Here is a 115,343-nt window from a genome sequence, read left to right as displayed (position 1 = left end):
GGTGTTGAGAATCGTGCGCAGCGACGCATACATCTGCTCGCGCTGCTCCACACCCATAGCCTTACCGGTGGTATCGAGCACCTCGCGAATGATGCGGTCCGCTTCGCTCATGCTCTCGCCGCCCAGAGCGGTCAGGCGCACCGGAGCACGATACTTAACGGCGGCATCGCCCGAATCGTCGACCTCGACGTAGCCGCCCTCCTCCAGATGCGCGAGCGTACGCGAGACGGCGGCGCGGGTCACGCCTGCCATGCGAGCCAGGTCGGCGCCAGTCAGGCCGTCCTTGCTGCGCTCAAGATAGTAAAGGCACATAACGTCGGAGCCCTTGAGGCCCAGCCTTGCGCCCTCGGATGTCTTAATGCGCTGAATCTCCTTGTAGAGCCCGCTGATCAGTCCGACAAAGTCCTCGAAACGTGTCTCGTCGTTCTGCTGCATGGGAGACGACCGCCTTTCGCTTGCATAATGCTTACGGGTAAACATCTTAGTCGCATAAGGCGACACCCGTACCCAAATACCCCATTTGTTAACCCATCAACATAAAAACCACCACAAAGGGGACAGGCACCTTTGTGGTGGTTTGGGCCGAGCTACAGTTCCACGCGCGGGTTGTCGCGGGTCACGAGCGTCTTAACGACAACCGTAGCGCCCAGATAACGCTCGAGCAACTCGGCGAGACGATCAACGGCAGCCTGGCAATCCCCCATCCGCTCGGGCTCCACGCACTCAATCGCCAGGAACGCATCGGCTGAATCGTCGGACAGCGCCGTGCGAACGCCGTCGCGCCAGTTCCAGCATCGGCATACGGCGCCTGCATCATCGATGTAGGCAAGCTCGCCGGGCAACGTCGGGTCATCCACTTCCTCGCCAAGCGGCAGGAACGCATCCCCGCCATCAGTGACCGCCAGACGCAAATCGCCCTCGATAGCATGTAGGTCCTCGCCTCCGACGGGCAGCGCGTAGGTCAACGACACCGTGTTGTAGATGTCCACCGCGGGCGTAATGTGGCCCACTGGCTTGCCCTTAAGCACGCGCTTGAGCAAGTTCTCGATCGAGCAGCGCGCGCCCTTTTTAGTCTTGAACAGCCGGTACGCGTCACGCCATGCCTTGACCAGTGCGTTCTCGCTGATAGTGTCGCTGGTCAGATGACGCTCCGCATCGATATTGGCGCGGTCGAGCAACGCCGCAATCGCATCCACGTCCTCTTGAGGAATCTGAGCCGTGGGCTTCATGCCCTCCACGACCACAACACCGACCGCTGCCTGCGGAAACAGCTCCCAGAATGAATCCTCGGCGATAAAGCTCTTCATACGCTCTCCCTTCATTATGCGTGCCCGAGTGAGGGCGCCTAAACAAAAAAACGCCCTCACGACGGCCACCTTCAAAGTCCTACGGTGCCGTCACAAGAACGCTTGCGCTGTCCCCATCCGGAGAAGGGGACGATATGTCAGGCGTATTGTAACCCGAGTCATCCACGCGAGCAAAACCACCACAAAGGCGCCTGTCCCCTTTGTGGTGGATATGGACTCACGGCGAAGCTAGTGGCGAAGTCCCAGCAACCCGCGGCCGCGATGACGGGCGTCGGCGTTTACTTGAGCGTGCGGACCGGCCGCTTTGACGGACTCGGGCAGGTGCGAGTACTTCTTCTCGAAGTTCTCCTCGAACATCACCGCCAGGTTGTGCGCGGCCTCGTCATAGCGCGCGGTGCTCTGCCAGTATTGGCGCGGCACCAGGATGCCATCGGGCACGCCGTGGCACGTCGTGGGAATGTCGACGTTAAAGATGTCGTCGTGCACGAACTCGCTATCCTCGATGGTGCCGTCGAGGGCGCGCGCGACCAGCGAGCGCGTGTAGGCCAGCTCGATGCGATGGCCCACGCCGTAGCCGCCGCCAATCCAGCCGGTGTTGACCAGGTACACGCGCGTGCGGCCGTCGGCAATGCGCTCGCCAAGCATCTTGGCATAGACCATAGGATCGAGCGGCATAAACGGCTCGCCGAACAGCGAAGAGAACGTGGGCGTGGGCTCGGTGACGCCGACCTCGGTGCCGGGAATCTTAGCCGTAAAACCCGTCACAAAGTGGTACATGGCGGCATCGGCCGTCAGGCGTGAGATGGGCGGCAGCACGCCAAAAGCGTCGCAGGTCAGGAACAGCACGACACTCGGAGTGGTGCCCATGCCCTTAGTCCACGCGTTAGGAATGTGCTCCACGGGATAGGCCACGCGCGTGTTGTGCGTGATCGAGATGTCGTCGTAGTTGGGCTTGCGGTTCTCGTCGAGCACCACGTTTTCGCAAATGGCGCCAAAACGGACGGCGTTGAAGATCTCGGGCTCGTGGAAGGCGTTCAGGCCCTCGCATTTTGCGTAGCAGCCACCCTCGATGTTGAAGATGCCCATGTCGGACCAGCCGTGCTCGTCGTCGCCGATCAGCAGGCGCGTGGGGTTGGCAGAAAGCGTGGTCTTGCCGGTGCCGGACAGGCCAAAGAACACGGCGGTCTCGTGCGTGACGGGATCCATGCTGGCCGAGCAGTGCATGGGCAGCACGTCGTCCTCGACGGGCAGCAGATAGTTCATGACGCTAAAGATCGACTTTTTAATCTCGCCGGAGTAGCCGGTGCCGGCGACCAGAATCACGCGTTCCTGGAAGTTGATGACCACCGCGGCGCTGGAGTTGAGGCCCTTGATGGCGGGGTCGCACTGGTAACCGGGCGCTGCGAGCACGCAGAAGTCGGGCTCGCCGGTGCGCGCGATTTCGCGGGCAAGCGGTCGGGCGAGCATCTGCTTGATAAAGAGTGCCTGGCTGGCACGCTCGCAGGCAACGAGCAGTCGACGCGTGTGGTTGCGGTCGGCGCCTGCCATGCCGCGGGTGACGAACACGTCGCGCTCGTTGAGATAGTCGACGATGCCGGCCTTGATGGCCTCATAGCTCTCGACGGACAGCGGGCGGTTGACCGCGCCCCAGGCAATCTTGTCGTGAACATCGGGGGTGTCAACGATAAAGCGATCGTTGGGTGAACGGCCGGTGCGCTCCCCCGTCTCAATCACCAGCGCGCCGTTGGATGCCATGCGGCCTTCTTCGCGGCGGATGGCGTGCTCGACGAGCTCGGCTGCCGGCAGGTCGACCAGCAGACGGGGCTGATTCTCGGCGGGATCTTCAACGAGCGTAATACCAAAGTTGGACAAAACTTCTGCAGGGGTAACACCAGGCATGGGGCCTCCTTTAAAAACGCGACACGTGGACGCGACGCGCACTTTACTCACGTAAAGCCCGTTGTACCCGATATGCAAAAACGTTTTTGCGGCAAGGGCGGCAAGCCCGCCCAACGGTCAAAAATCGCAGGCAAGCGGCCCAGTCATTGGGGACGTTCTTAAACGACTAGTCATTGGGGACACTCTTGAACAGGCAACATTCAAGGAGTGTCCCCGGATGCCGGCACTTAGGGACGTTCCCAAAGTGCCGGCACATAAGGAACGTCCCTAAGTGCCGACTACAGCGGCAGGCCTTGGCCGAGCATGGCTATGGCGCTCATCAGGACCAGCATGCCGGCAGCGTAGGGCAGCACCGCGCCCAGGAGTTCGGCATCCTTACCGCGCACGTGCACAGCGGCAAGACCAATGGCGAGGGTCTGCGGCGAGATCATCTTACCGGCGGCGACGCCCAGGGCGTTCAATGCGACCATCCAGTAGTCGCTCACACCCAGCGCAGTGGCGGCCTGGCTCTGAATGGGACCAAACAGCATGCCCGAGGACGTGCCCGAGCCGGTCACGAACGCACCGACTGCGCCGATCCACGGAGCCAGAATCGGGTAGAGACCGCCGGCGACCGCAATGCAAAACGCACTGATCGACGAAATCATGCCGGCATAGCCCATCACCTTGGCGCAGCCCAGTACCGAAAGCATCGTGATCACCGTCGGCGTCATCTGCTTCACAGTCGCGGCCAGCACCTCGCCCATCATGCGCGGCGAAGCGCCCTGAATGGCACCGCCGACAAACGCCGCCAGGAAAATCCAGACGCCTGGCGTGTTGATCCACGAAAACGTAAGCATACCGGGATTCTCACCGCAATACACCTGCACATGGCTCGCAAACGGCGCGAGCGCAGCATGTACAGCGGGCACCAGATTAGACGTGCCCAGCAGCAACACAAAGATCAGGATGAAGCACGACCAAGCCGAAAGCGCCGACTTAACGGTGAGCTTCTCCCCCGCCTCGATATTCATGTGAAAGCGTGCGTCCAGATGCCCCGACTTCTCGGCACGCATGGCAAGCGCAGCTGTCAGCGCGAGCGAAACGATGGATCCTACGACCACGGCCAGCTCGGGGCCCACAAACATGGCGACGACCAGGGCCGCACCAACAAAGGACACACCGGAAAGCAGTGCCACTCCGGCAACGCCGTGCAGACGCTCGCTCACGCTCGCAACATTGCCCTGGTCATCGGCAACACGGCCCGCAACCAACACGATAAGCAGCGGCATCGCCACAAAGAAGGGCGCGAGCTGCACCAGCTGAACGGTAGCTAAATGCAGGGAATCCAGGCCCACCAGATCGGCAACGGACACCGTGGGGATGCCAATGGAGCCGTAGGGCGTGGGCACGCCGTTGGCCAGCAGGCAGATCAGCACGGCAGGCACGGCCTCAAAACCAAGGCCCGCGAGCATGCCGGCGGGAATGGCAACAGCGGTACCAAAGCCGGCCATCCCCTCCATAAAGCCACCGAAACACCAGGCCACGAGCAGCGCCAACAGACGGCGGTCGCTGCTGATGGAGGTAATCATGCTGCCGATCACGTCCATGGCGCCCGTGCGCACACACAGGTTATACGTGAACACCGCGGCGATAATCACCAGGACGATGGGCCACAGAGCCATCAAAAAACCTTCGAGCGAGGCGGTCGCGATCTGCGCTGCCGGCAGGTGCCACCATGCAAAGGCAAGCAAGCACGAAAGGACAAACGATCCGATAGCGGCCTTCCAAGCTGGCCATTTAAAGCACAGCAGCATCACGACCAGCCAAATAATCGGCACAAGAGCCAGTAAGAATGCGGCGACGTCCATAGGTAGAAGCTCCTTGGTACCGCGTGGGCGGCATCGGGGGTGTCACAAAACTTCAACAGGATACCGCACGTTTACCGACAAATTACAGCCGCCCGCCGAAATTATTGAACAATCCGTTCAAAAACACGAGCGAACACCGTCGCGTCTATACTAAAGCGCAGCAATAGAAAGGACTCCGCTTTGAGCATCACGCCCCTCGATAGCATTCGCCGCGCCATCGCCCGCCGCAACGGCGTCTCCAACCCCGCTGCATCGAGAGGCGGCGCCGCGAAGGCCCAGGGCGGCCGCATCGAGAACGGCCTCTTCCCTGCCTCGCACACTGCCGAGGAACTCGCACGCATCCAAGAGCTGAGTCAGCGCAACGCCGGCGGGCCCGATAGCAGCCAAGCCACACGTCGCCGGCGCGAACGCGATCGCAAGCCCGGCCCCGTCCGCCGCATGGTCAACGCTTGGTGGAACCGTCTGCTCGGTGCCGTCTACGGCGGCGGCTTCTCCATGCAGGAAGCGGAATACGAGGAGCACGCCACCCGCCGCGATTACCTTTGGAACGCTCTCGGCACCGCCGTGTGGGGCTTGGCGTTTCCGCTGCTCACCATCGTGTCCACACAGCTCGTGGGCGCCGAAGAAGCCGGCAAGTTCTCCATCGCCTTTGTCACCGGCACGCTTATCATGATCGCATGCAACTACGGCGTGCGCAATTTCCAGGTCTCGGACATCGACGAAAAGACGTCCTTCGCCTCCTACCAGCTCAATCGTTGGATCTGCGGAGCGCTCGCCCTAGGCTGCGGCCTCATGTATAGCAGCGCCCGCGGCTATGACGCGCAGATGGCGACGATCGGCCTGGGCGTCTACCTGTATAAGGTCATCGACGGCGTCGCCGACGTGTACGAAGGCCGCCTGCAGCAGGCCGACAAGCTCTACTTGGCTGGAATGAGTCAAACGCTACGCTCCGTCGGCGTCATCGCGGTCTTCAGCGTGGCGCTGTTCTTCACGCGTAGCATGCCCATCGCGGCCATGGCCATGGGCATCGCCGCGATCGCCTCGCTCGTGCTGGTCACCGCGCCGCTCGCCCTGCTCGAGACCGAAAAATCGCGCCGCGTAAGCCTGCGCGAGGTCGGCCACCTGTTTGTCCAGTGCGCCCCACTCTTTGGCGCGCTATTCCTGTTCAATCTTATCGAGAGCATGCCCAAGTTTGTGATGGAAGGAACACTGGCCTACAAATACCAGTTGTACTTTAATGCCCTGTTTTTTCCAGCTCAGGCTATTCTGTTGAGCATTGGATTTGTCTATAAACCGCAGCTCCTGCGCTTGTCGAGCATTTGGGCTAATCCTCGCAAGCGTCGTCGCTTTGACCTGATTATTGTTGCCGTTATGGCGCTGATCGTGGTCATCACCGGCGTGTGCGCCGCATTTATGGCAGGTCCCGGTATTCCCCTCATGAGCTATATGTACGGCCTCAACTTTGAGCGCTACCGCACATTGGCGCTGCTGATGGTCGTTGCCGGCGGCGTCACCGCGGCCATCGACTTTATCTACGCCATCATCACGGTGCTGCGCCATGCCGGCGACGTCACCAAGATCTACCTGATCTGCTTTGCCGTGAGCGTGGTGCTCCCGGTGATTCTGATCAATCTGCTCGGCCTGATGGGCGCCGTCGTGAGCTACCTAGCCATCATGGCCCTACTGCTGGTACTGTTGATTATCGAGTACGCCCATATCCGCCAACGCATAGAGAGGGACCGGAATCCGTACGGCGCCTAATTGCGGCGATGGGAGAAGCTAATTTGCGGTGGAATCACCCCGGCTGGAGTCTCGTTGCGGACACGCAAAACTAAGTGAGTAGACTTTTACCGAATCCCGGACCACACCGACAAAGCACAAGTCTGTGACCTGCGGTTTTATTGAGGCAAATATGTTGGGTGCTCGGCATTTCCAAAAAAGTCTACTCACTTAGCCAGCGGGCAGCCAAATGATTATTTAATCCCCGTCCCAGAGAAATCAATTAGCGGGCAGAAGGGCAAAAGTAGTCAAAAAAGCCCCGTCCCAAATTAGCTACCCCTTGCACCGATTATTCGCCCGGGTTGATGTTCGCGTAGAACTCCGCCCCGTCGTCCAGGCGCAGGATGCCCACGCGACCGAACTCGGAGCCGGTGGCGGCAGCGCAGTCGATGTCGATGCGATCGGGCACACCGGCGGCATCCTCGCCGCCCAGGCGCACGATCTGCCCGCGGCCCGACTCCTCATCGAGCCCCGCAAGACCACCGACCTCGCAATAACGCCCGAGCGACACCGTTGGCGTGTGACCGCTCACCACGACCGGACCCTTGCCCTCGGCAGAAAGCAGCCCGGTCGGCACATCCCAATAGCCGTGACGAATCCACAGCAGGTCATCGGACGACTGCACTGCGAGCATCTGCTGCAGCAGCTCGCGATCGGCACCCACCGCTCCGACGCCATCGGCACAATCGACACCATGCTCAAGCAAAAACGCGCGCGCCGCCTTCATCTCGATTCCAGCATGTACCAGCAGATACGGGCGCTCCTCGGTCTCGACCACCGCGTAGAGCGGCAGCGCGGCCATCCATCGCACGAGCTCCTCGTATGCCTCAAATTCCATGTCGTTGAGCTGCTCGCGCGTCGTCCAGCCACCGTTGATATCCCAGGTCTCGGCATCGAGCGGATCCTGGCCAATGATGGCATCGAGCATGATCTGCTCGTGATTGCCCTTGAGCACGCGGGCGTTGGGCAGCGAGCGCACGAGCTTAATAACGCCGACCGGATCGGGCCCGCGATCGATCATGTCGCCCAGCACGTACAGCGTGTCGTCGGACGTCAACGAGATCTTAGACAGGGCCTCGTCAAGCGCACGCACATGCCCGTGAGCATCAGATGTCACATAGATCGCCATGGTACGCCTCTCCTTGCATTGCGGCCGAAGCCCGGTGCCGCAACTAAAACTTCAAGTTGAACTTAAACGTTACCCATTGTACTCCGTTGCAATAAAGCTGGAAAGGGTTTCCGAGCAGAGGCAAAGACGGCAGCCGTCTATGACGATATCGCGCACGCCCGCAATCCAACCCCATAAACCCACCATCTTTGGGTACAAATAACCGCAGATAACTGACCGTGCCACGCCAACCACCCAGGAGCGGACACTATCCATGAACCAGATCCTTCTCTTTATCGGCCTCGTCATCATTTTGTGCCTGACCATCAAACCCGTCGGCAAAAAACTCCCCTTCCCCACCCTGCTCATCTTTATCGCACTCGGCATGCTGTTGGGCGTCAACGGCCCGGCGCATATCGACTTTAGCGACTACGCGCTCACCGAAACCGTCTGCAGCACGGCGCTGTTGTTCATCATGTTCTACGGCGGCTTTAACATCAATATCGACCGCGCCAAGCCCGTCGCTGCGCCGGCGGTGCTGCTGAGCACGCTCGGCGTCGTCATCACTGCCGGCATCACCGGCGTGTTCGCCCACTTCGCGCTGGGGTTCGACTGGATCGGCGGCCTGCTGCTGGGATCGGTCGTGGCATCCACCGACGCGGCCAGCGTCTTTAGCGTACTGCGCGAGCACAGCCTGTCGCTGAGGGGCGGCACCGACTCGCTGCTCGAGGTTGAATCGGGCTCCAACGACCCCGTCGCCTACATGCTCACCGCCGTGCTCGCCACACTCGCGGCCGGCGGCGACATCAACATTCCCGCACTGCTGACCAAGCAGATTATCCTGGGCGTGGGCCTGGGCCTTGCCATCGGCTGGGCGGCGGGCCGCCTGATTGAACGCGCACACGCAACGGCCAAGGACGCGCAGACCATCTTTTTGTTCGCCGTGGCCATCGTCGCCTACGCGCTGCCGAGCCACCTGGGCGGCAACGGATTTTTGGCCGTGTACCTGGCCGGCATTGTGCTGGGCGCGAGCGACATCACCGGCAAGGTCGAGATGGCGCACTTCTTTGACACCCTCACCGAGATGGCCGAGATGACGATCTTCTTCTTGCTCGGCCTGCTCGTAACGCCCGCACGCCTGCCGCAGATGCTGCTGACGGGCCTGGCGCTCATGGCGTTTATGCTCTTTGTGAGCCGCCCCATCGCCGTGGGAATGCTGTTGGCGCCCTTTAAGACGAGCCCCCGCCAGGTCGCGCTCGTAAGCTGGGCGGGCTTGCGCGGAGCAGCTTCGGTCGTCTTTAGTCTCTTTGCCGTGGTGGCCGGCGTTCCCGGCGGACACGACCTATTTGACCTGGTGTTTGTGATTGCCGTGTCGAGCATCGTGGTGCAGGGCTCGCTGCTGCCAGCGGTGGCGAAGAAGCTCGATATGATCGATGCGACCGGCGACGTGCGCCGCACCTTTAACGACTACCGCGACGAGGACGGCATGTCGTTTGTAAAGCTCAAGGTGGGCGCTGGACATCCGTTTGCCGGACGCTCGCTCGCGGACATTGGCAGCGCCACAGATATGCTCGTGGTCCTGGTGCTGCGCGACGGGGCGCACCCGGTACTGCCCAACGGTGATACCGTCATCGAGGAAGGCGATCTGCTGGTGATGGCCGCCCCAACGTTTGAAGAGCGTGCCGAGGTTACGCTGCGCGAGGTCACCGTGACGCCCCACGGTCGCCTGGCCGGCCAGCGCCTGCGCGACGTGCCGCAAGGCAAGCATCCGTTTATTGTGGTGATGCTCAAGCGCGACGGCCAAACGATCATTCCCGATGGCAACACCCTCATATACGCCGGCGACGAAGCCGTCATCGCCACTCTGGCGTCGTAGCGGGCAGGAGGTAGCTAATTTGCGACGAAGAGATCAAACGCCTAGAGAACCTCATGCCTTCGCTCGCAGATTCGGATTTGCCTGAGGAGTAAAGCACCCCTCCCCCATGTAACCATCCTATAAATCATAGCGGCGTAGTCGAGTTTTACCGTGATGCGGTCGCGCCTGGCGCTCCACTGTGCTAAAGTATCCCGAACGTTCAAACGACTACGAGGGGGAACTAGAAGATGGCACGTGTGCACAACTTCTCAGCTGGCCCGGCCACGCTGCCTACCAGCGTGCTCGCCGAGATCGCCGACGAGATGATGGACTACCGCGGTTGCGGCATGTCCGTGCTCGAGATGAGCCATCGATCTAGCATGTACCAGCAGATCATCGACGACGCCGAGGCAACCCTGCGCCGCCTGCTGAGCATCCCCGACAACTACCGTGTCCTGTTTTTGCAGGGCGGCGCCACGCTACAGTTTGCGGGCATCCCCATGAACCTCATGCGCCGCGGGCGCGCCGGCTACATCGTGACCGGCAACTTTGCCAACAAGGCATACCAGGAGGCCGCCAAGTACGGCGAGGCCGTGCTGCTCGCGAGCTCCGAAGACACCAACTTCGACCGCATCCCCGACATGGCCGACATCAACGCGCGTATTGCCGCCGAGGCCGCGAGCGACGGGCTCGACTACGTTTACATCTGCCAGAACAACACCATCTTTGGCACCATGTACCACGAGCTGCCCGCTTGCGGCGACGTACCGCTGGTCGCAGATGTCTCGAGCTGCTTTCTGTCGCAGCCGCTCGATGTTGAGCGCTACGGGCTCATCTACGCCGGCGCGCAGAAAAACGCCGGTGCCGCGGGTGTGACCGTGGTCATCGTGCGCGACGACCTCATCGCCGACGGCCCCGCCTTTGCGCAAACGCCGCAGTACATGAACCTTAAGACCCAGGCCGCCAAGGGCTCCATGCTCAACACGCCCAACACCTTTGGCATCTACGTGTGCGGCAAGGTGTTCCACTGGGTCGAGCAAACCGGCGGACTTGCAGCCATGGCCGAGCGAAACTGGGCCAAGGCCAACCTGCTCTACGGCCTGCTCGAGCACAGCGAGCTGTTCCATGGCACCGCGCAGGCCGACAGCCGCTCCATCGCCAACGTCACCTTCCGCACCGGCGATGCCGAACTCGACGCGGCCTTTGTCGCAGGCGCGGCCGAGCACCAGATTCAAAACGTCAAGGGCCATCGTCTGGTAGGCGGCATGCGCGCTAGCGTCTACAACGCCGTAACCATGGAAGACGTGCAGGCACTGGCCTCGTACATGAAGGACTTCGAAACGCAGCGCAGTTTGAGCCCGCGATCTAACTAGCCCGCAACGCGCGGGCCGACCAGCAACTTCAAACCACCTGTTTAAACCAAACCTGCTAAGGAGTTTTTCATGCGCAAGATTAAGACCATCGACGACATTACCAAAGACGGCAAAGTCGAGTTTGGCAAGGGCTACGAATTTGTGAGCACCGCCGAAGAGGCCGACGCCATCCTGATGCGCTCGACTGACCTGCACGGCTACGAGCTGCCCGAGGGCATCCGCGCCATCGCCCGCTGCGGCGCGGGCGTCAACAACATCCCCGTCGAGGAGTACGCCAAGAAGGGCGTCGTCGTCTTTAACTCCCCCGGCGCCAACAGCAACGCCGTCAAGGAGCTCGTCCTGGGCATGCTGGTGCTCTCGAGCCGCGGCGTGGTGCAGTCGATGAGCTGGGTGCGCGACAACGCCGACGATCCCGAGATTCAGGTCGATGCCGAGAAGGCCAAGAAGGCCTTTGTGGGCCGCGAGCTCAAGGGCAAGCGCATCGGCGTCATCGGCCTGGGCAACGTGGGCTCCAAGGTCGCCAACGCCTGCGTCGACCTGGGCATGGACGTTTACGGCTACGACCCGTTCATTTCCGTCGAGCACGCGTGGGTGCTGAGCCGCGAGGTGCAGCGCGTGGGCACGCTCGAGGATCTCTGCCGCGGCTGCGACTACCTCACCGTGCACGTGCCCAGCAAGGCCGACACCATCGGCATGATCAGCACCGAGCAGATTAACCTGCTGGCACCGGACGCCGTGCTCATCAACTACGCGCGCGAAACCATCATTGACGAGGACGCCGTCGACGCCGCCCTGCGCGAGGGCAAGCTCAGCTGGTTTAGCTGCGACTTCGCCACGCCCAAGACGGTCAAGATGCCCAATACGTTTATCACCACGCACTCGGGCGCCGGCACCGGCGAGGCCGAGGCCAACTGCGCCGATATGGCCATCAGCGAGCTCAAGGATTACCTGGAGAACGGCAACATCGCGCACAGCGTCAACTACCCCGCCTGCAGCATGGGCAAGGCGCGCGCCGCGAGCCGCATCGCCTGCCTGCACGCCAACGTGCCCAACATGATCGGCCAGATCACAGCAATCCTGGCCAAGGACAACGCCAACGTGCAGCGTATGACCAACGAGTCCGTCGGCGAGAACGCCTACACCATGTTCGACACCGACGAGCACCTGGACAGCAGCACCATCGAGGCGCTCAAGCAGATTCCGTCGATGTATCGCGTGCGCGTGATCAAGTAGCGTCGGCTGATATGACGGGCAGTTCCCCATGTGGCCTGCCCGTCACTGACATTGAATGCCCGCGGGGGCGCCTTTCGCACGAGAGGCGCCCCCGTTTTTGTGAGCACTCCATTAAATGCACTGAGCCGCTTCTTGGCATACAATCTGTATGTTGACCTAACTATCTGTGAGGTGCCTATGGTTGATACAGATTTTGCTTGGCGGCTTACGCAAGGACTCGTGCGGATCGACAGTTCCGACCCAGGTGCGTATGAGGGCGAGATTGAACGCTATATCAAAGCGTTGGTTGAGGAACGGTTAGCGCAGCTGAGCCATCCGGTACTCGATGCCGTGCAAATTGCAGAGCTCGAAGTACTCCCCGGGCGCCGCAACCTTATGGTCACCGTGCCGGGCCAAAGCGACGAGCCACGGCTCGTCTACATCTGCCACATGGATACCGTTACCTTGGGCGATGGCTGGGACGCGGACATTCCGCCGCTCGGGACGGTTGTGCGTAACGACAAACTCTATGGCCGTGGCGCCTGCGACATGAAGGGCGGTCTGGCCTGTGCCATTGCCGCACTGGTCCATACGCTCGAGCGCGTGGCGGCGGATGGCGCGCTGCCCCGCCGCGGCTTTTCGCTCATCTGCTCGGTCGACGAGGAAGACTTTATGCGAGGCTCCGAGGCAGCCATCGATGCCGGCTGGATCGGTTCGCGCGAATGGGTGCTGGACACCGAGCCCACCGACGGACAGATCCAGGTGGCGCACAAGGGGCGTACGTGGTTCGAGATTGAAATGGCTGGCGTGACGGCGCATGCGAGCCAGCCGTGGAAGGGCGCGGATGCCGTCGCCGCCATGGCCGAGGTCGTGTGTTCGCTCCGTCGCGCGTTTGTGGCGCTGCCCGCGCACGATGAGCTGGGGTCTTCGACCATCACGTTTGGCCAAATCGAGGGCGGATATCGCCCCTATGTCGTGCCCGACCGCGCCAAGGTCTGGGTCGATATGCGCCTGACCCCGCCGACCGATACGGCCGCCGCGACGCGCATGGTAGAGCAGGCCATCGCCGTCGCCGAAGCCGCCGTTCCCGGCTGCCATGGCAGCTACACCGTGACGGGCGACCGCCCCGCCATCGAGCGCGACCCGAACTCTCCCCTTCTAGCAGCGCTCAAGCGTGCCGCCGATGACGTGACGGACGCGGACACGACCGTCGGCTTCTTTACCGGCTACACCGACACTGCCGTCATTGCCGGCAAGACGGGTAACCGTAGCTGCATGAGCTATGGCCCAGGCTCGCTCGCACTCGCCCACAAGCCCAACGAATATGTGCCCCACGCCGATATCGTTCGTTGTCAGCAGGTGCTAATCGCGCTCGCCGATAACGTGCTCTGGGACGCGAGCGGCCAAGTTGGGGCATAATAAGCCGCGAACAAACCGACTCGTGCGTTAGGACCGCCCATGAAAGCACTTCCGTTTCCCTGCATCCGCCCGGCTCAGGACCGCGTGCTCGAGGCGTTGCCCGCAATGGGCAGCATCCTGAGCGGCAACGACGCTCTGCGCGGAGCCATTGCCGATGGCCTGATGCTCAAGGACCCGGGTGCGGCGTATTACGTGTACGAATGCTCGGGCGAGCCGGGACGTGTGACGGGTGTCGTGGCGATCTGCCCGACGAGTGTACTTGCGGGTGGCAAGGGCGATGCCAGCGCTGACGTGGCCGCCGCCGCGCGCGCGATCGCCGAGCTCAAGGTGCAGCCGCGCCCCGTGTCGCTCGCCTACGAGGCCTCGCCCGTCATGGATATCATCCTGGGCGCCGCCAAAGAGGGCGCGTCGCTCTACGCCGTCACCGACCCCGCGGGCATTACGCACCGCGCGTGGGAGGTCAAGCGCGAGGACGCCGTCGGGGCCATCCGCGCTATGCTCGACCAAGCACCGGAGCCGGCACTGGCCGACGACCCCGCCTACGCTGCCGCGCTGACCGGGGCGTCGCAGCTGCTGGCCGATGAGGCCCGTTCCGCCGGAACGTACACCGGCAAGGAGCCGTTCAACTTTACCGTTGCCGTGCTCTTCCCCGCCGCGCAGGTCGCCAGCGGCGCGCCGCGAGTTCCGACGGGTTTGCTCACGCACCAGGTCGCGCGGTTCTAGCAAGACCAGACCGCCCAGCACAAAAATCGGCAGCTCAACAAACAGGAGGCGGAGATGCAGCAGGTACATGCATCTCCGCCCCTTTTGCGTCGAGAAGTTATGCCGGCGACCCGTGCCGCCGCGCTCGCGTTATCCGCGCTGCGGACCTGCAGTAGCCACAAGCGGTTCAAGCCTCAGCTCGCGCGCGTAATCCTCCTGCGTAAAAATCTCAATCAGCTCAAACGTACCGGCCTCGTCGTCAAACACGAAATGCAGCACCGAGCAGTTGCCCGGCACACGATCGCGTTCGTCGGCCGCCGCGCCCTTCACGTGGTCCATGAACTCCTTGATGGCAGAGCCATGGCTTACCGCGAGCACGCACGTATGGTCCGGACGCTGCATAAGCTCGGTCAACGTCGCCACCATGCGCTCGCGCACCTGCATCTGGCCCTCGCCGCCAAACTGGCGATAGAAGTCGCGCCACGGGCGCTCGGGCATAAGCATCACGCGCTCGGCCTCAAAGTCGCCAAAGAACCACTCGCGCAGACCGTCCAGGCGCTCGTACGCCAAGCCCGGCCACAAGTTGGCGATAGTCTGCTCGGTGCGATGAAGCGTGGAGGTGTAGGCATGATCGGGCTCAATGCCACGCGCACGTATAAACATGCCGGCGCGCGCCGCCTGGTCGCAACCCAACTGCGTAAGCGGCGAGTCACTCCACCCCTGAATGATACGCTTAAGGTTGAATATCGTCTGTCCATGACGGACCAGATACAGATCTTTATTCATAGGGGTCCTTTCGTTCGTTACCAACCCAAGAGCGAAAACGCCCCGTCGCAATAGCCAAAATGAAGCACGGCACCGTTGTCGGGTAGCTCCCCCTCGCCAGTCACATACTCAAGAAACTCCTGGCAGGCTGAGCCGTGGGAAACCGCCAGCACGCAGTCGTGCTGCGGCCTGGCCATGATGCGGGACAGCGCCGCGACCATGCGCGACTGAAGCTGCACTTCCGACTCGCCGCCAAAGGCCACCGGATAATCGCCCCAGGGCTGCGGCGGCATCTCGCGATTTGATGTGCACTCCAGCGAGCCAAAATGCCACTCACGCAGGTCATCGACCAGCTCAATGGAACGGCCCTCGCCAACGATAAGCTCGGCCGTATGCCGCGCCCGGCCCAACGGCGAGGAATACACATGATCAAAGGCCACGCCACGCGCCGCAAACGCCGTACGCGCCGTCAGCGCCTGCTCGCGCCCGCGCGCCGTAAGCGGCGAATCGTGCCAGCCCTGCAAAATGCTCTGCACATTGAGCTCAGTCTGCCCATGCCGCACCAAATACAGATCTGCCACACACCCTCCCCTCGTACCACCACAAAGGGGACAGGAGCCTTTGTGGTGATTTTGCCGCCGGATTGCACCGCAACGACGCACAACTACAGCAGCACGTCGGCAAGCGGACGCTTGGGTACGTGGTGCACCCGCGCCTCGTCGCGCCAATAATTGATGGAGCCGTCGGGGTTGGAATCGATCGCATCGATCACCTGTGTCTCGGCCGGAACGCCAAACGCCATGATCAGCTTGAGCTCATACTTGTCGTTATCGAGCCCCATGGCATCGATCGCGTGGGGCGTAAAGGCCTTGAACATGCAGGCTGCCACCTCGGGCGTGGCGCTGCGGGCGGCGAGCATCATCGTCTGCGCGGCAATGCCCGTGTCGACCTCGGTAATGGGAGCGGCGGGCTTGCCCGGAACGGCGCGCTCAGCAAGAATCGCGATGTAGCCGGTCGGGCGCTCGCCCTCATCGGGACCCGGCCAATCCTTGAGCGCACCGGCCCATGCAAGCTCGTCAAATACACGCGCGCAGTCCTCTGCACCGCTTACCACATGAAAACGCAGACGCTGAGCATTGGCACCACAGGGAGCCAGGTGCGCAAGTTCCGCCAGCTCGAGCAAAAACTCGCGCGGCACGCGCATGGACTCGTCAAAGCGACGGCACGTGCGGGCGCAGCGAACCAACGCATCAAACGCGTCCAAGCCGAGCTTTTCGCAACCCTGCTTTGCCATCGACTCCGCGCTAGACGGCGCCGCGGGAACTGTTTCGTTCATAGGGACCCCCAATTTCGGGCAATTGTTCTTAGGAAAATCTAACCTAAAACGTAGGCAATAACGAACAGGGCTGCAATGTTCTACACCTGTTGAATAGAAAATCGCGACGTGGGGAACAACGGAAACAATTCGGGGCCTTTGGGTTACGTTTCACCCTCCCCGACCCATACGTCAGCGCCTTTAGGCGATACTGGTCGTAACGATCAAGGCTTACGCCGCACGGAAAGGAGACATTATGGGCATCTTTAAGAATGATGACCAAAAATCGAGCCAGTTTGGATTTGACGAGAAAAGCATGGCAGGCAAGGCCGTCAAGGCCGTGCGCTGGATTTACGCCATCACGGGCGTCTTGGCGCTCGTCGCCGGCATCGCACTGCTGTTTGCGCCCGCCAAGTCCCTCGTCTTCTTAACGACCGTCTTGGGCTTCTACTTTGTGATCACGGCCGCGATCAGGCTGTTTACCGCTGTTTTCGAGCCACTGCTGCCCACCGGCTGGCGCGTGACGAGCATCATCTCCAACCTACTCATTATCTTGGGCGGCGTCATAATCCTGCGCAACCAGGCCTTCTCGACCGCGACGCTCACCACGATGGTGGTTATCGTGGCCGGCTTTGGCTGGATCGTCGAAGGTGTCATGTCCATTCTGGAGTCCGAGCTTTCGTCCAACCGTGCCCTCGCCATCCTGAGCGGCGCGCTCTCCATCATCGCCGGCATGTTCGTGTTTATCTATCCGCTGTGGTCGGCCAAGATGCTCGTCATCTTTAGCGGCGCCGCACTGCTGGTGTTTGGCGTAACGCTGATTGTTCGCGCTATTCAATTTGGCAAACTGGTGCACTAGATGCCGCGAACGCTCTTTATTGATGCAGACGCCTGCCCGGTCACGCGCGAGTCGATTGACTGCGCGCGGCGGGCGGGCGTCGCCGTCGTTATCGCCGGCAACAGCACACAGAACCTGGAACGCCACATTCGCCGCGACGATCCGCGCGACGTCGAGCATGCGCGACGCGGATTTTGGGTCACGACGCTCGATGTGAGCGTGGGCGCCGACAGCGCCGACTTTGCCATTGTCGAACGCCTGCAGGCGGGCGACGTAGTCGTGACGCAGGACATTGGCTTGGCGAGCATGGTGCTCGGGCGCGATGCCGCCGCCATCGGCGTGCGCGGGCGCGTCTACGATAAGGCGACCATCGACATGCAACTGTTTATTCGCCACGAGGAAAAGAAGGTGCGCCGCGCCGGCGGTCGCACTCGCGGTCCGGCGGCATTTACCAGCGAAGACCGGGCCCGCTTTAAGCGCAACCTCACCGAGCTGCTGCGCTAACCAAGGTAGATTTTCGGGACATGCCCGGAAATCTACCTTTTTGTTTTGGCAGCGGAAATGCCCTGGTCACAGGGGTAGATCGTAAGACATGTCCCAATAATCTACTTAAAGGCCAACGGCGGAGAGGATGAGGCCCCAGCCGGCACCGATGACGTACATCATGATCAGGAACAGGACGTTTTCGCGGGCGCTGCGGTTGGTGCGGAACAGCACCAGGTAGCCCACACCGGCAGAGATGAGCGTGCCGGCGAGCATCGGGGCCAGCTGCAGCGCGCCTTCCAGGTACAGTTGCGTGATGACGACGCTGGCCGAGCAGTTGGGGATCAGGCCGACAAGCGCCGAACCCAGGACGGCGAGCGTCTCGTTGCCACGCAGGAACTGCTCGATCGCGGACTCGCCGAAGGTCTCGAGCACGGCGACCAGAATCAGCGTCACCAGAAAAATGAATACCGATACCTGCACGGTGTGCGAGATGGCGCTGCGAATAATCGACAGGAGGGGCGCGCTCTCGTGAGAGTGGGAGTGACCGTGGCCATCATGGTGTTCATGCTCGCCCCCATGACCGTGATCGTGTCCATGTCCGTGTTCGTACTCGTCCTCGTCTTCATCGCAACCGCAATGGTCGCGCTCGCACAGCTCATGGATGTGATCGGCGCTCACGCCCGCCTCGGCCACTTCATCAATGATGTCGCCCCCGGTATGGTCGTCGTGCGCGCAGTTCACATGAGCCGGATTGGAAGCGGTCCCCAGCACGGTACGGCGAATCGCCGCATGCGCGCGAGCGTTACGACGAAGGCCGCGGATAGCCGCGTCCACGATAAAGCCCGTGACCAGCGCGATCAGTGCCTTCGAAGCCAAAAGCATCGCCATGGTCTGCACGGGAACCTGCTCGGCAAGTAGCAGCGGCAGCATCTCGTCGGAGGTCGAAAGGAACACCGCCACCAACGTGCCCAAGGTCACGACGCGACCGGCGTACAGCGTTGCCGCCATGGCCGAAAAGCCGCACTGCGGCACCATACCCAGCAACGAGCCAACCACGGGACCCGCGGCGCCGGCGCGCTTGATGGCCCCGTTAACGCGGTCGCCCGCGACGTGCTCCAAGGTCTCGAGGGCCAGATACGTCACCAACAAAAACGGCACAAGCGAGAGCGTGTCCTTGCCGGCGTCGAGCAGAATATCAATCAGCAAATCCATGACGGATGGAACCTTTCGTGTCTTTCGGCAGCATTGTAAAAGTCCTAGCGGTCAACTAGGGTATTGTAGTTGTCCTAGGCGCGATGCCAATAGTTGCCCATGGTAAACTATCATCTCGCCACATCTCAATGAACCCGAGCCGCGCGCTGCGGCCCGTCCAAGGAGCAGTTATATGAACGTTTCACAAGCACTCGAATACGAGCGCCAGCCGTTTATTCCCATGTTTATCTATGGCGATCACGGCGCCATGGAGTCCGAGCGCCAGAAGGGCGAGGAGGCCCTTAAGGTGCTCGAAACCGAGTACTTTACCGCCGAGGGCGACCCCAGCTTCGACTTTGCCACCGTGCGCGACCTGGCTGACCGCAACCGCGACCTGTGCGACCAGATTGGCGAGGCGCGCCTGCGCAACGTGACGCCCGCGACGCTTTCGCGCGGCCTGTCCGATGCCGACACCTGCGCCGCCATCGGTAAGATGCAAAAGCGCACCGCCGCGTCGGTCATGCGCGAGATCCGCGGCGACCGCGACGCGCTCGGCGTGGCCTACGCCCGCAAGCCCATCCAGGGCACCGTGCTCGGTATCGACATCGAGACCACCGGCCGTGCACCCGAGCGCGGCTATATCATCAACGTGGGCTGGGAAATCATGGACCTCACCAGCGACGCCGTGCCGCATGACGCCGAGGCACACTACTGCGGCCTGCCCGATATCTACCGCGACGAGGATGTGCCGCTGTCGAATATCCACCACATCACCTGGGACGACATCGACGGCAAAACGCCCTTCCGCGAGAACAAGGAATTGCAGAAGCAGCTGCTCAAGCTTATGAAGAAGTACCCGTACATGGCGCATAACGCCGCGTTCGAGGACAGCTGGTTCAAAATTCATCTGGACGGTTACGCCGAGGCACGCCGCGCCGGCAAGATCATCGTCATCGACTCGCGCCAGATCTGCCGCAGCCTGGACGCCGACGTGCGCTCGCTCCCCCGCGAGTCCGCGCCCGCCGCGCTCGAGAACTGGGCGCGCCGCCGTGGCACCCTCGCCGCCGATGCCAACGAGCAGCATCTGGGTCTGGACGACACCGACCTCATGCTCCGCACCGTCCAAGCCGAGTTCAACCTCAAGAACCTGTTTGCCAAGTAGAAACGTCTACGACAAACTCCGGCGTAGATCACGAGCGGCCTCGCAGCGGAAAACCCCGCAGCGGGGCCGTCCTACATTCCACAGATAGATCTGCCATCACAAATTCTGAACCCTCATTTTGAACGATTTTGGCCAATTCCCGACACGTAATTCGTTGTCGAATGGTGATGCATCACAATCAAATGTGCAGCAATTGAGTAGTTATATGCTATAGCTAAGCTGCGAAAACTTATATTTAGGGCATACCAACTCATAATTGCGTCAAGCTTTTGGACAGCATTTGGTTAGACCTCTAAAACGACTTTTTCACTCAGCGCCATCAACACGGCATTAGCTGACACGATATATACCATGAGTATCGTATTGTCACATACCACTGCAAAAGCGGTCTACCAGGCCGTGCATTCGGTGTCTGCGAAAGGCATCGAGTCCTGTAACCCTGCCGCGATTTACGGATCATGTCCCACCGGAACGCTCCTTGACGCAGCCGCAGAATGGCTCACCAAACATGATGTTTCCCTCGGCGCAAATGATTCCCTCGAGGTGATGGTGTTTGATCGCAGGAATGCGCGCTATGCAATGAACTGTCAATGCCACGTTTCGTCAAAACGATTCTCGAACTCACGCTTTATAGAGCTTGAAGATGGCATCTTCATTGTTGGCGTTGAGCTTTGCGCACTTCAAGCCGCCACCTATCTCCCTTTTCGCGAACTGGTGGAGTACTACTTTGAATTGTGCAGCGCTTACTCCCTTGGAACCGGCTCTTCCACCTCTTATAACGAGCGTTTCGCGCTCACCTCGACCGAGAGGTTAAAGCAGTTCTTTAATTCCATTACCAGATGCGACGGTTTGGCCCTTGCCCGAAAGGCGATCCAATGTGTACGCGACGGATGCCGGTCTCCCATGGAAACGGCATTTGTCATGATGCTAACGCTGCCCAAAAGCGAAGGAGGGCTTGGTATTAAGGGAATTGAGACCGATTACGAGGTGCAGGTCACCGCCGCCGCAAAGAATCTCACGAGACGCAAAAAGTTCTTTATGGATGCGTATCTAAAGAAATCTCGCACAGACATTGAATACAACGGTTTTTATCATGACGCGGAAGAAGACCGCGCCATCGATGAGGAACGCAAGAATGCGCTTGCGTCCATGGGATACGGAATCATCACCGTCAGCCGTTATTCCTTTATGCATGCCAGCTCTTTCGTTAGGGTCATGGAAGCAATCCAGCGGAAAGAGGGCGTACGCCCCTCGCGTCTACCAAAAGACTTTCAAATCATGCAAGAGGACCTGAGACAGTTTGTGCTCAGAAGGTTTATAGAAGAGAAAAGGCGAATTCAGAAGCAGCTTCGCCAGGATTCCGAAGAGCGCCAACGAATCGACCTCGAAAAAGCAACACTCGAAGGCATCACGCTGGATGACCCGACAATTAATGAAGTTACAGCAATCGATGACATGCAGACAGTCGAATCCGACAGCCCATCATTTGCCCAAACAAGCAGCCTCGCGCCCGAGGGCAGGATCTTCGGGGCCGGAAGCTAGACCGGCTAACAAGGTGGGTACCCTAGCGATGTGCAAAATTGCGAGTATTCAGCAGGGTCGGCCCTCCAGCACCCACAAGTTAATCCAAATGAGAAACAAAGACGCTATCGAACGGGAACGTTAGGCAACACTTGAGGAAGATCTTATCTGTTTACCGCCCTTGGATAACTCTTGAGCGGCTTTATTTGGCCCGAAATAGATAAACAGACCCCCTATAGTTGCAGAATACTCCAATTTTTGCACGGCGCGGGGGCACCCACCTCGGCATCGACTATCAAAACCGCTCAATCCGGAATCTCGTCCACTATTCCCCATCATTTTGTGCGATGAATTACTTAAACGTTATTGACATATGAACATACGCTCATATAATCGGAAGTAAGTTATTTGAGCGTATGTTCATATGAAAGGATATTGCAATGAGCATCCGCGTTGATGAAACGAAACCCGACACCGAGGCCACCGAGCCAGTAATCCCCACCACCTGCTCGCCCGAGGACCTTCCCGACGAGGAGCTTCTCTACGACCTCGCCGACCTGTTCAAGGTCTTCAGCGACACCACGCGTATCAAGATCCTTTACGCCCTCATGGGCCGCGAGCTCTGCGTGGCAGACATCGCCGAAGCGACCGAAACCTCGCAGTCCGCGGTGTCGCACCAGCTGCGCACACTCAAGCAGTCGCACCTGGTTAAATTCCGGCGCGACGGGCGCAATATCCTCTACTCGCTCGCCGACGACCACGTCTACACCATGCTCAACCAGGGCATGAGCCATATCTGCGAATAGCAACCAACCACGGTACCAGCGCGGCCTGCACCCAAGCCGCAAAAACGGGAAAGGAACCCACCATGAAAAAGCAGTACAAGCTCGATGAGATCGATTGCGCCAACTGTGCGCGCGAGCTTCAGGACGAGTTGGCCAAGCTCGAGGGCGTCAAATCCGTTTCGGTCAACTTTATGACCCAGAAGTTGACGCTCGAGGCCGATGACGCCGAGTTCGACGAGGTCCTCGACCGCGTTGTGGAGTTCACCGCCGACGCCGAGCCGGACTGCGAGATCATTCTCTAGCCAAGGTTTACGCCAACCTGCAAGGCCGCGCTTGCTGCGGCCTTTGCTCGCGAAATTATATGAGCGAATGTTCATACATTCAAATGGGAGGATACGAGTCATGGCCACCGCCGACCCCAAAAAGAAAAAGAAGAAGCGCAAGAAAAAAGAATCACTCGAGCATAAGCGCAACCGCATCCTGGTAGCGCTGGGCATTTTTGCCGTGGTGTACGCCCTCGATGAGCTCGGCACCCTCACTGCCGCATTCGGCACCCCGGGCGACATCTACGCCAGCTTTGTGCTGTTCCTCGTGCCGTTTTTGATTGCCGGCTACGACGTACTGCAAAAGGCATTCAATAACATCCGCCGCGGCAAGGCCTTCGACGAGAGCTTCCTCATGGCCGTCGCGACCATCGGCGCGTTTGCCATGGTGCTCTTCCCCGATACCGACCCGCACATGGCCGAAGGCGCCGCCGTCATGCTGTTCTACCAGGTCGGCGAGCTGTTTCAGGCGTACGCCGTGGGCAAGAGCCGCAAGTCGATCAGCGCCATGATGGACATCGCGCCCGACTACGCTAACGTCGAGCAGCCCGACGGCACACTCGAGCAGGTCTTCCCCGATGACATCGCCGTCGGCACCGTGATCGTGGTCAAGCCCGGTGAGCGCGTGCCTATCGACGGCGTCATCGTCGAGGGCGAAACCCAGCTCGACACCGCCGCTCTCACGGGCGAGTCAATCCCCCGCCCCGCCAAGTCCGGCGACGACATCATCAGCGGCTGCATCAACATGACGGGCCTCATCCACGTGCGCACCACCAAGCCCTTTGGCGAGTCCACCGTCGCACGCGTCCTGGAGCTCGTGGAAAATGCCAGCGAAAAGAAGGCGCGCACCGAGAACTTTATCACGCGCTTCGCCCGCGTCTACACGCCCGCCGTCACCGGCGCTGCCGCGGTACTCGCGCTCGGCGGCGGCTTGGTCACCGGCGCCTGGTCCGACTGGATCCTGCGCGGCCTGACCTTCCTGGTCGTCAGCTGCCCGTGCGCGCTCGTGATTAGCGTCCCGCTCAGCTTCTTTGGCGGTATTGGCGGCGCATCCAAGCTGGGCGTCCTCATCAAGGGTTCTAACTACCTCGAGACGCTCGCCGATGTGGACACCGTCGTCTTTGACAAGACCGGCACGCTCACCAACGGCACGTTCTCGGTGGTCGCGGTGCACCCCGAGGCTGGCTATACCGAGCAGTCGTTGCTCGAGGTCGCAGCCCTTGCGGAGTCGTTCTCCGATCACCCCATCGCGCAGTCCGTGCGTGTCGCCTACCAGGGCGAGGTCGACCCCAAGCGCGTAAGCGACTCCACCAACGACGCGGGCCATGGCGTGACGGCAACCATCGACGGCAAGCACGTCGTCGTTGGCAACGCAAAGATGCTCGCCGCGGCCGGAGTCGAAGCGCCCGATTGCGAGGTCGTCGGAACAATTCTGCATGCGCTCGTTGACGGCGTGTACGCCGGCCACATCGTGATTGCAGACACCGTCAAGGCCGATGCTGAGCAAACGATTCGCGACCTACACGCCGCCGGCGTCAAGCGCACCGTCATGCTCACGGGCGACCGCGAGGAGGTTGCGGCGTCTGTGACCAAGCAACTCAGTCTCGACGAGTTCCACGCGCAGCTGCTGCCGGGCGATAAGGTCGAGCGTGTTGAGGCGTTGCTCGCAGCAGAATCGGGCAAGGGCAAGCTCGCTTTTGTCGGCGACGGTATCAACGACGCACCCGTGCTTACCCGCGCAGACGTTGGCATCGCCATGGGCGCTATGGGCTCGGACGCCGCAATTGAGGCGGCGGACGTCGTGCTCATGGATGACAAGCCGTCCAACATCTCCCGCGCGATCCGCGTGGCGCGCAAGACCATGTCGATTGTTTGGCAGAACATCATCTTTGCGCTGGGCATTAAGTTGCTGATTCTGGTGCTTGCGGCACTGGGCATCGCCAACATGTGGCTTGCCGTGTTCGGCGATGTGGGTGTGGCGATCATCGCCATCCTGAACGCCATGCGCGCGATGGGTGTCAAGAACCTGTAGCGTTCGTGGGCTGTCCGGCCGGGACCGGGCTTGGTTTTGAAAACGTCCTCGCGCATGAGGCCCGTCTTTCCTGCTCCTGCGGAGCAACGGAAAGGCGGGCCTCGCGCTGCGGAGTGTTTTCAAAACCAAGCCCGGTCCCGGCCTGCGATGACGTTGCTGGCGGTTCTTGGGCATCGCTTGCTGGCGGGGTTCCTTGTCTGAGTTGAACTTAGTTGGCGGGGCTACTGGTCCCGGTCGCTGTCCCGGCCCAACATCGACCTTAGCTTCTCAAAGCTCTCCTCGCTCAGGCAGTGCTCCATGTGGCAGCCCTCTTGCGACGCGACCTCAGTCGAAACACCCGCATCCTCCAGCAGCCCCACGAAAAAGCAATGACGCTCCCACATTTGACGAGCAACCTCCAGACCACGCTCCGTCAGATGAACATCTCGCTTGCCCATTTCGACGTAGCCGTTGTTCTCCAACGTCGCCATAGCTTTTGAAACGCTTGCCTTAGTTACGCCAAGGTACTCCGCAACGTCGATCGAGCGCACGATGCCCTGACGTTGCGACAGAACGTAGATCGATTCGAGATAGTCTTCTCCGGATTCACGTAGGGCCATGGGCCGCCTTTCGCGATGATTGCTAGTTAGCCTTTGGATACTTTCCACGGCTAACTTTACCGCAAAAGTTGCCCATGTCTTACTACTTTGTCTAAAAGTTAGCCGTGTTTCACAAAACGTGCGGGACGAAAACAAAATGGGGACGCCCCGCAAGGAGTGTCCCCCAGCTGCCGGCAGAAAAGGAGCATCCCTAAGTGCCGAGCCGCAGTTATAACAGTCCAAAGTGCTTCGCGGCGTTGTAGATGCCATCGTCGTCCACGGCGGTCGTCACATAGGTCGCTGCAGCTTTCACCGTGTCCTGCGCGTTGCCCATGGCCACACTTGTGCCCACGGCGGCAAACATCGACAGGTCGTTCTCGCCGTCGCCAAAGGCAATCGCCTCGCTCGCGTCGATACCAAGCCGCTCGAGCGTCGCCGCCACGCCCAGGTCCTTGCCGCCGTTAGCGGGAATAATGTCGCAGAACAGGTCGCACCAGCGCGTGGTGAGCGAATGCGACACCGCATCGGTCACGGTATGCTCGTCGGCCGGGTCCACAAAGGCGCAAAACTGGTAGACCGGTGCGTCAAACGCGTGCTCAAACGGCTCCTCGTGGTAGACGATTCCCGCGTTGCTGCCGGCCGTCACCACGCGCTCGGACAGACGGTTCACAAACGAGTTCTCGCCCTGCATGCACAGCGAGTCGTAGCACCCCTGCGCCACCTGGTCCACAATCACCGCGACGTCGTCCGGATCGATCGGGCAGCTGCGATAAACGCCCTTGGCATCAAAACAGTGCTGGCCCGAAAGCGTAATGTACGCATCCCATCCCAAGTCGAGCAGCCAATCGGGCATCTGGTAGGTCGGACGGCCCGTGGCGATCACGCACGCGATCCCCTGCTCGTGAAAGCCGTCGAGCACCTGCTGCGCCGACGCCGGAATCCGGTGGGTCTTAAAGCTCAGCAGCGTGCCGTCGATATCGAAAAACGCGGCTTTGATCATCCTCGTCTACTCCTCGCCCTCGAGCTTTTCGCTCGCCTCGAGCCACGCCGTCTCCAGCTCGTCCATGGTGGCGTGAGCCTCGTCGATCTTTGCCTGCTGCTCGCCGAGCGCCGTGTAGTTTGTGGGATCGACCTGGGCCATCGCGGCCTCGGCCTCCTCCACGCGGGCGCGCTGCGTCTCCATCTTGCGCTCGAGCGAGCTCACCTCGCGGCGGAGCTTCTGACGCTCGGCGTTGGACAGGCCGTTGGACTGACCGCTCGACTTGGGCTTTTCGGCCGCAGCTGCCGCGGCACCGGTGTCGAACGCGCCGGTCTTGGCACTCGGTGCGCCCACGGGCTCGCCCTCGGCGGTAGCGTTGCACAGGCGCAGGTACTGGTCCACGCCGCCGGGCATATGCGTCAGGTGGCCGTCGAGCAGCGCCCACTGCTGGTCGGTCACGCGCTCCATCAAGAAGCGGTCGTGCGTCACCAGAATCAGCGTGCCGGGCCAGCCGTCGAGCAGGTCCTCGACAATCGCCAGCATGTCGGTATCCAGGTCGTTACCGGGCTCGTCCAGGATAAGCACGTTGGGTTCGTCCAGGATCGTCAGCAGCAGCGACAGGCGACGGCGCTGGCCGCCCGAAAGATCGCCAATACGGCTCCAGAGCTGCTGCGTCGTAAAGCCCAGACGCTCGCAGAGCTTCTCGGGCGAAGTCTCCTTGCCGTCGATGACGTAGTACTTCTTATAGTTGCTGAGCACCTCGCGGATCGTGTCGTCCATGTAGGGCTCGAGCTCCTCGAGCTGCTGCGACAGCACGCCAAAGCGCACCGTCTGGCCGATCTTTACACGGCCGCGCAGGGGCGCGATCTTGCCCTGAATCACGTCGAGCAGCGTCGACTTGCCGGCACCGTTCTCGCCCAAAAGACCATAGCGGTCGCCCGCTCCGATGAGCCAGGTCACGTCGGAGAGCACCTGCTTGGGCGCGCCGTCGGTATCGGCATAGCCGGCGTCCACGTCGACCACATCGATAACCTGCTTGCCCAGGCGGCTCACCGCCAGGCGCTTGAGCTCCAGCTCGTCACGCACGGGCGGCACGTCGGCGATCAGCTCGCGAGCAGCCTCAACGCGAAACTTGGGCTTGGTGGAACGCGCCTGGGCGCCGCGGCTCAGCCACGCGAGCTCCTTGCGTGCCATGTTGCGACGGCGCTCCTCGGTGACGGCGGCCATGCGGTCGCGCTCTACGCGCTGAAGGATATATGCGGAGTAGCCGCCCTCGAAGGGATCGACCTGGCCGTCGTGGACCTCCCACATGCTGGTGCAGACCTCGTCCAAGAACCAGCGGTCGTGCGTGACCACGAGCATGGCGCCCTGACCGCGCTGCCAGCGGGCCTTTAAGTGACGCGCGAGCCAGTTGATGGTGCGCATGTCCAGGTGATTGGTGGGCTCGTCGAGCATGAGCACGTCATAGTCGTCGATCAGCAGGCGCGCGAGGTCCACGCGACGGCGCTGGCCGCCCGAAAGCTCGCCCACCGTGCCCTCCCAGGGCACATCGCTAATAAGGCCAGCCAGAATCTGGCGCGTACGCGGACTCGACGCCCACTCATACTCGGGCGTGTCGCCCACGACGGCATGATGCACGGTGTCGGTATCGACCAAGTTGTCCTTTTGGCCGAGCAGACCGATCGTGGTGCCGCGACGGTGCGTCACGCGCCCGTCATCGGGCTCCAGCGTGCCGGCGAGCACGCTCAGCAGCGTCGACTTGCCGTCGCCGTTTTTGCCGACAATACCAATGCGGTCGCCCTCGCCCACGCCGAGCGTCACGCTATCGAAAATATGCTTGGTGGGAAACTCTAGGCTGACGGAATCGCATCCCAAAAGAATCGCCATATGCCCTGCTCCTTCGTAGAAATTCAACGTTGTCCATGATAGCAGCGAGCCCCACCCCAAACCACCACGAAGGCGCCTGTCCCCTTTGTGGCGGTCGTTTCGGTCGCAGAGCAAAAAGGCGGGCCATCTCCCACAAGAGATGACCCGCCTCTCCAATCAGTCCCGCGGCAACCGTGGCCGCCGCGGGCCTCAAGCATGTCCCGGACTAGGAGAACATGCCGGTGAGGTAATCATTCAGCCGCTTGTCCTTGGGCCGTTGGAAAATCTCGTCAGTCTCGTCGTATTCGACCATATCGCCCATGTAGAAGAACGCCGTGCGGTTGGACACACGCGATGCCTGCTCCATGTTGTGCGTCACGATGACGATGGCGCGCTCGGCCACAATCGACGACATGAGGTCCTCGATCGCCAGCGTCGAGATGGGATCGAGCGCCGAGCAGGGCTCGTCGAACAGAATCACGTCGGGGTTGAGCGCCAGCGTGCGCGCGATGCACAGGCGCTGCTGCTGACCACCCGAAAGCGCATAGGCGCTCTTGTCGAGCTTGTCCTTGACCTCGTCCCACAGCGCCGCGCCGCGCAGACTCTCCTCGACCATGCGGTCGAGCTCGTCGCGGTCAGTGATACCGTGGCGCTTGGGCGCAAACGTGATGTTGTCGCGAATGGACTTGCGAAAAGGGTTGGGCTGCTGAAACACCATGCCAATGGAGCGGCGCAGCTCGTAGGTGTTTTCGGTCTTGGTGTTCACGTTGCGCCCGCGGTAGTTGATCTCGCCTTCCACGCGGCAGCCGCGAATCTCGCGATTCATGAGGTTGAGGCTACGCAAGAAGGTCGACTTACCGCAGCCCGAAGGCCCAATGAGCGCCGTGATCTCGCCCTTGTGGAAGTCGAGCGACGTATTGTGCAGCGCATGGTGGTCGCCATAGTACACGTTGACGTCCTTGGTGGAGAGCACGACCTCGTCGCTCACGGCCTTGCCGCTCACGCGCACGCGCTTCTCGTTCTCCCCCACGCTCGACAGGAAGTCCTGGGTCTCGGACGATGCCGCTTCGGTTGCGGGCGTTACATTCATCTCGCTCATTCGGCCGTCATCTTCCTTGCCAGTTGCTTGCCCACAATGCGGGCGATTACGTTAAACAGCAGCACGCAAATCATCAGCAGCGCCGCGGTGCCCCAAACAATCTGCTGGGCCTCGGGGCCGCCTTCGCCATAGATCTTGTAGATGTGCACGGCGAGCGACTCGCCAGGGCGGAACACGTTCCAGGCGCAGGTGGGGCTCGACAGGTTAAAGCTCAAGAAGTTCAGGCGAACCGGCGAGCTCATGCCCGAGGTAAAGAGCAGTGCCGCGGCCTCGCCAAACACACGGCCGGCCGAAAGCACGATGCCGGTCACGATGGCGGGCATGGCCTCGGGGATTAGGATATGCAGCGTGGCCTCCCAACGGGTGAGGCCCATGGCCAGGCACGCATCGCGCTGGGCCTGCGGTACGTCCTCGAGCGCCTGCTGAATCACGCGTACCAGGATGGGGATATTGAACATGGTGAGCGCGACGGCGCCGGAGATGATGGAGTACTTCCAGCCCAGCTGCACCGAGAACACCAGAAAGCCGAACATGCCGACGACGATCGAAGGCAGCGAGGACAGCGTCTCGATGGCGGTGGAAGCGATGTCGCGGATAGGGCCGTTCGGCGCGTACTCAACCAGGAAGACCGCTCCGCCCAGGCTGATGGGTACCGAGATGACCAGAGTGATCAGCAACAGATAGAACGAGTCGAACAGCTGGTAGAGCACGCCGCCCTGGGTTCCGTTGGCGCGCGCGGGCTGCGTGAGAAATCCCGGCTGGAACAGCGTCGAGATGCCCTCGAACAGGATATAGGCCACCATGGAGACGACGATGAGCATGACGATGGCAACGATCGCCGTCAGCACGCCCGTGGCAATGCGGTCCTGCTTTTGGACACGCCCGAGTCTCGCCTCGTCGATATGGATGCGCGTGCTAGCCACGAGCCTTCGCCCCCTTGCGGCCAATGAGATGGATGATCAGGATGAAGATGAGGCTCATGCCCATCAACAGCAGGCCGAGCGCCCACAGAACATCGTCCTGGGCCGAACCCTCGGCATAGACCGCCATGGACGTGGTGAGCGTGGTGGTGATGGTCGAGGCCGGCGACAGCAGCGACGTCGGCATGGCCTCGATGCCGCCGATAACCATGCGTACGGCGAGCGTTTCGCCAAAGGCGCGGGTCATGCCAAGGATGACCGCGGTCATGAGCGACGGCATTGCGGACTTGAGCACCACGTGCCAGATGGTCTGCCAGCGGGTGTAGCCCAGCGCGAGCGAGCCCTGACGGTAGCTATCGGGCACGGCACGCAGGCCATCGACCGAAAGCGTGGTCATGGTCGGCAGGATCATGACGGCCAGCACGATGGCGCCGGGCAAGATGCCCAGACCCGTGCTCACGTGGAAAACGCTCTTCATAAGGCCGACGACCACGTGAAAGCCAATCAGTCCAAAGACGACCGAGGGAATGCCGGTCAAAAGCTCAATAAGCGGCTGAAAGACCTTGGAACCAAATTTGGGTTGGATCTCGACCGCAAAGATGGCGGAGCCGATGGCGATGGGCAGCGCGATGAGCGTGGAGAGCACCATGACCGCAAACGAGGTGACAATCAGGGGCAGGGCGCCGGTGTAAGGCAGACCGTTTTCGGCTGTGTTAGCCAGGTCCCACTTGGTACCAGTGAAGAACTCGACGACCGAAACGCCATCCTTAACAAAAGCCGAGAGGCCCTTTTGGGCGACCATGAAGATAAGCGCGGCAACAACAAGCGTCACGAGCGCTACGCACGCGCCCGTGACGCCCAGGCCCACGTTCTCAAGGTCGCGCTTTGGCAGCTGTTTTGCCATTGCAAACCTTTCCGGGGGCGATTACCTATTTAGCGGAGACCTTACCGCTGGCGTCCTTGACGACCTTCATGGCAGAGACGGGGATGAAGCCCTGCTCCTCGACAAGCTTGCCCTGGACGTCGTCGGAAAGCATAAAGTCCAGGAAGGCCTTGGTGGCCTCGTCTGCGTCCTTGGCGCAGTACATGTGCTCGGTAGCCCAGATCTTGAAGGAGTCGTCGGTGACGTTCTTGCTCTTGGGCTCCACGCCCTCGACCTTGATGGCGTTGAACTTGGAGTCGTCGAAGTGCGAGAAGTCGAGGTAGGAGATGGCGTTGTCGGTGCTGCCCATCTGAGTCTGGACGTCGCCGGACTTGTCGAGTTCGGCGTCGCCCTTAAAGTCGACAGCCTCGTCGCCAAAGACGGCAGCCTCGAAGGTGGCGCGAGTACCGGAGCCGGCCTTGCGGTTGAGGACGACGATCTTGGCGTCGTCGCCGCCGACCTCCTTCCAGTTGGTGATCTGGCCGGAGAAGATGCCCTTGAGCTGCTCGAGGGACAGGTCGTCGACCGTCACGTTCTTGGAGACGACGGGGCCCATGCCCACGACGGCAACCTCGTGGTCGACGAGCTTCTTGACCTGGTCGGCCTCGAGTTTGGTCTCGGCGAAGACGTCGGAGTTGCCGATGGTGACGGTGCCGGCGGCAACAGCGGTCAGGCCCTTGCCCGAACCGTTACCCGAGCCGGAGACGGAGACGTCCGGGTTGGCATCCATGAACTTCTCGGCAGCGGCCTCGACGAGAGCCTGGAACGAGGAGGCGCCGTCGTAGGTCACCTCGCCGGAGACGGACTCGGCAGCAGCGGCGCTACCCTTGTCGGCGGCGTCGGATGCGCCGGAGCCGCCGCAACCAACGAGACCGAGACCGACGATGCTGGCAAGACCACCAGCGAGGCCGAGGAACTGACGACGAGAATAAGCCTGATCGAGCATGATCTTCCTTTCATACATGCGACTCGCGGGCACCCCGCCCGCTTTGCTGTTTGGAAAGATACGGCCTCGAGCGGGCGACGACCGCCTTATCTGCGGTTTCTTACGGGCTATTGATAGACCATTACCGCAAGCTCTGCCCAGCCTTTACAAACGGATAACAATCCAGCGCCGAACATGGCGCACCTTTTACACCAAAGGAACGTCCCCAATGACTACCCCACCGCAGCAGAAAAAGCCCGGGCCGAAGCACCGGGCTCGTAATGCAAGTTTGTATCCAAGCAGGATATAGGGGTTTCCCAGGTGCCCGAGATTGCCCCGAAAGAGGAGCGCCGCGTACTTTGGTACGCAAGCGACGGTTTGAGGGGCAAGGTCGGGTGCCTGGGGAAGCCCTACAGCTCAAGTTCGTTGAGGCGCAGGATGGCCACGATGTAAATCTTGAGCGCCTGCTTGAGCTGGTCCTCGTTGGCGCACTCGTTGGGACCGTGCATCTGGCCGCCCCACTCGGGCAGCTCCAGGCCGGTCTCCTCGGGGCCAAACGAGACGGCGCGGGCAAAGTTGCGCGCGTACGTGCCGCCGCCCATAGCAAAGGGCTCAGCATGCTTGCCCGTAAACTCGTTATAGGTATCAATAAGCGCCTTCACGGCCGGATCGTCGGCAGACACCGAGAACGGCACCTTAGCGCGACCCAGCTGACACGTCACGCCAAAACGGCCCACGAGCGGGTCGAGCTGCTCGCGGATGGTATCGGCACTCGTGCTGTCGGGGAAGCGCACGTCGATGACCTGCTCAATATGGCCATCCGCCACGCGGATGACGCCAGCGTTGCAGGTAAGCGGGCCAAACGCCGGACTCGTCGCATCGATACCCAGGCCGCGGCCATAGGCATCCGCATGCACAAAGGCCAGGAACTTGACGAACTCATGCTCGGCAGGCGTCAGCAGGCGCTCGTCGCGTGCACCAAACGCGTCCTCGGCCTCGCGCAGATACGACACGATCAGGCCGACGGCATTGATCGTTCCCTCGGGCATCGAAGCATGGCCACCGATACCGTGGGCGAAAATCTGCGCATGGCCATTATCAAGTGCCGTGATCTCCAGACGATCGGCGTTCTCGACCGGCGCAGGCAGCTCATCGGCGGCAATCGCGAGCTCGCAGATGGACTGCGACGGAATGGCATTGCTCGCCTCGGAGCCGCTCCACGACACGATGCGCCCGCCGTCGATCTTGGGGCTCACGAACGTCGCCCCAAACTGGCCCTTCTCGGCATTGCAGACCGGGAACTCGGCATCGGGCGTAAACAAAAAGTCGGGGTCTGCGTGATTTTCCAGATAATGGTGAACGTCGGACATGCCCACTTCCTCATCGCAGCCCAGCAGCGCGCGGAAGGTGTAGCGCGGAACAATGCCGTGCTTGAGCAAGTAGGCGCCGGCGTAGAGTGACAATACCGCCGGGCCCTTGTCGTCAATCACGCCGCGACCGAGCAGCCAGCCCTCGCGGCGCTCCATGGTGAACGGGTCGGTGTTCCAGCCAGGGCCGGCGGGAACCACGTCCACGTGGCAGATAGTCGCGAGCTGTTTGTCGCCGCGGCCCGGGATATCGGCGATTCCCACATAGCCCTCGTCGTCGCTCGTCTGATAGCCGAGCTTCTGCGCGATGCCGAGCGCGCAATCGAGCGCGTCACGGACCGGGCGGCCAAACGGCGCGCCGGGCTCCGCATCGGCAGAAACTGCCACGGACGGATAACTCACCAGCTGCTCGATATCGGCGACGACATCCTCCCAGACCTCGTCGACATACTCGGCAACGCTCTGCTCCACCTGATTCATGGACGACCTCCTTACCAATGAGCGGCGAGCGTGCCCGCCCCTCACATCAAATACTTATATAGCGAAAAGTTTAGCAAGCTCGGCCACCGAGTGCACCACTGCATCGGCACCCGCCGCCTCGTGCTCGCCCGGCGCCGCCGCGCCCGAATAGATACCAATGCACGGCACGCTCATCGCGTGCGCGCCCTCGACGTCGTTAAAGCGATCGCCGATCATCACGGCATCGCCCGCGGCCGCACCCAAGGCCGCCAACGCGTCGCGGACCGAATCGGCCTTGGTCTCGCGCCCCTGCGGCGGATTCATGCCAACCACCGCCTCAAACTGAGAAAGTCCCAGCTCTCCCACCATGTCAACGCACTTTGCCTCCATGCGCGACGTCGCCACGGCCAAGCGCTTGCCCTGGGCGACCAACCCATCCAGCAGCTCGGGGATCCCGTCAAACACGGGATACTCCTCCGGTCCCAGCTCGTCAAAAAAGGCGCGGTACTCGTCGGCCACCACAAGCGACTCCTCGCGGGAGAAGCCATAAAAGTCGTGAAAACTCTTCCACAGGGGCGGCCCGATCATGCGACGCAGGTCACCCATCTGCGCCTCCGAAAACCCGCGTGCAGCCAGCGTCTTGCGCGTCGAGGTCATCACCGCCCGACCCGTATCGGCCACCGTGCCATCAAAATCAAACAGCACGACCGGCCGCTTGCATATCTCCAGCGCCTCCATCGGCATCCCTCTTCCCCAGTTGACGATTTCCACACCGACACTTCAAACTGTTGACTATTCAACAATTGAACCTAGAAATGTGGAACGACTCCACTATACTTGTCGCACTTTGCTCTCAGAAGGCGGCGCCGTCGCGCCCCAACGAAAGGTGCAATTATGTCTTTTGCCATCATAACCGACTCCACGTCGGACATCTCCCCCGCCCGCGCCCAAGAGCTCGGCATTTACGTGATTCCGCTGCATGTGATTATCGAGGGCGAGGACCTGCTCGACCAGGTGCAGATTACCGCCCAAGAGTACGTCGCCCGCATGGCCGGCTCCGAGCAGCTGCCGCACACCTCGCAGCCGAGTGCCGGCGAGTTCAAGGAACTCTTTGACCGCGTGCGCGCCGACGGCCACGATAGCGCCATCTTTATCTCGCTGTGCAGCGAGTGGTCCGCCTGCTATGCCAACGCCAGCCTGACGGCCGAAACGCACGAGCTCGACGTGCGCTGCATCGACTCGCGCACTGGCTCGGGCGCCGAGGGCCTGCTGGTGGAGTACGCGCTGGCCATGCGCGAGGACGGCCGCAGCCTGGACGAGACCGAGGCGCAGATCCGCGCGACGCTGCCCGACGCCCACCTGCTGCTGATTCCCCGCACGCTCGAGAATCTCGTTAAGAACGGCCGCGCGCCCAAGCTCGCCGGCCAGCTCACGCAAATGCTCAACATTCGCCTGGCCGTTTCGCCGGAGTGGAAATCGGGCGAGATCAAGGCCATAAAAAAGGGCCGCGGTGCCAAGCGCATCGTTACCAGCACCATGGCCGATTGCCTCGCATTTTTGGCCGAGTATCCGGGCTCCAGCGTGCGCGTGCTCACGACCGGCGCCGCCGAGGAGCAGGAGCTTGTCAACGAGGCACTCGCGGGTCAGGATTACGTAGACGCCGGCACCGGCCCCATCGGCTGCACCATCGCCACCCACGTAGGCGTCGACGCCATCGCCATCAGCTACTGCCCCTGCTACCAACCCGCCAATTAGGGCTACCCATACCACTTGCGGTGGAATAGGGACTGTTTTTGGCTTATCAGCCGCAAATCAATCCCTATTCCACCACAACTTAGAAGCAGTTCATTTGGGACGGGGCTAAAAAGACTGGTATCAAACGTTTCAGACCAGTCTTTTTAGCCCATCCCATTTTACCTACTCTACATCAGCCCGCTCAGGGCAATGTCGACGGCCTCGTTGAGGTCGTCGGTGATGTGCACGAGCTCGGGATCGAGCGGGCTGATCATACCGGCGTCCAGCACCGGACCGTTAAGCCAGTCGAATAGGCCCTGCCAGTACTCGCTGCCTACCAGCACAAGCGGCATGCGCTTGACCTTGTGCGTTTGCACCAGCGTGAGCACCTCGAACATCTCGTCGAGCGTGCCAAAGCCGCCGGGAAACACGATGGCGCCCGAGCTGTATTTGACGAACATGGTCTTGCGCACAAAGAAGTAACGAAAATCCATGCCGAGGTTCACGTATTTGTTGAGCCCGTGTTCGTGCGGAAGCTCGATACCCAAGCCGACCGACTTGCCGTTCACGCTCGCCGCTCCCCTGTTGGCCGCCTCCATGACGCCGGGGCCACCGCCGGTGATAACCGCCACGCCGCGTTGGGCGATTTTGCGACCGACCGTGCGAGCCGCCTTGTAGAGCGGATCTGTCTTGGGCGTGCGGGCACTGCCGAAGATGGTCACCGCAGGACCAAGCTCGGCAAGCGCGCCAAAGCCATCGACGAACTCTGCCTGAATGCGCAGCACGCGCCAGGGGTCGGTGTGCAACCAGTCGGTCGAGTCCTCGGGTGCCAGCAGGTTGGCGTAGGTGTTGTCCTTGGGAATCATGGGGCCGCGCATGACCACGGGACCGCGCCGGTACGTCTCGTCGTAAGCCGGCTCGCCCTCGACGTTCTCATTCTTAATCATGGGCACTCCTATCGAAAATAGAAACGGGCGGGGTCGACGCCATGCGTCAAACACCCGCCCGAACATCAACTATTCGGTATGGTACCCACGATGCATCAAGTGCTTGCAAGGCATCGGTCAGCGGTCGCGGCTCTTAGTAATCCACCGCCGCAGGACTGTTCATCCAGTCGCTCACAAACGCGCCGTAGCGGCCCTCGATAATGGCCTGACGGGCACGCTGCATAAGGTTGAGCAGGTAGTAAATGTTGTGCATCGACAGCAGAATACCGCCGAGCATCTCCTTCTGCGTGACCATGTGACGGATGAGCGCACGGCTGTAGCCGCCCGTGCACACCGGGCAGGTGCAGGTGGGGTCGATAGGGCCGTCGTCGTGCGCAAAGCGCGCGTTGCGGAAGTTAAGGCGACCTTCACTGGAGAACGCCGTACCCATGCGGCCGGTGCGCGTCGGCAGCACGCAGTCGAACATGTCGATGCCCACGCCAACGCCGCGCACGAGCGTGGTAGGGTTGCCGACGCCCATGAGGTAGCGCGGCTTGTGCTTAGGCATGTACTCGGAAACCAGCGGCGCCAGCGTCTCGAACATGGTCTCGTGGTCTTCGCCCACCGAATAGCCGCCGATGCCGTAACCCGGGAAGTCGCCGCACTCCTCCAGATGGCGCAGCGAGCGCAGGCGCAGGTCCAGGTGCATGCCGCCTTGGACGATGCCAAAGAGCGCCTGGTCATCGCGGGTATGCGCCTTATAGCAGCGCTCGGCCCACATACTCGACAGCTCAACGGCGCGCTCGACGTAGGCGCGCGTGGCGGGATAGCCCGGGCACTGGTCGAGCTGCATGCAGATATCGGAGCCGAGCTTCATGGCGATTTCCATGTTGTCCTCGGGCGTCCAGAACACGTGGCGGCCGTCGTAATCGTTGACGATAAAGCGCACGCCCTCGTCGGTGAGCTTGACGGCGTCGTTGTGGCTGAACACCTGGAAGCCGCCCGAGTCGGTAAGAATGGGGCCGTGCCAGTTCATAAACTTGTGCAGGCCGCCCAGCTCGGCAATGGTGTCCTCGCCGGGACGCATGGACAGGTGATAGGTGTTGGCAAGCACGATCTGGGCACCGAGCTGTTTGACGGTCTCGGTAGGAATACCCTTGACGTTTGCCTTGGTGCCCACGGGCATAAAGATCGGCGTCTCGATATCGCCGTGCGGGGTGTGCAGTACGCCGGCACGCGCGTGCGTCGTCGGGTCCTCGGCGATCAGGTCGAATTTAAAAAGGCTCTGGTCCATAAACTGGAACTCCTTGGTTGCGGTTCATACGCAAACCATTATACGGGCAACCCGCAAGGAGCACCGACTCGACAGAAACTGGTGCAAAGGAAACCTGCCCCCCTGCACCAATGCACCAGGATAAAAATGATCCGTTTTCCTCCGTCCCCAACGGATCATTTCCGACGGCGAAAACCCGCCAGATCGAGCAAGGTGCCTTCAAGCAAAATGGCGCCGCAGGTTGAGCATAAGTCAGCGAGCGGGCCGCATTTGAGACAAGGTGACGTGAAACGAAAGGGCGCTGACCTTCTGGTCGCGCCCTTGAAGTTGAACGTCAGATTGTCCAAATGCGGCCCGCGCAGCGTCGAGCCGTTACGCGGTTTGGTAAAACCGCGTAACCCCTAAGGACGCTGGCCCATGCCACCCTCGAGGGTGACGGTATCACCGTTCATGTACTTAAAGTCGGGACCGCAGAGCTGAACGACAACGCGGCCGATTTCCTTCTCGACGTCGCCGTAGTGACCCGCCGGCGGCATGTGGACGTTGTCCTTGAACGCCTCGGGATAGGCATCTTGGAAGTTCTCGAGCGCAGCGGTCCAAGCAAGCGGGCAAACGATATTGACGTTGATGCCGTCCTTGCCCCACTCGTTGGCGGCAACGCGGGTCAGGCCGCGGATGCCCTCCTTGGCGGCAGCATAGCTGCACTGGCCATAGTTGCCAAACAGGCCGGCGCCCGAGGCAAAGTTGACCACGGAGCCCTTGGTCTCCTTCAGGTGCGGATAGGCCTTCTGCATGTACAGATAGGTAGCATACAGACCGGAGTAAATGGCCAGGTTAAACTGGTCCATGGTGTGATCGGCGATGGTCACGCCCGAGGCGCTGGCCTGAGCATTGTTGACGACGGCGTCGATGCGGCCGAACTCCTCAATGGCCTTGTCGATGACGTTCTGGACGACGGCCTCGTTGTCCTGGCCAGCCGAGACATCGGCCTGAACAGGCAGAACCTTGACGCCGTACTCGGCCTCGAGGGATTCCTTGGCAGCCTCGAGCTTGGCGACGTTGCGGCCGGTGATGACGAGGTTCGCGCCCTCCTTGGCAAATGCGATATCGATGCCGTAGCCGATGGAACCAGCGGAGCCGTCCTTAAGCGTGGCCTTGCCGCCGCCGGTGACGATCACGGTCTTACCAGTGAAAAGTCCCATACAAAGTCCTTTCAAATCGCGACGGGCACGCCCGCCGACTGCGCGTATCCAACTTCACGCGCCAAAAGCTGAGATGCAACTTTAGCGTGTTCAAGCGAAAATAAAAGACCGCGGTAGGCGAACGGCACCACGTCGTTCGGCGAAGGGATTGTCAAGTACAAACTGGATAAAACGGCCGAGTTATTGTTATCAAATCGAGCCATCGAACACGTTTTGAAACTTTGCTGCGGCGCGTGGGATGTCGGCGCGAAACTTTATCATAGGGTGACAAACAACGATGAGGAGCACATGCCTATGACAGACGAGCTGGACCCCCAGACTCAACAGCATATTGATGATTCCGCAGACGTCATCGCAGATACTGACGTTGTAACCTGCGATGGTATCGACATCGACGACCCCATCTTGGACGAAAGCACTACGGCGGAAACCCCTGCCGCAGAAAACGCCGATGAGCAAAACGACGATGCGCCCGCTCAGGACGACGCCCCTGTACAGGACGACGTCCCGCAAGCAGCGGGCCCCATCGAGGTCTCTTCGGAAGAAGAGCTCGATGCCGTCATGGACTCCATGATGGATGCTGTCAAAGCGATGAAAGACGCCGTGGCCGATGCCGATATTGATGCCGAAGAAGAGGAGGCCGCCGAGGCGGCCTCGACCTTTGTGCCCGGCGAGACTCCGGTTGCCGACCAAGGCAGTACCATGCCCTCGTTTCTGCAGCTCGAACATCCCACGATTGGCGCCGATGCGGTCGATCCGCACGCAGCAGGCTTTTCTGTGATCGAGGGCGGTACCGGCAATATCGCCGTGCCGCAGGCTGCCGATGCGGACGCTGCCGGCACCGCTCGCCCGACCGTCCCCCACTCCCCCGCCGCGAGTCGCGATCTGGGGACCGCTATCTCGAACACCGCGAACGCCGTGGGCACCTTTATCGCCCAGGGCGCCTCGGCCATGCGCGAGATGAACGCCGCGAAAAAGGCACTTGCCGATGCCCGCGCCCATCTGACCGAACTTGAGCAGCGCATTGCCGATCAGGCCGAGGAACTCGAGACGCGCCAGGATATCGGAGGCCGCTACGACCAGATCGTCGCCGACCAGCGTCAGGCGATCGCCACAGCGCAAAAGACCGCTGCGGCAGCCGAGATTGACCGTGATGCCCACGCCGCCAAAGCGACAGAGCTCAAGGGTCAGTTCGAACAAATGAAGACAGAGGATGACGCGACTGAGCTCTGCCTGAAGGCTGCGCTCGATGCCGTGGAGGCCCGCGAGGCGAGCTCTCGCGATACCGGCAACCGCCTCGTTCGACGTCTTGAGGATTCCAAGCGTATCCGCGACAAGGTGAAGGCCGAGCGAGACGCCGGCATTGCGGCCGCACAACAAACCGTCGACGCCACGCGCGCCCAGCTCGAGACGCTGCGTCATGAGTATGCCGAGCTGCAACGCAATCCCTCGGCAAATCCCGCCAACTATACGGTGCGCACCAGCGAGCTCTCGATGCAGATCTCCGACACGGCAGATGCCCTGCGTAAAGCCGAAGAAGATGTCCCGCGCATCACCGCCGACCTTGAGCACTCACTTGCCGCAGCCGAGCAGGCCGTCGAGCAGGCGCAAGCCCCCATCGCCGACGCCAAGCGAGCCCATCAGGCCGTGACGGCAGAGGCCGATGCCGCGCGCGACGAGCTGCAGACCGCAAAATCCGCCGCTGCAACGCGTCAGCGCGAACTGCGCGAGAAGATCGCCGCCGAGGACAAGACACGCCGCGACCAAGAGCAGAGCATCGCCAACGCCCAAGCAGATGCCGCACATGCGCAGTCGATCATCGAACAGGCGACCGAAGTACACGACCACCCAGAGATTACTGAGTCGCTTGCAGGATCCTTGGCCCGAGACAAAGCCGAACACGCCGAGACCGAGCGAGAGGTTACCCAGCTCGAAGCCACCGAGGACGCGGTGCGCGAGCGTACCCGCGACTCACGCATCAAATTCACCGGCGCCATCGTCTGCATCGTCGCCGCAATCCTGGTGATCATCGCAATCTGGCTGTTCGCAAGCAAGTAGTCGTTTAAGAACGTCCCCAACGACTATAAGAACGTCCCCAACGACTACTTTTCGCCAGCAACGCAAACGCCGATGTTATGGCAGAGTCAGCGAGCGGGTCGCATTTGAGACAAGGTGACGTGAAACGAAAGGGCGCTGACCTTCTGGTCGCGCCCTTGAAGTTGAACGTCAGATTGTCCAAATGCGGCCCGCGCAGCGTCGGCCGGTTACGGCGTTTGTAAAACGCCGTAACCTACTGAATGAGCATCGCGTCGCCGAAGCTGAAGAAGCGGTAACGTTCTTCGATAGCAGCAGCGTAGGCATCCATGATCTGGTCGCGGGTGGCAAGTGCGCTCACGAGCATCATGAGCGTGGAGCGCGGCACGTGGAAGTTCGTGATCAGCGCGTCTACCACGTGATAGGTCGAGCCGGGCATGAGGTAGAGCTGCGTCGTGGCGTTCTCGCGCACCACGATGTCACCGCGGCCAAGCGTGTCGGCTCCGTCCTCGCGGCCTTCAAAATAGCGCGCCGTCACGGCCGGATCGAACACCGGGGCTTCTGCGTCAAACGCGCTCTCGAGCGAGCGCACCGCGGTAGTGCCGACGGCGATCACACGATGACCCTCGGCTTTCGCCTTATGCACGGCGTCGACAACTTCCTGCGACACGTGGTAGCGCTCGGTGTGCATGACGTGCTGCGTGGGGTCGTCCTCCTCCACCAAGCGGAAGGTATCGATGCCCACCTCGAGCTCGACGGCGGCAAACTTCGCACCCTTGGCCTCGATAGCGGCCATGAGCTCGGAAGTAAAGTGCAGACCCGCCGTGGGAGCTGCAGCCGAGTGTTCCTCTTTCATGGCGTAGACGGTCTGGTACTTCTCGGGATCGCCCTCGTAATCGGTAATGTAGGGCGGCAGCGGCACGTGGCCGGCAGCATGGATGGCCTCGTCGAGCGTGCGCGGCTCGCCGGCGGCATTGCAACCGGCCGGCTCAAAACGCACCAGGCGGCCGCCGCGGCTATCGGTGACAAAGTCGATGACCTCGGCCGTCAGCACCACGGGAGCCCCCTCGGGCGCATGGGCGCCGCCCGCACGATACTCAATCTGAGCACCGGGCTTCAGGCGCTTACCCGGCTTGACCAGGCACTCCCAAACGTGGCCCAGCGGGTCAACATCTTCGCGGCGCTTGAGCAGCAGCGTCTCGACCACGCCGCCCGAGCCCTCCTTGCGACCGATCAGGCGGGCCGGCATCACGCGCGTCTTGTTGATGACGAGCACATCGCCAGGCTCGATATAGTCGATGATGTCGCGGAAGATGCGGTGCTCAACGGTACCGCCGTGCTCCAGCGGCGTTCCCGCCTGGGAGCCCTTGCGATCCACCACCAGCAGGCGGCAGGAGTCGCGCGGCTCGGCAGGAGCTTGGGCAATCAGTTCCTCGGGAAGGTTGTAGTCAAAATCATCGGTACGCATCTTTGCCTCTTTCACAAAGCGCGTCAGTCGAAAAAATCGACTGACGCGCGCATCATTCTCCCCTGTATCCTATCAGCTTGTTGAGAGAAATATAGTATGGGAACAGATTTGCGACTGTTTTCTCAACGCCCCGCTACTTAAGCGTTGCGTACATCACCGCCTTAATCGTATGCATGCGATTCTCCGCTTCTTGGAAAACACGAGACTTATCGGACTCAAAAACCTCGTCCGTGACTTCCATTTCGGTAACTCCAAACTTCTCAGCAATTTCGGCACCAACAGTAGTATTAGTATCGTGGAAGCTCGGAAGGCAGTGGAGGAAAATCGCCTCGGGCTTTGCCATAGACATCACCTCAGCGGTCACACGATACGGCGACATGAGCTTAATGCGGCTTTCCCACAGCTCTGCGGGCTGACCCATGCCAACCCAAACATCCGTGTAAATTACATCGGCATCACGAGCGCCTTCCTCAATATCCTCTGTAATGGTAATCGTCGATCCATGCTCGGCCGCAATACGACTACATTCTGCAAGGAGTTCAGGATCATAGGATGTAGCCCCCTCCGAATTTCCCCCGATTGGGCCGCAAGAACAGTAGTTAATGCCGAGCTTAGCGCAAATGACCATGAGCGAATCAGCGACGTTTCCGGCCGCCTTACCAAAAAATGTAAGTTTCCTGCCCTTAATCTCTCCAAACTCTTCACGCATGGTCAGAATATCGGCAAGCACTTGAGTCGGGTGAAATTCAGTAGTCAGCCCATTCCAAACGGGAACCCCAGCTTTTGCAGCAAGCTCCTCAACCTTCGCCTGTTCAAAGCCGCGGTATTCAATTCCGTCATACATGCGGCCAAGGACGCGAGCCGTGTCCTCAATCGACTCCTTTTTGCCCATCTGAGACGAGCCCGGATCCAAATAAGTTACACCCATGCCAAGGTCAAGTGCACCAACTTCGAAGGCGCAGCGAGTACGCGTGGAAGTCTTCTCAAATAGCAAAACAATATTCTTGCCTTCAAGGTATTTATGCGGAACACCGGCACGCTTCATGCTTTTGAAGTTAGCAGAAAGCTCAAGCAGATACTCAATCTCTTCCGTCGTGTAATCAAGCAGCTTCAGAAAACTGCGCCCAGCGATATTAACACCCATATTCGCCATCTCCCATCACAGTGGATTTGCAACTAAATATCTTCGCGCCAGAAGGGCATGCTCATGCAGCGCGGGCCACCACGACCGCGGGACAGTTCCTCGGAGGGAACGACCAAAAGTTCCAAACCGTTCTTGTAGAGCTCATCATTTGTGACAACATTGCGCTCGTAAACACAGACTTTACCAGGAGCAACGGCAAGAGTGTTCGACCCGTCGTTCCACTGCTCGCGAGATGCCTCAACCATATCGCCGGCACCGCACTCAATAAGCTGCACCTTCTCCACGCCAGTAGCCATTTCAAGAATATGTTCAAGCGTGTCATCAATCTCTTGAACAGCGATCATTCCCTCAGAGTCACCACGAGTCAGACGATAAACACGAAGGGTCTCAAAAATACCGGGATAAACTGTGAACTTATCGAAATCCACCATGGTGCAAACGGTGTCAAGATGCATGTAAGCATAGCCGTTGGGGATTTTAATAGCGTAAACGGTATCGATCTCAGAATTCCCAGATCCCCAGAACAAATTCTTTGCAAGCTCCTCAATCGCAGCCGCCTCAGTTCGCTGGCTAATTCCAATAGCCAAGGTATGAGCGTTAATGTTAAGCACATCACCGCCCTCGATATGCCAGGGATTCTTATGGTCGTACCAAATCGGAGTCCCTGCATAATCGGGATGGTATTTGAAAATCGCTTCGTAGAAGGGCACTTCACGATCTCGCTGTTTCCAATACATATGGTGAAGCAGAACGCCTTTGCCCACGGAAGCAAGAGGATCGCGAGAGAAATATGAACTCGGAAGAGGCTTCAACACCAAATCATCGGGCTTCGCATCCTCATTATCCATCATACTAAGCGTAGTCGAAACGCGAGGCAGCTCAAGGTCACGATAACGATACCCCCCCATAGCCTCAAGTACAAACTGATACGAATCTGAAATAGCGTCGAGCTTTTCACGAACAGCCTGCTCAAGCATAGGATTGACAATCCCGCTCTCAGCCATAAATGTATCGGTAAACTCAGCGCGAGCCGAGGGGCATGCATCCAGCGCTTCAGCAACGAGTTTCTCCATATAGAGAACCTCAACACCTTCGCTCCTCAGAAGATCCGCAAAGGCATCATGCTCCTTTTGGGCCACATCAAGATAGAAACAGTCGTGAATCCAGACATCATCGAACTCTTCTGCCTTTACGTTCACAAGGTCACGACCGGGGCGGTGAAGCACAACTTTCTTGAGCTTACCAATCTCGCTGTGTACATTCAGTCCTTTAGACATTCCTGTTACTCCATTTCAGCCATGAAACCTACAGGGCAATAAGTCCCGAGATTGCTACAAATACGATATTGATGAGCGACACGACCAAGAAGAATTTCCAAACGGTCTTCCACCACTGGCCAAGCTTGATCTTGCACACGCCCAAACCCGCGACAAGAATGGCGCTAGTAGGACAGATCAAAGACATCGTCGCGCTACCCATGGAGAGAGCCCACACGGCGGCCTCGGGATTAAGGCCCATGAGTTCGGTCAAAGGTCCAAAAATGGGAGCGGTCAGTGCTGCAAGGCCAGATGAGCTGGGAACCAGAATCGCCAGGAGGTTCTCAACCGCATAAAGAAGCGTAGTAAAGAGAACCGCCGGGATGCCGCCCAGACCAGTGGCGAGCGCATTGAGGATGGTATCGATGATCATGCCGTCAGAGGCAATGACAAGGATGCCACGCGCAAGTCCAACGACAATTGCCGAGAAAGCAAAGTCAGCGATACCCGCAACAAATTCCTGAGCGATGACGTCCTGACTAAAGCCCGCAATAACACCAGCCAACAGGCCCATGGCCAAAAAGACCGCAGAAATCTCGTTCATATACCAGCCCTGGGTCACAAGTCCCCAGATGATAAGGCACATACCAGCGATAAATACCGCAAGCACGCCTTTTTGACGACCCGTAAATTCCGCGTCAAGGGCAGATTCATCGGCAGCGAACTCGACTTTCTTGGCGATATCATCCTCAAATGTGATCGATGACTCAGGGTTCTTCTTTACCCTTCGTGCATAGAGGACAACCCAAGTAATTGCAACGGCAGTCAAAACAACCCAGGCAATCATACGCAGCCACAGCTGGGGGTTGCCCTGAATACCAAGAATACCTTGCGCAATGAGAACATTAAACGGATTAATCGTTGAGGCGATGTAACCCGTGCGCGCTCCAACGAACACGACCATGAACGCCGTCATCGAGTCGAAGCCCATAGCCATCATAATTGGCATGAAGATCGCAAAGAACGGGAGAGTTTCTTCCGCCATGCCAAAGCTCGTTCCGCCCAATGCAAAGAGAACCATCGCAATAGGAATAATTAGAATGTCTTTGTTCTTAAAGCGGCGAACGACACGACCCATTCCGCTCGTGATAGCGCCCGTTTTAGTAATAACCTGAAACGAACCGCCCACAATCAAGATGAATGCAACGACCTCAATTGCCTCTTGTATACCGCGCGTTGGAGCCTGAAGAACATCGAAGACACCTTGTCTGAGATCTACTTCATCCCCGGTTTCCTCGTCAATATATGTCTTTTCACTCTGCTCATACGTACCTGCGACAGTGACTTCACGACCGTTCACCTCCTGACGCTGATAGGACCCAGAGGGAACAATCCACGTGAGAACAGCGAAGATGACCATAAGTGCAAAGATGATCGCATATACGTGCGGGACCTTGAACTGCTTGATGCCTTTCGAACTTTCCTCTGCCATATCTCCTCCTTCATTCCTTTTCCCATCTATCCAGCTGGCACCATAAATGTATGAGGTTGCTCAGCGGTGGTCGGCCAACCATCGCCATCGTGTCGCTTTTCACCTATGAACGGCAGCTAAAGTGACGTTATTAATCAATCTGATATTTAAAATTGATGTTATTTATCAATTACATACGTCTTTTAACTTTTCCGCAACACAACAAGGAACCTGCCTTAGCCTTATATAAAAACCAGCAGGACAGGAGACAGACATGCAAGGCGTACACATAACAAATGAAATCGGTCATTTAAAAGCCGTACTTGTCCATCGACCAGGAACTGAAACACAAAACTACCCTGATGCCGACTTCAGCCAAGTTTTCTCCCTGCGAAAATGGAGCGGTCGTTTTGACCTCGACAAAGCAATATATGAGCACGATTCCATGGTTCAATTGCTTGAGAGGCATGGCGTAGAAACCATTGAAATTAGGGACCTTCTCGAAGACTCACTTGAAACTGAGCCCCAATCACTTAAATGTTTTATTGATGACTACCTCCGTTGCAGTGGGGCAACAGGCAGAGAGTTCCTCGAGACAATAACCCAGCTGTTTGAGAACGCTAAGAACACCCAGGAATTGGTGAATATAGTACTTAACGGCATTCGCTTTGGAGACACTGAGCTATGTTCAAACCAGTCGGAAACACTACGGGCGCTCGTGCACGAGCAATTTGACCCCGCCTCGCTCTTGGTCAATCCCCTCAACACGCTTTTTTTCACTCGTGATCCTGCTGTGGTAGTCGGAGACGGCATCATCCTAAATCATATGTATTGGCCTGAGCGTGATCGTGAGGTCGCCTTATACCGGCAGATATTCACCCACCACAAGATCATGGGAGAAACCCCGGTATGTGATTTGAACAGGAGTAGTTACCATATCGAAGGCGGAGACATTCTTGTTATCAGTGCTAAGACATTATTAGTTGGAATCTCTGACCGAACTGAACCCGCCGCCGTCGAGTCACTTGCCAAAGAGCTCCTGACCTCAAATAAATTCCAGACTACCGAGCTAATTGCGATTCGAGTCCCCTCTGACGGGCTGCGTATCCACCTCGATACGTTCATAAGTAGAATTGATCACGACGCGTTCCTCATCGATCGTGAGATATGCAATGCCGTTGATGCATACAGCATTCAACTAAAACGATCCGGAAAGGGCCTTACGATCACTCCTATCGATCGCACGATTCCGGAAATACTCTCTGCAGCCTGTTGCGAACCAATAAAAGTAATTGACTGCGGAGGCGGGAATCAAACCGCCTACGAAAGAGAGCGCCGGAACAACGCAACGTCTATCCTTGCGCTCTCGCCAGGAAAACTATGCGTATATGAAGAAAACGTTTGGACCAACGAAGCGCTTGAGAAAGCAGGAATGGAATTATTCCCGTTATCCATTGACGAGCTCACCAAAGGCTATGGTGGCACAAACTGTCTATGCCTCCCTCTGTGGCGAGAGGATCTATAGCCATGGGCTTCGGGGCAAATATTCGTAAACTCCGCACCATGGAGCATCTTGGTCAGGCGCAACTTGCAGAGATGTTGGGGGTATCTAAAGAGACCGTTTGTCGTTGGGAAAAAAGTCGGTATGCCCCCCGTGAGCGCCATATTGAAAAGTTACAAGCGCTCTTCGGTTGCACCCGCGATGAACTTGTTGGCGAGGAAAACGGTTTGGCCGTAAAGCTCGCAAATAAAAGAATCGTCACCGACGAAGACCCTGCTATCCACGAAATGGAGGGCGCATTTCCCGTCATCGATATCGAATCGCAAAAGCGCCGCATCACGCACAGCCAACAAAATGCTTGCGCGCCTGTAGACGTAGCCAAGCGTCACCCACATAGCGTTTTCGTTAAAATCAAAGGTGACGAAATGTCCCGCATTTACCCTCCCGGCAGCTTACTACTTGTCGATACCACCGCAAAGCCTTGGAACGGCTGTGCTGTAATGGCGCTCGCAGACGGTAAAACACCGGTAATTAGGCGATTTGCAGAAGGAAACGACATGATTGTGCTGTCGTCCCATTCATATGCAACAGCAAGTCCGGATCTGATGTTTAACAAACGGAGGATTAGAATCATAGGAGTCGTCGTTTGGTATCAAGCGAGCCACGATCACACGCTTAATTAAATCGACTTTCCCAAAAACGACCGTACCGCACAGACAGCTCAAAGCCCCAGCCCAAAATGAACTACTTTTTGGACGCTTTGCGCTCGTCGCGGATGCGGGCGCGGTCCATGGCCGCCTCGACAGCCGAGAAGCGGCAACCACAGTAGTTCTGCCGATACATGCCCAGCTCGCGCGAACGGCGTGTCGCCTCGGGGTAATACGGACGAAAATCGCGAATCACCGGAGTGAGACCGCGGGCGGCAGCCAGACGCTCCAACACATCATTGCAGGTTTCGAACAACTGATACGGCGAGACGGCGAGCGTCGTACCCACAAACTCAAACCCACGCTCCTGGGCCACGCGGCACGCCTCAGCCAAGCGCAGGGCATAGCACGCACGACAGCGACGGGGCCGATCGGCACCCAGCGGTGCCACGCCGGCCTCCCAGCGCTCACGGTCCTCCCCCGCCTCGATAAGCTCGATGTCGCCATCGGCACACCACCGGCGCAGCTCGTCCAAACGCCGCTGCCATTCATCGTGCGGCTGAATATTGGGGTTTGTCCAGCAGATTGTGGGCTCAAACCCTTCCTCGCGCAGCAGGTGGACCGGCTCAAGAGAGCACGGCGCACAGCAGGCGTGCAACAACAACGGCTTCATCGACATCTCCTCACCCGAAAAAGCGCACGCCGAAGGACGTGTCCTCGCAGGCGACAATGCGGCGGTCGCGCAAAATGGTCCGCACGTAATACCAGTCGCCCACACAGCCCGACAAATGCAAGCCGGCCGCCAGGTAGCACAGCAGCGGATAGCCCGAAAACGCAAACCCCAGGGCAAACGCCGCCGTCACAACAACCGTCGGCGCCAGGCAAACCGCCATGTACCGCCGGCGCGAATACACAACGCCCTCGGCGCAGGCATAGATCATCGCCGTCTCGCGATTCGCCCCAAAGGTCACCTGCGCGCCCGCAGGCGCCAGCAGCTTAAAAAACACACCGTGCACCAGCTCGTGCACGGCAAATGACGCCGCCGAAACCGCAGCCAAGCCAACTATCCAGCCCAAGACCGTGGTCCAGCCGCCCGCGTCAGCCGCATCCAAGTCCGCAGGCCCGCCCATCAGCATAAACACCGGCACCAAGCACACGGCAAATGCGCCGAGCACGGCCATCCCCCACACAAAGCAGGCGTGCAGAAAATCCTCGTCTTCAAACGCATGTATGTTGGAAATCTCATTCATAGCATCTTAGGATAGCGCCCCTGCCACGTACCCGTCCGCATGTGCGATAATGTCGAACGATATGCACGAATTGACCACCGCGTCGCCAAGCCTTGCGCCCGGCCGCGCTCTCACCATATGCGAAGGAGTCCCATGGCATCCAAATACTCCATGAACGACCGTCCCAGCTGGCCTCGCCGCGCCATCGTTACCGCCGGCGAGCCCTACGGCAACAAGGGCCTTCACTTTGGCCACGTCGGCGGCGTCTTTGTCCCGGCCGACTTCTTCGCCCGCTTCCTGCGCGACCGTCTGGGCCGCGAGAACGTCATCTTCACCTCGGGCACCGACTGCTACGGCTCGCCCATCATGGAGAGCTACCGCAAGCTCAAGGAGAACGAGGGCTACGACAAGTCCATTAGCGAGTATGTCGAGTCCAATCACTCCCGCCAGGCCGCGACCCTCAACAACTACAACATCAGCTGCGACATCTACGGCGGCTCGGGCCTTGAGCCGGCGGCCCAGATTCACAACGAGGTGACCGCCGAGATTATCGAGCGCCTGCATGAGCAGGGCACCATCTCCAAGCGCTCCACGCTGCAGTTCTACGACGCCAAGGCCGGCACGTTCCTCAACGGCCGCCAGGTGATCGGCCGCTGCCCCATCCAAGGCTGCAAGTCCGAGAAGGCCTATGCCGACGAGTGCGACCTGGGCCACCAGTTTGAGCCCGAGGAGCTCATCGCGCCCAAGAGCCAGCTCACCGGCGAGGTGCCCGAGCTGCGCCCGGTCGACAACCTCTACTTCGACCTGCCGGCCTACCTCGACTTTATGAAGACCTATACCGCCAAGCTCGCCCAGAACCCGCAGGTTCGCTCCGTGGTCTCCAAGACCATGGAGGAGTGGCTGCTGCCGGCCCAGCTCTACATCCAGAACAAGTTCCGCGAGGCCTTCGATGCCGTCGAGGATCAGCTTCCTGAGCACACCGTGCTGGAGCCCGAGGGCAACAAGAGCAGCTTTACCGTCACCTTCCCCAGCTGGAAGGAGCGCGACGATGCCCACGCGGTGCTCGCCAACGGTGGCGTGCGTTTCCGCAGCGGCAAGGCACTCGTGCCCTTCCGCATCACCGGCAACATCGACTGGGGCGTTCCGGTGCCCGAGGTCGATGGCGTCTCCGACGTCACCTGCTGGTGCTGGCCCGAGAGCCTGTGGGCGCCCATCAGCTATACGCGTACCGTGCTCGCACGCGATGCCAAGGCCGCCGGCGTAACCGAGGGCGTCGCCGCCCAGGATGCCGCCCTCATGGGCGAGCCCGCTGCCGATTCCACGCAGGTCCCCGCGCCCACCTACCAGCACAGCTCGCTCGACTGGCGCGACTGGTGGTGCTCTGACGACGCTCAGATCTACCAGTTTATCGGTCAGGACAACATCTACTTCTACTGCATCGCGCAGACCGCCATGTGGGAGGCCCTGGGCTGGGACCTCACGCAGAGCACCGTCAGCGCCTGCTATCACCTGCTCTACATGGGCAAAAAGGCCAGCTCGTCCTCGCAGACTCCTCCCCCGCCGGCAGACGACCTGCTCAACCACTACACCTGCGAGCAGATGCGCGCGCATTGGCTGTCGCTCGGCCTGTCCGAGAAGCCGGTGAGCTTTAGCCCCAAGGCATACGACACGCGCGTGACCGGCAAGGACAAGGACGGCAACGAGGTACGCGCCTGCGACGACAAGCGCGTTATCGACCCGGCCCTTAAGGAGAGCGCCCTTTTGACCGGCGTCTTCAACCGCCTGGCCCGCAGCTGCTTCTACGGCGTCGCCGTCAAGGAGGGCGACGAGAGCCCCTACCGCAACGGCTGCATCCCCGCTGGTGCCGCTTCTGACACCGTGGTCGAAGCCGCCCAGCAGGCAACCCTTGCCTTTGAGCAGGCCATGTACAAGTTCGAGACGCACCGCGCGCTTGCCGTGTGCGACGACTACCTGCGCGCCGCCAACAAGCGCTGGAGCGACGCCTCCAAGGCCGCCAACAAGCTCGAGGGTAACGAGGCAGACGCCGCCATGACGCAGGCCCTCGTCGACGCCTTTACCGAGCTGCGCGTAGCGACCGTCCTGATGCACGGTATTGTGCCGGCCGGCTGCGAGCTCATCTGCGAGTACTTCGACGTCGATCCGGTCGCTTTCTTTAGCTGGGATAACATCTTTGCCTCCACGGACGAGTTCGTAGAGAGCCTGGGCGAGAAGCCCGGAGACCACCGCGTGAAGCCGCTGCCCCCGCGCTTCGACTTCTTTAGCAAGCACGAGAGCCAGTACTAAAGCACGCCAGCAGCGGCGTGCCCGGAAAGTAGTCAATTTGGGACGGGAAGGAAAGACGGATGTCCAAGCCGCGTCGTCGTAAGCAGAAAAAGCAGGTCAAGCCCGAGATCAAGCTCAGGCAGTTTGCCTCCACCGAGCTTTCCGACCAGCTTGCCGCCCTTCCCTGCGCCGCCGACCTGCCGCGCTTTATGGTCGACACGGTCGCCGGCGCCTATGCGCCCGCCGATGCCGAGCTCATGATCGAGGGCTTCGGCGCCGCGGTCACACGCCCGGTCACACTGCGCGCCAACACGCTCAAGGCAACCGCCGAGGACATCGTTGCGGCGCTCGATGCCGCCGGCATCGCCCACAACCCCGTCGCCTGGTACCCGGACGCCTTTATCCTGCCCGAGGCCCAGGTTTCCGATCTGTGGGATCTCGACATCTACCGCGACGGCAAGATCTATCTGCAGAGCCTGTCGTCCATGATGCCGCCGTTGGTCCTGGGCGCCCAGGCAGGCGAGGACATCCTGGACATGTGCGCAGCCCCTGGCGGCAAGACGACGCAGATCGCCGCCCTCACCCAGGGCCAGGCACACCTCACGGCCTGCGAGATGAGCATTCCCCGCGCCGAAAAGCTTGAGTCCAACCTCCACCGCCAAGGTGCCAAAAACGTACCCGTCATGCGCATCGACGCACGCGAGCTCGACGAGTTCTTCCGCTTTGACCGCATCCTGCTCGACGCTCCCTGCACCGGCACGGGCACCGTCATCAGTGGCAACGAGAAAAGCCTGCGCGGCCTCACCGAGCAGTTGCTGAGCAAGTGCGCCCGCTCGCAGCGAGCACTTCTGGACCGCGCCATGGGTGCCCTCAAACCGGGCGGCACGCTCGTCTATTCGACCTGTTCGATCTTGCCGCAGGAAAACGAGGACGCCCTGCAAGAGGCCCTCGACAAGCATATGGACTGCGAGCTCATCCCCCTCGACGGCACGCCAAGCGAAAGTGAAGCACGACGCACCCAGGAAGCTGGTGAGGAGCCGCGCATCGAGTCCAACGCTCTGACCGAAGCCATTGCCGCGGGTCAGGTATCGGCCATCGCCAACGGCCTGCCCGGCACGCTGACCATTCCGCCTAGCCGCGACTTTGAGGGCTTCTACATTGCCCTGATCCGAAAACGCAGCTAGCGCACGGATCAAAAACTCAACAAGCTATCTCCGTGCGCGTTTGCCCTGCTGGTCGCAATGCTGTTTAAGCATCGCACGCTCCTTGCGTTCGACCCTTTTGCCCTTAATGGCCGTGACCACAAAGTAGATGACCGCGGCGGCAACGATTGCGCCCACACACAGGCCGATCGAGCCAAACATTGCTGTCAATTCCATACCGCGTCACCTCTCTTTTAAACGGGGCTTTCAAGATAGCACCTCGATACCCGCCACCACAGCTCCTTCACGTTCGCCGGCCCTTCGGTCTAACGGATGGCGCGGCGGGGAAAAATCAACTCGTCAAACGATTTAGCATTCGCAATTCCGGCTGCATCGCGCCGGCCATCATCACATAGAATCGAGCCTCCATGGATACCCTCAACGATCTAAATGAGCGCGTCGACGCCTTCGTCGGCACCAGCTCCTTCGACACGCCTGCCGCGGCAAACGACCAAGCTCCCATCGATGTACCTGCCGAGGTTCACGAGGACATCGTCGCCTCGGTCGATTTTTCCGAGGTCGAGCTCGCAGACGAGTTCACCGAGCCCCAGGTAGCCGTGACCCCCAACGGACTGCTCCCCATGGAGCCGCTGCCCATCGACGGGCGTTTGCGCAAGGCGGCCCTTCGCATGCCCGACGAGATCGAGGGGGCCAGCGGCTTTACGCTCTTCGGCCGACGCATCAAGTCGCTCATTTACACCACCGACGTCGCGGTTATCCGCAACTCCAACGCCGATGCCGTCTTTGCGGTCTACCCTTTCACGCCGCAGCCCGCCATTACGCAAGCGCTGCTGACCGTCGCCGAGTGCCCGGTCTTTGTAGGCGTGGGCGGCGGAACTACGACCGGTAAGCGCTCCGTGCAGATGGCAGCCGTCTCCGAGATGCAGGGCGCGGCGGGCTGCGTGGTCAACTCCCCCGCTACTGCCGAGATGGTAGAGCACATCACCAACATCGCCGACATCCCCGTCATCGCCACGGTCGTTCGCTGCGACGATGATGCTCACGCCAAGGTGCGCGCCGGCGCCAAGATTCTCAACATCGCCGCCGGCAAGAACACACCCCAGGTCCTGCGTGAACTGCGCGAGCACTATCCCAACCTGCCGCTCATCGCACCGGGCGGCAAGACGCCCGAGAGCATCCGTGAAACCATCGCCGCCGGCGCCAACGCCATCATCTGGACGCCGCCTTCGGCCCAGCAGCTACAGACCGACATGATGCAGCGTTATCGCAAGATGAAGGAAGACGCCACACCTGTCATCTCGCGCGACGATGTGCCCATTATCGACCAGGTCGCCGCCGCCGAGGTCAGCCAGGTCGAGAACATGAATCCTGACGTGCCGATTCCCGACGAAGTCATCGAGCGCGTCGCTTCGATCCACGAGCGCGTCGAGGAGCATCGCGCCAATCGCGGCCTCAAGCCGTCACTGCACGGCTTTTTCTTCCGCGGAAAGAAACGCTAGCCGCAACAGCAAGGCCCGCCCCACAAACGTGAGACGGGCCGTTTTCGTTTGAGCAATCATGCAGCGACGTGATGGGGCAAATTAATCCACGCGCTTGTCGCCCATAAAGAAGAGCGCCACCGTACCAGGTCCGGTATGCGAGCCAATCAGAGTACCGATGTCATTGATCTCAATCTTGCCTTTAAGCTGCGGAACCTGTTCCTCAATCAGCGCCGCAACTGCCTCGGCATCCTCGCGGCACGCCGAGTGCGACATGATGCACTTACCTGAATAATCCGCACCGTCCAGCACGTGTGCCATCATGGTCTTAGCCATCTCGGAAATCGCGCGCTTCTTAGTGCGAATCTTCTCACGTGGCGACAGCTTACCTTCGCAATCGACCGTCATAAGCGGGCAAATCTTGAGCGCCGTGCCGATGATCGCGCTCGCGGCCGAAATGCGACCGCCGCGCAGGTAGCTCGACAGATCGGTCGAGAAGAACCAGTGGTGCAGGTTGAGCTTGTGCTCCTCGATCCAGACAGCCGTCTCGTCGAGTGAAGCCCCGCTATCGCGCACATCGGCGGCATATTCCAACAACAGGCCAAAGCCCGAAGACGCCGCCAGCGAATCGATGACGCGCACCTTGCCGCCCTCGGGATAGCGATCCGCAAGCATCTGCGCCGCGACGCAGGCCGATCCATACGTGCCCGAAATACCCGACGACAACGTCAGGTGCAGCACGTCTTTACCCTCGGCAACAAACGGCTCCCAAAACTCCTCGTACTCACCCACGCTCACCTGAGACGTCTTGGGCATGGTGCCCGCGGCAATCTGGGCAAAAAACTCGTCCGGCGTAATCGACTGATACAGATCGTCCGTATAGACAACATCGTCGATCTCGTAATGAAAACACACGACAGGGATATTGCGCGACGCAAAGAACTCACGGGTTCGGTCGGCGGCGGATTCACAGGTCAGGACAAAATCACTCATATGAGGCTCCTTACTCATTGCTGCACAAATTATCGCACAGTGAGCCTACATACGGTACATATGTCCACTATTTACCAAATCGAACCAAAAATAGCGAACATCTTTACCACCATCGTTTCCACCGACCCCACGCATAAATATCTGAGAAAACACCCTCTGTCGTCTCCACCCAACCAACACATCTACCTTCACTAAATCGATTTACCAAACCGTTCAGCCAACAATTCAGCCGCTGGCGCAAAATCGAAACAAAAGCGGCGCATACTGGTAAACGTTTGACGCTGTTTATCAGTTTTACCAGCCCCATCGGAAGGTGTTTCATGGTCGCATTCGATCGCAACCCGCAAGACTTCAAGTATCTGCGCCTGCTTTCGAGACAGTTCCCCACCGAACAATCCGCGTTTACCGAGATCATCAATCTCTCGGCCATTCTCAACCTGCCCAAAGGCACTGAGCATTTTATGAGTGACGTGCACGGCGAGTACGAAGCCTTTATGCACATCCTCAACAACTGCTCGGGCGTCGTGCGCAAACATATCGACGAGATCTTTGGCGACACGCTCTCCTTTGACGAAAAGGGCGAGCTGTGTACGCTCATCTACTACCCGCGCGAGAAGATTGAGCTGGTCCGCAGCCAGCGCGAGGACTCGCCAACCTGGTACAAGACGATGCTTGACCAGCTCATCATGGTCGCTCGCTCGCTTTCAAGCCGCTACACGCGCTCCAAGGTGCGTAAGGCCATCCCACGCGATTACGCCTACATCATCGACGAGTTGTTGCACACACACCCGGACGAGAACAACTATCGCGTGCGCTATCACGAGCGCATCGTGGAGTCCATCCTGGAGACCGCCAGCGCAGACGACTTTATCGAGTCGCTTGCCTCGCTCATCAAGCGCCTGGCCGTCGACCACCTGCACCTGGTGGGCGATATCTTCGACCGAGGCGGCGGCGCGGCCAAGATTATGGACCGCCTGCTCACCTACCATTCGCTCGACATCCAGTGGGGCAACCACGACCTGCTGTGGATGGGCGCTGCGGCCGGTGAGCCCGCCTGCATCGCCACGGTATTGCGCAACAACTTACGCTACGACAACTACGAGATCCTCGAGAACGACTACGGCATCTCGCTGCGTGAGCTTGTTGCCTTTGCCGATGCCACCTACACCGCCGGTGAGTCCATCACCCCGCTGATCAAGGCCATCAACGTGCTGCTCTTTAAGCTCGAGGGCCAGATTATCCAGCGCCACCCCGAGTTCGACATGACCGACCGCCTGTTACTCGACAAGATCGAACACGACACCGGCACGGTCACGCTCGCCGACGGCAGCGTGTGGCCGCTCACGACCAACGACTTCCCCACCGTCGACCCGGCGGACCCCTATACGCTCACGCCCCAGGAGCAGCACATCATCGACAAGCTCGTGTCCGAGTTTGTCACCGCCGATCACCTGCATCGCCATATCGATTTCCTCTATTCCCACGGCTCGATGTACAAGGTCGCCAACGGCAACCTGCTCTTCCACGGCTGCGTTCCGCTCAACGAAGACGGCACCTTTAGCAGCATGAACTGTCTGGGCACCTGGCACGCTGGCCGCGATTATCTCGATTTTTGCGACCACATCGCCCGCCGCGCCTGGCGCGTGGGCGACCGCGACGCTCTCGACTGGATGTGGTACCTGTGGATTGGCTTTAACTCGCCCGCCAGCGGACGCCTGGTGCGTACCTTTGAGCGCGCCTATATCGCCGATAAGAGCACCTGGGTCGAGCCGATGGACCCATACTTTACGCTTACCAAGTCGCCCTCGGTCTGCGACGACATCATGCGCGAGTTTGGCGTCGCGCCCATGGCATGTTCGCCGACCGGCCACATCATCAACGGCCACACGCCCGTTAAAACCACCAAGGGTGAGCAGCCCATCCGCGCCGAGGGCAAGCTACTGGTCATCGATGGCGGCTTCTGCCGCGCTTACCATCCCAAGACGGGCATCGCCGGCTATACGCTCATCTCGAGCTCGCGCGGCTGCCGCCTCAAGTCGCACCGGGCCTTTACGACGGTTGCCGAGGCACTCACGCGCAACGTGGACATCGAAAGCGAGACCAACCGTTTTGACCAAGCAGACCGTCGCCGCATGGTGAGCAACACCGATACTGGCGCCAAGATCCGCAGCCAAATCCAGGACCTGCGTCAGCTGCTCGATGCATATAGAAACGGTGCTATCGAGGAGCGCGCCTAGCACCACCCGCGGGGATTGGCTAAACTTGCTGAGTTTGTCATCCCCGCGGCGCTTCGGCGCCAGCTTAAGGCAGGTACCATGCAAAAGCTCCTTGCGCAGATCATGAAATTTGGCATCGTCGGTGTCATTGCCACGGTTATCGACTTTGGCATTATGAATCTGCTCCACTACGGTCTGGGCCTCAACATCCTAATCGCCAACACCAGCGGCTTTATCATCTCACTCATCTTTAACTACCTCGCAAGCATGAAGTACGTGTTTGCGCACAAGGAAGGCATGAGCCGCCGCCGCGAGTTCATCATCTTTGTCGTGCTGTCCGTGATCGGCCTGGCACTCAACGACGGTATCGTGCTGACACTCAACGCCGGTCTGGGACTCGAGGCCAATATCGCCAAGATTTGTGCCACCGCGCTTGTCATGGTCTACAACTTTGTGACCCGAAAAATCTTCCTGGAGGGCGACGAGACAAAATAGCTCGAAACCCCTGCAGCATTACGGCGCCCACGGACGACGCGCACTCAGCGCAGTATCGTCCGTGGGTGTCGCTCGTTCACGGGCAAATTTTCAACGTTTGCGGATTAGCTCTTGAAAATTTGGCGAGTTCATATAGTTCTTGGCAAAGACCTTACGTTTCCCTTGTAAAAGCTCTAAAGTATCCTCTGCTCGATTCATCAACGCATTGGATGTGATTACGTGCGCAAGGCGCTGGCACAACCTCATACCAAGCAGTTCCTCAAGTTTGCTGTCGTGGGTCTTATCTCCTTTGGCATCGACTGGGGCATGCTCATTGCGCTCGTCGAGCTGTTCCACCTCGGCTTTTTGATGAGCACCACGGTTTCGTTTATCACGTCCGTCGTGGTCAACTACTGGCTCAGCATGAAGTACGTGTTCGACCACCGCGAAGGCATGAGCCGCAAGCGCGAGTTCACGATCTTCACCATCCTGTCGGTGATCGGCCTGGGCCTCAACGACCTGTACATGTTTGTGGGCGTCACGTTTTTGAGCATCGGCTACCAGGCCATGAAGGCCATCGCCACGTTCCTCGTCACCTGGTACAACTACTTCAGCCGCCGCTTCTTCCTCGAGGGCGCACGGTCATAGTCGATTCACTATTTGCTTGAATGTATAACCGGTTGGAATTCCCGTTCCAACCGGTTTTTTGTTTGCAGAGCCTGCCGAGGAAAGCGCACAAGGCGGGCCGCAGCGTCGGAATGGGTAGTAGTTTCCCCATGGTCGCCCCGCGGAAAGCGCGTCCCAGATTGCAGCCTCAGAACGGGACACAGCTTCCGCAACGTGGCTCTAGCGGAAAGCGCATCCCAAAATCGATGCCCAATACGGTCCGGCTTCCCAATGGGCGCTGCTTCGGAAAGTCTATCCCGGAATGAGCCCTCAGAGCGGAACACGCTTTCCGAAACCCGCCCCAACGGGAAGCTGCGTCCCGGAATTCGCCTACAGGGCGGGATGCAATTTCCGGTTGAGCCTCGATTGGGAAATGACGTCCCATTCGTATAAAAACGGGCGTCTCGGATGTTTGTCCGAACCGCCCGTTTGATGCGATATGTCGAGGCCCCTAGCCTGTCACGTAATACCAGACCACGTTGTCGCCGTTTGAGAGAACGTAGTTGCTGCAGGCTGTCATGGGCGTTGTGCCGTTGACGGAATAACACCAGCCGCTACCGCTTCCATAGTTTTCATCCTTCTCGGCCAGGCCACCGATGGCGGCAACATAAGTGCCAAACGACGAGCCACGCGCATTTATAGAAATACCCAGCGCGCAGAGAGCGTCGTAGGCAGTTGCTCCCTCATTAAAGGTGTAGGTACCACCAGCGGACACAGGATTGCCCACAGCGCTCGAAGTAACCGAGACAGTCACGGTAACGTAGCTAGACTCCTGAGAGACGCTCTGGTTGCCCGAGGGGGCATTACTGTTATCAGGAACGGCAGAAGGCCCACCGGACGTTGCCGAATTCTGAGAAGCCGACTGACTGTTGTCAGTCTTTTTATTTCCTGCTCCTTTTTCGCCGGACTTCTTGCTATCCGAGTTCTTGTCCGATTCCTTGTCCGAAGACTCGGAATCTTTCTTGGAGTCAGATTTGTCAGAACCCCTAGACCCGTCATTCGTATCATCAGAAGATTTGGAATCCTTGGACCCGGCCTTGCCCGAAGCGACAGTCGAGCCGGACCCATTGCCATCCTTGGCGACGATGCTCTCCCCCGCCACGGTCTGGACGATCCAATCAATGGACCAAGCACCGCTCTCGGAGGGATGAACAAAGCCCAGAGAGACCACGATCAGAACGACGCATGCGGCAGTCAGAACGCCAAGGAGCGCCTTCCGTCGAGGAGCGGACGCCGCCGAAGCGGCGCCCTTTTGCTTTGGATCATCGAGCTGGATAAACGAGGAGTCGGGCTGTTGCCCGTTGGTCTCCTTGGGCTTATCGGGCATTACCGTCACCCTTGCCGCGCTTGGTCAGCACGAAGACGGCGATGAGCGCAAGGCCAATCACGCCGGCGGCGATGCCAACGATGGCGAGCGGGTTGGTGCCCGTCTCCTGCTCGGAAGCACCAGAGGACTTCTTAGCAGTGGTCGTGGAAGCAGCGCCCGTATCGGACTTGGAATCGGACTTCTTGTCGGACTTGCTGTCCTTCTTCTCAGACTTCTTCTCATCCTTCTTGTCGGACTTATCGGAGCCCTTCTTGTCGGACTTGTTTTCCTTGGTCTCGGTCTTGGTCGACACCGTCGTCTTGGTCACCGGCTTCTGACCCGGGGCGATAGCGCCGCCGGCCTGCGGGCCCTTAGAGCCGGAACCAGCGCCGGAACCCGTACCAGTGCCCGTGCCGGTACCAGTACCAGAACCGCTGCCGCCGCTGGAGCCAGAACCGCCATTGTCACCAGAATTGGTGGCATTCTTGGTCCACTTGGCATACAGCGTCAGATCGGCCGTCACCGGCGTACTGAAGTCATACGCTTGCGTGCACGCCTCATCGGTATACCAACCGCCGAAGGTATAGCCCTTGCGACGCGGTTTTACAGCAGGCTCCGTAGCAGTTTTACCAGCCTTAATACGTTGGGAATCGAGCACAATAGAATCTGCACCATTTGCGTCAAACGAGACAGTATAGCGATTGGCCTTCTGGCCATTTCCCTTAATCGCGAACAACTTGCCCGAATCGTTAGCGTAGTAGAGTGAACCATCAGAACCGACCGAAATCGACGACATGCAGTACTGCTGGTTCTCGGCCGACGGTCTATAGAGCAGCTCAGCCTCTTCGTCACCTATGCGATAGCGATAAATGCCGCCAGGATTATTGTTGGACGTAAAGTATACATAGGTATGACCATCTTGAATGGAAACCACAGGCTGTGACTTAACATCGCCGCTGCCCGTAAAACCACTTGCAGAAGAATCCTCGCGGATGAAGTTACCGTCTGCCTTATAAATTGAATAATCGACCGTAAGCGTATCGGCGTCGATAATTGCAAGCTGACCATAGTGGCTCGTAAGACTGTTTTGGGGACCGCCCATAAAGGACTCAATCGACGTGCCGCCAACTACAATCTTACCGTTGACAAACACGGGTGTAGAGGTCGAGCTGCTGCCAAACGTAACTTTACCCAGTTCTGAAAGGGCCCCATCATTAGCGATAGCAATTTTATGGAGCGTGCCATCGGCACTCACAACGTAAGCAGTAGCCCCATCAACAAGCACGTTCGCGCGAACGCGATCGGCGATCTTAAGCTTTGCTACGGTCTTTCCAGTCGAAGGATCAACCGTGCTGACAGTGCCAGAATCATCCGCGATAACGCCATAGTCGCCCGAGAACGCCATGCCAGCCCAGTAATAGCCCTTGCTGTTTTCATTCTTGTGCTGCCACATGACTTTACCGTCAGAAATACGAACACAAAGCAGGTAGCCGTCACTCGAGTCAATCCAATCGGCCGAAGCGGTACCAAAATAGGCATAGCCATCGCGAACCGAAACAGAAGCAAGCGACTGCTGCGCGCCATCGGGACCGGCCGGCAACCCATCGGTAACCCAAACCGTCGCAAGCACATCAACCGTTAAGGCCTGAAGACGACCGCCTGAAAGCGGAACAAGCACAACACCATTGGTATATACCATGCGTGAGGTGGAATCAATTGCAGCAGCCAAAGGTGACTCTAGAACGGTCTTGCCCGTCTCGACATCCTTTTTGAGCAATTTAGAACCAACTGCCACATAGAGATAGTCACCGATCAGCAACGCATCGGAAACACCCTTATTGCCGTCCGCACGCGTCTTAAGCTCGCTTACCCATTTCTCATCTGCATCCTTAGTGGGCACAGGTGCGTCGGTAACCTTGTCGGCACTTGTAAAGCCCGACCAGTCGCTATCCCAGTTAGGGCGTGCAGCGCTCGGATTAAGAACAACCTTGTCGGCACTTGTAAAGCCCGACCAGTCGCTATCCCAGTTAGGGCGTGCAGCGCTCGGATTAAGAACAACGTTGTCGACACCGGGCAAAGTATCCCCAGGGGCGTAAGCCCAAACGACCTTATCGCCCGACTTAAGCACGTAGTCGTTATCGAGTTGAGTTCCAGGAACGCCGTTGACAAAGAACGACCAAGCGCCGGACAGCTCGGTACCATCAAGCGGAGAAACGAGGCTATGGACACCCCAATAGCCGAATTGGTCGTACATCTTGGACTCGATGCCAAGGGCGTCGAAATAGGTAGCGGAGGCATCCTTGATCGACGTGCCCTTAACAAACACCTGGGTCGACGGGCTCGTCCAACGCTGAGCCATCCCGGCCTTTTTGCCAATAATCTCCATCGTGACGGAAACCTGCTCGGGCGCGGGGTCGCCGTACTTCGAGTAGCACCAGACGACGGAGTCGCCGTCCTTGAGCGTGTAGCCGCCCGCGCCGACCTCGGAGGCGCTGCCGTTGACGAACAGCTGCCAGTACGCGCCGGTCGCCGAGTCATAGCCGAGCTTGCGGTCCTTATCGAAGGGCGACGTGATCGTGTTGAGCGCCCAGCCCCAGGTGCCGTTGGGATCGTAGTCGGTGGTCAGGCCGGCCTGCTTGAAGAGCTGCTCGGAGAGGTCGGCCGCGGTCGAGCCCTCCTTCAGCGTGATCCGCTGCGCGGCGGCCCAGGTCTGCTGGGCGCCCTTGGCGTCGCTGCCGACGACGGAGCACGTGGCAGAGACCTGAGCGACAGGCGCGGGGTCGCCGTACTTCGAGTAGCACCAGACGACGGAGTCGCCGTCCTTGAGCGTGTAGCCGCCCGCGCCGACCTCGGAGGCGCTGCCGTTGACGAACAGCTGCCAGTAAGCGCCGGTCGCCGAGTCGTAGGCGAGCGTGCGGCCGGAGTCGAAGGGCGACGTGATCGAGTTGAGTGCCCAGCCCCAGCTGCCGTTGGGGTTGTAATCGGCCTTGAGGCCGGCACGCTTGAACAGCTGCTCGGAGAGGTCGGCCGCGGTCGAGCCCTCCTTCAGCGTGATCCGCTGCGCGGCGGCCCAGGTCTGCTGGGCGCCCTTGGCGTCGGTGCCGACGACGGAGCACGTGGCAGAGACCTCCTGGCTCTCTGCCTTGGCAGGCTGAGCCTTGGCCTCTCCAGCGGCAGAGACAACGGCGGTGTCCTGCTTCGAGGCATCGGACGTCGATGCAGCCGGTGCCTCATTGCCGGCAGCGCTATCGTCCTCAGTCTTGTCGGTAGGGCCCGAAGCTGTCGCAGTGGCATCTTGCTCGGCAGTGCCCCCATTCGCCACCATGCCGCTCGCATTGAGGTCGGCAGCAGGGCTTGTCGCGGACTCACCAGAGCCGTTCTCGGCAAGCGGTGCCGCCTGAGCCACAGCCTCGGCAATGCCCTCGGCGCCCTCGGCCCACAGCTGAGCCGGTGTGGTGCCAAAGGCCATCGCGAAGGCCAGGAATGCCACCAGGCCGCGCTTGGCTACGCCGCGCGCAATTGCGCCACGGCGATGCGAGACGCGCTCGCGCTCGTCCTCAAACATATCCAATTGTCCCCCATTGTCTGTACTTGGAGCGTTGCCTTGAGGCTGCCCCACGTCATCGCGCATGTTGCGCTCGAGTTCCCCCATCGGGGTCCCCCTTCCCTCCAGAGCCCTATGCACACCGGCGGCAAAAGCCGCAGCCGCATGCAAGACGGGAGGCGATCCGACTTAACCTTAACGACTCGGGCACGTCGTCCGATCTGCGACGCGAGCATCCCGAGCCAAGAGGAATTACGGTTACTGGTACAGCTGGGGACTTGCACCCCGATTCTCCCAAATGCGCAGGATAACCGCGCATTCGTGCGTCTCCGCACCACCATCTAGGCCATCGATTATTACCGTCAAAATGGTATCACGCAAAAGGGCCTCGCACGCAGGCGAAGCCCAAGGTAAAAGCTATTGTTTGCGATAGGAAAATGCGGTGACGGCCGCAGCCTCTAGTGCTTGCCGCCGTGACTGTTGAGCCAGATATTGCGGCCCAGCATAAGCGCCAGCACCAGCGCGCTCACGTAGCCCATAAAGCCAATGACCGGGATACCAAACACAACCGGCTCGATGCGCGCGTAGTACACCACCGACGAACCGATAAACAGACCGGCGATCACAATTGCCATCGACATGCGGTCGATAATCCCACCTAGCTGTCGCAGCGCCTTATCGCTGCTCATGATCTGCGTGTTTACCTTAAGCTGGCCGCGCGTAAGCATACGCGAAGCCAAGCCCAGATACTCGGCCGCCTCGAGCGAGCCCTTCGCCGCGCGATAACTGCTCGCTGCAAAGTCGCGGCTCATCTCGCGCATGCGCGCATAGGTGCTTTTCTCGTTTTTAATATGCGTCTGGATGATCTGGATCATGTTGACGTTGGGCATGTACTCGGTCAACAGGCCCTCGAGCGTCACCATGCCGCGGGCGAACATCGTCACCACGCTCGGCAGCTCAACGTCATTTTTGCGCGCGAGGTTTAACAGCGAGGTCAAAAACTCGCCGATATCCAGGTCTTTAAGGTCGAGCCCGGCAAAGTCGGCAACAATAAAGTCCAAGTCGGACAAAAAGGCCGAATGGTCAAGCTCGGCCGAATCGCCGCGCGTCACGGCAAAGCGCATGAGCGAATCCTTGAGCTTTGGCACGTCGCCCTCGGCCACGGCAAAGATCATATCCTTGACGATGCCACGGTCGTGGCTCGACATGCGTCCGACCATGCCCAAGTCGATAAAGTAGACAATTCCGTCTTTGAGGATGATGTTTCCCGCATGCGGGTCGGCATGGAAAAAGCCGTCGTCGAGCACCTGCGTCGAATAGTCCTCGACGATTGCGGCACCGATCTTTTCCAAGTCATAGCCCTCGGCCACTAAACGTTCAGGATCGGCGATCGAAATGCCGTCGACGTAATCCATAACCACCACGTGCTCGGTGCACAGGTCCAGATAGGATTTAGGGCACGTCACGCCATGAACGCTCTTATGGAACTCGTAGAAGTCGTTGAGGTTTTTGGCCTCGGCCAAAAAGTTGGTCTCCTCGCGAAACGAGGTCCACAACTCCTCGACTACGCCGTGCAGGTCAACGAATTGATCGGTGTTGACGAACTTGGAAACAATGCGCACCACCGAGCGGATGATATCGATGTCCTGCGCCATAACCTGCTGCGCACCGGGGCGCTGCACCTTGACGGCTACGTCCTCGCCCGTCACCAGACGAGCGCGGTGCACCTGCGCGAGCGATGCGCTACCAAGCGGATTGGGGTCGATCGCATCGAACATCTCCCCCAGGCGCAGGCCGTATTCCTCTTCCAAGCAGCGGAGCACTACCTCGTACGGCACCGGCTCCACGTCGGAGCGCAAGCGGCGCAGCTCATCGCAAAAGCGTTGCGGCAGAATCTCGGACCGGTTGGCCAGAATCTGCCCCATCTTGACGAACATGGGGCCGAGCTCCTCGAGCAGGCGGCGCAAGCGAACCGGCGTGAGGTTATCCCACACACGGTACTTTTTGACCAAGCGAACAATCTGCCCAATGCGTTCGCGACGACCCGCCGGTGTGAGCTGATATTCCTCGTCCGGCGCCATCGCGTCGGGCTCCTCGGGGACCATATCGACAGCGCGCGGCTTTTTGCGAGCGCCCGAGACGGCGGCATCAACCTCATCGACAACCGCCGCCTCGTCACCCAGGGGATCTAGTTTGTTGTAATCGGTGGTGGAATCTGCCATCTGCGCTGCTACTCGGCCTCTTCGGTATCCTTCGCATTGTCGGGCTCAACGGACTCGACGGGCACCGAGGTCACGTTGTCCTCGACCGAATCGACGATGTCGCGCACGTGGGCCAGGAAGGCCGTGCGCTCGGACGCGGTCATAACGCGGACGCGAGCAAGGATGAGCTCATCGAGCACGCGCTGGGCCGCGGTCTCGCCCTGCATGCCCAGACGCTCGGTCAGATCGGAGATGGTACCGCCGGCCTGCTCGAACATGTCGGACACACTGCGGGCGATATCGGGAGCGCCGGCGTCCTTGCGAACCTGCTCGCCCTTGGTATTAAGGTCGTCGAGAACCTTCTTGCCGCCTTCGACAGCAACGGCGGCAGCGCCAAAGCCCACGTTAATGGCGCCGTTAACAAGCTGATCGAGTTTCATAACCATGGTTGTCTCCAATCACAAACAACTGCATTGGCGTTCTTGTACCCAAGATTGAGCGAAAGCGACAAAGCGTTTTAGCGCTATTCAATCGACGGGAAATCCCTACCTCACGTTGTCGTTCATCGCGAAAGAGTTCTTCATGGCGCAGCTCGTGGTGTAGAGCACCTTGCCCAGTAGAGCATCGGTCTCCACGCGAACACGCTCGGCAAAGGCCTCATTGGCGCGTGCAAGCTCGGCAGGTACCTCGGCCTCGGGCAGAGCGGCTACGGCAGCATCGACGTCATGGATCTGCTTGTGGCCCATGCCACCGACCTTCTCCTGATAGTCCTCCACAGCGCGGCCGCACTCATGGAAACGGACGTCGGCCAGGGCGCCGATCAGGCGGTTGGCCCAGTAGAAGTTTTCGGACGTCACGCGAGCCTGCGTGTCGGCATAGTACTCGGGCATGGTCTCGACGTTGGCGTACAGAGGGACCAGCGCGTTAAACGAGTTGGAGCCAAAGGCCATCCACTGCACGGCGCGATACGCCGGCTGCGCATAGGGGCGCAGCTGCAACACGGCGAGCTGGCTGTTGCGGTTGATGCCGATGGGGCGATAGGCACCACGCGTAGCGGGCGTGCCCTTGCTGCCGTAGCAGTCGTACTCCGTGCCCTGGTAGTGGCTCGAGAGCACGTACTTGATGTCCTCGATGGTCACCTTGCGCTCGGGCACGCGGCTCCAGGGGATATCGTCGCTCTCGGGCGTGTAGTCGGCGTCGGGGCCATCCCACACGTCGCTGGGGTTGAGGCAGCGCTGCATGTACCAGGCGCGCGGCGTGTTGTAGACATGGTCGCTGTCGCTGTGCGAGCCAAAGGCCTCGCGCGGGTTAAAGACGGCAGCCGGGCCGTCGCTCTCGACGCCCAGCGTCAGGTCCAGATGCCACTCGGCCATCCAGGCGCGCAGGTCGGCGGAGCACATATGGTCGGCCTGGGCGCCCTCGGCGTCATCCAGGTCAAAACTGTCGATGCCCAGCTGGTTGGGCATGGTCACATAGGCGTCGTCAGGCACGCGCTTGGCGATCCAGTGGTGACCGCCGATGGTCTCGAGCCACCAGATCTCGTCCACGTCGCTAAAGGCGATGCCGTTGTTCTCGTAAGTGCCGTAGCGCTCGAGCAGGTCGCCCAAGATACGCACGCCGTCGCGGGCGGACTTGGCATACGGCAGCACCAGGGTCACCATGTCCTCCTCGCCCAGGCCACCGGGCTGCGCCGGCACATAGCCGTCCTCACCCTCGTTGCCCTTGGCGGGCACGTAGTCCACGAGCGGATCGGCGCCGCGGACGCGCTCGTTGGTGGTAAGCGTCTCGGTTGCGGACATGCCAACATTGAGCTCGTTGAAACCGGCCTCGGCCCAGATACCGTGGCCCGGGACAACATCGGGGACGCTCGTATAGCGCATGGGGTTATCGGGCAGCTCAACGGTCAGGTGGCTCAGGACGCTCGTGTAGACACGCGGCTGCTCGTCGGGATGCACTACGCGCATGCGCTTGGGCTCAAATACCCCGTTGGACGAGTCCTCGTTACGCGCGACCAGGGTCGACCCGTCGTAGCTTGCGTTTTTACCGACCAGAATCGTTGTGCACGGCATGCGCATCCTCCTTGAGCGAAGAAATCAAACGGCAACAGTGTATCGCTTCGGCGCAGAAAGGGCGAAACCACGGCCTCGGCAGCCCCCGTGGTCAAAAAATGCCAAATATGAGTACTGTCACAAATTTAGTGGCAGCAAATTGCACTGTTCCGGGCGCCGGGAATCCTCACCTGTCCAAAAACTGAGTCTAGTGATTCCCCATACGTCCAATAAAATTGGCTCTTTAACGATATTACTTATCGCTGAAGAACCAAAATGATCTCAAACATATGTGACTAACTTGGCAACAGTACTCATATTTGGCATTATTTGACCACGGGGTATCTAACCAACCCCCTAAACAGCCTCCAAACGCCTATTTTACCGCGCGCTCAGCCGCCTCGATCACGTGCTTGGCGAGAATTGCTGTCGTCACGGCGCCCACGCCACCCGGCACGGGGGTGATTGCGCCAACAACCGGCTCCGCGGCATCAAAATCGACGTCGCCGACCAGCTTGCCAGCGGCTTCGTCCCAATTAATGCCAACATCGATAATCGCCTGGTCCTCGCAGACCGCATCTGCGCCAATCGTGCGCGCGCGTCCAACGGCGGCAACCACAATGTCGGCAGCACAGCACTCGGCGGCAAGATCGCGCGTATGCGTATGGCACGTCGTCACGGTTGCGTTGCGCGCCGTAAGCATGGCGGCAACGGGGCGGCCAATTACCAGTGAGCGTCCGACCACAGCAACCTTGGCCCCATCCAGCTCAACGCCGTAATGATCCAGCAAAGCAAGCACGGCTTCGGCTGTGCAGGGGGCAAAACCCTCGCCGCGCCCCGAAAGCGTGGTGAGCAGTGAAGCCGGCGTCATGGAGTCAACGTCCTTGGCGGGATCGAGCGCTGCAGCGACGGCGTTCTCGTCAAGGCCGGCGGGCAGCGGGCGAAACATCAGACAGCCATGAACAGCCGAATCGGTATTGATGTCCTCGACGGCCGTCAACAGCTCGTCCTGCGAAACATCGGCAGGAAGCAAAACGCGGCGAGCCTCAATGCCAACCTTCTCGCAGCGCTTGAGGGCACCGCGCTCGTAGGACAGGTCGTCCTCGCGTTCACCTACACGCACGATAGCCAACGTCGGAACAACGCCCCGCTCGCGCAGGGCTGCGCAGCGAGCAGCAAGTTCCTCAGTCAAAGCGCGAGCAACGGGAGCACCTTTCAGCAGTTCAGCCATGGCTATCCTCTCTTCCTTGCAGCGTCGGAGGCGCGGCGCGCCAGCGCATCGGCGCGCGGCAACCATGTGTCGAGCAACTCATCACACGCCGTCTCGAGCTCCTTAGCACGAGCGCGATCCTTCATAGACGTGGTGTTCGCAAAGAGCGTCAAACTCGCGCCTTGCATGGCGGCGCGGCAGAATACGGCGCCGCACGCCACGTCGGACAGCAGCTGTCGGGAGCCCTTGTCCGCCATGTCCTCGAGCAGCGCCAGCGCACGCCCGCAGGCATCCATAATGCGATACGGCGGCATAGCGGCCACATGCAGCGCATCCTGAATCGCGGTCGCTCGAGCCGGATCGTCACGCGGAATACCGTACGCCGCGGACACCTGCCCGTAGGCACGAACGTCCTCGGCAACCAACTCGACAAGCTCCTGGGACAGCTCATCAGCCTGAGCAAACGCGCGCGCCAGGTCATCCGCACGATCAGCAAGCGCGGGATTGGTCGCACCGTAGCGGGCGACCATCCCGCAAAGCGAGGCGCCCAGTGCGCCCACAAAGGCGCTCGCACTACCGCCACCGGGAACCGGCTCGCGAGCAGCCAGCGCTTGGGCAAACTCTCGACAGGTTTTATCCATCATCTCTTGGCTCATACGCACGCACCTTCAAGTCATATACATCGGTCGGGTGGCAACCGCCGACCGACCGCATCAATCACATAATGGTGCTAAGTCTAGCCCATAAGTACATGAGCGTCAGCGCACCTGGCCATCGCGGATTTCTATGACGAACGATAGGCGTCGGCACCGCAAACATGGGACACATGGCCCACCTTTCGAGACTTCCGGACGTCAAAAACTGAGGCATATCTATAAACAAGGAACCTGTTGGGGCAACGCCCACGCACGCGCGCCCCATTAAATCAACGGGCACCTCACCCCGGGGAGGGCCGACAGCATCGGCCCTCCCCTCTTTTGCGACCGCACATATTGCCACTTGTCGGCGCAATTCCAGCCCCCAGAATGGGGCACATGGCCCACCCTAGCGAGCCGTCCACGCGTACAGTAAAGGCAGGTAATCCGTGGGCGGTTACAGATCGAGGAGGACACGACCATGAAAAAGAAGGCCTTTGCGATTCTCACCCTCTGCATAAGCCTCTTTGCCGCAGTTGCCCTGGTGGGCTGCGGTGGCAGCGGCGGCGCTACCGGAAGTGGCGGTGGAGCAGAAAAGCCAGCCGTGGATATGAGGACCGACTTCATTTGGTTTAAGGTCGAGGTCCCCGAGGGCGTCGAGATCACCGACGTCGCAGGCGACACCGCCGACAGGGCCCAGTTTAAGTTCACCGAGAGCGAGCATGCCAGCGACCGCTTCATCCCCGTCTTCGATCCTGACAAGAACGCCGATGAACTGTTCGACTACGAGGCAAAGTGGAAGGCCAACTCCGGATGGACCGAGAGCGATCCCGTTAAGTACAACGGCAAGACCTGGCGCAGCGCCTACTTTACGCACTCGGGCGGCGTAACGACCGAATACTTCACCGACGTTGACGGCGGCAGTGTGTACGTGCGTATCGACAACGTCGAGGAACACAAGGACGCCGTCGAGACCATGATGAAGTCTCTGGAATTTGCCGACGACATCGCCGAGGCCAAGACCGAGGCCATGAACGTCAAGCTCGACGATATCGAGATCAAGCGCTAAGCGACTGGCAAGCGCAACGGGAAACACGGTCGCAGTGCAAACAAGCGACGGTACCCCAGCGCTTCGTACCCAGGGAGGGCCGGTAAACCGACCCTCCCTTTCTTATGCCGGTAGCCGACGAACGCGAGGATGCCGGACGTCGGAACCGCCCCAAATGTGGCAACAGTACGAAAACGACAAACGCCCCAACACGTCCGCCCGCCGATTTATTGTGCCGCGCAGACAATTAAACCAGCATCTTTAAACATCTGAGCAGTATAGTGACCAAAACTATCGCATAACCGAACCCTACGAATGGAGAAGTTATGACCGAACACCACGCCATCAGCCGCCGAGCATTTACGTTGGGCCTTGGACTCGCGGCGTTGTCGCCACTTGCAAGCCTGCCCGAAACCGCGGCATTGGGCATTGGCCCACGAGCGGCATTTGCAGACGACGCTGCCACAGCGTCGGTCAGCCTCGACAATTTCGTCATTCGCCTTCGCCCCGCGGGCTATTTTCGTACCGCAAGCGTTAACGAAGACGGCAACGTCATCGGCAACGTCTGCCATCTGTTTAATGACGGCACGTCCAGCAAGCTCATCCTTGAGAACGTAACGACCAAGAATGACGATACAAACTGGTATGCTATCCGCACCTTGCTCAATTTCGAAGAGCATAAAAAGACGGGCTACAGCATTTGGTCGGTCGATGGCGACTCGGACAAAGACGGAAAGGTCATCCACGTATGGAGTGGCGAGCATGACGGCAAGCCCAGCCGCTCTTTTGCGTTCGAGCGTCAATCAAACGGAACCTATATCATCCGAGACCGCACGGTCGAGAAAGAAACCGAGAAAAAAGACATTAAGTACCTGGCAATAGAATCGAACGGCGAAGACCAGGACAACAATAAGATCTGCCATAAGAGTAAGAGCATTCCGTGGGAGCTCGAACTTATCGGTTACGACATGAAAAAGAACGATGCCACGGTTAGCAGCCTCGACTGGATCACGTACAGCAGCTACGTCGATGGGCCATGTTGGATGAAATACGTCGACGACAACAAGTTCCTCGACGAGCTGAGCATCCCGGGTACGCACGATTCGGGCACCTGTAGCGTGGACAACGACACCGAGCCCCAATCCTCGCAAGTAAAATGCCAGCAGGATTACATTCCCACGCAGTTGCTCGAAGGCATTCGCTATTTTGATATCCGGCTCGGAAAGGGCGACAACCCCGGTATCGACCACGGGGATTACTACCTGCTCAAAAAAGACGCGTACTTTATGCATCTTTCCGATGTCATAGGCTACTTCAAAACGTTTTTGAACGAAAACCCGACAGAAGCGCTCATCATGCTTGTATCACGAGGCAACGACGAGGCTACCGATGACAGTGTTACGACGGCTTTCGCCAAGGTTATGGGCGATAATCCCGATCTGTTCTACACGTCGAGCCATGTCCCCACGCTGGGCGAGGTTCGCGGAAAGATCGTTCTGCTGCGTCGATTTAGGCTCGCGGGCAACAGTGTAAGCGGCCACACGTGGGGCCTCGACCTTACCGAATGGGATGACAAGATCAAGGCTCACTCCGACAGCGCCACTATGTGTCTCGTCCAAGACGCGCGGGGCTTTGAAGCCGCGGGGGAAACAGGCGACAAAGAGCCCTATTGCACCAAGGTATACGCCCAGGACAAGTACAAACTCACGGGAACCGACAAGCTCAGCTGGGTCGATAATGCGCTGAAGGAAACGTCCGGGCGCACGCGCAACGAGGTAGATGTCGAGGACGATAACGGGGCCAAGGAGAAAGTCCTGGAGCGTTGCTGGTCTATCAACTACACCAGCTGCACGGGCTTGTCGCACGGAGGCAATCCTTTTACCTCGGCACGAGTAGTCAACGAGCATCTGTATAAGAGCCCGTACATCAATCCCAGCGGCATCGAGGATACAAAGTCAGATTACCTCAAGCACATTGGCATCATCGCATCCGACTTTGTTGATGCGGCGCTGGCCCGGAGCATCTATCAGCGCAATTACGATACGGAACACAAGCAGACGGCTTCGTACTATCTCCCGTACTATCTCCCGACCCGCATGCGCATGACGTACGGCGACTCGCTGAGCGATGCCTCATTCCAGGATGGCAAGACCGTTGGCGAGGGTCATTTCCGCCTTGCCGACAGCAGCAACGCGCTCAACGCGACAGCTTCGGGCCATGCGTTTGCCATTGAATACGTGGATGTCGACGCCCTGGGCAACGAGACCGTTACGGGGCTGCAGGGCTCTGTGCCCATCGATATCGATCCACGCGCGCTGACGCCCCATTTTGAGGGACTCGAAGGCCTTAAGGCCGGCGAAGACGTGCGCGCCAAGATTGCGGCATCACTCGAGGGCAAGCTCGAAACCGATGCCTGCACGGCCCAGCTCGAGTTTATGCACGGCGCGAACGGCGCTCCGGGCACAGCAATGGCCGAGGGCGAAACATTTGCCGCAGGAACGTACTGGGTGCGCGTGAACGGTCTCTTGGGCGACGCGGCGCAGAACTACACGCTCGCCAGCGACGGAGCCGCAAGCTTTACCGTAGCGGCCTCGGGCAGTGCAGGCGGCGCCGGCACCGGCAGCAGCACGGGCTCCAACGCAGGCAGCGCTGATAAGAATGGTAAGGGCAACAAGGGCAAGGGCTCGGGCGGAAAACTCGCCGACACGGGCGACGGCTCCGGCATTGCCGCCGGGCTCGCCGCTGCCGCCATGGCGACGACGGTCGCCGGCGCAGCAATGCTTGCCAGTGACCGCAAAAACGCTGGGGACGGTAGCGAATAGGCAAGCCGGCCTTTTAGACACATCGACTCAATCGGGGGCGCAGAACACCGTTCTGTGCCCCCGATTTTTACCTTGGCCCGAACGCCGCTATCGGCTACATCACCATGTTCAGCGCGTTAACAAACTCCTGGGCCTTCGCACGGCTGTTCAGGCTAAAGACGCAAGCGGTCAACAGACGATTGCGCAGAAAAACATCGCGGCCTTTGATTCTATTGACGCCCGTAATGTCCTTAAGGTAGACAATCTCGGTGTGCTTGCCGCCAAAAGTGCCCTTCTTGAGTACCTCAATGCGGTTAGGGTAGATCTTGACGTCTTTATACCTACCCGAACCTTTGTCCTGGAATAGCAGCGTGTTGTTGTCCATACACGTCACTCCCGTGGGGTTCGTTAAAACTGTCCCTATGGCCACATTTTAGTCACCGCAAGGCCCCATGCGATGATGTCAGACAGCACAGCAATTCGTGTCCGCGCGAGGCTTTAAACTAAATTCGATAAAGATGCATTCCACAAGAGGAAAGCGGGGCGACAGTGATGGGCGAACTGGTAAACCGTGGAGAATCGGCAATCGTGCCCGAAGGTTTTTACAAGCAGGTCTCCTCGATTCTCAACGCCGCTCGCGACAAGGCCTATACCGCTGTTAACTTTGCGATGGTTGAGGCATATTGGGAGATCGGCAAGAGTATTGTTGATGAACAGGGCGGAGAGGAGCGCGCCAAGTATGGCGATGCACCGATCGACGAACTTGCCGTTAGATTGACTAAGGATTTCGGCAGAGGCTTCAACGCCAGAAGCTTAAGATACATGCGTCAGTTTTATCTTGCGTTCCCAATCCGGAACGCGCTGCGTTCCGAATTGAATTGGACACATTACCGCAGGTTATCGCGTATAACCGACCCTGATGCTCGAACATGGTACATGAACGAATGCGCCGATTCTCGTTGGAGCACGCGTCAGCTCGAACGCCAGATCAACACCATGTTCCGCGAGCGCCTACTTGCCAGCAAGGACAAGGAGGCCGTCACCCAGGAAATCCAAAAGAGCGCCCCGGCTCGTCGCCCCGAGGATATCATCCGCGACCCATATGTACTGGAGTTTTTAGGTTTCTCGGACGATACCGCGTTTCGCGAGAGCGATCTAGAGCAGGCGCTCATCACGCATCTTCAGAAGTTCCTGCTGGAGCTTGGCCGTGGTTTCGCTTTCGAGGCGCGCCAAAAGCGCATCACCTTTGATGGGCGCCATTTCTATATTGACCTTGTTTTTTACAACTATCTGATGCGCTGCTTCGTGCTCATCGACCTTAAGACGGACGACCTTACGCATCAGGACCTGGGCCAGATGCAAATGTATGTGAACTACTACACGCGCGAGCTTATGAACGAAGGCGACAATCCGCCCATAGGCATCGTGCTCTGCGCGGACAAAAGCGATTCGATTGTCGAGTACACGCTGCCCGAAGACAACGACCAAGTGTTTGCCGCCAAATACCTGCCGTATCTTCCAAGCAAGGAAGAGCTGGCGCGCGAACTGAGCGCCGAGTACCGCGCCATCAACGAAGCGACTAATGGCGAAACGCAAGGGTAGCAGCACGTTGCGACCGAAGCCACCGCAGCCGTCGCAGGCGCACTCGCGGTTGCGACGCACGCTACGAAACAATACCGGTCATGGACGCCGGCAACGACATTCTAGCCGTGGCTGGCGAGCGTGACCTGACAGGCAAAGACGCGGCCTTCGTCTGATGTGGGTCCATTGGCTGCCACAGAAAAGGGCCGGTTGCAGCCGGCCCTTTAGACGATAATACCCGCGTTGCCCGCGCTTCCGAAGTGTGACTAGCTGAGGAGCGGGTTCCGCGGCACAACCTGATTTTACCCGGTGGGGCGGCTCTTTTGCAGCCGTTCCACCGTTTATTTATATCTGGCACCCTCAAACAATCAGACGGCAGCCCGCACTCCTGAGAGCCGCCCCATATCCCTGGCTATCGCGTCATAAGACTAACCAGCACCGCTCCCCTACTTCCCAAATAGCGCACCCAGCAGACCGCGGCGTTTGGGCTTCTCCTCTCGGTAGGAACCCTCGGCAACCGCTGCAACCTGGCGCGGTTGCTCGCCGCCTCCACGGCGCACGATCTGGTACAGGAAGGGTGATTTAACATATTTGATCTCGACGGGCGTGGCGTGCACGGTGCTCTCACCGGACAGATGCAGGCTCGAGCTGAGCGGCGCCACGATATGCGTTTCGCGCTTGTCGCTAAACACCACCGCGGCCGCACGACCCGTCTGGCCGTTTACGGCGATGCGCACCTGCTCGCCGTCGCGGCTGTCCGTTGCCGGACGGTCGACAAAGTACACTGGCACCATAACTAGGCCGTCCTTGTGCTTGCGGGCCTTGCATGCCCACGTGCGGATGCTCTTTTTATTGAGCCCCAGTACAGCCTCGGCGTCGTTGCCCGCAACGTCGAGCGCCAACTTATCAATAACCACCTGGTCCTTGGTAGACGCATCGACGGAGACAACGCGAAAGTCACCTTCCTGCATGGCCGGGTCAAACGGCCCAACCTTGGCAAAGTCCCACGGCTCCAAAATGCCCATGAGGCGAACGTCCAGGTAGTTTGCCTTGGGGTATGCCCAGTCGAGCACCTCGTAGTACACCAAGGTCTCCTTGCTCAGGCCCTTGCCTGGGAAGGACGCCATCATGCGCAGGTCCGCCAGCGCCATGGGGAAATAGAAGAGCATCATGTCGTTTTGGATCGCATCTTCCACGTCGTGCCCGGCAAAGGCTTCCGCATACTGGCGCACCAGCTGCAGTGCGCTGGCACGTGCCTGCTGCGGCGAGATTTCGCAGGGAATACCCTGCCCAGGTACATACTCCGCACCTACGCCCATGGTCAGGCGCTTGCTAAACGTCCCCGGCTTGAGCAGGTCGGCAATGCCGATCTTGTTGCCGCAGGACGGGCACTCAAACACGCGCTGGGTCGACTCGCCCTCAAAGGACGCACCACAGAAGGGGCAAGGAATGCTCACATGCGTGGCCTCTTGGAACTCCTGCGCCGTGCCGCGATCCTCCCACAGCAGATGTTCCAGAACTGACTGATTGCGCCAGTGCGAATTGAAGAAATACCAGTCCGGGTCCTCCGGGCGCTCGAGTTGCGACACATGCGTGAGCTTGAGCAGTCCATCCACCACCGTTAGCGGCGTATGGCGAATGCCCAGGGCGCTCTTGGGCTCCCCCGCATCAGCCTGCCACGGAACGACCGTGCCGCAATAGGCGCACTCAAAGCTGCGCTTAGCCTGGTGCGAGTACATAGGGCCGCCGCAGTTTTGACATTTAATGGCAAACATCTCGTCCATGGAAACGTCCTCCTTTGCACAGGGGCTGTCGACATTAAGTATGTCGAGCAAGCAGGCACATGCCCATACCCATGTGGCCCAAAATGGACCACCCAGGCAGACGAGAAGGCTCGCTCGTTAGCACCGGCAGACTATTGCTGCATTTTCTGAGCATCGGTGCACGGCGCCCCCGCGCGAGCTACACTATCCCCTTAAACATGATTGTGAGGACGACCGCTATGCTATTTGTAAATCGGCTGGTACATACGCTTGTTCCCGGCAGCGAGAGCGAGCCGGTCGATGCATCTTGCCGCACCAACGCGGGCTTTTCCGCAAGCCTCGTCTGCATTGGCCTCAACATCACCCTGTGCCTGGCCAAGGGCATCGCGGGCCTGCTCGCCGGCTCCGTCTCCCTCATCGCCGACGCTTTCAACAACCTCTCCGATGCCTCGAGCAACATCGTGAGTCTGCTCGGGTTCCGCCTTGCCAGCCGCCCGGCAGACGAAGGCCACCCCTATGGCCACGGTCGCTATGAGTACCTAGCCGGCCTGTTCGTCGCCGTCCTGGTTTGCGCCGTCGGCATCAATCTGATCCTCGAGTCGGTCACCAAGATCATCAAGCCTTCCCCCACCGCTTACACGTTCATTTCCCTTGCGGCACTGGCTACGTCCATGCTCGTAAAGCTCTGGATGGCCGCGTTCAACCGCACGCTGGGTAACCGCATCGATTCCGAAACGCTCATCGCCACGGCGCAGGACTCCAAAAACGACGTCATCACCTCGGGCTCGGTCTTGGTGGCGGCGCTTATTTCGCAGACGACCGGCTTTGACCTCGATGGCTGGGCAGGCCTGGGTGTGGGCATCTTCATCTGCATCAGCGGCATGAGCCTAGTGCGCGACGCCATCAGCCCGTTGCTGGGGCAAGCGCCCGACCCCAAGCTCGTCCAAGCAATCCGCGACAAGATCATGTCCTATCCGCAGGTCTTGGGCACACACGACCTGATGGTGCACGACTACGGCCCCGGTCGTCAGTTTGCCAGCGCCCACGTGGAGATGCCCGGCGAGGGCGACGCGTTTGAGCACCACGAGATTCTGGACACCATCGAGCACGACATCAAGCGCCAGATGGGCATTGGTATCACGCTGCACTGCGACCCCATCGCGACAACCGGCGATGACTTGCGCGGCTGGGTCAAGCGCGGCGTCATGCAGATCGATCCCGCGCTCTCCATCCACGATCTGCACGAGCACAACGGGTTCGTTTCGTTTGACCTGGTGCGTCCCGACGGCTTTGACATATCCGACGAGGAGCTGCTGGAGCTCGTCACGCGCATCGTGCACGAGCGCCGACCCGATGCCTCATGCGTCGTTACGTTTGACTCGGGCTTTAGCTCGCCCGAGCGTCCGGCCGAGCAGCTGTAGCCCCGCTCCGCTCGTCCGCTAGTTTCCCTGCGCGCCCGAGATGCCGTTTTGCAGTGCGTTCCAGGCATCCGTCGCCATGTCGCCCAAGTTCTGCGCGGTATCGCCCAGATTTTGTGCCGTATCGCCCAGCTCTTGCGCCTTGTCTCCCAACTCCTGCGCCTTGTTGCTCAAGTCCTCCAGCGTATTGGAGCTCGAGCTGTCGGTACCGCTTTGGCCGTCGGACGAGTTGCCCGAACTGTTCTTGTGCGTGAGTTGAATTTCGAGGTTGCCGTTGTCGTTATAGTAGGCAGAAGTAACGACCCAGTTGGCATCGACGACGGGCGTTGAGCCATCATCAGTCAGGACCACGGCATTCGAAAGATCGGCGCCGCGCGACTTGAGGATCTTCTTGGCGTTGGACCAGTACTGCCCCGGGATATCGCTCAGATCGACGGTGCCAGACGAGGCAGACTCGGTTTGCTCGGCAGTGGTATCGGCCGTTGAACTCCCCCGCTTGTTGAGCATGCCCGACACGATGGCAAACACAATCGACAGCGCAAAGAAGATCGCCAGCACGATGAGGATCTTCTTGATCACGCTCGACGAACGCGACGGCGTCTCTTCCTCGTCCTCGCCATATTGCGGAATCGACTTGGGGTACTCGCGATACGGCTCGCGCGACTCGTAGCGAGGCTGCGCCGTGCGAGGCATATACGTCGTCTGCTGAGGCTGCGGAATGGGATTCTGCGGCAGGTCATCATAGGGATTCGGCGTCGAGGCGGCATAAGAATCCTGCGGCGCGTAATCAAACGGGTCTGCCGCCGCGTTGCCATAGGGGCTTTGCAAAGATGCAGCGTAAGGGTCCTGCGCCGCGTCGCCATAGCCCATAACTCGTGTGGGCTCGGCAGAAGGCTGCGTCGCGGCGGGGTCGACATAACCGGGGTTGGGAACAACGCGGGTCGCATCGGCGCTATCGCCAGCCTGCGCGGAACCGCAGCCGCCCATCACGGTTGTCTTGTCCTGATCCATGCAACGATTCCTTTCCGTCGCCTGTAAGCATCAAGTTATCCATGCATTCTACCAGCGCAAAAGCCTATGATGGGCAGAGTCCGTCGGTATCTACAAGACATGCGCGGGCCTAAGGATCAAAAAGCCCCGCCGGGCCTTGGTAGGCGCGACGGGGCGGGCAAGCGGCTATGAGCAGCGAGCTTAGAACAGGCCGGTGATGTTGCCGTCGTTGTCGACGTCGATGTTCTCGGCCGCAGGGACCTTGGGCAGGCCCGGCATGGTCAGAACACTGCCAGTCAGTGCGACCACAAAGTGGGCGCCGGCGGAAACCTTGAGCTCACGCACGGTGATGCGGAAGTTCTCGGGAGCGCCCAGGGCCTTGGCGTTGTCGCTAAAGCTGTACTGCGTCTTGGCGACGCACACCGGCAGGTTGCCAAAGCCATTCTCGCGCAGCTCGGCGAGCTGGCGCTTGGCGGCCGGCGTAAAGTCAACGCCGTCGGCGCGGTAGACCTTGGTGGCAACGGCCTCGAGGGCATCAGCGACATCAGCGCCGTCCTCATAGGCAAACTTGAGCTCGCTCGGCTGCTCAATCAGACGCATGACCTCATCGGCAAGCTCGAGCGCGCCCTCGCCGCCCTTGGCCCAGACCTCGGAAAGCTTAACGTTGACGCCGAGCTTCTGGCACTCGGACTCGATGAGAGCAAGCTCGGCCTCGGTGTCCGTCGGGAAGCGATTGATGGCGACCACGCAGGGCAGACCATATACGTTCTGGATGTTGTCGACGTGACGCAACAGGTTGGGCATGCCAGCCTTGAGTGCCTCGAGGTTCTCCTCGTTGAGATCGGCCTTGGCGACGCCACCGTTGTACTTAAGCGCACGAGCGGTGGCGACGACCACGACGGCGTTGGGACGAACGCCCGTCATGCGGCACTTGATGTCCAGGAATTTCTCGGCACCCAGGTCGGCACCAAAGCCCGCCTCGGTAATGGCGACATCGCCAAAACGCATAGCCATACGCGTGGCCATGATGGAGTTGCAGCCGTGGGCGATATTGGCGAAGGGACCGCCGTGGACAAACGCGGGCGTGCCCTCGAGCGTCTGCACCAGATTGGGCTTGAGCGCATCCTTGAGCAGTGCGGCCATAGCTCCCTGGGCCTTAAGGTCGCGGGCGCGGACGGGCTCGCCGGCATAGCTATAGCCGACAACGATCTCGCCCAAGCGCTCCTTAAGATCGCTGATGCTCGTGGACAGGCACAGGATCGCCATGACCTCGGAGGCAACGGTGATATCGAAGCCGTCCTCGCGCGGCACGCCCTGGGCCTTACCGCCAATGCCGTCGATGACGTGGCGCAGCTGACGGTCGTTCATATCGACGACGCGCTTCCAAGTGATGCGCTTAACGTCAATACCGAGCTGATTGCCCTGCTGGATGTGGTTATCAAGCATGGCGGCCAGCAGGTTATTGGCGGCACCGATAGCGTGGAAGTCGCCGGTAAAGTGCAGGTTGATATCCTCCATGGGGATGACCTGAGCCCAGCCGCCGCCGGCAGCACCGCCCTTAACGCCAAAGACGGGGCCGAGCGAAGGCTCGCGCAGGGCCACGGCACTCTTGACGCCGCGACGACGCAGGCCATCGGCCAGACCGATGGTCGTGGTGGTCTTGCCCTCGCCCGCAGGCGTGGGGTTGATGGCGGTCACGAGGACAAGCTTGGCCTGGTGATCAGTCGGCTCGTTGAGCAGTGAATAGTCGACCTTAGCCTTGTCGAAGCCGTACGGAATCAGGTGCTTAACGTCGACGCCGGCGTTCTTGGCCACCTCGGTAATAGGCAGTGGCGTGACAGAACGTGCGATTTCGATGTCAGTAGGCATGGGCGGTCCTTTCGTTACCGAATGAGAAAAAGACCAATTCAGCATAGCACGGGCGCGCAATAGTAAAACGCCCATAACCGATGAACGGCGATATGTTTACCCGATGCCCAGCGATAGTCCAACAGCCCGCCAAAACAAAGCGCCCTAAACGGTAGGTTCAATCCCCAGGTGCTCAAAGGTGCGAAGGGTTGCCTGACGGCCCTGCGGCGTACGAATCATCAACCCGCACTGCAGCAAATAGGGCTCATAGACATCCTCGAGCGTGCCCGGGTCCTCGCCCACCGCGCTGGCAAGGGTCGTAAGTCCCACGGCACGACCGGAGAACGTCTTGGCAAGCGTCTCCAAAATGCGAATATCCATCCAGTCCAGGCCGAGCTCGTCGATCTCGAAGAACTCGAGTGCCTGGCGACAGATATCGAGCTCGATGGGGCCGTTGCCGCGCACCTGTGCGTAATCGCGCACGCGCTTGAGCAGGCGGTTGGCAAGACGTGGCGTACCGCGCGAACGCGAGCCGATCTCGAGTGCACTGGGATGATCGATCGTCACGCCCAGGATAGTCGCCGAGCGCGTCACAATCTGCGCGAGCTCCTCGACCGTGTAGTAATCCAGGCGATATGAAATGCCAAAGCGGTCGCGCAACGGGCCTGTCAACATGCCTGAGCGGGTCGTTGCCGCTACCAGCGTAAATTTGGGAATATCCAGGCGAATCGAGCGCGCCGCCGGACCCTTGCCAATCACGATATCGAGGGCAAAGTCCTCCATCGCGGGGTACAGGACCTCCTCGACCGAACGGTTGAGGCGGTGGATCTCGTCGATAAACAGCACATCACCCGGCTGCAAGTTAGTAAGGATGGCCGCCAGGTCGCCCGTGCGCGCGATGGCAGGGCCACTCGTGGTCTTGATCTGAGCGCCCAGCTCGTTGGCGATAACGGTGGCCAGCGTGGTCTTGCCCAGGCCCGGAGGACCCGAGAAAATCACGTGGTCGAGCGTCTCGCCACGGCTCTGCGCCGCTTCGATCAACACGCGCAGGCTCTGCTTGATGTGCTCCTGGCCACAGTAATCGTCCAGGCGCTGGGGGCGCAAAGTGCGGTCGACATCGAGGTCCTCGGCCGTCAGCTCCGAGCCCACCATGCGCTCGCCGTGCGCCATGGATGCCGCCGGCGAGTTGCCGGGCGTCGCCCACAGGTCCTGAGAGTCATCGGCTTCCCACATCACGCATCCATTCCAAGTCGCTTAAGCGCCGCGCCGAGCAAATCCTCGACACGCATATTCTGCCCATCATACCCGCTCAGGGCAACATCGGTCTCCTGCGGGCTAAAGCCCATGGAAAGGAGTGCCGCACGGGCATCGTCGATCGCCGAGGGAGCGGCAGCGGGCACGGGCATCGCAACCTGTCCGGGAATCACGTCGACCGGCACAAAGCCCTTATCCTTGGCAAAGGTGCTCTTGAGTTCCAAGATCAGGCGCTGAGCTGTCTTTTTGCCCACACCGGGTACCTTGGCCATGCCCTTGTCGTCCTCGGCCATCACCAGCGAATACAGCTGCCCCACGGTATAGGTGGAAAGCACGGCAAGCGCCAGGCGCGGGCCAACGCCCGAAACGGACACGAGCCGGTCGAACATCGTGCGCTCATCCTTTGAGGAAAAACCGAAAAGTGTCATGGCGTCCTCGCGCACCTGCATACGCGTGTAGAGACGGACCTCGCCGCCGGGCGTCGGCAACGTGGCCGCAGTGCTGCCCGAGATGCCGAGTTCAAAGCCAACGCCCGACACATCGACGACAGCAGAGCTCATCGTGGACTCGACAAGCGTTCCGTGGAGCTGGGAAATCATCAGTATCCGGTTCCTCTCTGTTGATAGAACTCGCCACCGGTGAGGGCGCGGGTGCGGCTGAGGTTTACGTGGCAGATGGCGCAGGCCAGGGCATCGGCGGCATGGTCGGGATGCGGGTCGTGGTCGAGCTGTGTTAGCGTGCGTACCATATAGGCGACCTGCCGCTTGTCCGCGGCGCCGGTGCCCACCACAGCCTGTTTGATCTGCATGGGCGTGTACTCGCCAATCTCGAGCGCGCATTCCGAAAGCGCTACGAGTGCAGCACCGCGGGCATGCGCCGTGGGGATGGCCGAACGAACGTTGGCGCCAAAGTAGATGCTCTCGACAGCAGCTGTGTCGGGTCGATAACGCTCGACGACATCCTTAAGGTCACGGGCGATATGCGACAGGCGCACCGCAAGCGGGCTGCCCGCGCTGGTCTCGATGCAACCGTAGGCACGGCAGCGAACCTCGCCACGCCGCTCCTCGATAATCCCCCAACCCGTATGAGCCAAACCGGGGTCAATGCCCAAGATAACCAAGCCGACCTCCCCTCGCCACAAGCACAGCGCAAGACAAGGCCCCGCGCATCATTCACGAACGTCTGTTCTAGAATAACACAACAGCGACCGTATCTAGCAAGCAAGGTTGAACCATAGGTTGAGCATAAGTCAGCGAGCGAGTCCCTGCCGTGGCAAGGTGTCGCGAAAGAGGAGCGCCGCGTACTTCTGTACGCAAGCGACGGTTTGAGCGGCAGATTGCCCGGCAGGGGCTCGCGCAGCGTCGACTCGTTACGCGGTTTGGTAAAACCGCGTAACCTTGGCCCTATCCCATAGTTAGTTCTGCGAGAAAAAGGGGAACTGCCTCGGATCTACTGGCGGGTGCGGCATCGGGCCACCCTGGGGACTACCTTGCGAGCCGCCCTGACCGCCCATCATCTTATCGATGGCGTCCTGAACCTCGCCCTCGAACTTTTTCATTCCCTCATGTAAACGACGCTGACCGTCCTCAGAGCGCAGCTCCTCCATCTGCTCGGGCGAAATGCCCAACAGGTCACCCAATATGCCCATCATCTCGCCACGCATGCGCTCGCTTGTATCCTCGTCGGCAAAGCGGTTCACCTCGGCGCGCGCCAGCGCATCGACCGTCATGCGTTCCTTGCCGCTCAGCCCCAGGTCGGACCACGCGAGCATGTACGGCCAGGCGCGCTCAACAAACGAACGGGCCGAGACGATCGGCGCCGTCGGCAGCATGCGGCGGGCGGCCTCGCCCTGACGCACGAGCATCAGCAGCAGCGAGCAAGCCTCGGGCTTGCCGGCGGCCATCGGGATGTCGTCGAAAGATCGATTGCGGTCCACGTGCGCCTCGAGCGCGCCATCGACCTCACCCGGCTCAAGCCCGCCGAGCAGCTGTGCCGCACGGTCGAGCATATCGACCGGACCGTCGAGCGTCGAGAGCGCCTGCGCCAGCACGCGCTCCATACAATCTTCCACTGCGTTGAGCGTCACGAGCTCTTGGGGCACCACGGCAGACGTGCGGTTGCGCACACGCGCCACAAACTCAAGCGTCGACAGGTACACATCGCCAAAGGGCGCAAAGTCGCCCTGGTAGCCGCCGCAAAGCGCCGGCGCCGCCAGCGCGTACTCGGTTTTGGACAGCGGGCTCAGCGCCATCGCACCCAGCTCGAGCGCCGTATCCTCCAGCATCAGGCCCAGCGTGCGCGAGCGCAGGCGCTCGGCATCGCCCGCCGACACGTCGCGATCGAGCACGCGCGCCGCATCCGGTGCATCGCGCTCGACGGTGCGAATGTGCAGACGCTCGGCGATGGCGCGGACGGCGGCACAGCGGGCAGCCTCGGCTTCTTCCTGCGCCGGCGTAAAGATACGGTTGCGCCCCAGCACCAGGCCAATCACATTGCGCGGGCCCAGAGCGTCGACGGCCAGCGCCGCCAGCAGGGACGACGGCAAGTCACCCTCGAGTGCCACCACAGCACGCGACGCACCGTGGACTCGGGCGTTGTCGCGCACGGCGAGCACCAGCGCCTGCCACAGCCACTCCTCGGAACGGAACTCGGGCAGTTCGTGATCCTCCAGGGCATCGAGCATCACGCCGCGCTGAATCTCCTGAACCAGCAGGCTCTCCTCAAAGCACGGCGCCTGGGCCACCACGCGACCGCAGTCGTCGAGCACAAACGAACCGCCGGTATACACCGACTCGTCAAAGGCACCGACCGGCGCCATGCAGGCAAACCACACGCTGCGCTTGGATGCGATCTTGCGGTAGGCGCCACTGCGAACGGCGGCAATGGCGGCAGTCTCGCGGTCGGTCATGTCAAACGCGTTGAATTGGAAATACGCAATGAGGTCAACACCGGTCGGCAACATCTCGAGTTCGCGGTCCAAGTCAAAAATCACGGCGATGCGCACGCCGTCCACGTCGAACACCGGCGGCGCCCAACGTGTGTCGTTGTTCTCGCCACGCTGCAGGGCAATGCTCGAACGCGCCGGCACCACATGACCGTCCTTGAGCATCATGTAGTCGAGCAGCGGCTGGCCCTCAAACGAAACCGCCGCGGGCACGATGCAGATCATGTCAAGCTCCTGGATACGCTCGGCGACACCAGTCAAGCCGGCAAGCATGTCGTGCTCAAAGTCGGCAGCGCCCACCAGGCCACCGGGCATGGCGCCCATAAAGAGCGGAGCCGGAACGCACAGCACGCGCGCCCCGCGCTCGTGGGCCAGACGAGCCTGGTCCTCGATGCGGCCGCAAATGCCCTCAATATCACCCAGGCGCATATCGATCTGTGCAAGTGCGAGCTTCATGGCTCAGCCCTTTCCGTCGTAAACCATCGTTGTCGTAGTAAAAGCGCCGGCCGCATGATGCAGTCGGCGCTCGCATGTGCATATGCTAGCTATGATACCCCGAGCGGGGGCGCGCTCCTAGAACGTCGCGGACCACAGCCCGTGCAGGTTGCAATAGGCATAGACGGTACCGGTCTTGGAGCCGCCGGCAAAAAACGTCGCGGGCTTCATGCCGGGCTGGAGGTAATGGACCTCCAGACGGCCCTCGGCCTCAAGGGCGATCCACTCAATATAGTGCTCGGGCAGGCTGGGATGCTCGACCGAGCCCACGCGTGCACGAATCACGTGACCGTCGCGCTCGGTCTCGACAACAGGCACGTGCTTCTCGTGCGCCGCGTCCTCAGTGTTTGCGGTCAGTTCCGTGCAACCGGCAGGGGTCGCAACGTCGTCGCCAAGGGCAGCGATGAGCTTACCGTCGGGGTCCTTAAAGAATTTCGCCATGATGTTCTCCTTTGCTGATGTGCCAATGTTCTTGATGGTTCTTATGCCCAAAGGCAGACAAACCATCCACGGCATTGCAAATGAACACATAACGGATCAGGCAAGCGGTCGGGCCAAAATGCGTCGACCGTCCTGCCCACTCCAGCAGTCCCACCCCGCGCGCGGCTAGCGCCCGTCGCCGCCGAGAAGCGCCAGAACATCCTCGCGCGTGAACAGTGCCGACAAGATGCCGTCGCCGCCGAGTACGCTGTTGACCAGGTCGCGCTTGGACTCCTGCATCTGCATAATGCGTTCCTCGATCGTGTCCTTGGCGATGAGCTTGTACACGGTCACGGTATGCTGCTGGCCAATACGGTGTGCACGATCAGTTGCTTGGTCCTGCGCCGCCACGTTCCACCACGGGTCGTAGTGGATGACCACGTCGGCAGCCGTCAAGTTAAGGCCCACGCCGCCCGCCTTGAGCGAAATCAAAAAGACCGGAACCTCGCCCGCTTGGAACTGCGCGACCATCTTGGCGCGGCTCTCCTTAGACGAAGCGCCCGTGAGCTTAAGGAAGGCGATGTCCTCCTTGGCCAGGCGCTTACCGATAATATCGAGCATACCCGTAAACTGGCTGAACAACAGGATGCGATGTCCGCCGTCGAGTGCGCCGTGCACGAGCTCCATGCACGTATCGAGTTTGGCGCTCCCCGCCTTGTAATCCTCGTAGTGCAGACGCGGGTCGCAGCAGATCTGGCGCAGCTTGGTGAGCTCGGCGAGCACCTTGAGCTTGTCCTTCTTAAACTCGGATGCCTCGCGATGCTGCACCTGTTGGGCGATGCGGTCCTGGTTGGCCAGGTAGAGTTTGCGCTGCTCGCCGGTGAGCTGCGCCATGACCGTGTCCTCGATCTTCTCGGGCAGGTCGGCCACCACGTCTTCCTTGACACGGCGCAACACAAACGGCGACACGAGCGCTTGCAGGCGAGCGGCACTGTCGCCCTCGGCATGCTCGACCGGGCTTTCGAAGCGCTTGGCAAACGACTCGCGCGTGCCGAGCAGGCCCGGCATTAAAAAGTCGAAGATGCTCCAGAGCTCGGATAGGCGGTTTTCGATGGGCGTGCCCGTCAGGGCAAAGCGCACGCCGACAGGCAGGCGCTTTGCGGCGCGCGCCACCTGGGTGAGCGGGTTTTTAATGTACTGGGCCTCATCGAGCACCACACGGGCAAAGTCCTGCTCGACGTACTCGTCGATATCGCGCCGCATAAGGTCATACGACGTCACGACCACGTTATGCTCGTCGGCTCCGGCTATCTGCACGCGGCGCTGCGCTTTGGCGCCCACAATGGCGCACACATCAAGCGAGGGGGCAAAGCGCTCCAGCTCGGCAGTCCAGTTGTACACAAGCGACGCGGGGCATACCACGAGCGTGGGCTTGGTATCCCCCGCTTCCACGCGCGCCAGAATGTGCGCGATCATCTGCAGCGTTTTGCCCAAGCCCATATCGTCGGCCAAGATGCCGCCAAGGCCCAGGTGCTCGAGCGAGCCGAGCCACTGATAGCCGTCAACCTGATAGCCGCGCAGCGTGGCCTTGAGCGAGGCGGGTACCGTAAAGTCCATCTTGCCGAGCGTGTCCAGGCGCTCGACAGTGCGGCGGAACGCCGCGTCGCGATCGGCCTCGAGCGCCGGCGTGCGCGCGATCATGCTGTCGACAAACAGGGTGCTCGACGCGGGAAGCGACACGCCATCGAGCAGGTCGACGGCATCGACGCCAAGGTCCTCGGCAAGACCAAACGCGGCACGAGCGCCCTCGTCCAGGCGCACGATATCGCCGGACGTAAGGCGCGCGAACGTCTGGTGGCGCTTATACGAATCGAGATAGATGGCAAGGTCAGCCGCCGAAAGCGCGCTCGCGCCCAGTTCGACGTCGAGCAGGTTACTCTTGACGGTCGCACGCACCGAAAGCTTGGGCGCAGGACGGACCGAAATCTGGCGCAGGCGGTCGCTGAGCATGACCTCGCCCAGCTCGGACAGGGCAGACAGGCCCTCGGTCAGCAAGTGGAACAGGCGGGCGTCGTCGCGTTCCTCAAACGCCAGGCCGCCCTCGTAGAAATCGAAGTACAGGGCTGCCGTGTCCATAATGCGAAACTCTGCCACCTCATCGCGCGGCGGCACGCCCGGGCGCTGCTCTTCGAAGGGGCTGCCCGGAGCGCCCAGACTAAAGAGATCTGCCGACCAGTCGCCGTAGGAAACCGTAATTTTGCAGGTCACAAGACCATCGTCGACGCCAATCGCCATGGCAAAACTCGGCTCGGGCGCCACAGCGTCGAGCGCGGCGGGAGCGGTCAGGTCGGTGTAGTCGCGCAAGATAGGCAGCGCCATGCGGCAGAACTCGCCCACCTGGTCGGCGGCGATATGGACCGGCGTGCGGCAGGGCAACAAGTGCGACAGGAACGGCGCCGCATGTTGGGCAAACACCGTGTCGGTACGGCGTGCTCGGCGCGTATCGACCAGATAGGCTGCGTCGCTCGCGACAAAGCAATACGTATCGGCCGGAAGGCGCAGGTCGTAGCTGCCTCCCGCCGCCGGTGCAATCTTGGCGGCAAGGAGCGGCGGGCGCTTAGCCGGGACTTCGCCCTCCCCCTGCGGCGACGGCTCGACGGCCACCTCGTAGGCGCGATGCGTCGTCGTCCCCCGCGACCAAGCAGGCTCAAAGGACATGGTCCTGCCGCGCAGCAGGTCCAGCACGGACACGACGGAATATTCGGATACCGGCAACTGACGCTCGGCGACAAAGCCGCTGCGGGCAAAGTCATACGATGCCGAGCGCGAGCTCGTAATATCGCCTAGGTAGGCGACCGTCATTGCGATAAAGTCGAGCAGCTTTGTCGACACGTCATCGAAAGCCTCGGACACATGGGCAAACGTGAGCTTCTTGCCATAGGAGAACGTACCGCCGCGCACATAGGCATCGGCCATGCCGTCGATATCCTTAACCACGTAGGACACCGAACCGCAGCGAATGCGAAACTCGAGCGCCCAGTTAAAGCGATCGGCAAACAGCGGATTGTAGTACGGCACCAGCGAGGGCTCCAGCACCGCTTTGGGCGCATCGGGGTCGATGGTGCCGGCGAGCTTGCGACGCATGGCCACGAGCTCGTCCATGCGCACGTCCGAAAGATCGGAAAGCGCCGCCACAAGGCTCGGGCTCGTGGGGACGGGTGCCGGGAAGGGAAAGTTGGGGTTGACCGCAGATGCGGTGGGCGCGGGGCGTGTGGGCTGTTTGGATTGTACGGGCGGTGCCGTAAACGTGCGGACCGGCGTGCGCAGGCCCTCAACGGGCTCGGCGCCGCTGGCATCCAGATACGCCAACGCCGTGGCGATGGCGTGCTTGCACATGCCGGAATAGCGGAAGGCAGCGGGGCAATCGCAGTCGTAGTCGATCACCTCGTGCTCGTCCATATCGAGCGCCACGTGCGTCTTGTACAGGTCACCGCGCGAGCCGCGCACCGAGCCCTCGATAGTCACGTTTTTGGAGAAGCGCGAGTCGGAGTCCTCAAACGACAGCACGGCACCGTTGAGCATGAGCGAGCGCCCCTTCATAAAGGTACTGCTGAGCGCCGCCTCCTTACGGAGCGCCTGCGCAAACGTCCCCTGCGTCATCACTTCCTCCAATCTCACCCGGGGTAGCTAATTTGGGACGGGGCTATTTTAGCTACCCCCATATGTCGGTTGAGATGCATTCCGACCCCGACTCATTCGCCGTCAGTCAAAGGGTAGCTAAAATAGCCCCGTCCCAAATTAGCTACCCCGCCAACGCCGTCCTTAAATTACCGTCACGCGGCCTTGGTTACCCACGATGGCCTTGGCCTCTGCCAGCAGCGGAATCGAGCGTGCGTTGACCTTGGCCGGCACCTCGGCACGCAGTACGCGCCCGTCCACCTGCTCGATAAAGATCTCCACGCGGTCGCCGCCCGGGTTGGCGGTAAGCACCGTGGCAAGACGCGCCATATTGCCCTGGCTAAAGCGGCTGTTGGGCACCATGACCTCAAACACCTTGGGCTTGTTGTTCTCCTCGTTAAGCTCAAGCGGCACGATCTCCTGCGCGATGATCTGGTCGCCGCGGTCCGAGCGCTCGAGCTTGCCCTTAATACGAACAAACGCATCGGACAGCTGTGCACCGGTCTCGGGATCGACCTCGCCGTATAGATACCCCTCGGCTTCCTTGTAGGTCTTGGGGAACACCACGACCGTGGCCTCGCCTTCCATGTCTTCGAGCTGCACGATGCCCATGGGGTCGCCGTTTTTGGTCACGCGCTTGGACACGCTCGAGACCATGCCGGCCCACCACAGCGCCTTACCCTCGGGAATCTCCTGGTTGATGGTGCCGCCCGTAGGATTCTGAACCTCGTAGCCGGTGTCGATCTGCGAGAACGAGAAGTCGCGCGCTTTGCTAAGTGCATACTCAAACGGGCGCAGCGGGTGGTCCGAGACATAGATGCCCAGAACCTCCTTCTCCTGGCTCAGCTTAAGGTGGCGGTCCCACTCCTGGCCATCCGGATCGGGTACGCTCACCTCAAAGCCCGAGCCCTCAACGTCGCCAAACATATCGAAGAACGACGTCTGGCCGCTCGCACGATCCTTCTGGCGCTTCACAGCGGCATCGATGATGTTCTCGGGGTTGTTCTTGTCCACAAAGTGCATCATCTGGCGACGCGGATACCCCGTGGAGTCAAAGGCGCCTGCCCTGATGAGCGATTCGATCACGCGACGGTTGGCCTGGCTCGAGTCCACGCGCTCGACAAAGTCGTGCAGCGTCTTAAACGGGCCGCCCGCCTCGCGCTCGGCGATAATCGCCTGCGCCACGCCGGTGCCCACGCCGCGGATGCCAGCCAAACCAAAGCGCACGCCTTCCTTGGTAGCCGTGAACTCGGTACCGGACTCGTTGACATCTGGCGAAAGCACGGGGATGCCGTCGTGACGGCATGCCGAGACGTAGTGCACGATCTTGTCGGTCTTGCCCGTGTAGGACGTCAGGACGGCCGCCATGTACTCGTGCGGATAGTGCGCCTTGAGCCATGCCGTCTGCATAACCAGAATGGCATAGCCGGCGGAGTGCGACTTGTTGAAGGCGTAGGATGCGAACTCGAGAACATCGTCCCAAATCTTCTGGGCGACCTCGCGCGTGTAGTTGTTCTTGATAGCGCCGTTCATCCAGTGGTCGTAGGTGGTCTCGTCCGAGCCATCCTCCCAGTGGAGCACCGTCGACGTGAGCAGTTTGATCTTTTTCTTAGCCACGGGCTTACGGATACGCGAGTCCGATTCGCCCTTGGAGAAGCCGCACATCTCGACGGAGATGAGCATAACCTGCTCCTGGTAGACCATGGTGCCGTAGGTTTCGCCCAGGATGTCGTCCAGACGGTCGTCGTAGGAGACGGCCGGTTCCTTGCCGTTCATGCGGTTGATGTAGGACGAGACCATGCCGGCGCCCAGCGGGCCCGGGCGGTATAGAGCGATCAATGCCACGACGTGCTTGTACTCGGTGGGCTTCATGTTCTTGATCGTGGCCGTCATGCCGGCGGACTCGACCTGGAAGACGCCGGCAGTGTGACCGGAGCCCATGAGCTTAAAGATCTCGGGGTCGTCAAAGGGAATCTCTTCCTCTTTGATGTCGATGCCGAAGTTCTTTTTGATGTTGGCCTTGGCCTTGGAGATAACCGTCAACGTGCGCAGGCCCAGGAAGTCCATCTTGAGCAGGCCCATGTCGGCAACGGTATGGCCCTCGTACTGGGTAATCTCGACGCCGCCCTTGGTATCGAGCTTGGTGGGCACATGCTCGTTGACGGGATCGCGGCAGATCAGAACGGCGCACGCGTGCACGCCCTCGCCACGGGTGAGGCCCTCAATCGAGAGCGCCGTGTCGATGATGCGGCGGGCGTCGTCGTCCTTTTTATAGGCCTCGGCAAAGTCGGGGTTAAACAGATCCTCTTTGCCGGGTTGTTTTTCGAGTACTTGCTTGAGCTTGACCTTGGGATCGCTCGAGACCATCTTGGACAGGCGCTGGCCCATGTAGACCGGGTAGTCCAGAACGCGCGCGGCGTCGTTGATGGCCTGCTTGGCCTTGATGGTCGAGTAGGTGATGACGTGGGTGACCTTCTCGGGGCCGTAGAGCTGGCGAACGTGCTCCACGACCTCGAGGCGCCGCTCATCGTCGAAGTCCATATCGATATCGGGCATCTCGGTACGCTGCGGGGACAGGAACCTCTCGAACATCAGGCCGTTCTCGAGCGGGTCGAACGCGGTGATGTTCATGGCGTAGGCGACGATAGCGCCGGCGGCCGAGCCACGGCCGGGGCCGACGCCGATGCCGTTGTCCTTGGCCCATTGCACGTACTCGGCAACGATGAGGAAGTAGGCGGCAAAGCCCTTGTCGCAGATGACCTTGTATTCGTACTCAAAGCGCTCTTTGATGTTGACGCCACCGATTTCGCGTGTGGCCCAGTCATCGCCATAGTGTTGGCGCAGGCCCTTCTCGCACTCGCGGCGGAACTGGCTCTCGTGCGTCTCGCCGGGATCGAGCAGCGGAAAGCGCGGCAGGATGATAGAGTCCCAGTCCAGCTCAACGTAGCACTTGTCGGCGATCTCGAGCGTGTTGTCGCAGGCCTCGGGGCAATACGGGAACATCGCCCGCATCTCCTCCTCGGTCTTCATGTAAAACTCCGAGCCGGTCATGCGCATGCGGTTGGGGTCGTCGACCTTGGCATTCATGCCAATGCACATGATGACGTCCTGCACAGGCGCGTCCTCGCGGCGCAGGTAGTGGAAGTCGTTGGTGGCGATGACCTTGACACCCACCTGTTTGGCAATGTCGATGAGCGTGCGGTCCATCTGCTCGTCGGTCAGGCCGTTGTCGGTGGTAATACCGTGTTCCTGGATCTCGATGTAAAAGTCGCCAGGGTCGAAGGTGTCGCGGAAGGTCTCGGCCCACTTGATGGCGCCCTCCATGTCACCGCGGTCGATGTATTTGGGGATGATGCCCGCGATGCAGGCGCTCGTGCAGATCATGCCCTTGGCATGGCGGCGCAGGTTGTCGAGCGTCACGCGCGGCTTGTAGTAAAAGCCCTGCACGGCGGCCTCGGAGACCGTCTGCATTAGGTTGACGTAGCCCTCCTGATCCTTGGCCAGAAGGATCATGTGGTAGAGCTCGGGCTTGTGGTCGCGGGCAAGGGTCTCGTCCGGCGTAAAGTAGACCTCGCAGCCAAAGATGGGCTTGATGACCAGGGGCGGTTTGAGCTCGTCGATGTTGCCCTTCTCGTCCCACATGGCCATGTCTTTGACGTACTGGGCATGCTCGCGCGGGTTTGCCTCGGGGTCGGGCTCCACCAACTCGTCGCGGCGGTCCTTTTCCAAGAAGGCCTTGTCGTGGCTCCAGGTTTTGTACTCGGGCGTGTTGTGGTTGACGGCGTCGCAGGCCAGCGCCAGGTCGGGCACGCCATACATGTAGCCGTGGTCGGTAATGGCCACGGCGGGCATGCCCAGCTCAACGGCGCGGTTGACCATATCCTGGATACGGGTTGCGCCGTCGAGCATGGAGAAAACAGTGTGATTGTGCAGATGGACGAATGCCATGTGATGAGCTCCGATGCGGGTTCGTGTTCTGACTGAACGATTTTACCCCACGGCGCGGACGGCACCCGAACCTAGCCAAACCAACACGGCTCCTCTTGCAGTTGCGGTGAAATGCGGACTGTTTGGCGGCTTTTTGGCCAAAACAGTCCGTATTCCACCGCAAGTTATCTGAGGACTAGAAGTTGTAGGTGACTACTTGGGGCTCGGCGGGATTGACGAAGAGAGTCGGATCGGCCTGCTCCACGCGGACGAACTTGACGGTCACAGCCTCAAAGCCCGCCTTGCTCAGAACATCAGCGTAGACGCGCGCCTGCAGGGCGTGCTTCTCCTGCAGCTGGTCCGGCGTCTCGTCCGGCGTGCCGCCCGTCTTATAGTCGATGACCAGCGCGCGTGACGAATCCGCCGGGTTCGTCGCCAGTGCATCGATGGCGCCTTCGGCATATGCGCCGTAGCGAGCGATGTCCTCGTCCTCGCAGCCCAGCGAAAAGAACGGCACCTCGGCGCGAACGCACGGCCACGCGAGCAGGTCGGCACGAACCGACGACTTGAGCCAGCGCTCCAGAGCGACATCGAAGCGCTCGCGCTGTTCTGGCGTCAGGTGCCACAGGCGAGCCAGGGCGTCGGCACGCTCAGCGGGCAGCGCATCGGCACCCATCTCGATGAGCCACTGGCAGGCGGCGTGGAAGGCCGAGCCCAGCGCCATGGGATTGCCGGCGGGCTCGACAGCAGCCACGTCTGCATCCGTCATCTCCGAGCCATCCGACTCTGCATCATCGCCGGACTCGTCCATGGGCACACGCGCCTCGGCGGCACGGTCTTCTGTCTCGGCATGGAGCGCCGCAGCGATTGACGAGTAGCTATACGAGTCACGCACCGGAAACGGACAGATGCCCATGCGCACGCCCACCGCCTGGGGATACACGAGCTCAAACGCATCGGGCTCGGGGTCGGCAGGACCGGGGACGATTGTACTGGCCGAATCGTCGGCAGCATCTGCATCGGCATCGCCACGAACAAGCCTGCCCTCGGCATCCAGCGAAGCGTTGGCCTCAAACGCCTGCTCGCCAAACGTAAAGTCTGCTAGCGATATGAGCTCGTAGTCGCCCGGCTGGGAGTTGTCGAACACCAGGCGGTCGGTATCGAGCTGCGGCATGTCCAGAGCGTCCGTCGGCAAAATACGGCGCAGCACGTCGTAGGTCAGATCGGTCTCGACATCGAAGGTCGGCGCCGTCACCTTGCCACGGCTCACGCCGGCATCCATCGCCAAGATCACCAGCTCGCGCGCACGCGTCATGGCAACATAGAGCAAGCGGGCCCGTTCCTCGAGCGAAAGCTGCAGGTCGGCGTTGCGCAGGCGAGCAAATGCCTCGGCGGGAGAACCCGTCGCACAGACGTCCTCCATGAGCTCCGGCGGCAGCCACAGCGACGTGCCCTTGCCCTTAAACGCGTGCTCAAACTGCTTTTTGACGTCGTCGCCCTTCACAAAGGTACCGTCGGCAAGCTTAACGCCGTCGAAGCGTGCCGGCAGTGCCACGACCTGCGCTCCGCCCTCGACGCGACCCATCTGTGCCGCACCCGAGGACTTACGCACGCCAAAGCACTCGGCGACCGCCACGACCGGATATTCCAGACCCTTGGAGGCATGCACCGTCATGATGCGCACCGCGCCGGCGCCTTCCTCGTTGAGGGCACCCGGGGCTTCCTTGCCCGCCAAGAAGCGGTCGAAGGCAAGCGCGATGGAACGCGGCGAGTTGCCGAACTCGGCCTCAGCCTCAGCCACGGCGTCGAGCGCCTTGAGCACGTTGGCGGCAATGGCCTTGCCCTCGGGACCACGCTGTCCCAGACGCACAAACCAGCCGGAGGCGTTGACCACGTCGCGCGCGATGGCGGCGAACGAATCGCGGCCCACGCGACGAAGCGCATACCGCAGCACCTCGCGGGCGCGCGTCACAAGCGGCAAGTCTTGCAAACCCGGCACGTCGAAATCGCTCATGATGCCCATGTCGATATTCCGGCGCGAGGTCTCCCCTGTCTCGCTATCGAGCTTGGTCGCCAGCGCCAGGAACTCCTGGGCACCGAGCGCAAACATCGGCGAGGCGAGCAGTGGCATAAGGCCCTGCGCCGTATCGGCCGGATTGGCGAGCGCGCAGACCAGGGCACGCACCGTCTGCACCTCGGCTGCCTGGGCAAAGACCGAGCCGCCTGCGATCACGCAGTCGAGCCCCTGATCGCGGAAGGCCTGGGCGTAGACGTCGGCGTTGGTCATGCGGCCCAGTAGCAGTACCATGCCGCCCTGGGGCTGGCCGGCATCGGCAAGCGCGCGGAATCGCTCGGCGATCGCGCGGGCCTTGGCCTGCGTGCGCTCCTGCGTACTGCCGCCGGCAACAAAGAGGGCCTGGCGACGCGAAGCGTCTGCCACCAGCGTGTCCTTGCGGCCGTCGCTCGCCTCAAGATCCAAAAAGCCCTGCATCAGGCCGCCGTCATCGCCGTCGAAGACGCGTGCCACATAGCGCAGCACCTCGTCGTGGCTGCGGAAGTTGCGCACGAGTTTGACGAGTTCGCCGGCAGGGGCATCGGATGCGACGGACGTCTCGGGCGCAGCAGAGGAGCCCACCTTGCGCTCCTGACGGCGGAACACCTCGACCTCGGCGCCACGGAAGCGATAGATGGACTGCTGCGCATCGCCCACGGTGCACAACGCGCGCTCCCCCGCGCCCGTCAGATAGCGAATCAAATCGACCTGCATCTGGTCGGTGTCCTGGAACTCGTCGATCATGACCATCTTAAAGCGGCCCTCGTACGCAGCACGGATGGCAGGGTAATCGCGCAGGGCCTCGTAGGCCATACGCAGCAGGTCGTTATTATCGAGGGCGGACTGGGCAGCCTTCAATGCGCGATACTCGGCCTCGACGGAACGGGCCAGACCCACCAGCGCATCGAGCGCCGGGCCACCGCAGGCAAGCACGATATTGATAAACGCATCGGCGGCCTCGGCCTTGAGCAGCTCGACCTGCTCCTTGGGGAATGCCTTGCTCGCGCGCGGCATGGTGCACGACATCATGAGTCGCGCCGCATCGACCATGGTCTTGCCGCTCGCCTCGAACGCGTCGATGGCATCGAGCGCCACCTGCGCCTTCTCGGTCGCGGCCTTGCTTGCGCCCAGCGCCGCGCGATAGGCATCGGCGAGTGCAGAGGTATCGGCCTGGCCGCGCGCCACGCGCACGTCGTCCATACCGCCCGGCAACTGACTCGACAGCTCCAGCAGGTCGCGCGCCAGACCCTTGATGGTCGTACCGGCGCCAAAGGAACCGCCCTCGCCCGCCATGGGATACCAGGCGTAGAGGGCCTTGAGCGATGCCGCGAGCTCGGGGGCGGCATCGGGCGCCGTTGCGCGACCCAGCACATGCTCGACAGCCTGATCCATGAGCTCGTCGGTATCGGTGAGCACTGTGAACTCGGGATCGATGCCCAGCTCCAGCGCGTGCGCGCGCAGGATACGCGAGCACATGCCGTGAATGGTCGAGATCCACGCGTCGTCGACGATCAGTGCTTCCTCGTCCATGCCCTCGTCGATGAGCGCGCGGCGCACGCGGTCACGAATCTCGGCCGCGGCATCTTTGGTAAAGGTAATAGCGAGCACCTGGTCCAGATGCTCAACGAACGGACCGGATTCGGGAGAGAGTGCGTAGACGATGCGGCGCGTGAGGGTAAAGGTCTTGCCCGAACCGGCGCCCGCCGAGACAAACAGCGGACGGTCGAGCGTTTTGACGATCTGCAGCTGTTGCGGCATCAAAGTCGAAAGATCCATGGTCTACACGTCCCTCCTTACAAACGTTCCTTCGTGGTTATACGAGCAGCGCGCATGCGCGGCCTGAGCCGACGTCGGGTCGACGGCGGCAACGTTGCCCGCCTCGAGCTCGCGCAGACGCTCGGCGATGCCGGTCTCCACGCGATCGAGCAGGGCGTCGAAGTCCATGCTGCCACCCTCGCCGGGGAAACCTTTCTTAAGGCCCGGGATGCGACCGTCACCACGCTCCTCCTCGAGCAGCTCGGCACTCGCTGCGCCTCGCAACGCCGGTTTGCCGCCCTTGGTCGAAAAGTAGAGCGCCGCGCGGGTGTCCAAATCCAGCGCTCGGCGCATGGCCTGGGCGTAGATGAGCGTCTGGGTATGTGGTGGCAACCAGCGCGGATCGTCGATGGGCGCCGTGCCCGATTCCTCGTCACGCACCGTGGGGTCGGCGAGCTTAAACTCCTCAACGCCCGTGCGATGCTTGTAGTCGATCACCACGGCACGATTCTCGGCGTCCACGTCCACGCGGTCGATGCGCCCGCCAAGCGGCCAACCGGCATACTCGACCTTGAGCTCGTTGAAGGCGAACTCCAGGTAGCGCGGGGCAAAGGGGGCAAGTGCCTCGGACTCGTAGGCAAGCACACCCTCCAGCTGCGGCAAGATCTCGGCCACCTGGCGTTCCTCCACCGCAGAGAGCGGCACCAGCGGGCCCTCCGTGCCGCGCTTGCCGGCGTGCTCGGCCAACGTCTCGTCAAAGACCTCGTGCAGCAGCTCCTGTGCACGCGGCAGATTCTCGGGCGTCACGCGCTCCATGCCCTCTTGGGGCAGACGGGCATGCAGATGCTCCAGCACGTCGTGGACAAAGTTGCCCTTCTCCATGTTGCCAAAGCTCGCGTCGATCGACTGGGGCTTGACGCGATACGACACGAACCAGCACAGTGGGCAGGTAGAATAGGCCTCGATCTGCGAGGCGGACGTCAGACGCGGCACGAGCGGCGCGTCCTCACCCTCGCCATCGCGACGGCGCAGGACCAAATACGGCACGGCCTCGGCACTCAGATGCTGAGGGGCTTCACAGGTCACGCGCTCGCGCTTGAGGCCTTCACCTGCCGCGGGATCAAAGTCGGCGATGATATCGCCCTCGCCCACGCACGTGGGCTTGGCAGCGCCAGCGGCCTCGGCATGTGCCCGCAGCTCGGTCCATACGGCTGCCGGGTAGCACTCGCGCGCCTGGCGATCGTGTGTCACGCGGGCAAGCGCGACCGGACCGCTCGTCGCCTGCATTGCACGGCCAAAGCGCACGCGCAGCAGGGCGGCGGGCTCCAAAGACACGCCGTCGCGGCGCAGCTCGGCCGTCAACGTGGCAAGCGGGCCCTCTTCGTGCGAAAGCGGATAGCTGTCCAGGTCGACATCGGCAAACAGCACGGCATCGTAGCCGCCAGGACGCAAAACCGACGCATCGGCAAGCGACACGAAGCGCACTTGCGCCCGTGGCGTGCGATCGACCTCGTAGGTCTCGTAATCGTAAGCGGTGCTGCGCTTGTCCACCCTGGTTCGAACGCCGTCGAGAACCGGCACGGTCGCGGCCTGCGACACGTCGAGCGCGCGAGCATCGTTCATAAGGATGTCGATGGCATGGCGCAGCAAAGCCGTCTCTGCCTGGCGACGGGTCTGGCCGTCAAGACCGCCTAGAGCGCGATCGGGCAGCGCCTCTGCAACGGCGAGCATGGCCTTGAGCGCCGTCACGGGTTTGTCGCGCCACAGCGCCTGAAACACGTCCGAGACCACGCACGGCACATTCTTAAACCAGTTATCGTCGTTGGCGGCCTTGCGGGCGCCCCTCACCTGGCCCTGCACACTCTGCAGCAGGCTCTTGACGCCCGCAGTGGTCTTGCTGCGCGACAGGCGCATGTTCTTGTCGAAGCCGCGGGCGCTCGCGGCGTCAGTACCCGAAAGCGGGCTATAAATCCAGTCGGTAAGCTCTGGAGCGGGCCACCACTCGGTCTTGGAAGCGGTGCCCTCGTCGGCGGCTTTCATACGCTCGATCAGGTTGGCGAGCGCCGTAAACTGCCTGCCCGCGATGGACTGGGAAAACGCCGTGAACTCGGTCGTCTCGGACGCAATGTGACGCGCCGCCAGACGAGAGGCGAGCTCACCGAACAGCTGGGATGCCCGGGCAGAAACAACGAGCACGCGCACAGGGTCGGCGGGCGTTGCAGTAGCTTTATCGGCCTTGGACTCCTTGTGCGCTTTCACCAACTTATCGATGGCGTCCGCATAGACATGAGCACGGGCATGGGGGCCGGCGACCTCAATAAAGGCAGGCTGAGCGGCGGCCCCGCAAGCGACATCAGACGCGACGGCGTCCTCCCCCAGCGGCGCGATCTCAAACAGCACACCGCGGGCATCAAAGGCGGCAGCAAGTTCCTCGCGCATTGCCGCCTGCTCGCAGGCAAGCAGCACGACGACCTCTCCCCCATTGTTCGCCACGGCAGACAGCAGCTCGAGTAGACCGTGCGTAAACGACGTGATACCGCGCACGCATACGGCGCGGGCGCACGCCGGCAGGCTATCGGCCAGGGCACCGGCCATAATGTCGGCTGCCTCGCAGGGCTCGACCATATCTCGACGGTCCAAACCGCCCGCGTAGGCACGCAAAAGCTCGAATACGCGAGCCTCGGCGTCGCTTTTTGGCTCAGGCTGGCAATTGTTGCCACCGCATCGCTCGGCCGTCGTCCCCGCCACACCCGGCAGCACATCGCGGGCCATGCGCGCGAGCATGCGCACCGTGCCCTGGCTACGCGAAAGCGGCTGCAGGTCGGCATCGTCGCGGCGGGCAATCATATCCGAAAACAGCATCTGACGTTGCAGGTTGTCGACGAAACCGCGCCCGTCGCCCAAAAGCTCCCAAAGCGAGCGAAGCCACGATGCGGGTGTCTTGTAGTCGATACCCAGCGAAATGCCGGCTTCCGCCGCATCATGACGGCACAGATCGAGCTCGGCAAACGTTGGTGCCAGCAACACGGCACGCCCGTGACGGGCAATAAGGTCGGCAAGCAGCGCCGACTCGGCATCGCTCAAATCCGTGCCGGCATTGGTGGTATAGATTCGAACAGGCATGGTCCTCCGCTCAAACCGTTCGCAATAATCAATGCATCCATCCTACCCGCCCAAGCGGACACATTGCCACCGCAGTTCCATCTTTTGGTACAAAGCAACCTGACCCCAACGCACCAGCCGATTGCAGGCATATAAAAACCGCCCCCGGAGGGACGGTTCTTCGTAATTCAATGTTGTCGCTGGCCTACTCGCCATCCTCCAACTTAATGAGGATCTTGCGGTAGCCACCGTACTCGCCGTTCAGCGCCTTTGAAACGCGGCTCACCGTGGTGGACGAAGCGCCGGTACGGGCCTGAACCTCAACATAAGGCTCGCCCTCGTCCAAATAGCGCGCAACCTGCAAACGCTGAGAAAGGTCGCAAATCTCGCGCGGCGTGCAGATATCGGTCAAAAACGCTTGGATATCCTTCTCGTCATCCAAAAGGCTAAATGCGTGGACCAGCTGCTTGACATCAGGCTTGTCAAACATGTTCTCGATATTCATCGATCACCGCCAAACCCGCCAAAAGGCATCGAAGTTGATACTGACATCGGGCATCGTTCACCCGTTCTATGCATCAGGGCAACGCCTGTGGCTTTTGCCCGTAGCAGTGTAGCACACCACCAAACTAAAGCGACAAGACTCTCTGCCAGCGGCGCGTTTTTCAGGACGAACGCCGTTTAGAAACCATATGCGCACGTAAGCTCCACGAATATTTGAGACAATGGGCGCCCAAACACCGCGGCGCGCCCGCGCAACCATCCAGGTCGCCGCCGTAAGCCGCTTCACGCGACGCCAGCAATCCCGGCGCAAGAAAGGATTCACGCCATGCGCTTTATGCTTAACTGGCTCTTCACCTCGATCGCCATCGCGATCGCCACGTTCCTCGTCCCCGGTATCCAACCCTTCGGCTTTGCCGAGACCTGGGTCTGTTTTGCCTTTGTGGGACTGTTCCTGAACATTGTCGATTCGTTCGTCAAACCGTTCCTGACCGTCATCTCACTGCCGCTCACTATTATTACGCTTGGTGTTTTTCAGCTCGTAGTCAACAGCTTTATGCTCGAGCTGGCCAGCTACCTGTCGGTCAATCTGCTGGGCGCGGGCATCTCCATCGCCAGCTTTGGATCGGCCTTTATGGGCAGTATCCTGGTATCCATCACGCGCAGCATCCTCGACAGCATCGCCGAGGACTAAAACGGCCATTCCGGCCGTGCCCGTCTCAACAGCCCAAAACGAAGGCCGCCCATCGCAAAAATGGGCGGCCTTCTTATTTGTCAAGTCTCAAAGGGCGAGAGAATCTACCATTTCTACCCCGTCCCCAAATGGCAGGTGTGGGTTAGATGACGTAGTCGTAGCCATGGTTGGGAGCGACAAGTTGATCGAGTGTCACACCGTCGAGGTAGTCGTTGATGAGCTTGTCCAGGTTCTTCCACACGTCGAGCGTGGGGCACTCATCCGAGCGTGAGCAGCCCTTGCAGTCGCCATCCAGGCATGCAACCGGTGCCAGACTGCCCTCGGTCAGGCGCAGGATCTCGCCCACCGTGTACTGCTCGGGCGGGCGCGTGAGCACGTAGCCGCCGCCCTTGCCGCGCATGCCCGAAAGCATGTTGGCGCGCACGAGCGTAGCCAAGATGTTCTCGAGATATTTCTCGGAAATCCCCTGTCGCGCCGCGATCTCTTTGAGCGGGATGCGACCGGCCGCCTGGTGCTCGGCCAGATCGACCATAACGCGCAGGGCATATCTGCCCTTTGTAGAAACCAACATGTATAGTGCTGCCTTTCGGTCATTTAGTCCGTAGAAATTCTAGCCGAAAAATTGGTTTTGAAAATACCCGTTCCGGTCAAGATGGTTAATCAGCTCGTAATAATCTTCTATTTCCTATTGCATTACTAGGCTTTAGTGTCTAGTATGCTTCCCAACAGCTAAACGAACAACCTATAAGGTTTATGGGTTTAGCTGCTACACGCACCGTGAAACCACACGGCAGCCAGCAACTTGAACACTTTGGAGGTTCACCATGAGCAAGGTTTACACGTCCATCGATCAGCTTATCGGCCACACCCCGCTCCTGGAGCTCACTCACTTTGAGGCCGACGAGGACCTCAAGGCTCGTGTGCTCGTCAAACTCGAATACTTCAACCCCGCCGGGTCAGTTAAAGACCGCGTCGCCAAGAACATGATTGACGAGGCCGAGAAGGCAGGCAAGCTCGTGCGCGGCGGCGACTACACCATCATCGAGCCCACGAGCGGCAACACCGGCGTCGGCATCGCCTCGGTGGCGGCCGCCCGCGGCTACAAGGTGATCATCACCATGCCCGAGACCATGTCCGTCGAGCGCCGCAAGCTGATGCAGGCATACGGTGCGCAGCTCGTGCTCACCGACGGCTCCAAGGGCATGAAGGGCGCTATCGCCAAGGCAGAGGAACTGCAGAAGGAGACTCCCAACAGCATCATCGCCGGCCAGTTTGTGAACCCCGCCAACCCCGCCATCCACAAGGCCACGACCGGCCCCGAGATCTGGGACGACACCGACGGCAAGGTCGACATCTTCGTCGCCGGCGTCGGCACCGGTGGTACCGTGACCGGCGTGGGCGAGTTCCTCAAGGAGCAGAACCCCGAGATTAAGGTCGTCGCCGTCGAGCCCGCCACCTCCCCGGTGCTCTCCAAGGGCCAGGCCGGCCCGCACAAGATCCAGGGCATCGGCGCCGGCTTTGTGCCCGACGTCCTCGACACCCGGGTCTACGACGAGATCATCCCCGTCGAGAACGACGACGCCTTTGCCACCGGCCGCGCCGTGGGCCACAAGGAGGGTGTGCTCGTGGGCATTTCGTCCGGTGCCGCCGTGTGGGCCGCGCTGCAGCTGGCCAAGCGCCCCGAAAACGAGGGCAAGACCATCGTGGCCCTGCTTGCCGACACCGGCGAGCGCTACCTGTCCACGGCACTGTTCCAGGACTAAGGGCCCGTCACTTGTCGATAGGCCCATGGCATGCCGGCCTATCCTCTCTTCTGGCTGCCTGAGCCCATCTCGTTAGGGTGTCCCACGAGACGTCCGAACTTGCTACAATGTCTGCGGCGCGGAACCAGCCTCCCGCGCCGCTTTTCTTTTTTGGCCACATGCCACCAAGGAGAACCTCCCCATGCACAACAAGCGCGTGCTCGTCGCCATGAGCGGCGGCGTCGATTCTAGCGTGACCGCGTACCTGCTCAAAAGCCAGGGCTACGAATGCGTCGGCGCCACCATGCGCCTCACCTGCCCCGCGCCCGACCCCGCCACGGGCACGAGTAAGGTCGACCGCGACATCGCCGATGCAAAGGCCGTCGCCGAGCGCCTGGGGATACCCCACCATGTGCTCGACCTGCAGCAGACCTTCGACCACAGTGTTATCGAGCGTTTTGTGAACGCCTACCAGGAGGGGCTGACGCCCAACCCGTGCATCATCTGCAACCGCCACATTAAGTTTGGCGCGTTGCTCGATGCGGCGCTGGACATGGGCTGCGACTACATCGCAACGGGACATTACGCCAAAACGAGCCAGGCGCCCGACGGCACCTGGCAGCTGCATCGCGGCGAGGACCCCAAAAAGGACCAGAGTTACTTTTTGTATTCGCTCACGCAAGAGCGCCTGGCACGCACAATCTTTCCGCTGGCAGGCCTGGACAAGGAGCGCGACGTGCGCCGCATTGCCGCCGAGCAGGACTTCATCAACGCCAAGAAGGCCGAAAGCGAGGATATTTGCTTTATTCCAGACGGTGACTACGCGGGCTATATCGAGCGCCGCTGCGGACATGCCGCTGCACCGGGCGACATCGTATGGCGCGACGGCAGCGTGGTCGGGCGCCACAACGGCGCACTGCGCTATACCATCGGCCAGCGCAAGGGTTTGGGCGTAGCGATGGCGCATCCCGTATACGTGACAGGCGTCGATGCCGCCAACAACACCGTGCATCTGGGCGAGGCCGAGGACCTAACGGCCACAGCACTCACGGCCGACGACTGGATCTGGAGCGCCCCTGCCGACCGCATGGAGGCAGAACTCGATGCCGGCGGTATTCGCGTGGGCGCCAAGTACCGTTACCGTCAGAAAGACCAAGCAGCGACCCTTACGCGCGGCGAAGACGGGCAAATGCTGCTGACTTTTGACGAGCCGCAGCGAGCCATCGCCCCCGGCCAGGCCGTTGTAGTCTACCACGGCGACATCGTCCTCGGCGGCGGCACGGTGACCGGCGCACTTAAGTAGCCCCATCCCCTTCATAAATTGCGGTGAAATAGGGACTGTTTAAGCGTTTAAAACCGCCAAACAGTCCCTATTTCACCGCAACTTAGAGAGGACGGCCTCGGTCGGTACTGCCGTATCAGCCGAGGCCGCTGAATCGCTAGCGCTGTACGTAGGCGCGGACGAGCTCGAAGGTGTTGCGCACGCCGTCCATGTGGCTACGCTCGTAGTTGTGGCTCGCATACACGCCGGGGCCGATCAGACCATGGCGAATGTCGTAGCCGGCAGAGAGCGTGGCTTCGACGTCCGAACCGTAATGCGGATACACGTCGATAGCGTAATCGAGCTCAAGCTCGCGCGCGATATTGGACAACGCCGTCACCAGGTAGTAGTTGTACGGACCGCCCGAATCCTTGGCGCAGATCGACACCATGTGCTCGGTGCAGCCTAGGTCGTCGCCCACGCAGCCCATGTCAACGCTGATCATCTCGCGCGTGTCGGCCGGCACGAAGGCGCCGCCGTGGCCCACCTCCTCGTACACGGTAAAGAGCAGCGAAACCTTACGCGAAAGCGTCACCTCGCCAGCGGCGACGGCACGCGCCAAGCCCAACAAAATGGCGGCCGATAGCTTGTCATCCAGGAAGCGGCTCTTAATGTAGCCGCTCTCCGTCACCGTCGTGCGAGGATCCATAGCGATGATGTCGCCGGTCTGAATACCCAGCTCGAGCACATCGTCCTTGCTGTCGACGTTCTCGTCGAGCAAGATCTCCATGTTCTTCTCGATGGTCTTGACCGGCTCGTCGGCCACGTGCGCCGAAGGCTCGGTGTTAAGAACCACGCCCGTGTAGACATTGCCGTCGCGCGTGTAGACGGTGCAGTTCTCGCCATCGGCCGTAGACCACTGATGCCCACCGAGCGTCGTGGGGCGCAGGCGGCCATTGTCCTTAATGGAACGCACCATGGCGCCTAGGGTATCGACATGGCTCGCCAGTACGAGCGGCTCGCCCTCGCCGCCAAGCTCAACGAGCACGTTACCCTTATTAGAACGCTCAGGCCCAAACCCCATATCGCGCAGGGTCTCCATCAGATAATCAGTCGCCGCACGAGTAAACCCCGTAGGCGAAGCGATAGAAGTCAGCATCTTCAACTGGTCAGTAATATAGGAGAGCGTAGAATCCATCTTGGACACCATTGTCACCCTTTCATATCGAATTAAACCCACAGCAACAATACCACCGCGAACCATCTTTTTACCTAGCGAGATGACCCATCGAGCTCCCCGGAACTGCGCCCGCCACGATAACGAGCCGGCAGGCCCCTGCCCGTTAGTCCCACAATCTTTCCGCAGGACGGAGGAAGCCCCCGCCGCACGAAGTGCGCAGCGGGGGCTTCCGACATGTCCGAGGACGATTGTGGGGCTAACGGGCGGGGCCCGCCGAACCAGGTTAGGCAACCGGGCAGATCTTCTTGAAGAGCTCGATGACGTCGTCGAGCGTCGCCTCGCGCGGGTTACCCGGGAAACAAGCGTCGGCCATGGCGTCCTTGGCCAGGACCTCGATCTCGTCAGCCTTCATGGCCTCGCAGACGTGCGGGATATTCACGTCGGCGGAAAGCTGCTTGACGGCGGCGATAGCGGCGTCGGCAGCCTCGTCGGTGCTCATGCCCGTGGTGTCAACGCCCATGGCGACGGCAACCTTGGCCAGACGCTCGGCGCAAACCGGCTTGTTGAACTCCATGGCGATCGGCAGCAGCATGGCGCAAGCGACGCCGTGCGGGGTGTCGTAGTGAGCGGACAGGGTGTGAGCCATGGCGTGGTCGATGCCCAGGCCAACATTGGAGAAGCCCATGCCGGCGACATACTGGCCAAGGGCCATGCCCTCGCGGCCGGAGCCGGGCTGGCCGGACTTGGCCTCGGCAACGGAGTCGCGTAGGTTCTCGCTGATCAGCTTGATGGCCTCAAAGTGGAACATGTCGGAGAGCTCCCAAGCGCCCTTGGTGGTATAGCCCTCGATGGCGTGGGTCAGAGCGTCCATGCCGGTGGAGGCGGTCAGGCCGGCGGGCATGGAAGCCATCATGTCGGGGTCGACGACGGCGACCTCGGGGGCGTCGTTGGTGTCGACGCACACGAACTTGCGGACCTTCTCGGGGTCGGTGATGACGTAGTTGATGGTCACCTCGGCAGCGGTACCGGCGGTCGTCGGCACGGCGATGGTGAACACGGCGTGGTTCTTAGTGGGAGCAACGCCCTCGAGGCTGCGGACATCGGCGAACTCGGGGTTGTTGATGATGATGCCGATGGCCTTGGCGGTGTCCATGGAGGAGCCGCCACCGATGGTCACGATAGCGTCAGCCTCGGCGGCCTTGAAGGCCTCGACGCCGTCCTTGACGTTCTGAATCGTGGGGTTGGGCTTGATCTCGGAGTAGAGGCTCCAAGCGATGCCGGCGGCGTCGAGCTCGTCGGTCACCTTAGCGGTAACGCCAAACTTGACCAGATCGGGGTCGGAGCAGACGAAGATCTTCTTGTAGCCGCGACGCTGGAGCTCGCCGGGGATCTCCTTGATGGCGCCGGAACCATGATAAGAGATGGTATTGAGAACGAAACGATTAGCCATTGATAGCCTCCCATCGTGTGCGGGGCATCCATTACGCCCCGCGCTATGAGTCCCATCCTAACGCTTTTGAAACAAAAAACGCGTGAGAACGTCAAACTATTTAAAGCGTTTCAACAGACGATGAAAAATATTGCGGCAAAGGGACAGCCCCTTTGCCGCATTCGGTTACTTTCGGCAGCCCTCTTTCCAAGCCTCGGCCGCAACCTTCCAGCGTAAGCGCAAGTCGCGCTCGCGGTCGATGAACATGATGGCAAACGCGACAAACAGCAGCAAGCTCGCCACGACGATGGCGTGCAGGCCCATGCGCTCAATACACCAGTTGCCCAACACGGCGCCAAACACAAAGGTAAAGATCACGCCAAAGTACAGCAGGCCGTTTTCCAAAAAGCCGCGCCTGTGGGTGATGATGTAATCGTCCACGTTTTGCAGCGCGTTGCGCAAGTTGCCGATGCACATGGTCGTAGCGATGCCGTGACCGTGGATCTTGCGGAAGCTCTCGACCTGCATGCCGCAGGCAAACGAGGTAAGGCAGTTGGCGAGCAGGTTGTAACCGCCACCGGGGATAAAGCTCACGCCCAGCAAGATGACGGCTTCAAAGAACACCGTCACCTGACGCCAGTGGATCACGCTGCCAAACCGCTCGTGCACCAGGTCGGCAAGCATAATGCCCACGGCAAACGACACCACGGGGAAGAAATAGCGTCCCGCCAGCACCCAATTGCCCTCCGAAATGCTCACGCCCACAAGCAGGATGTTGCCCGTCTGCGCGTTGGCGAAAACATGGTCGCGCCCAATGTACGAATACACATCCATAAAGCCACCGGCGAGCGCCAGGATAATGCCCAGTTCGATGGACTCCGATATCTGTTTGGCACGCTGCATCGTCGTGCATCCTCCTTGTTGACGACCCTCTCGTGCGTTGGCGGAAACATAACCGCCGTTCATACTGTAACCCATTGACAACATGGCGTGCGCGCGAGACGGGTTCTCCAACGCGCAGATACACAGTCTGGAAACAAACGACTGGCTCAGCGACGCTCTCACTCACCAGCTCATGTACTCCCCCAGTCTTTTTAGCCCCGCCCCAAAAAGACTGGTTACAATTACGTGCAGCATACAAACACCGGGAGGGATCGTGGCAAAAAAGCCTCAGCACGCTCAGAACAACCAGCGCAGTCAGCAGGGCAAACAGGGCCAGCAGCAAAAGCGTGGCGGCAAGGCCCAGGGCGGCCACGCCGCTCATACCCCGGCAGCGCCCGCCCGCCCCTGGCGCCCGGGCCGTGATAAATTCCTCCCCGTCAGTCGAGCCGACATGGATGCACGCGGCTGGGACCAGTGCGACTTTGTCTACATCTGCGGCGACGCCTACGTGGACCATCCCAGCTTTGGCATGGCCATCATCAGCCGCGTCCTCGACGCGCACGGCTACAAAGTGGGCATCATCTGCCAACCCGACTGGACCGACCCCGCCAGCATCACCGTGCTCGGCGAGCCGCGCCTAGGCTTTCTCGTCAGTGCCGGCAACATGGACTCTATGGTCAACCACTATTCGGTGACCAAGCATCGCCGCCACACCGACGCCTATACCCCCGGTGGCGAAGAGGGGCGCCGTCCCAATCGCGCCGTCACGGTCTACGGCAACCTCATCCGCCAGACGTTTAAAGACGCCCCCATCATTATCGGTGGCATCGAGGCAAGCCTGCGTCGCCTGGCCCACTACGACTACTGGCAGGACAAGCTCAAGCGCTCGGTGCTGCTCGACTCGGGCGCCGACATCCTCATCTACGGCATGGGCGAGCACGCGATTGTCGAGATCGCCGACGCGCTCGACGCGGGACTGCCCGTCGACCAGATTACCTATATCAACGGCACCGTCTACCGCACCAACTCGCTCGACGAGGTCTACGACTACGACCTGCTGCCCAGCTGGGACGATCTTGCCGCCGACAAGCTCAACTACGCGCGCAGCTTTAACGTGCAGCAGCAGAATATGGACCCCATCACCGGCCATCGCCTGGTAGAGCCCTATCCCAACAGCGTCTATGTGGTGCAAAACCCGCCGTCGACGACACTCACCACCGACGAGATGGACGAGGTGGCCGAACTCCCCTACGCACGCGATTGGCATCCCGACTACGACGCGGCGGGCGGCGTGCCGGCCTTTGCCGAGATCAAGTTTTCGATCAGCTCCAACCGCGGCTGTTTTGGCGAGTGCTCGTTTTGCGCCCTCACCTTCCACCAGGGCCGCGTGTTGCAGATGCGCAGCCACGACTCGATCATGCGCGAGGCCGAGCTGCTCACGCGCGATCCCGAGTTTAAGGGCTACATCAACGACGTGGGTGGACCGACGGCCAACTTTAGCCGTCCCGCCTGCGACAAGCAGCTCAAGCACGGCGTGTGCAAGAACAAGCGCTGCCTGTGGCCGAGTGTGTGCAAGAACATGGTGGTCGACGAAAGCGGCTACACGCAGCTGCTGCGCGACCTGCGCCAGCTGCCGGGTGTCAAAAAGGTCTTCGTCCGCAGCGGCATCCGCTTTGACTACACCATGGCCGACGCCTCGGACGAGTTTTTGCGCGAGCTGCTGGAGCATCACGTCTCGGGCCAACTGCGCGTAGCGCCCGAGCACGTGAGCGACGCGGTGCTGTCCGTGATGGGCAAGCCGAGCCGCGCCGTCTACGATGCGTTCTGCCGCAAATTTGAGCGCTTGAACCGCGAATACGGACTCAAGCAGTACGTGGTGCCGTATCTGATCTCGAGCCACCCCGGTTCAACCATGAAGGAAGCCGTGGACCTTGCCGAAGCCGTGCGCGACATGGGCTACATGCCCGAACAGGTGCAGGACTTCTACCCCACCCCGTCCACCATGTCGACGTGCATGTACTACACCGGCGTGGACCCGCGCACCATGGAGCCGATCTATGTAGCGCGCGACCCGCACGAGAAGGCCATGCAACGCGCGCTCATCCAGTATCGCAAGCCCGAGAACTACAAGCTGGTACGCGAGGCGCTGGAAAAGGCTGGCCGCCGCGACCTGATCGGCTACACCAAGCATTGCCTGATCCGTCCCGTGCCGCCGCGCCCGGGCGAGACGTCTGCTGGCGGCGGGCATGGCACCGGCAAGAAGGGCGGCAAGGCCCACGGTGGCGCCGCTGGCAAGGGGCCTAAGGGCAGCAAGGGGCACAGCGGCATGTCGCGCGCGCAGAACACTGCCGGGCGCAACCGTGCAGCTCAGGGGCGTCAGGGTGCCAACGGAGGCGGCAGGCGCAACTAAGGCAGCGGTGCCGTCGCTATGTCCGTCTCGCATGCGTGGCGCAGTGAGCGCATCGCCTCCACGAGGATGATGCCGGCGATGGCAACCGTGACCGCCACGTCGAGCGGCGTGTTCACAAACCAGAGCATCGTCATGAGATACGACCCGGCATTAAAGGCAAAATGCAACAGGATCGTGTAGCGGAGCTTTCCGGTGGTCACGAGCACCCAGCCAAAGACCAGACCGGCGGCGCCGGCGTAGCAGCCTTGCACCCAGTTCATATGCATAAAGCCAAAGATGGCCGCCTGCAGCACAATCGCCGCGGCGATGCCTCGCTTGTCCGGCGCCGCCCAGGGCACTATGGCGACGTCTTGCGCCCACGCGCGACGCCGGCGCTTCCAGAGCGGACGGCACTGCGGGTTAAATGCTCGGAGCGAAAACTCAAAAATGATACCGCGCACCAGCAGCTCCTCGCAAAACGGAGCGCCGAGCACCGTAGTCAGGACGGCCAGATAGCTCGTGTCGCCCATGCCCATCTCCTCGACAAGTTCGCTGTAATCGGCCGCCGCCTCGGGCAACAGCGACAGCACGGCGTCGGTCACGTAGCCAACGACCACCTGCAGGGCCAGGCCGATCACGATAACGCAGGCGATGCGCCTCCATGCCTTGCCCGCTCCCCCGCCAAGCGGGCGCTCGCCCTGCCAGCGCGCCATATACGAACGCGGCCACAGATAACGCCACCACAGCAGTGCCATCAAAAACGACGCCGTCTGCGCGGCAGCCTGAAGCAATTGAATATCGAGGCCGTCAATCGAAAAGCCCATGAACACCGACGCGACGCCCAGAGCGGAAAACAAAACAACGCTCAGGGCAATATCTGCCGCGACAACGCCTAAGCAAGCAAGTGTCCACACCAACGCGTTGAGCATGCCAGCCTCCTCAAGAACCGTTCCCTAGTTCTACCACAAACTGGCAAAACACTAATCCCTTGGGGACAGAGGAAAACGGATCATTTTGTTGTCGAGTTAGAACTTGTGATGGCCTCTAAAGCGCAATGACATCCAAAATATCGAGCTCCTGAGCATCGGTGACGTCGTGCGTGGCAAGCAGGAGCATGCGACCTTCGAGCAGGTCGAGTACAGCCTCGGCCGTCGCATCGCGCGCGGAGGCGTCCAGGCCGGTAAAGGGCTCATCCAGAATAACGGCGCAACCGCCACACAGCAGGGCGCGGGCAATCTCGACACGACGGCGCTGTCCACCCGAAAGCTCGGCCACGCGCGCATGCACGTCGATTCCCGGCACCAACCGGCGCAGCAAGGCCGTAGCGCTCGAAGCATCCACGCGCGCATCGGCACACACCAGCACGTTATCCAAAGCCGAGGCGCCCTCTACCAGGCGCGCGTCCTGAAACACCATCGAGCACGGCACGCACTCCCCCGCCGCCAGGGCGAGCAGCGTCGACTTGCCCACGCCCGAAGCGCCCATCACGCAAACACGCCCACCCGCGGCCACGTTGAGCGCCAAACCGTCAAGCGCCGGCGCCCAGGACGCACGATCGCCCACGGCAAGAGCAAGCTCCGCCGCAGCGCCATCGCTCGCGGCCCCCGCACGCCCGCGCAGTCCATGCCCATGCGCCCGCACGGCCACACGCCATGCCACGGAACCCGAAGCCCGCAGCAGCCACACCAGCACGCGCTCACACGCCCACGAGGCAGCAACGACCAGTACGGTCCACGCCAGCAGATCCGCTGTCTCGATCAAAAGCTTCGCCTGATAGATGCGTTCGCCCGCGGTGCCCGTCGCCATGCCAATGAGCTCCGCCGCCACGCCGGCCTTCCAACTCATGCCGATCACGGCACGCGCACACGAAAGCACAAACGGCAGGACCTCGCGCCAGGTATGGGCACAAAACAGACGCCAACCCCGCACGCCATGCAGGCGAAACATCTGCTCCAGCGGTTTATTCACCTGAGCCAGCCCCTCGGCCAGCGAAAAATACACGCCCGGCAGCGCCATCAAAAAGACCGCCGCGATGCTCACGCGTGCCGACCCCAGCCAGATAAGCAACAGGACCACCACGCAGGCGACCGGCGTCGCCTTTACAAACGACAGCGCCGGAGCCACCAAGCGTGCAAACGCCCGCGAGCGCGACGAAATTCCGGCAAGCACGCCACCACACACCGCGGCAAGCACCAGTCCGCCCAGTATCCGCGCGCCCGAGCCCGCCAAAATCGCCCAGGTACCGCCATCGCACACCAGGCGTAGCAGCGCCAAGGCAACAGCACCCGGACCCGGCAAAATCAACGGCTGCGCCACGAGACCCGCCACCAGCACCCACACGGCAAGCCAAAAGGCGGCAACGGCACCTGCTGCCGCCACCGCCTTCATACGCTCTGCCATTTGTCGAGCAAACGCACGCACGGGCTACTCCATGTAGTAGAAATCGTCAGCCGGGAGCTTGCCGCCCACGGCGCTCGCGTCCGCATCGGCCAGCACCTGCAGGTACCCACCGAGCGCCGCCTTCATATCCCTCCCCGTCTGGCACACGAGCATGCACCCGGGAGTCGCTTTTTCGGCAATCGCGGCGTTATCCACGATACCCGCATCGACCACGGCCTGAGCCCAGTCCGCCGGCGCCGCGTTCACGTCCTCAACGCTCGCAGCATGGCAGCTCAGGAATTCCGCCACGGCCTCGGGATGCTCCTCGGCAAAGGCCCGACGCACCACGGTCACGCCCGTCAGCAAACGGGAGCCCGTGTCGCCTGCCAGCTCATCCCACACATCGGTCAGACTCACCGGCGCCGACAGCTTGCCTTCGCTCTTTGCGATGGCAGCGGTCTTGAACGGCTCGGGCAGCACGCCCACGGCAGACGGATCGGCAAGCAGCACCGAGAGCACCTCGGTGGGCTCGCTCTTAAACTCAAGCGCCACCTGGCCGGTCAGGCCCGCGCGCTCCAACAGGTAGTTCATGACGTACTCCGGCGTGGTGCCCTTGCCCGTCATATAGACAGTATGGCCCGCCAGATCGCCAAACGAAGTAACGTCCGCGTTACCCGTCACCACGTTCAGCACGCCCAGCGTGTTGATGTCGATGACCTGCACCGCACCCTCAGTCTTGTTGTAGAGTACGCTCGCCACGTTGGCGGGCACCAGGGCGATATCGATATCGTCCTGAATGACCTTGGGCACAATCTCATCGGCGGCAGTATTGATCGCAAAGTCGAACTTATTGTCCGTCTCGCCATCGGCAGCCTGGTCCATAAACTGCACCAGGCCAATCGAGGTCGGCCCCTTGAGCGAGGCGACGTGCACCTCGACGGGCTCCGCGGCGGTCGCCGCACCACCGGCAGCCGAGCCCGCGGCAGACCCGGCACCGGCAGCCCCGCCGCCACAGCCCGCGAGCGCAAGCGACAGGGCGCCCGCGGCGAGCGCCGAGGCAAACCCCCGGCGCGACATCTCAAAATCAAACGCGCGCATCGCTAGCACGTCCCCTCGTTAGGCATCGACCAGGCATGATGGTCGGTATGCAGCAACTCCTCGGCCAGCGGCGAGAGCGGCGCGCGCAAAAACTCGCGGTAGCACGCCTGGACATCGAGATTCTCGTGCGAGAAACGAATGTCCGCCTTCGCATCCAGGCTCCACAGCACCTGGCCACGCTCAGCCGCCAGCTCGCAGCCGTCGTGGATGGGCTGACCGCCGCCACCGACGCAGCCGCCCGGGCACGCCATGACCTCAACAAAGTCATATCTCACACGGCCGTCGCGAATCGCGTCGAGCAGACGGGCGGCGTTGCCCAGCCCGTGCGCCACGGCGACGCGCACCTTGGTACCGTCGATATCGGCCACGGCCTCCTTCCAGCCCTCGAGTCCGCGCACGTCAGTGAAGAAGTCGGCATCCGGGTTCTTGCCCGTCACCAGGTAATATGCCGAGCGCACGGCGGCCTCCATCACGCCGCCCGTGGCGCCAAAGATCACACCCGCGCCCGTGCCAAAGCCCAACGGCGTATCGAGCGGCTCCTCGACCAGCGTGTCAACGCTCACGTGGCTCGC

Annotated in this window: 88 protein-coding genes and 1 pseudogene (2 of these 89 cut by a window edge); 31 read left to right on the top strand and 58 right to left on the bottom strand. The window is 60.7% G+C overall.

The features are described from left to right. The 4 genes from AAA021_RS02905 to AAA021_RS02890 all read right to left on the bottom strand — a co-directional run. On the bottom strand, window positions 1-435 hold the 5' portion of the coding sequence (locus tag AAA021_RS02905) for a MarR family transcriptional regulator (RefSeq protein WP_035137250.1). The gene continues 15 nt to the left of window position 1, outside the view; only the first 435 of its 450 coding nucleotides appear in the window; it begins with the start codon at window positions 433-435; the stop codon falls past the left edge of the window. Window positions 436-587: 152 nt separating this feature from the next. Next, a complete protein-coding gene (locus AAA021_RS02900; RefSeq protein ID WP_349087888.1) occupies window positions 588-1,307 on the bottom strand; it encodes a phenylalanine--tRNA ligase beta subunit-related protein in 720 nt (239 codons plus the stop codon). Window positions 1,308-1,535: 228 nt separating this feature from the next. After that, on the bottom strand, window positions 1,536-3,206 hold the full coding sequence (gene pckA, locus AAA021_RS02895) for a phosphoenolpyruvate carboxykinase (ATP) (RefSeq protein ID WP_349087887.1): 1,671 nt from the start codon (window positions 3,204-3,206) through the stop codon (window positions 1,536-1,538). A 278-nt stretch (window positions 3,207-3,484) separates the two neighbouring features. Next, the gene (locus AAA021_RS02890) at window positions 3,485-5,056 is read right to left on the bottom strand and encodes an L-lactate permease (protein WP_349087886.1); all 1,572 of its coding nucleotides are present in this window, start codon (window positions 5,054-5,056) and stop codon (window positions 3,485-3,487) included. A 180-nt stretch (window positions 5,057-5,236) separates the two neighbouring features. On the opposite strand from AAA021_RS02890, the gene AAA021_RS02885 reads away from it, so the two are divergent. Then, window positions 5,237-6,817, top strand: a complete 1,581-nt coding sequence (locus AAA021_RS02885) for a lipopolysaccharide biosynthesis protein (protein ID WP_349087884.1) — start codon at window positions 5,237-5,239, stop codon at window positions 6,815-6,817. Window positions 6,818-7,124: 307 nt separating this feature from the next. Here the strand turns inward: AAA021_RS02885 and AAA021_RS02880 are convergent, their stop codons facing one another. After that, window positions 7,125-7,964 carry a metallophosphoesterase family protein gene (locus AAA021_RS02880; RefSeq protein WP_347479690.1) on the bottom strand — a complete coding sequence of 280 codons (840 nt, stop codon included), beginning with the start codon at window positions 7,962-7,964 and terminating at the stop codon, window positions 7,125-7,127. A gap of 253 nt (window positions 7,965-8,217) precedes the next feature. Between AAA021_RS02880 and AAA021_RS02875 the strand changes: the two genes are divergently transcribed. The 5 genes from AAA021_RS02875 (at window position 8,218) to AAA021_RS02855 (ending at window position 14,525) form a co-directional block, all read left to right on the top strand. Then, complete coding sequence (locus AAA021_RS02875) at window positions 8,218-9,819, top strand: potassium/proton antiporter (protein WP_349087883.1); 1,602 nt, start codon at window positions 8,218-8,220, stop codon at window positions 9,817-9,819. Between the two features lie 227 nt (window positions 9,820-10,046). Next, a complete protein-coding gene (serC, locus tag AAA021_RS02870; RefSeq protein ID WP_349087882.1) occupies window positions 10,047-11,171 on the top strand; it encodes a 3-phosphoserine/phosphohydroxythreonine transaminase in 1,125 nt (374 codons plus the stop codon). 69 nt (window positions 11,172-11,240) lie between these two features. Continuing rightward, window positions 11,241-12,404, top strand: coding sequence for a phosphoglycerate dehydrogenase (locus tag AAA021_RS02865; RefSeq protein ID WP_349087881.1), 1,164 nt, complete (start codon window positions 11,241-11,243; stop codon window positions 12,402-12,404). 177 nt (window positions 12,405-12,581) lie between these two features. Further along, the gene (locus AAA021_RS02860; protein WP_349087880.1) at window positions 12,582-13,802 is read left to right on the top strand and encodes a M20 family metallopeptidase; all 1,221 of its coding nucleotides are present in this window, start codon (window positions 12,582-12,584) and stop codon (window positions 13,800-13,802) included. Window positions 13,803-13,841: 39 nt separating this feature from the next. Further along, complete coding sequence (locus AAA021_RS02855; RefSeq protein ID WP_195521142.1) at window positions 13,842-14,525, top strand: DUF1015 family protein; 684 nt, start codon at window positions 13,842-13,844, stop codon at window positions 14,523-14,525. Between the two features lie 129 nt (window positions 14,526-14,654). Here the strand turns inward: AAA021_RS02855 and AAA021_RS02850 are convergent, their stop codons facing one another. The 3 genes from AAA021_RS02850 to AAA021_RS02840 form a co-directional block, all read right to left on the bottom strand. Next, a complete protein-coding gene (locus AAA021_RS02850; protein ID WP_349087879.1) occupies window positions 14,655-15,290 on the bottom strand; it encodes a histidine phosphatase family protein in 636 nt (211 codons plus the stop codon). A gap of 17 nt (window positions 15,291-15,307) precedes the next feature. Continuing rightward, window positions 15,308-15,850, bottom strand: coding sequence for a histidine phosphatase family protein (locus tag AAA021_RS02845; RefSeq protein WP_250787523.1), 543 nt, complete (start codon window positions 15,848-15,850; stop codon window positions 15,308-15,310). An 83-nt stretch (window positions 15,851-15,933) separates the two neighbouring features. Continuing rightward, a complete protein-coding gene (locus AAA021_RS02840; protein ID WP_349087878.1) occupies window positions 15,934-16,605 on the bottom strand; it encodes a nitroreductase family protein in 672 nt (223 codons plus the stop codon). 235 nt (window positions 16,606-16,840) lie between these two features. On the opposite strand from AAA021_RS02840, the gene AAA021_RS02835 reads away from it, so the two are divergent. Continuing rightward, on the top strand, window positions 16,841-17,443 hold the full coding sequence (locus AAA021_RS02835) for a DUF308 domain-containing protein (RefSeq protein ID WP_035137275.1): 603 nt from the start codon (window positions 16,841-16,843) through the stop codon (window positions 17,441-17,443). Further along, the gene (locus AAA021_RS02830) at window positions 17,444-17,926 is read left to right on the top strand and encodes a DUF188 domain-containing protein (protein ID WP_055310731.1); all 483 of its coding nucleotides are present in this window, start codon (window positions 17,444-17,446) and stop codon (window positions 17,924-17,926) included. Window positions 17,927-18,031: 105 nt separating this feature from the next. Here the strand turns inward: AAA021_RS02830 and AAA021_RS02825 are convergent, their stop codons facing one another. Further along, complete coding sequence (locus AAA021_RS02825) at window positions 18,032-19,120, bottom strand: putative manganese transporter (protein ID WP_238022452.1); 1,089 nt, start codon at window positions 19,118-19,120, stop codon at window positions 18,032-18,034. 172 nt (window positions 19,121-19,292) lie between these two features. On the opposite strand from AAA021_RS02825, the gene AAA021_RS02820 reads away from it, so the two are divergent. The 5 genes from AAA021_RS02820 (at window position 19,293) to AAA021_RS02800 (ending at window position 24,922) form a co-directional block, all read left to right on the top strand. After that, a complete protein-coding gene (locus tag AAA021_RS02820) occupies window positions 19,293-20,261 on the top strand; it encodes a 3'-5' exonuclease (RefSeq protein ID WP_349087877.1) in 969 nt (322 codons plus the stop codon). A 351-nt stretch (window positions 20,262-20,612) separates the two neighbouring features. After that, window positions 20,613-21,803: a hypothetical protein gene (locus AAA021_RS02815; RefSeq protein ID WP_055310252.1), complete on the top strand. Its 1,191-nt coding sequence runs from the start codon at window positions 20,613-20,615 to the stop codon at window positions 21,801-21,803. A 419-nt stretch (window positions 21,804-22,222) separates the two neighbouring features. Continuing rightward, window positions 22,223-22,588 (top strand): metalloregulator ArsR/SmtB family transcription factor, encoded by a 366-nt coding sequence (locus AAA021_RS02810; RefSeq protein WP_082437811.1) that lies wholly within the window; start codon window positions 22,223-22,225, stop codon window positions 22,586-22,588. A gap of 62 nt (window positions 22,589-22,650) precedes the next feature. After that, a complete protein-coding gene (locus tag AAA021_RS02805; RefSeq protein WP_195445857.1) occupies window positions 22,651-22,869 on the top strand; it encodes a heavy metal-associated domain-containing protein in 219 nt (72 codons plus the stop codon). Between the two features lie 100 nt (window positions 22,870-22,969). Next, window positions 22,970-24,922, top strand: a complete 1,953-nt coding sequence (locus AAA021_RS02800; RefSeq protein ID WP_349087876.1) for a heavy metal translocating P-type ATPase — start codon at window positions 22,970-22,972, stop codon at window positions 24,920-24,922. Between the two features lie 221 nt (window positions 24,923-25,143). On the opposite strand, the gene AAA021_RS02795 is transcribed toward AAA021_RS02800, so the two are convergent. The 9 genes from AAA021_RS02795 to AAA021_RS02755 form a co-directional block, all read right to left on the bottom strand. Continuing rightward, window positions 25,144-25,521, bottom strand: a complete 378-nt coding sequence (locus AAA021_RS02795) for a metal-dependent transcriptional regulator (RefSeq protein ID WP_349087875.1) — start codon at window positions 25,519-25,521, stop codon at window positions 25,144-25,146. A gap of 208 nt (window positions 25,522-25,729) precedes the next feature. Continuing rightward, on the bottom strand, window positions 25,730-26,500 hold the full coding sequence (locus AAA021_RS02790; protein ID WP_349087874.1) for a Cof-type HAD-IIB family hydrolase: 771 nt from the start codon (window positions 26,498-26,500) through the stop codon (window positions 25,730-25,732). A 6-nt stretch (window positions 26,501-26,506) separates the two neighbouring features. Then, the gene (locus tag AAA021_RS02785) at window positions 26,507-28,366 is read right to left on the bottom strand and encodes an ABC-F family ATP-binding cassette domain-containing protein (RefSeq protein ID WP_349087873.1); all 1,860 of its coding nucleotides are present in this window, start codon (window positions 28,364-28,366) and stop codon (window positions 26,507-26,509) included. 205 nt (window positions 28,367-28,571) lie between these two features. Further along, entirely contained in the window at window positions 28,572-29,444 is an 873-nt protein-coding gene (gene pstB, locus AAA021_RS02780; RefSeq protein WP_349087872.1) for a phosphate ABC transporter ATP-binding protein PstB, read from the bottom strand. Continuing rightward, window positions 29,441-30,367: a phosphate ABC transporter permease PstA gene (gene pstA, locus AAA021_RS02775; RefSeq protein ID WP_349087871.1), complete on the bottom strand. Its 927-nt coding sequence runs from the start codon at window positions 30,365-30,367 to the stop codon at window positions 29,441-29,443. The genes pstB and pstA overlap by 4 nt, the downstream gene beginning before the upstream one ends. Continuing rightward, a complete protein-coding gene (gene pstC, locus AAA021_RS02770; protein ID WP_117735562.1) occupies window positions 30,360-31,268 on the bottom strand; it encodes a phosphate ABC transporter permease subunit PstC in 909 nt (302 codons plus the stop codon). The genes pstA and pstC overlap by 8 nt, the downstream gene beginning before the upstream one ends. 25 nt (window positions 31,269-31,293) lie before the next feature. Further along, window positions 31,294-32,232 carry a phosphate ABC transporter substrate-binding protein gene (locus AAA021_RS02765; RefSeq protein WP_349087870.1) on the bottom strand — a complete coding sequence of 313 codons (939 nt, stop codon included), beginning with the start codon at window positions 32,230-32,232 and terminating at the stop codon, window positions 31,294-31,296. A gap of 389 nt (window positions 32,233-32,621) precedes the next feature. Beyond that, complete coding sequence (locus AAA021_RS02760) at window positions 32,622-34,058, bottom strand: M20 family metallopeptidase (protein WP_349087867.1); 1,437 nt, start codon at window positions 34,056-34,058, stop codon at window positions 32,622-32,624. Window positions 34,059-34,112: 54 nt separating this feature from the next. Then, a complete protein-coding gene (locus AAA021_RS02755; RefSeq protein ID WP_229028384.1) occupies window positions 34,113-34,775 on the bottom strand; it encodes an HAD hydrolase-like protein in 663 nt (220 codons plus the stop codon). 156 nt (window positions 34,776-34,931) lie between these two features. Here AAA021_RS02755 and AAA021_RS02750 point away from each other — a divergent pair, with 156 nt between their 5' ends. Continuing rightward, window positions 34,932-35,792: a DegV family protein gene (locus AAA021_RS02750; protein WP_349087865.1), complete on the top strand. Its 861-nt coding sequence runs from the start codon at window positions 34,932-34,934 to the stop codon at window positions 35,790-35,792. A gap of 167 nt (window positions 35,793-35,959) precedes the next feature. On the opposite strand, the gene AAA021_RS02745 is transcribed toward AAA021_RS02750, so the two are convergent. From AAA021_RS02745 to AAA021_RS02735, 3 genes are all read right to left on the bottom strand, one after another. Beyond that, window positions 35,960-36,718, bottom strand: coding sequence for a TIGR00730 family Rossman fold protein (locus AAA021_RS02745; RefSeq protein ID WP_349087863.1), 759 nt, complete (start codon window positions 36,716-36,718; stop codon window positions 35,960-35,962). A gap of 133 nt (window positions 36,719-36,851) precedes the next feature. Then, on the bottom strand, window positions 36,852-37,991 hold the full coding sequence (tgt, locus tag AAA021_RS02740; RefSeq protein ID WP_055285790.1) for a tRNA guanosine(34) transglycosylase Tgt: 1,140 nt from the start codon (window positions 37,989-37,991) through the stop codon (window positions 36,852-36,854). A 380-nt stretch (window positions 37,992-38,371) separates the two neighbouring features. Beyond that, entirely contained in the window at window positions 38,372-39,172 is an 801-nt protein-coding gene (locus AAA021_RS02735; RefSeq protein WP_349087861.1) for an SDR family oxidoreductase, read from the bottom strand. Between the two features lie 294 nt (window positions 39,173-39,466). On the opposite strand from AAA021_RS02735, the gene AAA021_RS02730 reads away from it, so the two are divergent. After that, complete coding sequence (locus AAA021_RS02730) at window positions 39,467-41,230, top strand: hypothetical protein (RefSeq protein WP_349087859.1); 1,764 nt, start codon at window positions 39,467-39,469, stop codon at window positions 41,228-41,230. A gap of 232 nt (window positions 41,231-41,462) precedes the next feature. On the opposite strand, the gene queA is transcribed toward AAA021_RS02730, so the two are convergent. The 4 genes from queA to AAA021_RS02710 form a co-directional block, all read right to left on the bottom strand. Continuing rightward, complete coding sequence (queA, locus tag AAA021_RS02725; protein ID WP_349087857.1) at window positions 41,463-42,674, bottom strand: tRNA preQ1(34) S-adenosylmethionine ribosyltransferase-isomerase QueA; 1,212 nt, start codon at window positions 42,672-42,674, stop codon at window positions 41,463-41,465. A gap of 133 nt (window positions 42,675-42,807) precedes the next feature. Continuing rightward, entirely contained in the window at window positions 42,808-43,818 is a 1,011-nt protein-coding gene (argF, locus tag AAA021_RS02720; RefSeq protein ID WP_055285784.1) for an ornithine carbamoyltransferase, read from the bottom strand. Window positions 43,819-43,850: 32 nt separating this feature from the next. Next, entirely contained in the window at window positions 43,851-45,095 is a 1,245-nt protein-coding gene (locus AAA021_RS02715) for an arginine deiminase (protein WP_349087855.1), read from the bottom strand. A gap of 28 nt (window positions 45,096-45,123) precedes the next feature. Then, window positions 45,124-46,566 carry a YfcC family protein gene (locus tag AAA021_RS02710; protein ID WP_349087853.1) on the bottom strand — a complete coding sequence of 481 codons (1,443 nt, stop codon included), beginning with the start codon at window positions 46,564-46,566 and terminating at the stop codon, window positions 45,124-45,126. A gap of 253 nt (window positions 46,567-46,819) precedes the next feature. On the opposite strand from AAA021_RS02710, the gene AAA021_RS02705 reads away from it, so the two are divergent. Continuing rightward, window positions 46,820-48,070: an arginine deiminase family protein gene (locus tag AAA021_RS02705; protein WP_349087851.1), complete on the top strand. Its 1,251-nt coding sequence runs from the start codon at window positions 46,820-46,822 to the stop codon at window positions 48,068-48,070. Between the two features lie 2 nt (window positions 48,071-48,072). Further along, window positions 48,073-48,729 carry an XRE family transcriptional regulator gene (locus tag AAA021_RS02700; protein ID WP_349087849.1) on the top strand — a complete coding sequence of 219 codons (657 nt, stop codon included), beginning with the start codon at window positions 48,073-48,075 and terminating at the stop codon, window positions 48,727-48,729. Window positions 48,730-48,790: 61 nt separating this feature from the next. Here AAA021_RS02700 and AAA021_RS02695 read toward each other — a convergent pair whose 3' ends face one another. Further along, entirely contained in the window at window positions 48,791-49,366 is a 576-nt protein-coding gene (locus tag AAA021_RS02695; protein WP_349087847.1) for an epoxyqueuosine reductase QueH, read from the bottom strand. A gap of 10 nt (window positions 49,367-49,376) precedes the next feature. Then, on the bottom strand, window positions 49,377-49,943 hold the full coding sequence (locus AAA021_RS02690; RefSeq protein ID WP_349087846.1) for a DUF3267 domain-containing protein: 567 nt from the start codon (window positions 49,941-49,943) through the stop codon (window positions 49,377-49,379). 132 nt (window positions 49,944-50,075) lie between these two features. On the opposite strand from AAA021_RS02690, the gene AAA021_RS02685 reads away from it, so the two are divergent. Both AAA021_RS02685 and AAA021_RS02680 read left to right on the top strand, forming a co-directional pair. Next, window positions 50,076-52,226, top strand: coding sequence for a class I tRNA ligase family protein (locus AAA021_RS02685; protein ID WP_349087845.1), 2,151 nt, complete (start codon window positions 50,076-50,078; stop codon window positions 52,224-52,226). A gap of 59 nt (window positions 52,227-52,285) precedes the next feature. After that, window positions 52,286-53,389 (top strand): RsmB/NOP family class I SAM-dependent RNA methyltransferase, encoded by a 1,104-nt coding sequence (locus AAA021_RS02680; RefSeq protein ID WP_349087843.1) that lies wholly within the window; start codon window positions 52,286-52,288, stop codon window positions 53,387-53,389. 24 nt (window positions 53,390-53,413) lie between these two features. Here the strand turns inward: AAA021_RS02680 and AAA021_RS02675 are convergent, their stop codons facing one another. Then, window positions 53,414-53,584 carry a hypothetical protein gene (locus tag AAA021_RS02675; RefSeq protein ID WP_349087841.1) on the bottom strand — a complete coding sequence of 57 codons (171 nt, stop codon included), beginning with the start codon at window positions 53,582-53,584 and terminating at the stop codon, window positions 53,414-53,416. A 191-nt stretch (window positions 53,585-53,775) separates the two neighbouring features. On the opposite strand from AAA021_RS02675, the gene AAA021_RS02670 reads away from it, so the two are divergent. After that, window positions 53,776-54,867 carry a hypothetical protein gene (locus AAA021_RS02670; RefSeq protein ID WP_349087839.1) on the top strand — a complete coding sequence of 364 codons (1,092 nt, stop codon included), beginning with the start codon at window positions 53,776-53,778 and terminating at the stop codon, window positions 54,865-54,867. An 81-nt stretch (window positions 54,868-54,948) separates the two neighbouring features. Here the strand turns inward: AAA021_RS02670 and AAA021_RS02665 are convergent, their stop codons facing one another. Further along, window positions 54,949-55,839 carry a DegV family protein gene (locus AAA021_RS02665; protein WP_349087838.1) on the bottom strand — a complete coding sequence of 297 codons (891 nt, stop codon included), beginning with the start codon at window positions 55,837-55,839 and terminating at the stop codon, window positions 54,949-54,951. Between the two features lie 320 nt (window positions 55,840-56,159). On the opposite strand from AAA021_RS02665, the gene AAA021_RS02660 reads away from it, so the two are divergent. The 3 genes from AAA021_RS02660 to AAA021_RS02650 all read left to right on the top strand — a co-directional run bounded on the left by AAA021_RS02660 (window position 56,160) and on the right by AAA021_RS02650 (window position 59,177). After that, window positions 56,160-58,076: a fructose-1,6-bisphosphatase gene (locus AAA021_RS02660; protein ID WP_349087836.1), complete on the top strand. Its 1,917-nt coding sequence runs from the start codon at window positions 56,160-56,162 to the stop codon at window positions 58,074-58,076. Between the two features lie 78 nt (window positions 58,077-58,154). Further along, window positions 58,155-58,550 (top strand): GtrA family protein, encoded by a 396-nt coding sequence (locus tag AAA021_RS02655; protein ID WP_253057566.1) that lies wholly within the window; start codon window positions 58,155-58,157, stop codon window positions 58,548-58,550. 219 nt (window positions 58,551-58,769) lie between these two features. Continuing rightward, window positions 58,770-59,177, top strand: coding sequence for a GtrA family protein (locus tag AAA021_RS02650; RefSeq protein WP_349087834.1), 408 nt, complete (start codon window positions 58,770-58,772; stop codon window positions 59,175-59,177). A gap of 469 nt (window positions 59,178-59,646) precedes the next feature. Here AAA021_RS02650 and AAA021_RS02645 read toward each other — a convergent pair whose 3' ends face one another. The 7 genes from AAA021_RS02645 to AAA021_RS02615 form a co-directional block, all read right to left on the bottom strand. Continuing rightward, window positions 59,647-60,522, bottom strand: coding sequence for a DUF4430 domain-containing protein (locus tag AAA021_RS02645; RefSeq protein ID WP_148332084.1), 876 nt, complete (start codon window positions 60,520-60,522; stop codon window positions 59,647-59,649). Continuing rightward, window positions 60,512-64,153, bottom strand: a complete 3,642-nt coding sequence (locus tag AAA021_RS02640; RefSeq protein WP_349087832.1) for a DUF4430 domain-containing protein — start codon at window positions 64,151-64,153, stop codon at window positions 60,512-60,514. The genes AAA021_RS02645 and AAA021_RS02640 overlap by 11 nt, the downstream gene beginning before the upstream one ends. Window positions 64,154-64,503: 350 nt before the next feature. Next, window positions 64,504-66,267, bottom strand: a complete 1,764-nt coding sequence (locus AAA021_RS02635) for a lipopolysaccharide core heptose(II) kinase RfaY (protein ID WP_347478878.1) — start codon at window positions 66,265-66,267, stop codon at window positions 64,504-64,506. 8 nt (window positions 66,268-66,275) lie between these two features. Continuing rightward, a complete protein-coding gene (locus AAA021_RS02630) occupies window positions 66,276-66,692 on the bottom strand; it encodes a hypothetical protein (protein ID WP_195239451.1) in 417 nt (138 codons plus the stop codon). Window positions 66,693-66,791: 99 nt separating this feature from the next. Continuing rightward, complete coding sequence (locus tag AAA021_RS02625; RefSeq protein ID WP_195239450.1) at window positions 66,792-68,315, bottom strand: C69 family dipeptidase; 1,524 nt, start codon at window positions 68,313-68,315, stop codon at window positions 66,792-66,794. 355 nt (window positions 68,316-68,670) lie between these two features. Beyond that, complete coding sequence (locus tag AAA021_RS02620; RefSeq protein ID WP_195239449.1) at window positions 68,671-69,525, bottom strand: bifunctional 5,10-methylenetetrahydrofolate dehydrogenase/5,10-methenyltetrahydrofolate cyclohydrolase; 855 nt, start codon at window positions 69,523-69,525, stop codon at window positions 68,671-68,673. A gap of 2 nt (window positions 69,526-69,527) precedes the next feature. Continuing rightward, complete coding sequence (locus AAA021_RS02615; RefSeq protein WP_195502755.1) at window positions 69,528-70,160, bottom strand: cyclodeaminase/cyclohydrolase family protein; 633 nt, start codon at window positions 70,158-70,160, stop codon at window positions 69,528-69,530. A gap of 460 nt (window positions 70,161-70,620) precedes the next feature. On the opposite strand from AAA021_RS02615, the gene AAA021_RS02610 reads away from it, so the two are divergent. Next, entirely contained in the window at window positions 70,621-71,208 is a 588-nt protein-coding gene (locus AAA021_RS02610) for a hypothetical protein (RefSeq protein WP_022095131.1), read from the top strand. Between the two features lie 305 nt (window positions 71,209-71,513). Continuing rightward, entirely contained in the window at window positions 71,514-74,009 is a 2,496-nt protein-coding gene (locus tag AAA021_RS02605; RefSeq protein ID WP_349087828.1) for a phosphatidylinositol-specific phospholipase C, read from the top strand. Window positions 74,010-74,103: 94 nt separating this feature from the next. On the opposite strand, the gene AAA021_RS02600 is transcribed toward AAA021_RS02605, so the two are convergent. Then, entirely contained in the window at window positions 74,104-74,373 is a 270-nt protein-coding gene (locus AAA021_RS02600) for a hypothetical protein (protein WP_260699243.1), read from the bottom strand. Between the two features lie 167 nt (window positions 74,374-74,540). Here AAA021_RS02600 and AAA021_RS02595 point away from each other — a divergent pair, with 167 nt between their 5' ends. Beyond that, a complete protein-coding gene (locus AAA021_RS02595; RefSeq protein WP_349087826.1) occupies window positions 74,541-75,590 on the top strand; it encodes a PDDEXK nuclease domain-containing protein in 1,050 nt (349 codons plus the stop codon). A gap of 425 nt (window positions 75,591-76,015) precedes the next feature. Here AAA021_RS02595 and AAA021_RS02590 read toward each other — a convergent pair whose 3' ends face one another. Further along, complete coding sequence (locus tag AAA021_RS02590; RefSeq protein ID WP_349087825.1) at window positions 76,016-77,353, bottom strand: hypothetical protein; 1,338 nt, start codon at window positions 77,351-77,353, stop codon at window positions 76,016-76,018. Window positions 77,354-77,571: 218 nt separating this feature from the next. On the opposite strand from AAA021_RS02590, the gene AAA021_RS02585 reads away from it, so the two are divergent. Beyond that, window positions 77,572-78,753, top strand: a complete 1,182-nt coding sequence (locus tag AAA021_RS02585) for a cation diffusion facilitator family transporter (protein WP_349087824.1) — start codon at window positions 77,572-77,574, stop codon at window positions 78,751-78,753. A gap of 18 nt (window positions 78,754-78,771) precedes the next feature. On the opposite strand, the gene AAA021_RS02580 is transcribed toward AAA021_RS02585, so the two are convergent. The 12 genes from AAA021_RS02580 to AAA021_RS02525 form a co-directional block, all read right to left on the bottom strand. Continuing rightward, window positions 78,772-79,761: a hypothetical protein gene (locus tag AAA021_RS02580; RefSeq protein ID WP_349087823.1), complete on the bottom strand. Its 990-nt coding sequence runs from the start codon at window positions 79,759-79,761 to the stop codon at window positions 78,772-78,774. A gap of 180 nt (window positions 79,762-79,941) precedes the next feature. Beyond that, window positions 79,942-81,609, bottom strand: coding sequence for a formate--tetrahydrofolate ligase (locus tag AAA021_RS02575; protein WP_196025223.1), 1,668 nt, complete (start codon window positions 81,607-81,609; stop codon window positions 79,942-79,944). Between the two features lie 144 nt (window positions 81,610-81,753). After that, window positions 81,754-82,821, bottom strand: a complete 1,068-nt coding sequence (ruvB, locus tag AAA021_RS02570; RefSeq protein WP_022095140.1) for a Holliday junction branch migration DNA helicase RuvB — start codon at window positions 82,819-82,821, stop codon at window positions 81,754-81,756. Further along, window positions 82,821-83,441 carry a Holliday junction branch migration protein RuvA gene (gene ruvA, locus AAA021_RS02565; RefSeq protein ID WP_099431955.1) on the bottom strand — a complete coding sequence of 207 codons (621 nt, stop codon included), beginning with the start codon at window positions 83,439-83,441 and terminating at the stop codon, window positions 82,821-82,823. The genes ruvB and ruvA overlap by 1 nt, the downstream gene beginning before the upstream one ends. Then, window positions 83,441-83,962, bottom strand: coding sequence for a crossover junction endodeoxyribonuclease RuvC (gene ruvC / locus AAA021_RS02560; RefSeq protein WP_118405685.1), 522 nt, complete (start codon window positions 83,960-83,962; stop codon window positions 83,441-83,443). Before ruvC ends, ruvA begins: the two co-directional genes overlap by 1 nt. A gap of 294 nt (window positions 83,963-84,256) precedes the next feature. Next, window positions 84,257-86,242 carry a hypothetical protein gene (locus AAA021_RS02555; protein ID WP_349087822.1) on the bottom strand — a complete coding sequence of 662 codons (1,986 nt, stop codon included), beginning with the start codon at window positions 86,240-86,242 and terminating at the stop codon, window positions 84,257-84,259. Between the two features lie 117 nt (window positions 86,243-86,359). Next, window positions 86,360-86,722, bottom strand: coding sequence for a desulfoferrodoxin family protein (locus tag AAA021_RS02550; RefSeq protein WP_349087821.1), 363 nt, complete (start codon window positions 86,720-86,722; stop codon window positions 86,360-86,362). A gap of 165 nt (window positions 86,723-86,887) precedes the next feature. Further along, window positions 86,888-90,361 carry an SNF2-related protein gene (locus tag AAA021_RS02545; protein WP_349087820.1) on the bottom strand — a complete coding sequence of 1,158 codons (3,474 nt, stop codon included), beginning with the start codon at window positions 90,359-90,361 and terminating at the stop codon, window positions 86,888-86,890. A 162-nt stretch (window positions 90,362-90,523) separates the two neighbouring features. Continuing rightward, window positions 90,524-94,327: a DNA polymerase III subunit alpha gene (dnaE, locus tag AAA021_RS02540; protein ID WP_349087819.1), complete on the bottom strand. Its 3,804-nt coding sequence runs from the start codon at window positions 94,325-94,327 to the stop codon at window positions 90,524-90,526. Window positions 94,328-94,502: 175 nt separating this feature from the next. Then, on the bottom strand, window positions 94,503-98,135 hold the full coding sequence (locus AAA021_RS02535) for a UvrD-helicase domain-containing protein (protein ID WP_349087817.1): 3,633 nt from the start codon (window positions 98,133-98,135) through the stop codon (window positions 94,503-94,505). A gap of 3 nt (window positions 98,136-98,138) precedes the next feature. After that, window positions 98,139-101,237, bottom strand: a complete 3,099-nt coding sequence (locus AAA021_RS02530; RefSeq protein ID WP_349087815.1) for a PD-(D/E)XK nuclease family protein — start codon at window positions 101,235-101,237, stop codon at window positions 98,139-98,141. A 184-nt stretch (window positions 101,238-101,421) separates the two neighbouring features. Continuing rightward, a complete protein-coding gene (locus AAA021_RS02525; protein WP_022094855.1) occupies window positions 101,422-101,721 on the bottom strand; it encodes a YerC/YecD family TrpR-related protein in 300 nt (99 codons plus the stop codon). Between the two features lie 324 nt (window positions 101,722-102,045). On the opposite strand from AAA021_RS02525, the gene AAA021_RS02520 reads away from it, so the two are divergent. After that, the gene (locus AAA021_RS02520; protein WP_196032327.1) at window positions 102,046-102,411 is read left to right on the top strand and encodes a phage holin family protein; all 366 of its coding nucleotides are present in this window, start codon (window positions 102,046-102,048) and stop codon (window positions 102,409-102,411) included. A gap of 142 nt (window positions 102,412-102,553) precedes the next feature. Here the strand turns inward: AAA021_RS02520 and AAA021_RS02515 are convergent, their stop codons facing one another. Beyond that, window positions 102,554-102,982 (bottom strand): Rrf2 family transcriptional regulator, encoded by a 429-nt coding sequence (locus AAA021_RS02515; RefSeq protein WP_022094857.1) that lies wholly within the window; start codon window positions 102,980-102,982, stop codon window positions 102,554-102,556. Window positions 102,983-103,235: 253 nt separating this feature from the next. Here AAA021_RS02515 and cysK point away from each other — a divergent pair, with 253 nt between their 5' ends. Further along, the gene (cysK, locus tag AAA021_RS02510) at window positions 103,236-104,174 is read left to right on the top strand and encodes a cysteine synthase A (protein ID WP_196032330.1); all 939 of its coding nucleotides are present in this window, start codon (window positions 103,236-103,238) and stop codon (window positions 104,172-104,174) included. A gap of 178 nt (window positions 104,175-104,352) precedes the next feature. After that, window positions 104,353-105,456, top strand: a pseudogene (mnmA, locus tag AAA021_RS02505) (tRNA 2-thiouridine(34) synthase MnmA); the annotation flags it as partial. 136 nt (window positions 105,457-105,592) lie between these two features. Here mnmA and AAA021_RS02500 read toward each other — a convergent pair. From AAA021_RS02500 to AAA021_RS02490, 3 genes are all read right to left on the bottom strand, one after another. Beyond that, window positions 105,593-106,612: a M42 family metallopeptidase gene (locus tag AAA021_RS02500; RefSeq protein WP_349087813.1), complete on the bottom strand. Its 1,020-nt coding sequence runs from the start codon at window positions 106,610-106,612 to the stop codon at window positions 105,593-105,595. 265 nt (window positions 106,613-106,877) lie between these two features. Then, on the bottom strand, window positions 106,878-108,044 hold the full coding sequence (fucO, locus tag AAA021_RS02495; RefSeq protein WP_117769511.1) for a lactaldehyde reductase: 1,167 nt from the start codon (window positions 108,042-108,044) through the stop codon (window positions 106,878-106,880). Between the two features lie 165 nt (window positions 108,045-108,209). Continuing rightward, entirely contained in the window at window positions 108,210-108,926 is a 717-nt protein-coding gene (locus AAA021_RS02490) for a YoaK family protein (RefSeq protein ID WP_117769509.1), read from the bottom strand. A gap of 253 nt (window positions 108,927-109,179) precedes the next feature. Here AAA021_RS02490 and AAA021_RS02485 point away from each other — a divergent pair, with 253 nt between their 5' ends. Continuing rightward, on the top strand, window positions 109,180-111,315 hold the full coding sequence (locus AAA021_RS02485; protein ID WP_349087812.1) for a YgiQ family radical SAM protein: 2,136 nt from the start codon (window positions 109,180-109,182) through the stop codon (window positions 111,313-111,315). Here AAA021_RS02485 and AAA021_RS02480 read toward each other — a convergent pair. From AAA021_RS02480 to AAA021_RS02465, 4 genes are all read right to left on the bottom strand, one after another. After that, window positions 111,312-112,223 (bottom strand): type II CAAX endopeptidase family protein, encoded by a 912-nt coding sequence (locus tag AAA021_RS02480; RefSeq protein ID WP_349087811.1) that lies wholly within the window; start codon window positions 112,221-112,223, stop codon window positions 111,312-111,314. The genes AAA021_RS02485 and AAA021_RS02480 overlap by 4 nt on opposite strands. Window positions 112,224-112,338: 115 nt before the next feature. Then, window positions 112,339-113,715, bottom strand: coding sequence for an ATP-binding cassette domain-containing protein (locus tag AAA021_RS02475; protein ID WP_349087810.1), 1,377 nt, complete (start codon window positions 113,713-113,715; stop codon window positions 112,339-112,341). Window positions 113,716-113,718: 3 nt separating this feature from the next. Beyond that, on the bottom strand, window positions 113,719-114,771 hold the full coding sequence (locus tag AAA021_RS02470) for an ABC transporter substrate-binding protein (protein WP_349087809.1): 1,053 nt from the start codon (window positions 114,769-114,771) through the stop codon (window positions 113,719-113,721). Window positions 114,772-114,773: 2 nt separating this feature from the next. Then, on the bottom strand, window positions 114,774-115,343 hold the end of the coding sequence (locus AAA021_RS02465) for a [FeFe] hydrogenase, group A (RefSeq protein ID WP_349087932.1). 1,185 nt of this gene lie beyond the right edge of the window; only the last 570 of its 1,755 coding nucleotides appear in the window; the start codon falls outside the window, past its right edge; the stop codon is at window positions 114,774-114,776.

The sequence above is a fragment of the Collinsella sp. CLA-JM-H32 genome (assembly GCF_040098165.1).
Lineage (GTDB): Bacteria > Actinomycetota > Coriobacteriia > Coriobacteriales > Coriobacteriaceae > Collinsella.
The sequence above is the reverse complement of the archived record's forward strand: the minus strand, read 5'-3'. Positions and strand labels throughout refer to the sequence as shown.

What these genes read in the sequence shown, in the direction of transcription:
- AAA021_RS02580 (WP_349087823.1), bottom strand. Translation starts at nt 79,761, where the DNA reads ATGGATCAGGACAAGACAACCGTGATGGGCGGCTGCGGTTCCGCGCAG.
- AAA021_RS02685 (WP_349087845.1), top strand. Translation starts at nt 50,076, where the DNA reads ATGGCATCCAAATACTCCATGAACGACCGTCCCAGCTGGCCTCGCCGC.
- AAA021_RS02815 (WP_055310252.1), top strand. Translation starts at nt 20,613, where the DNA reads ATGAGTATCGTATTGTCACATACCACTGCAAAAGCGGTCTACCAGGCC.
- queA (WP_349087857.1), bottom strand. Translation starts at nt 42,674, where the DNA reads ATGCGTACCGATGATTTTGACTACAACCTTCCCGAGGAACTGATTGCC.
- ruvA (WP_099431955.1), bottom strand. Translation starts at nt 83,441, where the DNA reads ATGATTTCCCAGCTCCACGGAACGCTTGTCGAGTCCACGATGAGCTCT.
- AAA021_RS02525 (WP_022094855.1), bottom strand. Translation starts at nt 101,721, where the DNA reads ATGAATATCGAGAACATGTTTGACAAGCCTGATGTCAAGCAGCTGGTC.
- AAA021_RS02695 (WP_349087847.1), bottom strand. Translation starts at nt 49,366, where the DNA reads ATGAAGCCGTTGTTGTTGCACGCCTGCTGTGCGCCGTGCTCTCTTGAG.
- AAA021_RS02670 (WP_349087839.1), top strand. Translation starts at nt 53,776, where the DNA reads ATGGATACCCTCAACGATCTAAATGAGCGCGTCGACGCCTTCGTCGGC.
- AAA021_RS02520 (WP_196032327.1), top strand. Translation starts at nt 102,046, where the DNA reads ATGCGCTTTATGCTTAACTGGCTCTTCACCTCGATCGCCATCGCGATC.
- AAA021_RS02875 (WP_349087883.1), top strand. Translation starts at nt 8,218, where the DNA reads ATGAACCAGATCCTTCTCTTTATCGGCCTCGTCATCATTTTGTGCCTG.
- AAA021_RS02575 (WP_196025223.1), bottom strand. Translation starts at nt 81,609, where the DNA reads ATGCCTACTGACATCGAAATCGCACGTTCTGTCACGCCACTGCCTATT.
- AAA021_RS02660 (WP_349087836.1), top strand. Translation starts at nt 56,160, where the DNA reads ATGGTCGCATTCGATCGCAACCCGCAAGACTTCAAGTATCTGCGCCTG.
- argF (WP_055285784.1), bottom strand. Translation starts at nt 43,818, where the DNA reads ATGGGTGTTAATATCGCTGGGCGCAGTTTTCTGAAGCTGCTTGATTAC.
- cysK (WP_196032330.1), top strand. Translation starts at nt 103,236, where the DNA reads ATGAGCAAGGTTTACACGTCCATCGATCAGCTTATCGGCCACACCCCG.
- AAA021_RS02755 (WP_229028384.1), bottom strand. Translation starts at nt 34,775, where the DNA reads ATGGAGGCGCTGGAGATATGCAAGCGGCCGGTCGTGCTGTTTGATTTT.
- AAA021_RS02550 (WP_349087821.1), bottom strand. Translation starts at nt 86,722, where the DNA reads ATGGCGAAATTCTTTAAGGACCCCGACGGTAAGCTCATCGCTGCCCTT.
- AAA021_RS02595 (WP_349087826.1), top strand. Translation starts at nt 74,541, where the DNA reads ATGGGCGAACTGGTAAACCGTGGAGAATCGGCAATCGTGCCCGAAGGT.
- AAA021_RS02790 (WP_349087874.1), bottom strand. Translation starts at nt 26,500, where the DNA reads ATGATCAAAGCCGCGTTTTTCGATATCGACGGCACGCTGCTGAGCTTT.
- AAA021_RS02645 (WP_148332084.1), bottom strand. Translation starts at nt 60,522, where the DNA reads ATGCCCGATAAGCCCAAGGAGACCAACGGGCAACAGCCCGACTCCTCG.
- AAA021_RS02735 (WP_349087861.1), bottom strand. Translation starts at nt 39,172, where the DNA reads ATGGGACTTTTCACTGGTAAGACCGTGATCGTCACCGGCGGCGGCAAG.
- AAA021_RS02600 (WP_260699243.1), bottom strand. Translation starts at nt 74,373, where the DNA reads ATGGACAACAACACGCTGCTATTCCAGGACAAAGGTTCGGGTAGGTAT.
- AAA021_RS02620 (WP_195239449.1), bottom strand. Translation starts at nt 69,525, where the DNA reads ATGGCTGAACTGCTGAAAGGTGCTCCCGTTGCTCGCGCTTTGACTGAG.
- AAA021_RS02810 (WP_082437811.1), top strand. Translation starts at nt 22,223, where the DNA reads ATGAGCATCCGCGTTGATGAAACGAAACCCGACACCGAGGCCACCGAG.
- ruvB (WP_022095140.1), bottom strand. Translation starts at nt 82,821, where the DNA reads ATGTGGGAAGCCGATGACTCTCAGGACCTGTGGGCGACGCCCGGCAAC.
- AAA021_RS02835 (WP_035137275.1), top strand. Translation starts at nt 16,841, where the DNA reads ATGGGCATCTTTAAGAATGATGACCAAAAATCGAGCCAGTTTGGATTT.
- AAA021_RS02825 (WP_238022452.1), bottom strand. Translation starts at nt 19,120, where the DNA reads ATGGATTTGCTGATTGATATTCTGCTCGACGCCGGCAAGGACACGCTC.
- AAA021_RS02500 (WP_349087813.1), bottom strand. Translation starts at nt 106,612, where the DNA reads ATGGATTCTACGCTCTCCTATATTACTGACCAGTTGAAGATGCTGACT.
- AAA021_RS02880 (WP_347479690.1), bottom strand. Translation starts at nt 7,964, where the DNA reads ATGGCGATCTATGTGACATCTGATGCTCACGGGCATGTGCGTGCGCTT.
- AAA021_RS02860 (WP_349087880.1), top strand. Translation starts at nt 12,582, where the DNA reads ATGGTTGATACAGATTTTGCTTGGCGGCTTACGCAAGGACTCGTGCGG.
- AAA021_RS02585 (WP_349087824.1), top strand. Translation starts at nt 77,572, where the DNA reads ATGCTATTTGTAAATCGGCTGGTACATACGCTTGTTCCCGGCAGCGAG.
- AAA021_RS02655 (WP_253057566.1), top strand. Translation starts at nt 58,155, where the DNA reads ATGCAAAAGCTCCTTGCGCAGATCATGAAATTTGGCATCGTCGGTGTC.
- AAA021_RS02785 (WP_349087873.1), bottom strand. Translation starts at nt 28,366, where the DNA reads ATGGCGATTCTTTTGGGATGCGATTCCGTCAGCCTAGAGTTTCCCACC.
- AAA021_RS02715 (WP_349087855.1), bottom strand. Translation starts at nt 45,095, where the DNA reads ATGTCTAAAGGACTGAATGTACACAGCGAGATTGGTAAGCTCAAGAAA.
- AAA021_RS02625 (WP_195239450.1), bottom strand. Translation starts at nt 68,315, where the DNA reads ATGCCGTGCACAACGATTCTGGTCGGTAAAAACGCAAGCTACGACGGG.
- AAA021_RS02480 (WP_349087811.1), bottom strand. Translation starts at nt 112,223, where the DNA reads ATGCTCAACGCGTTGGTGTGGACACTTGCTTGCTTAGGCGTTGTCGCG.
- AAA021_RS02610 (WP_022095131.1), top strand. Translation starts at nt 70,621, where the DNA reads ATGAAAAAGAAGGCCTTTGCGATTCTCACCCTCTGCATAAGCCTCTTT.
- AAA021_RS02605 (WP_349087828.1), top strand. Translation starts at nt 71,514, where the DNA reads ATGACCGAACACCACGCCATCAGCCGCCGAGCATTTACGTTGGGCCTT.
- AAA021_RS02855 (WP_195521142.1), top strand. Translation starts at nt 13,842, where the DNA reads ATGAAAGCACTTCCGTTTCCCTGCATCCGCCCGGCTCAGGACCGCGTG.
- AAA021_RS02865 (WP_349087881.1), top strand. Translation starts at nt 11,241, where the DNA reads ATGCGCAAGATTAAGACCATCGACGACATTACCAAAGACGGCAAAGTC.
- tgt (WP_055285790.1), bottom strand. Translation starts at nt 37,991, where the DNA reads ATGGACCAGAGCCTTTTTAAATTCGACCTGATCGCCGAGGACCCGACG.
- AAA021_RS02630 (WP_195239451.1), bottom strand. Translation starts at nt 66,692, where the DNA reads ATGGTTATGAAACTCGATCAGCTTGTTAACGGCGCCATTAACGTGGGC.
- AAA021_RS02820 (WP_349087877.1), top strand. Translation starts at nt 19,293, where the DNA reads ATGAACGTTTCACAAGCACTCGAATACGAGCGCCAGCCGTTTATTCCC.
- AAA021_RS02640 (WP_349087832.1), bottom strand. Translation starts at nt 64,153, where the DNA reads ATGGGGGAACTCGAGCGCAACATGCGCGATGACGTGGGGCAGCCTCAA.
- AAA021_RS02795 (WP_349087875.1), bottom strand. Translation starts at nt 25,521, where the DNA reads ATGGCCCTACGTGAATCCGGAGAAGACTATCTCGAATCGATCTACGTT.
- fucO (WP_117769511.1), bottom strand. Translation starts at nt 108,044, where the DNA reads ATGGCTAATCGTTTCGTTCTCAATACCATCTCTTATCATGGTTCCGGC.
- AAA021_RS02900 (WP_349087888.1), bottom strand. Translation starts at nt 1,307, where the DNA reads ATGAAGAGCTTTATCGCCGAGGATTCATTCTGGGAGCTGTTTCCGCAG.
- AAA021_RS02535 (WP_349087817.1), bottom strand. Translation starts at nt 98,135, where the DNA reads ATGGATCTTTCGACTTTGATGCCGCAACAGCTGCAGATCGTCAAAACG.
- AAA021_RS02590 (WP_349087825.1), bottom strand. Translation starts at nt 77,353, where the DNA reads ATGGACGAGATGTTTGCCATTAAATGTCAAAACTGCGGCGGCCCTATG.
- AAA021_RS02555 (WP_349087822.1), bottom strand. Translation starts at nt 86,242, where the DNA reads ATGAAGCTCGCACTTGCACAGATCGATATGCGCCTGGGTGATATTGAG.
- AAA021_RS02680 (WP_349087843.1), top strand. Translation starts at nt 52,286, where the DNA reads ATGTCCAAGCCGCGTCGTCGTAAGCAGAAAAAGCAGGTCAAGCCCGAG.
- pstC (WP_117735562.1), bottom strand. Translation starts at nt 31,268, where the DNA reads ATGGCAAAACAGCTGCCAAAGCGCGACCTTGAGAACGTGGGCCTGGGC.
- AAA021_RS02840 (WP_349087878.1), bottom strand. Translation starts at nt 16,605, where the DNA reads ATGAACGAAACAGTTCCCGCGGCGCCGTCTAGCGCGGAGTCGATGGCA.
- AAA021_RS02805 (WP_195445857.1), top strand. Translation starts at nt 22,651, where the DNA reads ATGAAAAAGCAGTACAAGCTCGATGAGATCGATTGCGCCAACTGTGCG.
- AAA021_RS02830 (WP_055310731.1), top strand. Translation starts at nt 17,444, where the DNA reads ATGCCGCGAACGCTCTTTATTGATGCAGACGCCTGCCCGGTCACGCGC.
- AAA021_RS02730 (WP_349087859.1), top strand. Translation starts at nt 39,467, where the DNA reads ATGACAGACGAGCTGGACCCCCAGACTCAACAGCATATTGATGATTCC.
- AAA021_RS02470 (WP_349087809.1), bottom strand. Translation starts at nt 114,771, where the DNA reads ATGCGCGCGTTTGATTTTGAGATGTCGCGCCGGGGGTTTGCCTCGGCG.
- AAA021_RS02890 (WP_349087886.1), bottom strand. Translation starts at nt 5,056, where the DNA reads ATGGACGTCGCCGCATTCTTACTGGCTCTTGTGCCGATTATTTGGCTG.
- AAA021_RS02745 (WP_349087863.1), bottom strand. Translation starts at nt 36,718, where the DNA reads ATGATTAAGAATGAGAACGTCGAGGGCGAGCCGGCTTACGACGAGACG.
- pckA (WP_349087887.1), bottom strand. Translation starts at nt 3,206, where the DNA reads ATGCCTGGTGTTACCCCTGCAGAAGTTTTGTCCAACTTTGGTATTACG.
- AAA021_RS02675 (WP_349087841.1), bottom strand. Translation starts at nt 53,584, where the DNA reads ATGGAATTGACAGCAATGTTTGGCTCGATCGGCCTGTGTGTGGGCGCA.
- AAA021_RS02765 (WP_349087870.1), bottom strand. Translation starts at nt 32,232, where the DNA reads ATGCTCGATCAGGCTTATTCTCGTCGTCAGTTCCTCGGCCTCGCTGGT.
- AAA021_RS02750 (WP_349087865.1), top strand. Translation starts at nt 34,932, where the DNA reads ATGTCTTTTGCCATCATAACCGACTCCACGTCGGACATCTCCCCCGCC.
- AAA021_RS02700 (WP_349087849.1), top strand. Translation starts at nt 48,073, where the DNA reads ATGGGCTTCGGGGCAAATATTCGTAAACTCCGCACCATGGAGCATCTT.
- AAA021_RS02515 (WP_022094857.1), bottom strand. Translation starts at nt 102,982, where the DNA reads ATGTTGGTTTCTACAAAGGGCAGATATGCCCTGCGCGTTATGGTCGAT.
- AAA021_RS02710 (WP_349087853.1), bottom strand. Translation starts at nt 46,566, where the DNA reads ATGGCAGAGGAAAGTTCGAAAGGCATCAAGCAGTTCAAGGTCCCGCAC.
- AAA021_RS02490 (WP_117769509.1), bottom strand. Translation starts at nt 108,926, where the DNA reads ATGCAGCGTGCCAAACAGATATCGGAGTCCATCGAACTGGGCATTATC.
- AAA021_RS02705 (WP_349087851.1), top strand. Translation starts at nt 46,820, where the DNA reads ATGCAAGGCGTACACATAACAAATGAAATCGGTCATTTAAAAGCCGTA.
- serC (WP_349087882.1), top strand. Translation starts at nt 10,047, where the DNA reads ATGGCACGTGTGCACAACTTCTCAGCTGGCCCGGCCACGCTGCCTACC.
- AAA021_RS02530 (WP_349087815.1), bottom strand. Translation starts at nt 101,237, where the DNA reads ATGCCTGTTCGAATCTATACCACCAATGCCGGCACGGATTTGAGCGAT.
- AAA021_RS02800 (WP_349087876.1), top strand. Translation starts at nt 22,970, where the DNA reads ATGGCCACCGCCGACCCCAAAAAGAAAAAGAAGAAGCGCAAGAAAAAA.
- pstB (WP_349087872.1), bottom strand. Translation starts at nt 29,444, where the DNA reads ATGAGCGAGATGAATGTAACGCCCGCAACCGAAGCGGCATCGTCCGAG.
- AAA021_RS02635 (WP_347478878.1), bottom strand. Translation starts at nt 66,267, where the DNA reads ATGGCAGATTCCACCACCGATTACAACAAACTAGATCCCCTGGGTGAC.
- dnaE (WP_349087819.1), bottom strand. Translation starts at nt 94,327, where the DNA reads ATGGCATTCGTCCATCTGCACAATCACACTGTTTTCTCCATGCTCGAC.
- AAA021_RS02690 (WP_349087846.1), bottom strand. Translation starts at nt 49,943, where the DNA reads ATGAATGAGATTTCCAACATACATGCGTTTGAAGACGAGGATTTTCTG.
- AAA021_RS02615 (WP_195502755.1), bottom strand. Translation starts at nt 70,160, where the DNA reads ATGAGCCAAGAGATGATGGATAAAACCTGTCGAGAGTTTGCCCAAGCG.
- AAA021_RS02665 (WP_349087838.1), bottom strand. Translation starts at nt 55,839, where the DNA reads ATGAGTGATTTTGTCCTGACCTGTGAATCCGCCGCCGACCGAACCCGT.
- AAA021_RS02545 (WP_349087820.1), bottom strand. Translation starts at nt 90,361, where the DNA reads ATGACGCAGGGGACGTTTGCGCAGGCGCTCCGTAAGGAGGCGGCGCTC.
- AAA021_RS02760 (WP_349087867.1), bottom strand. Translation starts at nt 34,058, where the DNA reads ATGAATCAGGTGGAGCAGAGCGTTGCCGAGTATGTCGACGAGGTCTGG.
- AAA021_RS02850 (WP_349087879.1), bottom strand. Translation starts at nt 15,290, where the DNA reads ATGAATAAAGATCTGTATCTGGTCCGTCATGGACAGACGATATTCAAC.